Source organism: Acrocarpospora catenulata (genome assembly GCF_018476525.1).
Taxonomy (GTDB): Bacteria; Actinomycetota; Actinomycetes; order Streptosporangiales; family Streptosporangiaceae; genus Acrocarpospora; species Acrocarpospora catenulata.
Map to the genome: position 1 here is coordinate 1 of NZ_JAHCST010000012.1, position 114369 is coordinate 114369.

Annotated in this window: 105 protein-coding genes and 3 pseudogenes (1 of these 108 only partly in view); 52 read left to right on the forward strand and 56 right to left on the reverse strand. The window is 69.8% G+C overall.

Going from position 1 to position 114369, the window contains the following annotated elements:
- Positions 1-264, forward strand: a 264-nt coding sequence (locus KIP79_RS14550) for an amidohydrolase family protein (protein WP_214105322.1), incomplete at its 5' end; no start/stop codon positions are given.
- 596 nt (positions 265-860) lie between these two features.
- Here the strand turns inward: KIP79_RS14550 and KIP79_RS14555 are convergent.
- Complete coding sequence (locus tag KIP79_RS14555; RefSeq protein WP_214105323.1) at positions 861-1433, reverse strand: TetR/AcrR family transcriptional regulator; 573 nt, start codon at positions 1431-1433, stop codon at positions 861-863.
- Between the two features lie 287 nt (positions 1434-1720).
- Here KIP79_RS14555 and KIP79_RS14560 point away from each other — a divergent pair, with 287 nt between their 5' ends.
- From KIP79_RS14560 to KIP79_RS14575, 4 genes are read left to right on the forward strand one after another with little or no spacing between them, the layout of a single operon-like run.
- On the forward strand, positions 1721-3277 hold the full coding sequence (locus KIP79_RS14560) for an ABC transporter substrate-binding protein (protein WP_214105324.1): 1557 nt from the start codon (positions 1721-1723) through the stop codon (positions 3275-3277).
- Positions 3262-4230 (forward strand): ABC transporter permease, encoded by a 969-nt coding sequence (locus KIP79_RS49435; RefSeq protein ID WP_308169725.1) that lies wholly within the window; start codon positions 3262-3264, stop codon positions 4228-4230. Before KIP79_RS14560 ends, KIP79_RS49435 begins: the two co-directional genes overlap by 16 nt.
- Positions 4227-5117 carry an ABC transporter permease gene (locus KIP79_RS14570; protein WP_214105325.1) on the forward strand — a complete coding sequence of 297 codons (891 nt, stop codon included), beginning with the start codon at positions 4227-4229 and terminating at the stop codon, positions 5115-5117. The genes KIP79_RS49435 and KIP79_RS14570 overlap by 4 nt, the downstream gene beginning before the upstream one ends.
- Positions 5114-6877, forward strand: coding sequence for a dipeptide ABC transporter ATP-binding protein (locus tag KIP79_RS14575; protein ID WP_214105326.1), 1764 nt, complete (start codon positions 5114-5116; stop codon positions 6875-6877). Before KIP79_RS14570 ends, KIP79_RS14575 begins: the two co-directional genes overlap by 4 nt.
- Here KIP79_RS14575 and KIP79_RS46930 read toward each other — a convergent pair.
- Positions 6803-7336, reverse strand: a complete 534-nt coding sequence (locus KIP79_RS46930; protein WP_308169737.1) for a transposase family protein — start codon at positions 7334-7336, stop codon at positions 6803-6805. The two genes, KIP79_RS14575 and KIP79_RS46930, sit on opposite strands and share 75 nt — an antisense overlap.
- Positions 7337-7342: 6 nt before the next feature.
- Positions 7343-7795 (reverse strand): annotated as a pseudogene (locus tag KIP79_RS46935) (IS3 family transposase); the annotation flags it as partial.
- Positions 7796-8370: 575 nt separating this feature from the next.
- Between KIP79_RS46935 and ltrA the strand changes: the two are divergent.
- A complete protein-coding gene (gene ltrA, locus KIP79_RS14585) occupies positions 8371-9624 on the forward strand; it encodes a group II intron reverse transcriptase/maturase (RefSeq protein WP_214105328.1) in 1254 nt (417 codons plus the stop codon).
- Here ltrA and KIP79_RS14590 read toward each other — a convergent pair.
- Positions 9566-10114, reverse strand: a complete 549-nt coding sequence (locus KIP79_RS14590) for an IS3 family transposase (protein WP_214105329.1) — start codon at positions 10112-10114, stop codon at positions 9566-9568. The genes ltrA and KIP79_RS14590 overlap by 59 nt on opposite strands.
- Positions 10111-10452, reverse strand: coding sequence for a transposase (locus KIP79_RS14595; protein WP_214105330.1), 342 nt, complete (start codon positions 10450-10452; stop codon positions 10111-10113). Before KIP79_RS14595 ends, KIP79_RS14590 begins: the two co-directional genes overlap by 4 nt.
- Before the next feature lie 73 nt (positions 10453-10525).
- Here KIP79_RS14595 and KIP79_RS14600 point away from each other — a divergent pair, with 73 nt between their 5' ends.
- Positions 10526-10657, forward strand: coding sequence for an ABC transporter ATP-binding protein (locus KIP79_RS14600; protein WP_214105331.1), 132 nt, complete (start codon positions 10526-10528; stop codon positions 10655-10657).
- 119 nt (positions 10658-10776) lie between these two features.
- Here KIP79_RS14600 and KIP79_RS14605 read toward each other — a convergent pair whose 3' ends face one another.
- The gene (locus KIP79_RS14605; RefSeq protein WP_214105332.1) at positions 10777-11331 is read right to left on the reverse strand and encodes a TetR/AcrR family transcriptional regulator; all 555 of its coding nucleotides are present in this window, start codon (positions 11329-11331) and stop codon (positions 10777-10779) included.
- Between the two features lie 93 nt (positions 11332-11424).
- Here KIP79_RS14605 and KIP79_RS14610 point away from each other — a divergent pair, with 93 nt between their 5' ends.
- From KIP79_RS14610 to KIP79_RS14620, 3 genes are all read left to right on the forward strand, one after another.
- On the forward strand, positions 11425-11925 hold the full coding sequence (locus tag KIP79_RS14610) for a flavin reductase family protein (protein ID WP_214105333.1): 501 nt from the start codon (positions 11425-11427) through the stop codon (positions 11923-11925).
- Between the two features lie 98 nt (positions 11926-12023).
- On the forward strand, positions 12024-13154 hold the full coding sequence (locus KIP79_RS14615) for an LLM class flavin-dependent oxidoreductase (RefSeq protein WP_214105334.1): 1131 nt from the start codon (positions 12024-12026) through the stop codon (positions 13152-13154).
- Positions 13151-14320, forward strand: a complete 1170-nt coding sequence (locus tag KIP79_RS14620) for an NtaA/DmoA family FMN-dependent monooxygenase (protein WP_214105335.1) — start codon at positions 13151-13153, stop codon at positions 14318-14320. The genes KIP79_RS14615 and KIP79_RS14620 overlap by 4 nt, the downstream gene beginning before the upstream one ends.
- 202 nt (positions 14321-14522) lie before the next feature.
- Here the strand turns inward: KIP79_RS14620 and KIP79_RS14625 are convergent.
- A pseudogene (locus KIP79_RS14625) lies at positions 14523-15902 on the reverse strand (IS1380 family transposase).
- A 443-nt stretch (positions 15903-16345) separates the two neighbouring features.
- Between KIP79_RS14625 and KIP79_RS14630 the strand changes: the two are divergent.
- Positions 16346-17929 (forward strand): IS1182 family transposase, encoded by a 1584-nt coding sequence (locus KIP79_RS14630; protein WP_214105521.1) that lies wholly within the window; start codon positions 16346-16348, stop codon positions 17927-17929.
- A gap of 94 nt (positions 17930-18023) precedes the next feature.
- Here KIP79_RS14630 and KIP79_RS14635 read toward each other — a convergent pair whose 3' ends face one another.
- Positions 18024-19352 (reverse strand): IS4 family transposase, encoded by a 1329-nt coding sequence (locus tag KIP79_RS14635; RefSeq protein WP_214105336.1) that lies wholly within the window; start codon positions 19350-19352, stop codon positions 18024-18026.
- A 330-nt stretch (positions 19353-19682) separates the two neighbouring features.
- Positions 19683-22409, reverse strand: a complete 2727-nt coding sequence (locus KIP79_RS14640) for a carbohydrate-binding module family 20 domain-containing protein (protein WP_214105337.1) — start codon at positions 22407-22409, stop codon at positions 19683-19685.
- A 310-nt stretch (positions 22410-22719) separates the two neighbouring features.
- Here KIP79_RS14640 and KIP79_RS14645 point away from each other — a divergent pair, with 310 nt between their 5' ends.
- Complete coding sequence (locus KIP79_RS14645) at positions 22720-22884, forward strand: hypothetical protein (protein ID WP_214105338.1); 165 nt, start codon at positions 22720-22722, stop codon at positions 22882-22884.
- 21 nt (positions 22885-22905) lie between these two features.
- On the opposite strand, the gene KIP79_RS14650 is transcribed toward KIP79_RS14645, so the two are convergent.
- Positions 22906-23742, reverse strand: coding sequence for a recombinase family protein (locus tag KIP79_RS14650; protein WP_214105339.1), 837 nt, complete (start codon positions 23740-23742; stop codon positions 22906-22908).
- Positions 23743-23752: 10 nt separating this feature from the next.
- On the opposite strand from KIP79_RS14650, the gene KIP79_RS14655 reads away from it, so the two are divergent.
- From KIP79_RS14655 to KIP79_RS14690, 8 genes are all read left to right on the forward strand, one after another.
- Entirely contained in the window at positions 23753-23896 is a 144-nt protein-coding gene (locus KIP79_RS14655) for a hypothetical protein (RefSeq protein ID WP_214105340.1), read from the forward strand.
- A gap of 190 nt (positions 23897-24086) precedes the next feature.
- Positions 24087-25601, forward strand: coding sequence for an FAD-dependent oxidoreductase (locus tag KIP79_RS14660; RefSeq protein ID WP_214105341.1), 1515 nt, complete (start codon positions 24087-24089; stop codon positions 25599-25601).
- Entirely contained in the window at positions 25598-26410 is an 813-nt protein-coding gene (locus KIP79_RS14665) for an SAM-dependent methyltransferase (RefSeq protein WP_214105342.1), read from the forward strand. Before KIP79_RS14660 ends, KIP79_RS14665 begins: the two co-directional genes overlap by 4 nt.
- Before the next feature lie 36 nt (positions 26411-26446).
- Entirely contained in the window at positions 26447-27034 is a 588-nt protein-coding gene (locus KIP79_RS14670; RefSeq protein ID WP_214105343.1) for a dihydrofolate reductase family protein, read from the forward strand.
- Positions 27031-27561, forward strand: coding sequence for an RNA polymerase sigma factor (locus KIP79_RS14675; protein WP_214105344.1), 531 nt, complete (start codon positions 27031-27033; stop codon positions 27559-27561). The genes KIP79_RS14670 and KIP79_RS14675 overlap by 4 nt, the downstream gene beginning before the upstream one ends.
- Positions 27562-27757: 196 nt before the next feature.
- On the forward strand, positions 27758-28315 hold the full coding sequence (locus tag KIP79_RS14680) for a hypothetical protein (RefSeq protein WP_214105345.1): 558 nt from the start codon (positions 27758-27760) through the stop codon (positions 28313-28315).
- A 180-nt stretch (positions 28316-28495) separates the two neighbouring features.
- Positions 28496-28642 (forward strand): hypothetical protein, encoded by a 147-nt coding sequence (locus KIP79_RS14685; RefSeq protein WP_214105346.1) that lies wholly within the window; start codon positions 28496-28498, stop codon positions 28640-28642.
- A gap of 34 nt (positions 28643-28676) precedes the next feature.
- Entirely contained in the window at positions 28677-29471 is a 795-nt protein-coding gene (locus KIP79_RS14690; protein ID WP_214105347.1) for an alpha/beta fold hydrolase, read from the forward strand.
- A gap of 445 nt (positions 29472-29916) precedes the next feature.
- Here KIP79_RS14690 and KIP79_RS14695 read toward each other — a convergent pair whose 3' ends face one another.
- A complete protein-coding gene (locus tag KIP79_RS14695; protein WP_214105348.1) occupies positions 29917-30567 on the reverse strand; it encodes a TetR/AcrR family transcriptional regulator in 651 nt (216 codons plus the stop codon).
- 19 nt (positions 30568-30586) lie between these two features.
- Positions 30587-30976 carry an IS110 family transposase gene (locus KIP79_RS48340; RefSeq protein WP_214105349.1) on the reverse strand — a complete coding sequence of 130 codons (390 nt, stop codon included), beginning with the start codon at positions 30974-30976 and terminating at the stop codon, positions 30587-30589.
- Positions 30977-31344: 368 nt separating this feature from the next.
- On the opposite strand from KIP79_RS48340, the gene KIP79_RS48345 reads away from it, so the two are divergent.
- Positions 31345-31605: a helix-turn-helix domain-containing protein gene (locus KIP79_RS48345; RefSeq protein ID WP_308169738.1), complete on the forward strand. Its 261-nt coding sequence runs from the start codon at positions 31345-31347 to the stop codon at positions 31603-31605.
- A gap of 350 nt (positions 31606-31955) precedes the next feature.
- Complete coding sequence (locus tag KIP79_RS14710; protein ID WP_250213269.1) at positions 31956-33107, forward strand: coiled-coil domain-containing protein; 1152 nt, start codon at positions 31956-31958, stop codon at positions 33105-33107.
- Between the two features lie 190 nt (positions 33108-33297).
- On the opposite strand, the gene KIP79_RS14715 is transcribed toward KIP79_RS14710, so the two are convergent.
- A complete protein-coding gene (locus KIP79_RS14715; protein ID WP_250213247.1) occupies positions 33298-34164 on the reverse strand; it encodes an RNA polymerase sigma-70 factor in 867 nt (288 codons plus the stop codon).
- 221 nt (positions 34165-34385) lie between these two features.
- Here KIP79_RS14715 and KIP79_RS14720 point away from each other — a divergent pair, with 221 nt between their 5' ends.
- The 3 genes from KIP79_RS14720 (at position 34386) to xynC (ending at position 38508) form a co-directional block, all read left to right on the forward strand.
- Complete coding sequence (locus tag KIP79_RS14720; protein WP_214105353.1) at positions 34386-35720, forward strand: FAD-binding oxidoreductase; 1335 nt, start codon at positions 34386-34388, stop codon at positions 35718-35720.
- Between the two features lie 143 nt (positions 35721-35863).
- A complete protein-coding gene (locus KIP79_RS14725) occupies positions 35864-36331 on the forward strand; it encodes a YdeI/OmpD-associated family protein (RefSeq protein WP_214105354.1) in 468 nt (155 codons plus the stop codon).
- Between the two features lie 515 nt (positions 36332-36846).
- Positions 36847-38508, forward strand: coding sequence for a glucuronoarabinoxylan endo-1,4-beta-xylanase XynC (xynC, locus tag KIP79_RS14730; RefSeq protein ID WP_308169726.1), 1662 nt, complete (start codon positions 36847-36849; stop codon positions 38506-38508).
- On the opposite strand, the gene KIP79_RS14740 is transcribed toward xynC, so the two are convergent.
- The 3 genes and pseudogenes from KIP79_RS14740 to KIP79_RS14745 all read right to left on the reverse strand — a co-directional run bounded on the left by KIP79_RS14740 (position 38480) and on the right by KIP79_RS14745 (position 39890).
- Positions 38480-38860, reverse strand: a complete 381-nt coding sequence (locus KIP79_RS14740) for a dienelactone hydrolase family protein (RefSeq protein WP_372453583.1) — start codon at positions 38858-38860, stop codon at positions 38480-38482. The genes xynC and KIP79_RS14740 overlap by 29 nt on opposite strands.
- Positions 38788-39147 (reverse strand): annotated as a pseudogene (locus KIP79_RS46955) (phosphotransferase); the annotation flags it as partial. The gene KIP79_RS14740 and the pseudogene KIP79_RS46955, both read right to left, overlap by 73 nt.
- An 86-nt stretch (positions 39148-39233) precedes the next feature.
- Positions 39234-39890 carry a TetR/AcrR family transcriptional regulator gene (locus KIP79_RS14745; protein ID WP_308169727.1) on the reverse strand — a complete coding sequence of 219 codons (657 nt, stop codon included), beginning with the start codon at positions 39888-39890 and terminating at the stop codon, positions 39234-39236.
- 109 nt (positions 39891-39999) lie between these two features.
- Between KIP79_RS14745 and KIP79_RS14750 the strand changes: the two genes are divergently transcribed.
- Positions 40000-41043: a medium chain dehydrogenase/reductase family protein gene (locus KIP79_RS14750; RefSeq protein ID WP_214105357.1), complete on the forward strand. Its 1044-nt coding sequence runs from the start codon at positions 40000-40002 to the stop codon at positions 41041-41043.
- 70 nt (positions 41044-41113) lie between these two features.
- On the forward strand, positions 41114-41683 hold the full coding sequence (locus KIP79_RS14755; RefSeq protein WP_250213248.1) for a TetR/AcrR family transcriptional regulator: 570 nt from the start codon (positions 41114-41116) through the stop codon (positions 41681-41683).
- A 46-nt stretch (positions 41684-41729) separates the two neighbouring features.
- On the opposite strand, the gene KIP79_RS14760 is transcribed toward KIP79_RS14755, so the two are convergent.
- A complete protein-coding gene (locus tag KIP79_RS14760) occupies positions 41730-43121 on the reverse strand; it encodes an MFS transporter (RefSeq protein WP_214105359.1) in 1392 nt (463 codons plus the stop codon).
- Positions 43122-43237: 116 nt separating this feature from the next.
- On the opposite strand from KIP79_RS14760, the gene KIP79_RS14765 reads away from it, so the two are divergent.
- Positions 43238-43867, forward strand: a complete 630-nt coding sequence (locus KIP79_RS14765) for a TetR/AcrR family transcriptional regulator (RefSeq protein ID WP_214105360.1) — start codon at positions 43238-43240, stop codon at positions 43865-43867.
- A 131-nt stretch (positions 43868-43998) separates the two neighbouring features.
- Here the strand turns inward: KIP79_RS14765 and KIP79_RS14770 are convergent, their stop codons facing one another.
- The 4 genes from KIP79_RS14770 to KIP79_RS14785 form a co-directional block, all read right to left on the reverse strand.
- On the reverse strand, positions 43999-44778 hold the full coding sequence (locus KIP79_RS14770) for a class I SAM-dependent methyltransferase (RefSeq protein ID WP_214105361.1): 780 nt from the start codon (positions 44776-44778) through the stop codon (positions 43999-44001).
- A 117-nt stretch (positions 44779-44895) separates the two neighbouring features.
- Positions 44896-45600, reverse strand: a complete 705-nt coding sequence (locus tag KIP79_RS14775; RefSeq protein ID WP_214105362.1) for a hypothetical protein — start codon at positions 45598-45600, stop codon at positions 44896-44898.
- 6 nt (positions 45601-45606) lie between these two features.
- Positions 45607-46140, reverse strand: coding sequence for a helix-turn-helix domain-containing protein (locus tag KIP79_RS14780; RefSeq protein WP_214105363.1), 534 nt, complete (start codon positions 46138-46140; stop codon positions 45607-45609).
- 124 nt (positions 46141-46264) lie between these two features.
- Entirely contained in the window at positions 46265-47194 is a 930-nt protein-coding gene (locus KIP79_RS14785; RefSeq protein ID WP_214105364.1) for an AraC family transcriptional regulator, read from the reverse strand.
- A 112-nt stretch (positions 47195-47306) separates the two neighbouring features.
- On the opposite strand from KIP79_RS14785, the gene KIP79_RS14790 reads away from it, so the two are divergent.
- Entirely contained in the window at positions 47307-48179 is an 873-nt protein-coding gene (locus tag KIP79_RS14790; RefSeq protein WP_214105365.1) for an NAD(P)H-binding protein, read from the forward strand.
- A 54-nt stretch (positions 48180-48233) separates the two neighbouring features.
- On the opposite strand, the gene KIP79_RS14795 is transcribed toward KIP79_RS14790, so the two are convergent.
- Both KIP79_RS14795 and KIP79_RS14800 read right to left on the reverse strand, forming a co-directional pair.
- Positions 48234-49187, reverse strand: coding sequence for a carbon-nitrogen hydrolase family protein (locus KIP79_RS14795; protein ID WP_214105366.1), 954 nt, complete (start codon positions 49185-49187; stop codon positions 48234-48236).
- A gap of 8 nt (positions 49188-49195) precedes the next feature.
- Positions 49196-50047 carry a class I SAM-dependent methyltransferase gene (locus KIP79_RS14800; protein WP_214105367.1) on the reverse strand — a complete coding sequence of 284 codons (852 nt, stop codon included), beginning with the start codon at positions 50045-50047 and terminating at the stop codon, positions 49196-49198.
- 76 nt (positions 50048-50123) lie between these two features.
- Here KIP79_RS14800 and KIP79_RS14805 point away from each other — a divergent pair, with 76 nt between their 5' ends.
- Positions 50124-53234 (forward strand): ATP-binding protein, encoded by a 3111-nt coding sequence (locus tag KIP79_RS14805; protein WP_214105368.1) that lies wholly within the window; start codon positions 50124-50126, stop codon positions 53232-53234.
- Between the two features lie 97 nt (positions 53235-53331).
- Here the strand turns inward: KIP79_RS14805 and KIP79_RS14810 are convergent, their stop codons facing one another.
- Entirely contained in the window at positions 53332-53799 is a 468-nt protein-coding gene (locus KIP79_RS14810; protein WP_214105369.1) for a hypothetical protein, read from the reverse strand.
- Positions 53800-54019: 220 nt separating this feature from the next.
- Positions 54020-54550, reverse strand: coding sequence for a helix-turn-helix domain-containing protein (locus tag KIP79_RS14815; protein ID WP_214105370.1), 531 nt, complete (start codon positions 54548-54550; stop codon positions 54020-54022).
- 127 nt (positions 54551-54677) lie between these two features.
- Here KIP79_RS14815 and KIP79_RS14820 point away from each other — a divergent pair, with 127 nt between their 5' ends.
- Entirely contained in the window at positions 54678-55673 is a 996-nt protein-coding gene (locus KIP79_RS14820; RefSeq protein WP_214105371.1) for an aldo/keto reductase, read from the forward strand.
- A 23-nt stretch (positions 55674-55696) separates the two neighbouring features.
- Here the strand turns inward: KIP79_RS14820 and KIP79_RS14825 are convergent, their stop codons facing one another.
- Positions 55697-56317 carry a TetR/AcrR family transcriptional regulator gene (locus KIP79_RS14825; RefSeq protein ID WP_308169728.1) on the reverse strand — a complete coding sequence of 207 codons (621 nt, stop codon included), beginning with the start codon at positions 56315-56317 and terminating at the stop codon, positions 55697-55699.
- 131 nt (positions 56318-56448) lie between these two features.
- On the opposite strand from KIP79_RS14825, the gene KIP79_RS14830 reads away from it, so the two are divergent.
- On the forward strand, positions 56449-56823 hold the full coding sequence (locus tag KIP79_RS14830) for a nitroreductase family deazaflavin-dependent oxidoreductase (protein WP_214105373.1): 375 nt from the start codon (positions 56449-56451) through the stop codon (positions 56821-56823).
- A 95-nt stretch (positions 56824-56918) separates the two neighbouring features.
- The gene (locus KIP79_RS14835) at positions 56919-58721 is read left to right on the forward strand and encodes an alkyl/aryl-sulfatase (RefSeq protein WP_214105374.1); all 1803 of its coding nucleotides are present in this window, start codon (positions 56919-56921) and stop codon (positions 58719-58721) included.
- 11 nt (positions 58722-58732) lie between these two features.
- Here the strand turns inward: KIP79_RS14835 and KIP79_RS14840 are convergent, their stop codons facing one another.
- Positions 58733-60235 (reverse strand): aldehyde dehydrogenase family protein, encoded by a 1503-nt coding sequence (locus tag KIP79_RS14840; protein ID WP_214105375.1) that lies wholly within the window; start codon positions 60233-60235, stop codon positions 58733-58735.
- A gap of 160 nt (positions 60236-60395) precedes the next feature.
- Here KIP79_RS14840 and KIP79_RS14845 point away from each other — a divergent pair, with 160 nt between their 5' ends.
- The 12 genes from KIP79_RS14845 (at position 60396) to KIP79_RS14900 (ending at position 73368) form a co-directional block, all read left to right on the forward strand.
- The gene (locus KIP79_RS14845; protein WP_214105376.1) at positions 60396-61235 is read left to right on the forward strand and encodes an IclR family transcriptional regulator; all 840 of its coding nucleotides are present in this window, start codon (positions 60396-60398) and stop codon (positions 61233-61235) included.
- Positions 61236-61453: 218 nt separating this feature from the next.
- Positions 61454-62761 carry an ABC transporter substrate-binding protein gene (locus tag KIP79_RS14850; protein WP_214105377.1) on the forward strand — a complete coding sequence of 436 codons (1308 nt, stop codon included), beginning with the start codon at positions 61454-61456 and terminating at the stop codon, positions 62759-62761.
- Positions 62761-63516 (forward strand): ABC transporter ATP-binding protein, encoded by a 756-nt coding sequence (locus KIP79_RS14855; RefSeq protein WP_214105378.1) that lies wholly within the window; start codon positions 62761-62763, stop codon positions 63514-63516. The genes KIP79_RS14850 and KIP79_RS14855 overlap by 1 nt, the downstream gene beginning before the upstream one ends.
- A complete protein-coding gene (locus KIP79_RS14860) occupies positions 63513-64241 on the forward strand; it encodes an ABC transporter ATP-binding protein (protein ID WP_214105379.1) in 729 nt (242 codons plus the stop codon). The genes KIP79_RS14855 and KIP79_RS14860 overlap by 4 nt, the downstream gene beginning before the upstream one ends.
- A gap of 1 nt (position 64242) precedes the next feature.
- Positions 64243-65109 (forward strand): branched-chain amino acid ABC transporter permease, encoded by an 867-nt coding sequence (locus tag KIP79_RS14865; RefSeq protein WP_214105380.1) that lies wholly within the window; start codon positions 64243-64245, stop codon positions 65107-65109.
- Positions 65110-65120: 11 nt separating this feature from the next.
- Positions 65121-66143, forward strand: coding sequence for a branched-chain amino acid ABC transporter permease (locus KIP79_RS14870; protein ID WP_250213251.1), 1023 nt, complete (start codon positions 65121-65123; stop codon positions 66141-66143).
- Positions 66130-66531 (forward strand): amidase family protein, encoded by a 402-nt coding sequence (locus KIP79_RS14875; protein ID WP_214105382.1) that lies wholly within the window; start codon positions 66130-66132, stop codon positions 66529-66531. The genes KIP79_RS14870 and KIP79_RS14875 overlap by 14 nt, the downstream gene beginning before the upstream one ends.
- A gap of 12 nt (positions 66532-66543) precedes the next feature.
- Positions 66544-67659: an NAD(P)-dependent alcohol dehydrogenase gene (locus KIP79_RS14880; protein ID WP_250213252.1), complete on the forward strand. Its 1116-nt coding sequence runs from the start codon at positions 66544-66546 to the stop codon at positions 67657-67659.
- 24 nt (positions 67660-67683) lie between these two features.
- Entirely contained in the window at positions 67684-69147 is a 1464-nt protein-coding gene (locus tag KIP79_RS14885; RefSeq protein WP_214105383.1) for a benzaldehyde dehydrogenase, read from the forward strand.
- Between the two features lie 684 nt (positions 69148-69831).
- Positions 69832-70554 (forward strand): polyprenyl diphosphate synthase, encoded by a 723-nt coding sequence (uppS, locus tag KIP79_RS14890; RefSeq protein ID WP_308169729.1) that lies wholly within the window; start codon positions 69832-69834, stop codon positions 70552-70554.
- Positions 70554-72023 (forward strand): oxygenase MpaB family protein, encoded by a 1470-nt coding sequence (locus KIP79_RS14895; protein WP_214105384.1) that lies wholly within the window; start codon positions 70554-70556, stop codon positions 72021-72023. Before uppS ends, KIP79_RS14895 begins: the two co-directional genes overlap by 1 nt.
- Before the next feature lie 97 nt (positions 72024-72120).
- Entirely contained in the window at positions 72121-73368 is a 1248-nt protein-coding gene (locus KIP79_RS14900; RefSeq protein WP_214105385.1) for an alpha/beta hydrolase, read from the forward strand.
- On the opposite strand, the gene KIP79_RS14905 is transcribed toward KIP79_RS14900, so the two are convergent.
- From KIP79_RS14905 to KIP79_RS14945, 9 genes are all read right to left on the reverse strand, one after another.
- A complete protein-coding gene (locus KIP79_RS14905; RefSeq protein WP_214105386.1) occupies positions 73347-75653 on the reverse strand; it encodes a heavy metal translocating P-type ATPase in 2307 nt (768 codons plus the stop codon). The genes KIP79_RS14900 and KIP79_RS14905 overlap by 22 nt on opposite strands.
- Positions 75654-75763: 110 nt before the next feature.
- Positions 75764-76516, reverse strand: coding sequence for an SDR family oxidoreductase (locus KIP79_RS14910; protein ID WP_214105387.1), 753 nt, complete (start codon positions 76514-76516; stop codon positions 75764-75766).
- The gene (locus KIP79_RS14915) at positions 76513-77307 is read right to left on the reverse strand and encodes an enoyl-CoA hydratase/isomerase family protein (protein WP_214105388.1); all 795 of its coding nucleotides are present in this window, start codon (positions 77305-77307) and stop codon (positions 76513-76515) included. The genes KIP79_RS14910 and KIP79_RS14915 overlap by 4 nt, the downstream gene beginning before the upstream one ends.
- Position 77308: 1 nt before the next feature.
- Positions 77309-78127 carry an alpha/beta fold hydrolase gene (locus tag KIP79_RS14920; RefSeq protein ID WP_214105389.1) on the reverse strand — a complete coding sequence of 273 codons (819 nt, stop codon included), beginning with the start codon at positions 78125-78127 and terminating at the stop codon, positions 77309-77311.
- On the reverse strand, positions 78124-79767 hold the full coding sequence (locus tag KIP79_RS14925; protein ID WP_214105390.1) for a CocE/NonD family hydrolase: 1644 nt from the start codon (positions 79765-79767) through the stop codon (positions 78124-78126). The genes KIP79_RS14920 and KIP79_RS14925 overlap by 4 nt, the downstream gene beginning before the upstream one ends.
- Positions 79767-80552 (reverse strand): SDR family NAD(P)-dependent oxidoreductase, encoded by a 786-nt coding sequence (locus tag KIP79_RS14930; protein WP_214105391.1) that lies wholly within the window; start codon positions 80550-80552, stop codon positions 79767-79769. The genes KIP79_RS14925 and KIP79_RS14930 overlap by 1 nt, the downstream gene beginning before the upstream one ends.
- 100 nt (positions 80553-80652) lie before the next feature.
- Positions 80653-81480, reverse strand: a complete 828-nt coding sequence (locus KIP79_RS14935) for an enoyl-CoA hydratase-related protein (protein WP_214105392.1) — start codon at positions 81478-81480, stop codon at positions 80653-80655.
- The gene (locus tag KIP79_RS14940; protein WP_214105393.1) at positions 81477-82220 is read right to left on the reverse strand and encodes an SDR family NAD(P)-dependent oxidoreductase; all 744 of its coding nucleotides are present in this window, start codon (positions 82218-82220) and stop codon (positions 81477-81479) included. The genes KIP79_RS14935 and KIP79_RS14940 overlap by 4 nt, the downstream gene beginning before the upstream one ends.
- Positions 82217-83185, reverse strand: a complete 969-nt coding sequence (locus KIP79_RS14945) for an amidohydrolase family protein (protein WP_214105394.1) — start codon at positions 83183-83185, stop codon at positions 82217-82219. The genes KIP79_RS14940 and KIP79_RS14945 overlap by 4 nt, the downstream gene beginning before the upstream one ends.
- 82 nt (positions 83186-83267) lie before the next feature.
- Between KIP79_RS14945 and KIP79_RS14950 the strand changes: the two genes are divergently transcribed.
- The gene (locus KIP79_RS14950) at positions 83268-83921 is read left to right on the forward strand and encodes a TetR/AcrR family transcriptional regulator (RefSeq protein WP_214105395.1); all 654 of its coding nucleotides are present in this window, start codon (positions 83268-83270) and stop codon (positions 83919-83921) included.
- Positions 83922-83972: 51 nt separating this feature from the next.
- Here KIP79_RS14950 and KIP79_RS14955 read toward each other — a convergent pair whose 3' ends face one another.
- The 8 genes from KIP79_RS14955 to KIP79_RS14990 all read right to left on the reverse strand — a co-directional run bounded on the left by KIP79_RS14955 (position 83973) and on the right by KIP79_RS14990 (position 93156).
- On the reverse strand, positions 83973-85646 hold the full coding sequence (locus KIP79_RS14955) for an AMP-binding protein (protein WP_214105396.1): 1674 nt from the start codon (positions 85644-85646) through the stop codon (positions 83973-83975).
- 1 nt (position 85647) lies between these two features.
- Positions 85648-86406 (reverse strand): ABC transporter ATP-binding protein, encoded by a 759-nt coding sequence (locus tag KIP79_RS14960; RefSeq protein WP_214105397.1) that lies wholly within the window; start codon positions 86404-86406, stop codon positions 85648-85650.
- Positions 86403-88157 (reverse strand): branched-chain amino acid ABC transporter ATP-binding protein/permease, encoded by a 1755-nt coding sequence (locus tag KIP79_RS14965; RefSeq protein WP_214105398.1) that lies wholly within the window; start codon positions 88155-88157, stop codon positions 86403-86405. The genes KIP79_RS14960 and KIP79_RS14965 overlap by 4 nt, the downstream gene beginning before the upstream one ends.
- 25 nt (positions 88158-88182) lie before the next feature.
- Positions 88183-89058: a branched-chain amino acid ABC transporter permease gene (locus KIP79_RS14970; RefSeq protein ID WP_214105399.1), complete on the reverse strand. Its 876-nt coding sequence runs from the start codon at positions 89056-89058 to the stop codon at positions 88183-88185.
- A 7-nt stretch (positions 89059-89065) separates the two neighbouring features.
- Complete coding sequence (locus KIP79_RS14975; RefSeq protein WP_214105400.1) at positions 89066-90304, reverse strand: ABC transporter substrate-binding protein; 1239 nt, start codon at positions 90302-90304, stop codon at positions 89066-89068.
- 209 nt (positions 90305-90513) lie between these two features.
- Positions 90514-90999: a hypothetical protein gene (locus KIP79_RS14980; RefSeq protein WP_214105401.1), complete on the reverse strand. Its 486-nt coding sequence runs from the start codon at positions 90997-90999 to the stop codon at positions 90514-90516.
- The gene (locus KIP79_RS14985) at positions 90996-92474 is read right to left on the reverse strand and encodes an ATP-binding protein (RefSeq protein WP_214105402.1); all 1479 of its coding nucleotides are present in this window, start codon (positions 92472-92474) and stop codon (positions 90996-90998) included. Before KIP79_RS14985 ends, KIP79_RS14980 begins: the two co-directional genes overlap by 4 nt.
- A gap of 7 nt (positions 92475-92481) precedes the next feature.
- Positions 92482-93156 (reverse strand): response regulator, encoded by a 675-nt coding sequence (locus KIP79_RS14990; RefSeq protein WP_214105403.1) that lies wholly within the window; start codon positions 93154-93156, stop codon positions 92482-92484.
- Between the two features lie 190 nt (positions 93157-93346).
- Here KIP79_RS14990 and vanY-N point away from each other — a divergent pair, with 190 nt between their 5' ends.
- Both vanY-N and KIP79_RS15000 read left to right on the forward strand, forming a co-directional pair.
- Positions 93347-93925, forward strand: a complete 579-nt coding sequence (gene vanY-N, locus KIP79_RS14995) for a D,D-peptidase/D,D-carboxypeptidase VanY-N (protein WP_214105404.1) — start codon at positions 93347-93349, stop codon at positions 93923-93925.
- A 65-nt stretch (positions 93926-93990) separates the two neighbouring features.
- Complete coding sequence (locus tag KIP79_RS15000) at positions 93991-95955, forward strand: ATP-binding protein (protein WP_214105405.1); 1965 nt, start codon at positions 93991-93993, stop codon at positions 95953-95955.
- A 48-nt stretch (positions 95956-96003) separates the two neighbouring features.
- On the opposite strand, the gene KIP79_RS15005 is transcribed toward KIP79_RS15000, so the two are convergent.
- The 7 genes from KIP79_RS15005 to KIP79_RS15035 all read right to left on the reverse strand — a co-directional run bounded on the left by KIP79_RS15005 (position 96004) and on the right by KIP79_RS15035 (position 101841).
- Positions 96004-96696, reverse strand: coding sequence for an aspartate/glutamate racemase family protein (locus KIP79_RS15005; protein ID WP_214105406.1), 693 nt, complete (start codon positions 96694-96696; stop codon positions 96004-96006).
- Between the two features lie 73 nt (positions 96697-96769).
- Positions 96770-98140 (reverse strand): UDP-N-acetylmuramoyl-tripeptide--D-alanyl-D-alanine ligase, encoded by a 1371-nt coding sequence (locus tag KIP79_RS15010; protein WP_250213283.1) that lies wholly within the window; start codon positions 98138-98140, stop codon positions 96770-96772.
- Positions 98141-98145: 5 nt separating this feature from the next.
- Positions 98146-99102, reverse strand: coding sequence for a D-alanine--D-alanine ligase family protein (locus KIP79_RS15015; protein WP_214105408.1), 957 nt, complete (start codon positions 99100-99102; stop codon positions 98146-98148).
- Positions 99103-99278: 176 nt separating this feature from the next.
- Entirely contained in the window at positions 99279-99722 is a 444-nt protein-coding gene (locus KIP79_RS15020; RefSeq protein WP_214105409.1) for a 2OG-Fe(II) oxygenase, read from the reverse strand.
- Positions 99723-99874: 152 nt separating this feature from the next.
- The gene (locus KIP79_RS15025) at positions 99875-100048 is read right to left on the reverse strand and encodes a methylated-DNA--[protein]-cysteine S-methyltransferase (RefSeq protein ID WP_308169731.1); all 174 of its coding nucleotides are present in this window, start codon (positions 100046-100048) and stop codon (positions 99875-99877) included.
- Complete coding sequence (nhaA, locus tag KIP79_RS15030) at positions 100045-101328, reverse strand: Na+/H+ antiporter NhaA (RefSeq protein WP_214105410.1); 1284 nt, start codon at positions 101326-101328, stop codon at positions 100045-100047. The genes KIP79_RS15025 and nhaA overlap by 4 nt, the downstream gene beginning before the upstream one ends.
- Positions 101329-101436: 108 nt before the next feature.
- Positions 101437-101841 (reverse strand): winged helix-turn-helix transcriptional regulator, encoded by a 405-nt coding sequence (locus tag KIP79_RS15035; RefSeq protein WP_214105411.1) that lies wholly within the window; start codon positions 101839-101841, stop codon positions 101437-101439.
- Positions 101842-101940: 99 nt separating this feature from the next.
- Between KIP79_RS15035 and KIP79_RS15040 the strand changes: the two genes are divergently transcribed.
- On the forward strand, positions 101941-102654 hold the full coding sequence (locus KIP79_RS15040; RefSeq protein ID WP_214105412.1) for a DsbA family oxidoreductase: 714 nt from the start codon (positions 101941-101943) through the stop codon (positions 102652-102654).
- 63 nt (positions 102655-102717) lie between these two features.
- Here KIP79_RS15040 and KIP79_RS15045 read toward each other — a convergent pair whose 3' ends face one another.
- The gene (locus KIP79_RS15045) at positions 102718-103359 is read right to left on the reverse strand and encodes a hypothetical protein (RefSeq protein ID WP_214105413.1); all 642 of its coding nucleotides are present in this window, start codon (positions 103357-103359) and stop codon (positions 102718-102720) included.
- A 131-nt stretch (positions 103360-103490) separates the two neighbouring features.
- Positions 103491-107564 carry a glycosyl hydrolase family 95 catalytic domain-containing protein gene (locus KIP79_RS15050; protein WP_214105414.1) on the reverse strand — a complete coding sequence of 1358 codons (4074 nt, stop codon included), beginning with the start codon at positions 107562-107564 and terminating at the stop codon, positions 103491-103493.
- Between the two features lie 460 nt (positions 107565-108024).
- Here KIP79_RS15050 and KIP79_RS15055 point away from each other — a divergent pair, with 460 nt between their 5' ends.
- Together KIP79_RS15055 and KIP79_RS15060 are read left to right on the forward strand one after the other, a co-directional pair.
- Entirely contained in the window at positions 108025-109419 is a 1395-nt protein-coding gene (locus KIP79_RS15055) for an Ig-like domain-containing protein (RefSeq protein WP_214105415.1), read from the forward strand.
- Between the two features lie 118 nt (positions 109420-109537).
- Positions 109538-110308 carry an SGNH/GDSL hydrolase family protein gene (locus KIP79_RS15060; protein ID WP_214105416.1) on the forward strand — a complete coding sequence of 257 codons (771 nt, stop codon included), beginning with the start codon at positions 109538-109540 and terminating at the stop codon, positions 110306-110308.
- Between the two features lie 35 nt (positions 110309-110343).
- Here the strand turns inward: KIP79_RS15060 and KIP79_RS15065 are convergent, their stop codons facing one another.
- Complete coding sequence (locus KIP79_RS15065) at positions 110344-111645, reverse strand: phytase (RefSeq protein ID WP_214105417.1); 1302 nt, start codon at positions 111643-111645, stop codon at positions 110344-110346.
- A gap of 289 nt (positions 111646-111934) precedes the next feature.
- On the opposite strand from KIP79_RS15065, the gene KIP79_RS15070 reads away from it, so the two are divergent.
- The gene (locus tag KIP79_RS15070) at positions 111935-112891 is read left to right on the forward strand and encodes a metallophosphoesterase family protein (protein WP_214105418.1); all 957 of its coding nucleotides are present in this window, start codon (positions 111935-111937) and stop codon (positions 112889-112891) included.
- Here KIP79_RS15070 and KIP79_RS15075 read toward each other — a convergent pair.
- Complete coding sequence (locus KIP79_RS15075) at positions 112782-113783, reverse strand: helix-turn-helix domain-containing protein (protein ID WP_250213254.1); 1002 nt, start codon at positions 113781-113783, stop codon at positions 112782-112784. The two genes, KIP79_RS15070 and KIP79_RS15075, sit on opposite strands and share 110 nt — an antisense overlap.
- 32 nt (positions 113784-113815) lie before the next feature.
- On the reverse strand, positions 113816-114369 hold the 3' portion of the coding sequence (locus KIP79_RS15080; protein ID WP_214105419.1) for an alpha/beta hydrolase fold domain-containing protein. Its footprint extends 412 nt past the window's final position; the window shows 554 of its 966 coding nt (coding positions 413-966); the start codon falls outside the window, past its right edge; its stop codon occupies positions 113816-113818.

Below are 114369 nucleotides of genomic sequence, written 5' to 3' on the forward strand. Positions count from 1 at the left end.
ACGCCGGTGCTGTGGAACCAGGCCGTTGCCGTACGCGGGCTCGACCCCTGCCTGTTCGTTCAGGTCTCGGCGGAACGCGCCGCCAGAGCGCTCGGCCTGTACCCGCGCAAGGGCAGGATCGCGGTGGCCGCTGACGCCGACCTCGTCCTGTGGGACCCCGCCCACCCGTGGACCGGCGAAGACCTCCAGCCGGTCTCGCCCGCGACCAGGTCCACGATCGGCCGCCGTCGGAGGCGGTTCGGCCTGCTCCGCTGTCCTGTCTGATCCATCGTGGGCTGAATCTTCGCGCTGACCTGCGTTCTCACAAGTTCGTTGAGACAGTCCACCGTCCTGGAGTTGGTCACCGCGAGAGCTGTGCTGCCGTCGGCCATCGCCGTCTCAGAATTCCGCGCTAGGTGGACCCCACTGAGCTGGGGCTCCGCACCTTCGTTGAGACAGACTCCAGAGTTGTCTCAACGAAGGCGTCGATTTCGCGGCGTTCCCGCGGCACGAAGCGGACACCCACCGGCCCTCCGATGCCTGCGGCGAGCGGCCGGGCGCTATGAGTTTCTAGGCGAAAAGCATGGTCAGCATGACTTCGGGACAGACGACCAGGGCGGCGCTTTGTCTGGAGGACAGGTCTGGGTTGCCGTAACGATCTCGCCCTATGCATGATCGATTGAGACTTGCCACCTCAGATGGGGCGGTTTCGAAGGCGGGCCGCACGCGTGCGTTGGTTCTACGGCAGTCGTGTTGGCGACAGGGTGATCGACAGGGATGTCGGCGGAGGGGGTGCAGCGATAGCTACCCGAACGGTCTGTCCGTCGGCATCGGCGCGGACGATCCGTCGTGTGTCGCGCTCGCCACCTGCGGGGGTGTCTCTACGCGCGGAGCCCGTTGATCAGCACGGCGAGCATCCGCGTGACCTGCTCCCTGTCCGGTGATCGCTGCGTGGCCCAGGCGATCCCGCTCGCCTGCGCGCACAGGTCGAGGATGTCGATGTCGGCGCGTAGCGTGCCGTCCTCCTGCGCCCGCCCAATCAGGCGAGTGGCCACGGAACGCATTGCCTTGCACGAGGCGTACAGCGCGGAGGTCTCGTCGTACGCGGCGGCGATGATCGGCTCGGGCAGATCGAGGTAGGTCTGCGAGTAGTTGATGAAGGCTCGTAGCCATCGGTCGACCGCGTCGATCGCGGGCGTCATGGTGGAGAGCTGTTCGGCTAGAGCGATCAGTTCACGGTAGACGTCGTGCAGGACTGCCTCTAGTAGCGCTTCCCGTGTGGGGAAGTGGCGGTACATCGTGGCGTTGCCGATGCCGGCGGCGCGGGCGATCTTGTCGAGCGGTGCATTCGCGCCCTCCTCGGCGAACACCGCGGCGGCCGCGGCGACCAGGCGTTCGCGGTTGCGGCGCGCGTCGGCGCGGCGCGGATGCGTTACCGCCGTCGTGGTGGTCATGACGTCTCCGTGTCACGCGGCCCGTTGGGTCCCCGGCAGTCTACCTGTCCACAATGTGGACGGCTCGATATGTGGGGACTATCCCCACATAATATGTGGGGATAGTCCCCATTATGGGGCTGTGCCATCGGACGATCGACCCGCTCACGGGTGAAGGTCGCGCCGTCGGCGGCGGCCTCGTCGTGCCCGTCGCCCCCGAACAGAGGAGTGTGTGGTCCGTGTTCCGACACCGGAGTGTTCGCCAGATAGCGGCCTCGGCTGCAGTGGGAGTCGCCCTCATTGCGGCGTTGGCGGCCTGTACCTCCTCTCCAGGGACGGAGCCGACAGACGGGGGGCCTATCAAGGGTGGCACGCTGACCTATCTGATCAACCAGGCCACGATCACCCTCGACCCGGCGGTGAGCCCAGGTAACGCGACGGCGCTGATGACCCGGAACATCTTCGACTCGCTCGTGGTGCAGACCGAGCCGGGCACGTTCAAGCCGTGGCTTGCCACCTCCTGGACCATCTCGGAGGACGGGACGGTCTACACGTTCGAGCTGAAAGACGGGGTCAAGTTCCATGACGGGACCGCGTTTACAGCCGAGGCGGTGAAGGCGGCCCTTGATCACATCGTCGATCCTGAGACCAAGTCGCAGAACACCATACTTCTCGGAATCTACGAGCACTCGAGGGTGATCGACGACCTGACCGTCGAGGTGACGCTGTCGCAGCCGTTCCGGCCTTTTCTCGAGACGCTGTCGGGGACTGAGCTTGCAATCCAGAGTCCCGCGCAGCTGGCGCTGCCTGCCGCGGACTATAAGCCGGTCGGCACGGGGCCGTTCTCGTACGTGTCCTGGGACCAGCAGAAGACGCTGGTGCTGGATCGCAATCCGGATTACAGCTCCCCGCCGACCGGCGCGGCACACGAGGGTCCCGCCTACCTGGAACAGTTGCGCTTCGACCTGGTCACCGAGGACGCGACCCGGTACGGGGCGCTGACCAACGGGGAAGCGCAGGCGATCGCGGCCGTCCCCGCCGCCGACGTGGAGACGCTGACCTCAACGGCCGGATTCCAGGTGTTGACGGCGTCGGTGCCGGGCGTCAACTACAGCCTCTTCTTCAACTCCTCGCGCGGACTCACGAGCGATCTGCGGATCCGACAGGCGCTCCAGGCCGCGACCGACGTCCCGGCGATCGTGAAGAACGTGTATTTCGGGACCTACGAGGTCGCGACCAATGTGCTCGGCCCGGCGACGGCCGGCTACGACGCCTCCGCAGCCAATTCCTTGCAGGGCTACGACCCTGACAAAGCGGTCCACCTGCTGGAGGAGGCCGGCTGGACCGAGACCAACGCCGATGGCTACCGGACCAAGGACGGGCAGGAGTTGGAGCTGGTCTGGCCCTCATACCCCGGTGCGAACACGATAGTCCCCGAGGCCGTCCAGGCGGACGCCAAGAAGGTCGGGATCAAGATCACGCGTCCCAACCTCGACGTCGCCACGGTGATCTCGCGACTGGAAAGCGGCGACTACGACATCATGGACGGCAACATCAGCCGGTCCGATCCGGACGTCCTGCGGGACGCCTTCAACTCCGAGCGAACCTACGCCGTCGGAGGCTGGAACCTCTCCCGCGTCAACTCGGACGAGCTGGATCAGTGGCTCGACGCGGGCCTGACCACGAACGATCAGGATGTCGCGGACAAGAGCTACGCGCAGGTCCAGAAGAAGGTGCTGGCCGACGCCCAGGTGCTGCCGATCTTCGTCTACCAGTACATCCTCGGCGCCTCCGATGCACTGCACGGCGTGACCTTCGGTGCGACGGCCCAGCCGCTGCTGTACGACGCGTGGCTGAGCGAGTGAATGAGCGCACACTCTCGCCGCAGGCCAGATGGTGGATTCGCCGAGGATTGCTCGGGATCGTCGTGGTCTGGGGCGCGGCGACGGTGACGTTCATCGGCATGCAACTACTGCCGGGCGACAAGGCGACGCTGATCGCCGGCGGCGGATCCCTCGGCGGCGCCACACCCGAGGTGTTGGCGGCGATCACCCGGGAGTACGGGCTGGACCGTCCCCTGATCGCGCAGTACGGCGACTTCCTGGCCCGGCTGATCCATGGTGATCTGGGGACCTCCTATCAGCGGGGCGCGCCGGTGGCGGAGCTGATCTGGTCGCAGCTGGGGTCCACGGTGGTTCTCGCGCTGGGCGCGGCCGTGCTGGGCTTCGTCCTGGCGGTCGTGCTCGCCACCTCCACCGCGGCGCGCCCTCGCGGGCGCGCCGTCACCTCGACCGTCGAGCTCGTGCTCCTCTCCACGCCAAGCGCATGGGTGGGCATCCTCGCTCTGACGGTGTTCTCGTTCGAGCTGCGGATCTTCCCGGCCATCGGGAACGACGGGATCGCCTCGCTGGTCCTGCCGTGGGTGACTCTGGCCCTGCCGATCGCCGCGGCGCTCGCCCAGGTGATGCGGGACGGGCTGGAGCGTGCCTTGGAACAGCCGTTCGCGACGACGGTGCTCAGCCGGGGTGCCACGCACGGCCGACTGCGGTGGCGTCACCTCGCTCGGCACTCGCTGATCCCCGTGCTCACCCTGTCGGGATGGTCGCTGGCGGAGCTGCTGGGCGGTGTTGTGATCGTGGAGACCGTATTCGCCCGGGCGGGCATCGGCCAGTTGCTGGTCACCGCTGTCACCAGCCGCGACTTCCCTGTCGTCGCCGGTGTCGTGATCCTCTCCGCCGTGGTGTTCGTGGTCGTCAACGTGATCGTGGACGCGTTGTACCGGGTCGTGGATCCTCGGCTGCGGGAGACGACGCCATGACCGCGCGGCTCCCGGCCACAGCCTCCCGTACGGAGTGTCCACCGACCCCCGCCGCGCCGCGATCGGCACCCGGACAGTGGGCGCGCCGGGGCGGGCTGCTGTGCGCGAGCGTGTTCCTGCTGTTGGTGGGCGTGGCCGCGGCCTGGCCGGGCCTGCTCAGCGTTCACACCCCCGATGTCACCGATCTGTCGGCCACACTGCAGGGCGCCAGCCCCGAGCACCTGCTGGGCACCGACCGGCTGGGGCGTGACACGCTCTCCCGCCTGATCTACGGTGCCCGCATCTCGCTCCTGCTCGGACTGACCGCCACCGGGCTCGGATTCCTCGCGGGACTGGTGTGGGGGTTGACCGCGGGCTTGTCGGGGCGGGTGGTCGACGAGGTCGCGATGCGATCGGCGGACGTGTTCATGTCGGTCCCGAGCATGCTGATGGTTCTCCTGGTCATCGCCATCTTCGGCGCCGGCGAGCGGAACGCCGCCCTGGCCGTCGCCGTGGGGATCGCCCCGGGGTTCGCGCGACTGGTGCGGGGTCAGACGCTGGTGGTCAAGAACACCGGCTATGTCGCCGCCGCGGTCTCCCTCGGACTGCCGGCACGCGCGGTGATCCTCCGCCACATCGTGCCCAACGTGCTGCCGCCGCTGTTCGTGTACGCGACCATGACCCTCGGCCAGACGATCATCGTAGGCGCCTCGCTGAGTTTCCTCGGGCTCGGGCCGCAGCCGCCGACACCGGAGTGGGGGCTCATGCTCGCCGAGGCGCGCGGCTACTTGCAGCGGGCCCCCCTGCTCGGGGTCTACCCGGGACTGGCGATCACGCTCACCGTGCTCAGCATCGCCACCGTCGGTCGGGCACTGCAGCTCCGATTCGAAGGAAGGGATGCCCGGTGAGCGAGAATGGACCGGCACCGCTGTTGACCGCGAAGAATCTCACCGTCAGCTTCACCACGCCGCGGAACGAGGTGGTGGCCGCGGTGCGTGGCATCGACTTGGCCCTCGGAGCGGGCGAGTGCCTCGCTCTGGTCGGCGAGTCGGGCTCGGGAAAGAGCGCCACGGCCCGCGCCGTGCTGGGCCTGACAGGCAGTCGTGCGACCGTCGATGCCGAGGAGTTGACCTTCGCCGGCGAGCAGCTCCTGGGGTTGGCCGAGCGCGACTGGCGGAGGTTGCGCGGCGCCCGCATCGGCTTCGTCCTGCAAGACGCGCTGACCTCACTGGACCCCCTGCGCCGGGTGGGCGACGAGGTCGCAGAGCCCTTGGTCGTGCATGAGCTGGGCAGCCGCCGAGATCGCGACGAGCGGGTGATCTCGCTGCTGCAGGGCGTCGGGATCCCCGATCCGCGGGTGCGCGCCCGGCAGTATCCACACGAACTGTCCGGAGGGCTGCGGCAACGAGCACTGATCGCCTCGGCCATCGCGGCATCCCCGTCGCTGGTGATCGCCGATGAGCCGACCACGGCCCTGGACGCGACCGTCCAGCGGCAGGTCCTCGATCTGCTCTCGGACATGCGTGACGCAGGCACGGCCATACTGTTGATCAGCCACGACCTGTCCGTGGTGGCGCGCTTGGCCGATCGAATCGCGGTGATGGCCGCGGGCCTGATCGTCGAGCAGGGCACCCCGGACGACATCCTGCTGCGGCCAGCGCACCCCTACACGCGCGAGTTGCTCGCCGCGGTACCCACGTTCGGCGCGCCGGGACGAATCTTCCGCGCCGCAGCGGACGTGGACACGTCTCCCCGGGACTCGCCGACACGTCTGGCCGCGCCGTCGCGCGCGGACCCGAGCGGACCGGGACGTTCCCACCCGATCGGACGGACCATTCTTGAGCTCGATGCCGTCTCCAAGCGCTTCCGGTCGCCGGACGGCACATGGCGGCAGGCCGTCGACGGCGTCACCTTCGGTCTGCATGCCGGAGAGGCCCTCGGAATCGTCGGCGAATCCGGCTCGGGCAAGAGCACGACCGCGCAGATCGCGATGGCCATGCTCGCCCCCGATCACGGCGAGGTGCGCCTCGACGGGGCCGCGTGGAGCGGGCTGCGAGAGCGTGAACGCCAATCCGAGCGTCACCGGATCCAGCTGATCTCCCAGGATCCGCTGAGCGCGTTCGATCCACGGTTCACCGTCGAGCGCATCATCGCCGAAGCCCTCGGACGACCCGGCCGTCGCGGCGCGATCAAGGCCCGGGCCGAGGTCACCGCGCTGCTTCGCCGCGTCGGGCTCGACGATGATGTGCTGCACCGACGTGGTCGTGAGCTCTCCGGCGGACAGCGCCAGCGTGTCGCGATTGCCCGGGCGATCGCCCCGCGACCGGAGGTGCTTGTCTGCGACGAGCCGGTGTCCGCTCTGGATGTGTCCGTGCAGGCCCGGATCCTCGCCCTGCTCGCGCAGCTGCGCCACGAGCTGGGGGTGGCACTGCTGCTCATCTCCCACGACCTCGGCGTGATCCATGAGGTCTGCGACCGCGTGCTCGTCATGAAGGACGGCACCATCGTCGAGCACGGGACCGTGACCGAGGTGCTCACCGCTCCCCGGCACCCGTACACCCACTCGCTCCTGGACAGCATCGCCTCGGACCGGTCACCGTCGCCCGCCTCCGCAAACACTGACCAGCACGACCCAGCGCTCACCTACCCGGGAGGAAACCAGCGATGACACCCGCCACAGACGCCGCACCACTGGCGAGGCGGAGCGCGTCCGCATCCGGCTACAAGCGCGATATGGAGGATTTCGCATGACCGCCCCGCGCAGGCTGCGGTTCTCGTCACTCGCCCTCCCGCCCGGCGGGCACCTCGCCGCGTGGCGGCATCCCCGGCGCAACCGGACGCGGAACTCAACCTGGCCGCGCCGCCGCGTACGCTCGACGAATCGAGGAGGCCGGGTTCCCTGCGGGCAGGTGGTGGCCAGGCACCGGAAGCGCTGGACCGACAAGTTGATCGTCATCCGGCGTCCGGTCAGCGCCATGTCGTCCAGTCTGCGGCGATACCGGCCATGCCGGTGCCGCGTCACGGTCTTGCAGGTTGGGCATCTGGCCTCGGTCGTGCGCGGAAGTGGACACGCATCGGGGTTGTCATGCGGCGAGCGTGATCGTATCGGACTGCTGCTGATGCCGATGTTCGTAGGCGATCGATAGCCGTTGGCCGAATGCCTGCGGTGGGTGTTGTAGCGGACCAGCCACCGGAACACGGTGTTCCGGCAGATCGAAGGCCCTTCGTAGCGGTGAGCGCCGCGCAAGGTCTCCCGCTTGAGCGAGGCGTGGAAACTTTCGCACGCGGCATTGTCGGCAGATGTGCCGACGGCCCCCATCGACTGGGTGATGCCCAACTCGGCGCACAGAGCGGCGAACTCCTTCGAGGTGTATTGAGCTCCATGATCGGTGTGAAAGGTCGCACCGGCCAGGCTTCCGCGCGTGTGGCAGGCCGCGAGTAAGGCGTCGCAGACCAGTTCGGTGCGCATGTGGGTGGCGATCGACCAGCCCACGACCCGGCGGCTGAAACAGTCCAGGACAGTCGCCAGGTAGAGGAACTCACCATCGCCGACCGGCAGATACGTGATGTCGGTGTGCCACGAACGCAGGAAGAGAGGTGCGGAATGTAGGTAGGCGCCTCTTGAAATGCGGTGCTGCGCGAATGATGAAGGTTGGCCCTTCGGAGTCGCCCTGCGGGGGGAGGCTTCAAACCGCCACATGCTGCGTTGGCTGAAGACCGTCGTGGTGAGCGATGTGGAAAAGGCGTCGTGAGAGGCGTCAGGTGGGGATCAGGAAGGCGAGCGCAAGCGAATCGCTGATGACGTGTCGAAAACGTATTCAGATGGCATCGAAACTGGAGGTGTAGATATGGCTCCAGGACAAGTCTGGCGGATACCCGTTTACTGGCCAGATGGTGCCCGGCATGGAGGCGACGCGAGTCTGATCTGCTGCTTTCGCGTGGAACGTGGGAAGGCGAGTCCCGATAGTTCCGCCAGGTCGGCGGTGAAAGGAAGCATCCCGAGCGGCAGAAACCGTGAGGGATTGAGTACCGGTGCGGGACTCGTCGGCGGACCGGCCCGTAGTAGTGATGAAATCCCTGTAATGGGGGTGGAGCGAAGGGGCCGGGTCATCCGTGGCTGTGTTCGTTCGATCAACCAGGCGCTGTCCTGGGAGGAGTCGCGTGGGCGAGCTGAAATCAACAGACAAGTCGTTTGAGATCTCGAAGTGGGAAGTATGGGAGGCATGGGAGAAGGTCAAGGCCAATAAGGGTGCGCCGGGAGTGGACGGCTGCTCGATCGAGGAATTCGAGAAAGATCTGCGGAGCAACCTCTACAAGATCTGGAACCGGATGTCTTCGGGCAGCTACTTCCCGCCTCCGGTAAGAGCGGTGGAGATACCGAAATCGCATGGCGGAGGGACCAGAATTCTTGGCGTTCCTACTGTCGCGGACAGGATCGCGCAGACCGTGGTCGCGGTCCGGCTGGAGAAGGAATTGGAACCGAAGTTCCATGCCGACTCCTACGGGTACCGGCCCAAACGGTCGGCCCTGGACGCGGTGGGAAAGTGCCGAGAGCGCTGCTTCAAGACCGACTGGGTTATCGATCTCGACATCCAGAGATTCTTCGACAGCGTTCCCTGGGGCCTCATGGTCAAAGCGGTGGAGGCCAACACCGACCAGCGTTGGGTCGTGCTCTATGTGGAGCGATGGCTGCGTGCGCCGCTTCAAATGCCCGACGGAACCTTGCAACAGCGAGACCGTGGAACCCCACAGGGCTCAGCGGTCTCACCCGTGCTGGCAAATCTGTTCCTGCATTATGCGTTCGATATGTGGATGGCTCGGGAGTTCCCGACCGTGTCCTTCGAACGCTACGTGGATGACGCGGTCGTGCACTGCGTCAGTGAACGCCAAGCCATGAAAGTGGTGGAAGCGATAAGGGACAGGATGGAAGAAGTCGGGCTGCGATTACATCCCGACAAAACCCGGATCGTCTACTGCAAGGACGCAAATCGGCGCGGCTCGTATGAGCATACGTCGTTCACGTTTTTGGGTTTTACGTTCCGTGTCCGCGCGGCGCGTAGCAAGTACGGAGTGACTTTCTCGTGCTTCCTGCCCGCGATCAGCAAGGAAGCCCTTAAGAAGATCAGCGCCGAGATGCGTCGATGGCGCATCCATCGGCGTACGAGCCATACCTTCGCTCAACTCGCACGGGTCATCAATCCGATCGTGCGAGGGTGGATGCAATACTACGGAGCGTTCTACCACTCCGCGCTGAAACCACTCCTCCGGCGCATCAACGCCTACCTGGTGCGCTGGATCCGCAGAAAGTACAAACGACTGGCCGGGTTCAATAAAGCCAAGACGTGCTTCCAAGGAATCACGCAGCGATACCCAAGGATGTTCGCTCACTGGCGCTGGTCCCGCAATTTCTGGTGACAAGGATGGCAAGAGCCGTGTAATGGGAGACTATTACGCACGGTTCTGTGGGGGCCGGAGGGTGAGATTCCCTCCGGCTACCCGACCCCATGTACTTGAGGCCGGGCGCGCCGACGGTGAAGTCCCGGCCGAACAGGTCGGGCACCGGCGTCGCCGAGGGTTCGCAGACGGTGGTGCGGACGCGTCGGCGCAGGCGGGTGCCGGTAATGGCGAACTTGCGCATCACCCGGACCACCCGCTTCTCGTTGATCTTCTGGCCGTCGGCGCGTAGTTCGGCGGTCACCCGCGGTGAGCCGTAGGCGCCGTCGGAGCCGGCGTGCACGACGCGGATCTCCTGTGCCGGCGCCTGGTCGGCCGCCTCACGCGCCGCGCGGGCCTGGGCGCCCTTGCGCCATGTGTAGTAGCTGGAGCGGTTCACGCTCAGCACCTGGCACAGCCGCTTCACGCCGAAGGCGCGGTGGTGGTCGTCAACGAACTGGAAGCGGTTCACCAGTTTGTCTCCCCGGCGAAATACTTGGCCGCCTTGCGAAGAATGTCGCGTTCGGTGGCCAGTTTCCGCTCGCTGGCCTCCAGCTGCCGTACCCGCTCCTCCAACTGGCGGATGCGCTCGGATGCCTGGTCGGCCTGTGCCGGTGACGAGTCGCGAGCGGGGGGCCGGGCGGCCCGCGCCCCGCCGTTCTTCTCACGCGCTCGCAGCACCCACTCGCGCAGGCTACCCCGGCTCACGCCCAGGTCGGCGGCGATGCCCTTGTAGGTCGCCCCTTCGGTGGACTCGTACAAGGCCACGGCATCGGCCTTGAACTCCTCCGAGTAGTCCTTCAACGCCATCGGCGGTCTTCTCGCTTCCTCTGAATCAAGCAAGATCCAGTATCAGCGTGTCCACCAACCGGGGGGAGGTCCCATGAAGGATGGCTCCGTTGTCGAACGCGGCGCTGTGACCGATGTGCTCACCGCTCCCAGGCATCCGTACACCCGCTCCCTGTTGGAGAGCGCCTACGCCAGACGACCATCAGCTAACCGCCTCGTCCAGTGAATCGGGGATGCTCGCCGGCGACCGGAATCAACCGTGCCCACGACCCGGGCACCACGATCCGCGCCGACGCTGATGGCCCTGCCGAAGGCGCTCTCATAGTTGTGAGCGCGGCGCCGCGCTCATCGAGGGGCAAGCCCGGAATACGCGAGGTCGAGGAACCGCTCGGCGTCTTGCGGATCGGTCTCGCAAGCACCGGCGATCGCGTTCGCGAGGGTCAGCAGCTCAGCAGCCGTGAGATCTGAACGAGCGGTCTTGTGCTCCCAAGCATCGGTGAGCAAGACGTCCGCCGCCTCCTGCAGGTCCTCATGGAAAGTACAGGACAGCGCCGCGCTCTCCCCCGCCGTGCCCAGAGCAGCCGCCGCGAGCCCGCGGCATTCCGCGATCCGCGTGATCAAGAACAGCAGCCATTCGCGCAACGCGCCGCCGTCTTGACGCGCAGAGAGCAACCGGTGCCCCACTGCCGCATACTCCTCCGCAGCCCCGGAGTACGCCGCGACCAAGAGTGCGTAGCGCGTGGGAAAGTGCCGGTACAGCGTGCCGCTTCCCACACCTGCGCGTCGAGCGATCTCGTCCAGTGAGACATCGGACCCGCTCTCGGAGATCACTTCGCGCGCAGCACGAACGAGCAGGTTGTAGTTACGTCGTGCGTCTGCCCGCCGAACATGTGCGGCCAACCTGCCACCTCCACCTTGAAAACCGGGGGACTCTCCGCTTAGAGTAGCAGCAGGACACAACCGGGGAGTATCCCCATTTCGAGGAGGCGACGGATGACTGCGCAGCTCACACCAGTGGCGGCCGACGAGTTCCGCGAGCTCTTCCGCCGTCATCCCGGGGCCGTCACGATCATCGGGGCGCGAGCGGCTGATGGTGCGTTAGCGGGTTTCACCTCCACATCGGTGATCTCAGTGTCAGCTGCGCCACCGCTCATCGCCTTCTCCGTGGCGACCACATCGTCGTCTTGGCCTGCGATCCGAGATGCTGATCAGGTCGTGGTGAGTTTCCTCACGGCGGAGCAGGCAGATATCGCTACTCGATTCGCAATGCACGGGATCGACCGTTTCGCGGAAGGCGGCTGGCGTTCGCTCGTCACCGGCGACCCCGTGATCGAGGAGGCTGCAGCGTGGCTCACGGCCCGGATCACGCAGCGTGTTGATGCGGGAAGCAGTCAGCTCATCGTCGCCGAGGTGTATGCCATCGATGCCCTTACAGAGTCTGCGGCGCCGCTGATCTACTTCGACAGGGCGTACCGGCGACCTGGTGACTGGTGATGACCGAGTGCCTGAGGTCGGGACAACCACCTGCACCTCATTCCGGAGAGCAACGAACCATCGCCACAGACCCCTGGACACAGTAGTGAGGACTTGATATGCCTGCTCGACCCCCGCTGCGGTTCTCAACCGCCACGTTGCCGTGCAGCGAGCACACCGGCGAACAGCTGGACGCAGCGCTCGACGTGCACGTCATCGCTGGCCACGTCCGACGCGTGGAACGGGCCGGGTTCTCCGCACTCATCGTCACCGACGACGTTGCTACGAGCGCCGAGCAGCCTGACACGCCCGTGCTCGAGCCGCTGACGCTTCTCTCGGCACTCGCCATGCTCACCGACAAGATCGGACTCGTGGCCACGGTGACGACAGAAGCCAACGAGCCATTCCACGTCGCCCGTCGACTTGCGAGTCTTGACCACGTCTCCGATGGCCGGGCGGGCTGGAACGTGGACACGAGATGCTCACATCGGGAAGCTGGCGGCTTTGCACGGGATGTAGGCGGTGCGCGAGGAGATCGCCATGAGCGGGCGGACGAGTTCCTGTCGGTAGCCCGAGGGCTCTGGGACAGCTACGCCGACGACGCGCTCGTCGCCGACAAGCGATCCGGTACGTACTTTCGTCCCGCGCGGAGGCGCTCGCTCGATCACAGGGGAACGTACTACGACGTCGCGGGACCTCTAAACCTGTCGCGGTCACCGCAGGCGTATCCTGTGCTCTTCGTCACCGCCGACGATGAGGACAGCATAGCGTTTGCCGCTAGGCAAGCCGATGTCGTACTCACGGACGCGCGCTCGATCGACGACGTCCTCATCCTCCGGACACGACTCGACCACTCACACGACGCTGCCGAGCGAACGCAGGAGCCCGTCCAGATCTGGCCGGGCGTCACTCCTGTCGTGGCCCCAAGCCAGGAGGAAGCAGTAAGCCGTCGGGAGGAACTGCAGGCCGCACTCCGTGGCCGCTCCCAGAGCACGAGCCTCAGAGAGCACCCGACCGGCCTGATCATCGCCGGCACCCCCCGACAGGTCGCCGATCGGATCACGGAATGGCACGAGGCAGGTGCTGCCGACGGGTTCGCGGTCAGGTTCCTGCAGACTCCCACCGACGCAGATCTCTTCCTCGATGGGGTACTGCCGATACTCGCCCAGCGCGGCGTCTTCGTCCCACCAGAAGGTGGAACCCTCCGCGAACAGCTGGGTCTTCCCCGACCGAACCGGAGCGCAGCATGAGCGAGAAGAAGCACGCGCATCTGGTGGCGCTGACCCACTCGACGGGTTCCCATCTGCGTGGGTGGCGCCACCCGAACACTCCCGCCCGTCCCGCCACGGACGTGAAAGCGTTCGTCGAGGTCGCGCAGGAACTGGAGCGCGGCTTCTTCGACGCGCTGTTCCTCTCCGAGACAACGGGAGTTATGCCCGGTCCTCCCGAGATGCATCAGTACGATTCCATGGTGAACGAGTCGTTGGACCCGACACTGCTCCTGTCAGCGATCGCAGCAGCGACAGAACACCTCGGCCTCATCACGACCGCCTCGACAAGCCTGACCCAGCCCTACACGCTCGCGAGGTTACTGGGATCGCTCGATCATCTGTCGGACGGACGAGCCGGCTGGAACGTCGTCACCTCCCGATTCGAGACGGAGGCGCGGAACTTCGGGATAGACCCGCGACAACTGCGCTCACCTGTACGGTATGAGGTCGCCTCGGAGTTCGTGGACATCGTCAAGCGACTCTGGGACAGCGGCGACGACGTGCTCGCCCCTCGGGGCGCAAGCGCGCAGGCACGGGAAGCGACTCAGGCCCAACTAGTCGATCATCGAGGCACGCACTTCCGGGTAACCGGCGCGCTCGGCCTCGCACGCCCGCCTCAGGGCCATCCCGTCATCCTGCAGGCGGGGATGAGCGAAGATGGCCGGGAGCTCACTGCGCGCGAGGCCGACCTCGCACTCGGCCCCGGGGGCGGATTGCAGGCCAGGGAGGCCCGACAGGACCTCCGCCGACGAGCCGCCGCGTTCGGAAGAGACCCCGACTCGATCCTCGTACTCGCCGTGCTCCCGCCCGTCCTCGTGGCAGAGACGCGCGTGGAGGCGGAGGCCCAATTACGCGAGTTCGCCGAACTCCTGGGCCCAGTTGAACGCCAGAATCCCGGCGTGATCGCCGGGCCCGCGATCGGCCTCGCGGACATCATGGAGAGCTGGCTCGACGAGGGTGCCGCCGATGGCTTCGTCGTGCCCTTCCCCTATCTCCAAGGCCCTGTCGCCGCATTCACGCGCCTTGTCATCCCGGAACTGCAGAAGCGCGGCCGATTCCGGACCGCATATGCAGGCAGAACATTGCGCGAGAATCTCGGTTTGCCGCGACCTGCACCGCGGAATCGTCCAACGACCACTCCATGAGCGTCCACGACGAGGACATTAGCGAGGTTCGCCGCCTAACCTCGATGTTTCGTGAGTCTGAGCGGGTCGCGTAGCGAGCCGACCAACCGAGACTTTTCAGTCGCTGATCAGCCCGGCGGCCCGACTTTCGCGCCGGGTGAGCGGGGTTCCACAGGCCCGGCCGAGTGCTCCTTCCTGGGATTGCCGGGACGATTGCCGATGGTCAGGGTGCGGGCAGGGTCTGCAAGCGGGTGACCCCGGAGGCGATCAGACCGGCCCACCGCCACTGCCGGTCCAGGCGGAGCCGGATCCTTCTACCACCCCTGACCAGGCGTCCGGCGACCGAGAACAGCCGTAGCCGCAGCCGTTTGGGTTCCCACCGGCGGGCCGGGCCACCGTGAAAAGCCAGTAACTGGGTCCAGGCGGTCAGCTCGCAGGCCAGAGCGACCAGTTCCAGCCAGACCTGGTTGTGGGCGAAGCCGTGCAGCGGCAGGTTGCGCAGCCCGGTGTCCTTGGCGGAGCGGATGCGGTCCTCGCAGCGGGCCCGCCGCCGGTGCCGCAGTTCCAGGTCGGCGAGCTGGCCACGGCCGCCGCCCGGGCGGGTGCCGGTGACGAAACACGTGAACCGGTGCCCGTCGATGTCGGTAAACCGCAACTGAGCGCCCGGGTGCGGGCGTTCCTTGCGGACGATGACCCGCATCCCCTCCGGCCAGCCGGTCAGGTCCAGCATTCCGGTCAGCTCCGCCACCCACGCCCCGTCCCGGACCTGCCCGCCGGCGTCGTAGGCGATTTCCCACATGTCTTTCGGCAAGGCCAGGATCGCCGCGCAGATGTCCTCGGTCAGGTTGAAGCCGATCGAGTACTTCAGGCGGCGGGCGTTCACCCAGTTCAGGAACTCGTGGGTGCCGCCTCCGCAGTCGGTGCGGATGAGAACTTGTCTGTGCAGGCGCGCGGGGATTTGGTTAAGGGCCAGGCGGCCGGCGGTGATGTGATCGGCGGCGGTGTTGGCACCGGCGTTGCCTTTGCGCAGCAGCAGCGCCGCGGCCTCGCCGGTCCCGCCCGTGCCGTGATCGATGAACGCGGTCATCGGATGGAACCCGAAACTCTTCTTCCAGGTCGGCGCCGCTGATTCCTTCTCCGAATGCGCGATCACGATGGTGGCGTCCAGGTCCACCGGGATCAGCGCGCCGCCCGCGCCCGGGGCATGTTCTCCCGCCAGCTTCCAGACCTGTTCCCGCGCCGCCGCCCGCGCTGCGCGGATCAGGCGTCATGCTGTCGGTCCGGCCTCGGCCAGCGCGGCGACCAGGCGGGAGACCGTGGGGTCGGAGGCCACCGGCCCGAACAGCTCCGGTGAGGAGCGCAGCACCGCCACATCGGCCAGGCAGTCCCCGCCCAGCGCGAGGGCGACCGCCAGATCCGTGATGATCTTTCCGGGGTCGTGCACCGACCTTGGCTTACGCCATCGGGACAGAGCCTGCGACATGCCCTGTCCCAGCCCGCTGACGCGCAGGGTCTCGATCAGCAGCAGTCCGCCGGCCTGGCTGAGGATTCCCCGCCCGTCCGATGACACGACGATCTTCTGGCTGGAAGCGATAGTCTGCACGGGAAAAGTGCTCCGGAACTCGGCGCGGACAGGACCTTCGACAAGCCCTATCCTCCCAGTTCAGAGAGCACTTTTCTTATGTAAACGATCAGATCCCACGCCGCCCAGGCGAAAGCCCGAGGCTAATGACTCGGGACACTTAATCGCATGAGTAGCTATGAGCCTCCCTCGCCGCACGGCAACGACGATGAAAGAGCCCTCTGTAGATGAGGATCGACCAACCTCGTGCTGCACACGGGTAGCTCGGTCTTGCTCACGGCGGTTGAGTCAGGACGGATGCGTCCCACGAACCGAACTGTCTTCGCCCACGCCAACATCATGTACATCCATGAGGGCCGTGCGGAAGAGGAGACAGCGACAGGCGGCACGACCTAGGCTAGAAGTCCACTGAAGATCTTGTGTTCTGGCCTCGTCCTACCTGAGATGAGGCCAGAGTGGTTGATGTGCAGGGTGAGTGGGCCGGAGAACTGGTCGGGCCGGATGTGTGGCAGAGCTGCCGGGAGTTGATTCCGGTGGGGAGCGTGTTCGCGTTCTTGGCCGAGCATCGTCAGGCGCTGTTTCCCGCGGAGATGTTCGCGGACATGTACCCTTCGCGCAACGGGCGTCCGAGCATGCCGCCGCAGGTCCTGGCGGTTGCGGTGGTGTTGCAGACGCTGCACGGGCTGCCGGACGTCGACACCGTGCAGGCGTTGCGGTGTGACCTGCGGTGGAAGGCGGCCTGCGGGCTGGGACTGTATGACACCGCCTTCGATCCGTCGCTGCTGACCTACTTCCGGCGGCGGCTGGCCCGCTCCCGCCGCCCGAACCGCCTGTTCGAGGCCGTCGGCGAGGTGGTCGCCGCCACAGGGGTGCTCAAGGGCAGGCAGCGTCGGGCATTGGACTCGGCGGTGCTGGACGACGCGGTGGCCACCCAGGACACCGTCACCCAGTTGATCGCCGCCATCCGGCGGGTGATCCGCCACGTGCCCGGCGCCGTCCAGGTCGCGGCCACATCCTGCACCGCCCATGACTACGCCGATCCGGGCAAGCCGCGCATCGCCTGGGATGACGAGCAGGCCCGGGCCGCGCTGGTGGACGCCCTGGTCACCGACGCCATCCGCCTGCTGGCCGGCCTGCCCGCCCAGCCCTTGGAGGAGCAGGCGGCCAACGCGGTGGGCCTGCCGGCCCTGGTCGCCGGCCAGGACGTCGAACCGGCCGACGACTCCGACGGCCGCGACGGGCGCTGGCGCATCGCCCGGCGCACCGTCCCCGACCGGGTGATCTCCACCGTCGCCCCCGAATCGCGGCACGTGCACAAAACCCGCACCCACCGCCAGGACGGCTTCAAGGCCCACGTGGCGGTCGAACCCGAGACCGGCCTGTTCACCGCCGTGACGTTGCGGCCCGGATCAGGCGCCGCCCATCACGAGGCCGTCCTCGCCCTGGACCTGCTCGCCGAGGAGGACGGCCCTGTGGAGGTCTTCGGCGATACCGCCTACTCCTCCGGGTCCTGTCGTCGGGCGCTCATTGACGCAGGGCATCGCGCCGTGATCAAACCCGCGCCGTTGCGCCCGGCCGTGCCCGGCGGGTTCGACCTGGATGACTTCGCCATCGACACCGCCGGCGGCACCGTGACCTGCCCGGCTGGGCACCAGGTCCCGCTGGCGGCGCCGTCAGGCCGCAATCTGCAGCGCAAGGCGTTCTTCACCGGCCAGTGCACCGGCTGCCCGCTGCGCTCGCGCTGCACCAAGGCCAAAGCCGGGCGTATCCTCACCATTCGCCCGCACCACGACGAGCTTGCCGCCGCCCGCCGGCAAGCCGCCACCAACCTGGTCTGGCGGGACGATTACCGGCGTTGGCGGCCCCCCGTCGAACGCGCCATCGCCTGGATCGTCGCACGGGGCAACCGGCGATTACGGTATGTCGGCACTATCAAGAACAACGCCTGGCTCCACATCCGCGCCGCCGCGCTTAACCTGCGAACCCTGATCAACCTTGGGCTTACCCGCACGAGTGGGACCTGGACGCTGGTCTCCAAACCCGTCTGAGAAACCGAGGACTGCACCGGAGTACCCCGTGCGAACAAGATCTTCAGTGCTCTTCTAGACCCAACGCCGTTCAGTTAGGCGGGGTTGAGCGGTGTCAAGGGTCGGTTGTGAGCATGGTGACGTTGATGGTGGCTTTGTAGGTGGCCCGGTCGATGGCGGGTCCGCGAGCGTTGTATTTGGAGATCGCTCGCTTGACGATGCGGTCTTTGGTGCGGACTCGCCGTTCGGGCAGAAGTTGGGCCAGCACGTGGCTGCCGATGACTCCGACCAGGTCGACCACGGTGTCGGCGATGATGCCCGCCGCCAGGATCAGCTGATCGCGGGCGGCCGACAGCGCGATGGTGAAGCCCGCCCGGTCCGGATCGGTGCCCGCGACACTGTCGGTGGCATCCGTCATCGCGGTCCGCAGAGCCTGGTAGGCGACCAGCAGCGCCCAGACCTCCTGCTCGACCCCGGCCGGGGTGCGGGCACGCAGGACCCGCCCGCCCAGGATCGTGGATTTCAGCTCCGCGTAGGCGGTCTCGATCTCCCAACGCTCGTGGTAGAGCCGGATCAGTTCGGCGGCCGGGTGCGCCGACGGGTCGGTGAGGGTGGTCAGCAGCCGGTAGTGGCCGGTGCGGGTTCCCCGCGCCGACGCGAGGCTGATCTCGGCGTCGATAACCCGGACGGTCAGTGCGCCGATCCGGGCCAGAAACGAGCCGTCGCCGCACCGGGCCACCGGCGGCAACCTCCGCCCGGACTTGCACCGGACCAGCAGATGCGCGCCGGTGGCGGCCAGGCGGTTCAGCAGGTCGGCCGCGGCGAAGTTCCGATCGCCCAGCAGCAGCATCCCGGGCCGCAGATCACCCGCCAGCCGACCGGCGTACTCCAGTTCGCCGGTGGTGGCCGGGCCGAACGCCGCCCCGATCAGCGCCCGCGTCCCGCAGGCCACCAGTGCCGCCAGCCGGATCTGCGGATAGCCCCCGGCCCCGTTGTTGCATCGCTGCTTGGCGAACATCGCGAGGTTGTCCGGGGCGTCCGGTACCGGCAGCAGGGTGCCGTCGACCGCGACGACCAGCAGCCCGCGCCATCGTGTCGCGGCCGCGGACGTGGCCACCGGACCGCGAACCAGGTCGAACAGGGCCTTCAACGGCGTGGCCCCCAGACGTTGACGGGCCTGGCGTAACGCGCTGCCGCTCGGTCTGGAGGGCGCCAGACCCGCCAGACCGGCGCACAACCGGTCGAAGACCTGCCGATAGCCCAGTTCGGCGAACAATGCCCCGGCCAGCAGCAGGTACACGGTGACCCGTGCCGGCACCAGCCGAACCCGCCGCTGGGCAGCCCTGGTCACCGCCAGCACATCATCGACCATCTCGAACGGCACGATCCGGGTCAACTCACCGATATGACCCGGCGCGAATACCCCGGCCGCTACCTTGACCATCCGCGTTATGGCAGTCTGTTCCAACAGCGGAGCTCCCGTGGTGAGGATGTCTTGGAGTGACAGACCTCTTCTACGGCGGCTCCGCTGTTTTGCCTACTGGCAACCCTTGACTGACAGGCCCCACACCTAACTGAACGGCGTTGCTTCTAGACCACCCGTGGTTCGGGGCCCGTGGCGCGGGTGCTTTGGAAGGCTGGAGTGGTTCAGGTGTTGAGCACGGAAATCCCGTAGCCACTAAGCGAGTCCGACTACATCGAGCTGCTCCCGGTGACCTGGCGAGGGCGGCGCCGTGTCGTCAGTGGCGCCGCCCACGGCGGGTCCTACGGGTGGTTACCTCCAGGTGTCGTTGTTGGTGTGTGTGCCGGCGGGTGGGGTGGTGAAGGTGCGATTGCTACCGGACTCCCAGGTGACGGCGCCGTCGGGGTTCTTCTTGATGTACTTGTACTCGACCGCGGTGTTGGGGGGCAGGTTGAGCGACGCGCGCCAGATGGGGTAGTCGGCCGAGGACAGGGCGACCGCCTGGTTGGTGTTCCATCCACCGAGGGCGGCGATGTTGCCGACGACGTACACGTTCTGGCCGTACCAGGTGGTGACGTTGGCGTTGAAGTAGGTGGCGATCTGGGAGGAGGTGTCACCGCGGAAGGACTCGGTCACTGAGTGGGTTCCGCTAGCGGGGGTGGTGAGGCTCCGGTCGGCGCCCGACTCCCAGGTCACCGCGCCAGCCACGGTCTTCTTGATGTACTTGTACTTCACCGTGGTCGACTTGGGCAGCTCGACGACGCCGCTGAACGAGGTTCCGCCCTGAGCGGGCAGCTTGATCGCGGCGGCCGGATTCCACGCGCCCAGCGCTGCGTTGTCCCCGACCACGTAGACGTCCTGGTCGGCGGCCGCGTTGGCGGTGACCGTGAACGTTGTGGCGATCTTATCGCTGACCGGCGGCGGGATGAAGGTGTCAGTGCGGGTGACGGTGCCCGTGGCGGAGGTGGTGAAAGTGCGGTTGGCGATCTCGGCCTGGGCGACCGCCGAGCCCTCCTTGATCAGGTACTTGTAGGAGATCGCGGTCGAGACCGGAAGCTGGATCTCGGCGGTGTAGCCGCCGCCCGAGGCGGAGCTGAGCGCGACCGAGGAGGCGTTGTCGCCGCTGCCGAGGGCGGGGACGTTGCCGACGATGTGCAGGGTCTGGCCGGCGGTGAGGTCTGCGGAGACATTGAAAGTCGCGGTGACCTTCTCCTCGATCGGCGGTGGGATGTAGGTGTCGGTCCGGGTGACGGTGCCGGAGGCCGGGGTGGTGAAGGTCCGGTTGGCGGCCTCCTGCTCCACCACCGAGGACCCGTTCTTGATCAGGTACTTGTAGGAGATCGTGGTGGAGGCGGGCAGGTCGGTGGTGGTGCTGTAGGTGCCGTCGCCATTGGCGGCCAGCGCGACCGAGTTCGCGGTGCCGCCGCCGCCCAGGGCCGCCGTGTTGCCGACGATGTGCAGGGTCTGGCCGGCGGTGAGGTTGGCGGAGACGTTGAAGGTCGTCGCGACCTTGACGGTGTTGACCTTCGAGTTGATGTGGAACGCGACCGCGTTGTTGGCTGGGATGGTCACGGTGGCCTTGCCGCCGGAGACCGTGATCTTCGTGCCGGTGCAGCCGGACGGCGAGACGGCGCCGGAGATGACGTCGCAGTAGTCTCCGTCGGCCAGGCCAGTGGTGAATTCAGCGGTGGAGGAGCTGCCGGAGTCGTTGATGCCGATCCAGGCGCGGTCGCCCCGGCGGAAGCCGATCACGTTGCTGTTGACGGCCTTGAAGTCCGAGACGGTCTTGACGCTCTTGGCGGCGTTGGCCCAGCCAACCATTCCCTTGATGCCCGTGGTCTGGGTGAGGCAGTTCCAAGCGGCGCCGCACGCGGTGTCGGTGACGAAACCGCTGCCGTTGGCGGGCGGGGACTGGTGGCGGTTAGTGTAGGTGAAGCTGTCGTAGACCGACGGCTTGCCGTGCGGATGGGCGAGGATGAAGTAGTTCGCGAGCGTGTAGTCGGTGCCGTCGCGCCAGGACAGCGTGACGCCGTCGCGTTCGAGGTCGTGGTTGGTGACCATGGCGAAGACGTTGGCGCTGGGCGCGTCGAGGTTCCAGTTTCCGATGTTCGCGAGGTTGGAGATCGATCCTTGGAACTGGGCCTTGATGCCCTTGGCGTAGGCGAAGTCCAGGACGTCGCCGTTGCCGATGAACGCCCGTGCTTTCAGTGCGTCGTTGCTGGCGCCGTCGAAGATCTCCTGGGCCACGTACGGCCGCTTGTTCTCCGCGGTCGTGTTGTTGAGCCTGCTCAGGATCGCGGCGAAGTCATCTTTTTTGATGTGCTTGACGGCGTCCACCCGGAACCCGTCGACGCCAAGTCCGATCAGGTCGTTGAGGAAGGCCGCGATCTTGCCGCGGACGTCGTCCTTCTCGGTGTACAGGTCCGACAGGGACAGCAGTTCGCAGCTCGTCACCTGTGACTCGTTGTTCCAGTCGTTGATCGCGCCGCCGGTCGGGCAATTGTCGCCGGGGTGGTGGAAGTCGCCGTGGCCGTAGGGGACGGCCGGGTAGCTGTAGCCGGTGAAGGAGGTGCCGGCGTATCCCTGGACGCCGTCGGCGTTGTTCGTGCCGGCCATGTGGTTGACGACCGCATCGACGTAGACGCGGACGCCCGCGTTGTGGCAGGCCGTCACCATTGAGGCGAACTGGGCGCGGTTTCCGAATCGGGAGTCGAGCTTGTAGGAGACCGGCTGGTACACCTCCCACCACGGGTGGACCCCGTCACGGTGGTTGGGCAGGCTGACCGACTCCTGCGGCGGCGCCACCTGCACCGCGCCGAATCCCGCCGGGCCCAGGTGGTTGGTGCAGGCCGCGGCGACGGAAGGCCAGTTCCATTCCCACAGGTTGGCCGTCACCTCGCTGTCGTTGAGGGTGACGGCGGCGCTGGCGGGGGTCGCGGCGACCGTCGCGGCGACCGGGGTGAGACCGCACGCAGCGACCGCAGCGGTGAGGAGGGCAGTTCGAACCCTGCTGCGCAGGGATGGCCGAGCTCGTTCCATGGGGGGATGGACCTACTTCCCGTGACTGTGGCGTGTTCGGGTTGGGGACGGCCGTCCGCGTAGCAGAACAATCTTTGATTTCCGCAAAGACTGCAAGAGTTTGCAGAATGTTTCTGAAACCCGTTGGTAACAGGACCGCCGTCCGAGGTTCATCCGCCCAGGTAGGCCGCAGTATTGCACCATGCGCGCCCCCGCCGGGCTTGCCGGTGCCAATTCCGGGCCACCCGCACCCGAGACGCCGAGTGTTCCCTCTGTCACTTAACGGCATGAACGGCACAACCGCACCACTCTGGAATGGGTACGGCTACCGGTGCCGAACCAGAGCAGCCGGTCGGCGGCGGTGTGGACGAGCCCGCCGCCTCAGGAAGCAATGCTGCAGGCGGCGGCCACCGCGGTGCAACTGGCCGCGAACGGGACGATCATTCCCGGCGGCACGCTCGGCCCGGCGCTACAACCGGCTCCACACTGGCGGTAAGGCGGCGCGCGTGGGGACCGTTCAGCCCATGGCAGGCGCCGCTGCCGCGTCGGCGTCGTGTTCGCGCAGCATGCGCAGGACGGTGGCCGGGGAGGGGTGCTGGCCCTTCTTCTTGCCCTTGGTGATGACGAGCCGGGCGGCGATGTCGCGCAGGCTGAGGTTCTGCTGGCGCAGGTGCAGGGCCATGGACAGCATGGCGTCGTCGGTGACGGCGGCGCCGCCGATGGTCTTGCCGCGGCTGCGGGCGGATTCGTGGCCTTCCAGGGTGCGGTCGCGGATGTACTCGCGTTCCATTCCCGACAAGGCCGCGAGCACGGTGAACACTACGCCGGAGGGGCCGTGGGAGCCCTGCAGTTCGCCGGTGAGGAACTCGAGGCCGATGCCGGCGGCGCGCAGCTGCTCGGCCAGGGCGGCCAGGTCGAGGCCGCGGCCGAGCCGCTTGTGCTCGTGCACCACGAGGGTGACCGCGACGCCCGCCGAGCGGAACTCGCGGGCCAGGGTGACGGCCTTGTCGAGCTCGGGGCGGGTGGTGGCGCGGGTGGAGATCTTCTCGGAGAAGACGCGGGTGACGCCGCCGCCCTGGAGCGCGTCGAACTGGGTGTCCAGGGACTGCCGGACGGTGGAGGCGCGGGCGTACCCGATCCGCACGTGTCCGGCCGGTTCAGCGCCGGCTGCGGCGGGGCGGGGCAACTCGATCCAGAGCGTGCCCGGCTTGCGGAGGGCCGGGGTGGCCACGGTGAGCGCCTTGGCGAGCGCGGGCTCGAGCCGGAAGTGTGGTATTGGACGGCGACCTTGCCCTTTCCGGTCCGGCAGGGCGATCCGGCGCCGCAGCTGCTTCTGTTCGGACTGCTCATCCACCCTCGTGGCGGTGGCGTCGGACTCGTGCTGGGCATCGGCACGCGCCAAGACGTGGTTCGCGCGCAAGCCCCAGCGTCTCGACCGGCTGGGCGCCACCGGCGGCGTGATGATCGGGCTGGGCGCGACGCTCTCCACCACCGGTCGCCACGCCTGACCTTCGGCGACCGCGACCGGCCGCGACGTGAGCGTGCTCGACGTGCTGCGGCCTGCCCTCGTGAGGGGTGTCCCGTGGTCCAGCACGGTCGGGGGGCGCAGTCTGCCCCATATTGACTTGACAGCATGTCCGGCTAACCTCCATGCTCCATTTAACCGTACGCAGTGTCTTCTGAAAAGGGTTCACCGACATGGCTCACCGCACTACCCGGTCGCACGACCACGACGTCGTGGTCGTTGGCGCCGGACCGGCCGGCCTGGTCGCCGCCACGCAGCTGGCCCGCCACGGCCTCGACGTGCTCGTGCTCGACAAACGGGCCGAGGTGTCCGCGCTGCCCCGGGCTGTGGGGGTGACCGTCCGACAGATGGAGATCTTCCGCGGCTGGGGGTTGGAGGAGGAGTTGCGGGCCGGGGCCGACGAGGTCGACCTCGCCCTGCTGCAGACCCGCACCGTCGCCGAGGCCGGGGACGGCACCCGGGTGCCGATCAACGTGCCCGACCTGGCGCAGAGCTCCGTGGTCAGCCCGACGGCCTCTGCCCGGGTGCCGCAGGACCACCTCGAGCAGGTACTCGCCGACCACCTCGCCCGCATGAGCGGCCGCCCGGTCCGCCGGGGCGTGGAGGTCGTCGGGATCGGCCAGGACGAGGGGGGCGTGCGGCTCTCGGTCCGGGGCGCCGGCAGCCGCGGCAGCGAGGCGGTCGAAGAGCTCAGCGCGGCGTACGTCGTCGCGGCGGACGGCGCCCACAGCCCGACCCGCGAGCGTCTGGGCATCGAGTCCGTGGGGGAGGATGGGCTGATGCGCGGGATCAGCGCCGAGTTCCGTGCCCCGCTGTGGCCGGTCCTCGGTCCGCACCGCTACGCGCTCTACTCGATCAGCCTCCCGGACGGCGCCGGTGTGCTCATCCCTTCCGGCGGCGGTACCCGGTGGCAGTTCGGCGTGGTCCTCGGGCCCGACGACGACGTGGAAGCGCTCGCGCAGCCCGAGGCCCTCGCGGACCGGATCCGGCTCGCTTCGGGTGTGCCCGATCTGGCCGTCGACATCGTGCGTCAAAGCGCCTTCACGGCCGGTGCCAAGCTGGCGACGACCTTTTCGTCCGGCCGTGTGTTCCTGGCCGGCGACGCCGCACACCGGGTCACGCCGCGGGGCGGCAACGGCCTGGCCATGGCCGTGCGCGACGGGATCGCGATCGGATGGCGCCTCGCGTGGGTCGTCCGGGGCTGGGCGCCGGCCCACTTCCTCGACGCCTACGAGGCGGAGATGCGGCCGCTGGCGGCCGCCGACGTCGCCCGCGCCGCCGACCCGCAGGGACGCTGCCACGCCGTCCTCACCGAGCTCCTCCACGACCTCGGCGGGCGCCTCCAGCACGCCTGGGTCGCGCCGGGTGCGCCCGGCCGGTCGCCGGTCTCGACGCTGGACCTGGTCGGCGACGGGCTGACCCTCTTCGCCGGCGACGACGACTCCGCCTGGCCGACAGCCGCCGCCCGCCTCAAGCCCGGCGTGCCGGTCGACGTCGCGACGCTGCCCCCGGCCACCGCTCACGCGCTCGGCCTCCACACCGGCGGCGCTCTGCTGGTACGTCCGGACGCCGTCCCGATCGCCAGGTGGTACCGCGTGACCGACGTGCCCCGGGCCGTGGCCGAGCTCCAGCGCGCGATCGACGACGTCCTCGACCAGCGGGCCACGACGGTGGCGGGTGCGGCATGACGTCCCGTCCCGGCTCCCTCGACTCGCCGCGGTTCCCGCGCTCGTCCCGCTACCACCCCGACTGGATCCGCTCCAGCGTCAGCGGCGGAGCCAACTCGCTCTGGCTGACCGAATGGCTCACCCAGGCGATGACGTTACAGAGCGGGATGCGGGTGCTGGATCTGGGTTGCGGCCGTGGCGCATCATCGATCTTCCTGCACCGCGAGTTCGACGTCCAGGTCTGGGCAACGGACCTGTGGTTTGGCGCGGACGAGCGGCTGCACCGCATCCGCGACGCCGGCGCCGACCACGCGGTGTTCCCGATCCACGCCGACGCCCGATCCCTGCCGTTTGCGGCGGGCTTCTTCGACGCCGTCATCAGCATCGACTCCTTCGTCTACTACGGCACCGACGATCTGTACCTCAACTATCTGGCCCGGTTCGTCCGGCCGGGCGGCCAGATCGGCATCGCCGGCGCGGGACTGACCCAGGAGATCGACGGACCGGTCCCCGAGCATCTGCGGGGCTGGTGGGAGCCGAGCATGGCCTGCCTGCACTCGGCCCACTGGTGGCACCGCCACTGGGAACGCAGCGGCATCGCCCGCGTGGACCTCGCCGACACCATGACGGACGGCTGGAAGCACTGGCTGGAATGGCAACGGGCGATCGCACCGGACAACGAGGCGGAAATCAACGTTCTCAACGCCGATCGCGGACGCCATCTCGGGTATGTGCGCGCGGTCGCCCGGCGTAGATCGGACACCGTACTCGACGAACCCATCTACTCCATCCCCGTCACCTATACAAAGCAGCCCCTGTATCGCACCTGAACGGCGACGGCAGAGGAAATCTGATGAGGAATTGCTGTGCGTAAACTCGTCTATCTGATAAACGCCACGATTGATGGCTATATCGCAGGACCGGCAGGCCAGTCGGACTTCTTTCTTCTCGAAGGCGACCATCAGGAGGAGTTGTCGGCCGAATTCCCCGAGACCGTGCCGCGGCCGCTGCGGCCCCAACTCGGATTGAATGGCGCGCCGAACCGGCGTTTCGACACCGTCATCATGGGACGGAGCAGCTACCAGCCGGCGATGGCCGCAGGAGTGACCAGTCCCTTCCCCCACCTGCGGCAATATGTCATCTCCCGCACGCTGGCGGATGCGGATCCCGAGCTGATCGTCGATGGCGACCCCCTTGATCTTGTACGCCGGCTCAAAAGAGACCATGGCCTGGACATCTGGCTGTCCGGCGGAGGCCGCCTGGCCGGTGCCCTTCTGTCCGAGATCGACGAGCTGATCGTCAAGCAGCACCCGATCGTCGCCGGCGCAGGCATCCCACTGTTCACCGGTCCGTTTCACCCGACCCGCTTCACCCCGGCCGCGGAACGGACATTCCGCAGCGGCGTGCGCCTGCTGAGGCATGTAGCCCACGTACACCGCCGAGATGAGCCATGAAGACTCCCACCCATCCTTCGCTGGGAGAGCGCTTCAGAAACGGCAGCGAAGACGCCCTGGCAGAGATGTACCGCCGGTACTCGACCTCTCTGTTCTCCCTCGCGTTGCACCTGCTGGACGACAGGGACATGGCGGCCGAGACCGTACAACTCTCCTTCGTTCGAGCCTGGCAGGCGGCCAAGGTCTTCGACGTGGGGCGGGAACTTCTGCCGTGGCTCTACTCAATCACCCGGCGCACGGCTGTCGATATATGGCGGCGCGAAGCCCGGCACCATGGCGGCCTCACGCTCGGCGAGAACCTGCCGATGGAGGAACCGTCCCTGGATTCGGCCTGGCAGGCATGGCAGGTCAGGCAAGCGCTGGACAGGCTTCCCGTCGATGAGCGCGATGTGGTGCGACTGGCGTACTTCGAAGATCTGACACAAAGAGAGATCGCCGCCAGGTTGAAGATCCCGCTGGGCACGGTCTATAGCCGGACCGCACGCGCCAAGCGCCGGCTCGCCGTACTCCTCGCCCATGTCGGCTGAGAAACCGAAACGGAATGCAGCGCACCCGTCTTCTCCTCGGCATCGCCATCGGCGGACAGGCTTGTGTGTATTTCGACCGGTTATGAGGTGACGGGCCTGCACCGCTCGTACTGTCCAGTGAATTCGTCCTTTCCAGTTGTGAGGCCAACCGGCCTGCACAAGACAGAGAAAACAGAAAGAGAAAGGGAACACGGTAATGACGACCGTTTCGCTCCACAAGCGCTCCTGGTTGGCCGCCCGGATCGGCGGCGCGGCCCTGGCGGCCGGCACCGTCCTGCTTTCCGGTGTGGCTCTGGCCGCCCCGGCGCACGCCGCCACCTGCGTGGGCATCCTGGCGGCTGACGGGCCGGCGAACCGCGACATGGGCCGCGGCGCCGACAACGGCCCTCTCGCCAACCTGAACTCGGCCGACCTGCGGGACCAGGAGCGGTGGGAAGTCATCCAGGTGGGCAACTTCGTGGTGTTGCGCAGCAACCTGCACAATGCCGACGGCGGGCTCGCCGCCGCGGCCGTGACGAGCAAGGCGAGCGGAACCGCGGTGGTGAGCCGCCCGCTGAACGTCAACGACACCCGCCAGCAGTGGCGCCGCGTCAACCAGGCAGGAAAGATCACCTACACGAACAGGTTCAGCGGCCTGGAGATCACGCGCAGATCCATGGACGACCCGGAATTCTTCAACACGCCCATCCTGCAGACCATCGGAGTGACGGGAGGAAACACCTGGACTGAGAAGTCCGTGGCCTGCCTCGGCTGATCGATCCCGTCCGGACCAGCGACCCAAAGGGCGCCAGCTCGCTGGTCCGGACGAACGCTATGGAACCCACTGCAACGACCCTTCCGATTTGCCGCGGCACCCAGCCGCTAGCCGAGTTTTCCGCAGGTTGAGATACGCCGCCGCCCTCTCCGGCTTCGACCTCGTCGCGCGCGCGTCCCGATGCGGGACGACGTCCACCACTGGGCCGACCACCTGGCCGCGATCGACCAGAAGCACGGCGGCATCGTCCCCGGCCACCGCGGCGGCGCCGTCCTCGTCGGCCTGCACGACCCCGACGGCATCGAGCTCCGCCTCTACGCCGGCTGACCCGACCCACAGACCGAGAACAGGAGAATCTCCCATGCAACACACCGATTCCGGCGGCGACGGCAAGCCGCTGGTCCTCATCCACGCGAGCGTCTTCGCCGACTGGTTCGTCCCGCTCGAGCGCGAGCCGGCCGTCGCCGACCTGCGCCGGATCCGCGTGACCCGCACGGGGTACGCGGACCCCGCACCCGCCGAGCCGCTGTCGGTGGCTGACCACGCCGCCGAGTGCGCGGATCTGTTGCGCCGTCTGGGGATCGGGCGGGCGCGGGTACTCGCGCACTCCTCCGGCACCGTGGTCGCACTGCAGCTGGCGCTCGACCACCCGGAGCTGGTCGGCGAGCTCGTCCTGGTCGAGCCGCCGCTGATCAACCCGCTCCTGCCGCCGGAGGACCAGGCGACCGTCGCCGCCGCGATCGGCCCTGCTTTGAGCGCGGCGATGGGCGCCGCCGCCCAGGGCGACCTGCGCACCGCCTTCGACACCTTCCTGGCGGCGGTGTGCGGACCGCAGCACCGGACCGTGATCGAGTCCGCGCTCGGCCGAGACGGCCTGGAACGCGCCGAACGCGACTGCGGCTACTGCTTCACCGGCGAGGTGCCCGCGCTCGCCGCGTGGCACTTCGACGAAGAGCTGGCGCGCCGGATCGAGCAGCCGGTCCATCTCCTCGCCGGCGGCGACAGCCCGCCCTTCACGCACCGGCTGGTCGACCACCTCGCCAGGATGTTGCCCGACGCCCGCACCACCATCGTCACCGGTCACAACCACCTCCTCCCCCTCACCGCCCCTGCCCGCCTGGCCGATCTGTTCCGGAACCCGGCCGTCGCGGCCTGATCGCGGTCGCCCCGGCGGGGCTGCGGCGTCCGGCGGCGGGCAGGCCGCACGTTCGGGCAGACGTTTGGGCGGGCGTTGCCCGGGGGTGGCGGTGCGCCCCTACCGTGGGAACGTCCACGGCCGCGCGATTGTCCTCATGGGACACCGAATGATCAGGCGGTGGCCGCCGAATGGCGACACCGCGATAGATGGCCTCTCTAAACGACGCAGCCCTGGCTTCGCGCGGGCAGCCCCGCCTGCACGAAGGTCGATGCCAACACAGCCCGTTGCCCCAGTGGGATGATCAGCAACCTCCAGATCGTCACGGGGGACAACGGCGACTACGTTGTCAACAATGCGGCGCTGCCGTCGAGGGTCTTCCTCAACCGAGGCCACGACACCCCAGCACCCCGACCCGCTGCCGTTCAGCCTCGTGGTGGTCTGCTGACCCCGGCCCGACTGGACGTCAGGCGCCCCGGCTGCGTGCAGCCAGGGCGCCCGGCGTCCGGCACACGGCTCGCTCGGCCATATCCACCAGGATGTCGATCGCCTCGTCGACTGTGTGGCTGCGGCCGGTCACCAGCAGGTCGAGGCTCTCGAAGCTCGTCAGCACCCACAGTGCGTCGATCGCCTGGTCGACGGTGAGTCCCTCGCGCAGCTCGCCCTCCCGCTCGAGGTGCTCGGCCAGGCTCTGCATGCCGGCCCGCCGGTCGGTCTCCATGTGGCGTACGGCGCCGCCGGCGGACTCGGGGTCAAACCGGTCCATGGCGTGGAGCACGCGGTAGACCGCCAACTCCTTGCCCTTCATCCAGCTGGCCGCCCGGATGCCCTCGCGCAGGTGGTCGCGCGCGCTGGCGGCGTCCACCGCCCTGCCGAGCTCACCCAGACCGGTGCGCTCCCAGAGGTCGACCACGAACGCGTCGAACAGGCCCGACCGCGAGCCGAAGTCGGCGTAGATCGTCGACCTCGACACCTTGGCCAGCTCGGCCACCCGCCCCAGGCTGGGCTGCTCGGTCGGCGCCTCACGCAGGCACTGGCCGACCGCGTTCAGGATCCGACGCCTTGTCTCCTCCGCGGCCTCGGCGCGGAGCACCTGCTCGTACTTGCGGGGTGCCATGCCCCTTATCATGCCATATTCATCCGACAAACAGTCCGCTCAATGGCTCACCCATACCGAGGCCGTCGACCAGTTGCTCCTTGGTGCGATAGCGCAGCACATCACGGGCGGCCTTGACCTCGGCGCTGGGGATGAAGTGGGCATTTAGCAGCCCGCATTCCAGCAGCTGGGCCAGCCATTCGGCATCGGCGTGGTCGGTCTTGCGGCCCGGCGTGTTCTTGACGTGCGCGGGATTGCAAACCAGCACCTGCTCAAACTGCCCATGCTTGATCATCGCGTGATAGACCGGCATGCTGTAGATGCCTGTGGCCTCCATCGCCACGTGCGAGACCTGCATGCTGGTCAGCCAGCGAGCGGCCTCCTTGAGCACGCCGTAGAACGTCTTGTAGGTGCATTGACCGTGATCCACCCCTGAGGGCATTCGCCGGGAACACGGACCGCAACCGCGATCTCGTTCTTGCCGACATCGATCGCGGTGCATCACTGGTAGAGAACTGGCATACCCTCCCGCCTTTCACCGGGACTGACGATCCAGACAGGCATGCCACCCGCGGAGCCCCAGAAGTGACAAAGAAACTGACACTCGCGTTCGCGACGCGACCGGGGGACACCCGCAGGTGAGGGCTCCAGCGTCAATCTAACCCACGGTCTCAACGAGCCAAGGCGGATCGACGTCGGCGGGCGACACACTCACCGATTTCATCCACGCGAGCGCGCCTCAACCTGGAGATCCTCACCGGGATCTGCGCTGGCCTCCACCGCCCCAACGGGCAGACCATCGCCGACAAGATGCTCTTCATGGTCGCCGCCATGGCCGCCGAGATGGAACGCGAACTCATCCACGAACGCACCATGGATGGCCTGGCAACAGCCAATGCCCAAGGCCGTTATGGCGGCCGCCCCGGCAAAGTCGATGACGACACCCTCGCCATCGCCCGCGCCCGTCAGGCCCGCGGCGAATCAGTCACCTCGATCGCACGCCACCTAAAGATCGGCCGCTCCACCCTGTACCGCGCCCTCCAACCCCAAGCCGAATAGAGCCGACGGAGCCACTTCGCCCCCGGTGCTCCAGTCCTTAACGGCACCCCATCGTGGGCCAAGATCGGCGAGACCCTACACAGGGACAACAGCGCCAGATCTGAGGGCCGACGGTCAGGCTCGGGTACGTCCGCCACAGCGTCGCTGTGTCATTAAAGCGGCGTCTGCAGTGACAGAAAATCGGCGCTCAACAACCGGGACAACCTGGTTGGTGACGAGGGGGCCCGGCTCGGTCACCCCCTCCCACATAACGCGGATTATGTTGGATCCTCGTCGCAGCCCTGATGGAACGAATCGCCTTTTTTGAATTTCTGGAAATAGAAAATCGAAAGTGCTAAGATGATCTTGTGATGATGACGGCGTGCAAGCACTGCGGGAACCCGATTGAGCAGCGGAACGGGCGGGGGAGGCCGAAGGAGTACTGCCCGGAGAAGGACTGTCAGGCGATGGCCAAGCGGGAGCGGGAGGTGCGGCGGGCCAGTCCGGGGCTGGATGGGACGTTGGCTCGGGCGGAGGAGCTGTACGAGCGGATGGAGAAGGGGCTCGTGGCGGCGATCGCCCCGCTGGCGCAGGTGCTGGCGGAGGAGTTGAGTCCGGCGGGGGTGGAGGCCAAGGTGAGCGCGATCCAGGCGGAGGCGCACACCCGGGTCGCGGTCGCCCGTACCGAACGGGAACAGGCCTTGGAGCAGGTACGGCTCTCGCGGGAGGCCGCCGAGGCGGCGCGTCAGGAGGCGATGGAGGCCCGGCGGCTGGCGGAGGAGGCCTCGGCCGAAAGGGACACCGCGTTCGCCGACGCCGAGAACGCCCGGGAGCAGGCGCTGGCCGCGCTGCGGGAGGCGGCGGCCACCGAGCGGGTGGCCCGGCAGGAGGCGGAGGAGGCGGGACGGCGGGCCGAGCGCGCCGTGGCCGAGCGTGACCAGGCCGTCGCCGCGGCGGCCGAGCGGGTCAGGGAGTCGGAGGCTCGGGTGCGGGATGCGGAGGCGGTGGCCGTACAGGCCGAAGCGGAGGCGGCGCGGGCGGTACAACGTGCGGAGCGGGCCGCGGGGGAGGCCGAGGAGTCCCGGCAGGAGCGGGCGGCGGCTGAGCGGGAGGCCGCCGCGGCCACGGCGCGGGCGGCGGCGGCCGAGGGGGAGCGGGACCGGGCGGTGGCCAGGGCCGAGACCGCCGAGGCGGCGCGTGGGCAGGCGCTGGCGGACGTGGCGGCGGCGGTGCAGGCCCGCAAGCAGGCCGAACGGGAGGCCAGAGACGGCCTCGAAGCCGCCGGCCAGCGGGCACGGCTGGCCGAGCAGACGCTCACCCGCGAACGGGAGGCGGCGGCGGGGGTCACGGCCGAGCGCGACAGCGTACGCGCCGAGCTGGTCGTCGAACGGGCCCGCCTCATCGACCTGCGCGCGGAACTCGAATCCGCCCGGGCCGAAGTGGAACGCCTCCGCGAACGAGCCCTCACCGCCGAGCTCCGGCTGTCCCGCGCGGAGGACAGCGATACATCCGACCTCACATAATCACAGCTCCACGGCCTCGAGCGCGCCCGGCGATCAACTCTCCAGTGGTGCTGCGCTACATCCGCGCCGTGGACCGCGTCGTGCCCGGCGACGACCGCTCAACCGTTCATGGCATTCACCATCGCCGACCGCTCTGATACGGAGCCGTTGCCGTGCTGACACGACACCGCATGTCAGCAGAGCCCCGGGCTCAGCGGCTCACCGTGGTCTCCCGCTCCATTCGCGACAGCTTCTCGGGATTGCGTACGGCGTAGAGCCCGGTGATGAGGCCCTCGTCGACGCGCAACGCCACGACGGTGTTGATCTCACCATCGATCCGGATGATCAGTGCCGGGTGGCCGTTGACCTGCGCCGGCTGCAGCGACGCCGTGGGAGCGATCCTGCCCAGCACCTGCGCCACCTGGCCGGCACCCACGACGGGCTCCAGCGAGGCCGGCACGACTCCGCCGCCGTCACCCAACAGGACGACGTCCGGCGAGAGGATGTCGAGCAGGCGTTGTAGATCGCCCGTTTCGATGGCCCGCTTGAACGCCTCCAGCGCGTCGCGGGTCTGGGCCGGGGAGACGGCCTCGCGCGGCCGGCGGGCGGCGACGTGTGCCCGTGCCCGGTGGGCGATCTGGCGGACCGCGGCCGGGTTCTTGTCGACGGCTTCGGCGATCTCGTCGTAGCCCAGATCGAACACCTCGCGCAGCACGAACACCGCCCGCTCGGTCGGCGTGAGCGTCTCCAGCACCAGGAGCATCGCCATCGAGACACTGTCGGCCAACTCAACGTCCTCGGCCACGTCGGGCGTGGTCAGCAGCGGCTCAGGCAGCCAGGGCCCGACGTAGGACTCCTTGCGCCGGCGGAGCGTACGCAGCCGTTGCAGCGCCTGCCGGGTGGTGATCCGGATCAGGTACGCACGCTGATCCAGCACTGTGCCGAAGTCGACACCGACCCACCGCAGCCAGGTCTCCTGCAGGACGTCCTCGGCGTCGGCGGCCGAGCCGAGCATCTCGTAGGCGACCGTGAACAGCAGGTTGCGGTGGGCGAGGAACGCCTCGGTGGCCGAGTCCATGCGATCGCCACGAGCGAGGGGCCCGGCTGTGTCCGTCGGTTGCTCGCTGCGTTCGCTCATTGCCGCTTCCTACCTGTTCGTTCTCCACCCTGCCATGCATTCGATCCCGGTCCTCACCGCTTTGTGACACCCAGGATCAGTGACACACGTCACACCTTCGCACTGTCACAAGGATCGGGTCGCCGGGATCTCTTGCTCGTCGGATAACTGGAAGGAACGTCATGCGCTTTGAAACCCTTCGCCGTGACTTCGGCGGCGACATCATCGAACCGGGAGCGGCGGAGTACGCATCGGCCAGTCGCTCGGTATTGGCTTCGGGCAGTCCGGCCTATGTTCTGCGGCCCAAGAGCGTCGGGGACGTGCAAGCAGGTGTCAGATTCGCCGCCGACGCAGGGCTGGTGTTGTCCGTACGAGGCGGCGGCCACGCCTTTCCGGGCTTCGGCACCAACGACGACGGCGTCGTGATCGACCTCAGCAGGCTCGCGAACGTCGAGATCATCGACAAGGAACGGCACCTCGTACGGATCGGCGGCGGCGCCACCTGGGGCCAGGTCGCGACCGCCCTGGCCCCCCACGGACTGGCGATCTCCTCGGGCGACACCAAGAGCGTCGGCGTCGGTGGGCTGACGTTGTCCGGCGGCATCGGCTGGAAAGTAAGGAAGTACGGCCTCGCGCTGGACAACGTGGTCGCCGCAGAGGTGGTCACCTCCGACGGAGAGGTCGTACGGGCGAGTGCGGGGGAGAACCCGGAGCTGTTCTGGGCGATTCGCGGTGGCGGCGGCAATTTCGGGATCGTGACCGCCTTCGAGTTCGCGGCACACCCGACGACGGACGTCTTCTACGGAAAAATCGCCTTCCCGGCAGCAGAAGCGGCCACCGTACTCCAGGGTTGGGCGGACTACCTCCGCACCGCCCCCGAAGAGCTCACCTCCATCGTGAGCTTCGCCAATCCCTTCGCCGGCGGCCCCGAAGCGCCGGTCGAGATCCAGGTCGCCTTCGACGGCGATGACCCGGAACTCGCGGCGCAGGCCATCGACCCGATCCGCCGGCTCGGCACGATGATCGACGACGATGTCGCGCTGAAGCCCTACACGGACACGCTGGTGGACGGCGCCACCCCGCCGCCGGGCATCCAGCTCGTCACCCGAAGCGCCTTTGCCGACAAGGAATCGGTACCCGAGGTCCTTCGGATCCTTGCCCAGGTTGGGGCATCGGCAGGGTCACCGTTCATCGCCGTTCGCAGCGTCGGCGGTGCGGTGTCCCGCGTCCCCGGCGATGCCACTGCCTACGCGCATCGCCAGGCGGAGTTGATGTTCCTGACCACCGTCGCGGGTCCGCACCTGGTCGTCGAGGCCGCGCGTCCTGCGCTGGAAGCGATCTGGGCGAGACTCGCGCCCCACGTCAACGGCGCCTACGCCAACTTCCTCGCTACTGCCACCGAGGAGGATGTCGCCGCGATCTATCCAAGGCAGACCTACGAGCGGCTCGCGGCGGTCAAGCGTCAGTACGACCCCGCCAATCTGTTCGCCAGCAACCACAACATCCGGCCTCAGTAGACCTTGCGGACAAGGGAAAACCGTCCGAGGTGCCCCAGCCAAAATATCCGCGGTCGGCGGGCAGGGCCCTGACCTGCCGTGCAGCCAGCCATATATGCAGGTCGTGCGGCCCGATCCGGGGTGCGCCGTGGCAGTATCGGAGCGTGCAGGAGCAGCACTACACCGCCGAGAGCCAGCCGGGCGGACAAGGACGCATGTTCGTCCCCGTGCCGTTCGACCCGGACGCGGTCTGGACAGCCAAACCGGTCCATCACGTGACGGGCACGCTCAACGGGATGGGCATCCGCGCGGTGATCACCGAGCACCACGGGCAACGCGGTTTCCTGCTCGGCCCGGCCTGGCTGCGCTGCGGCCTGGAACCGGGCACGCAGGTGAACGTGGTGCTGGCGCCGGAGGGGCCACAGCGGGCCGATCTTGCCGAGGACCTCGCCGCCGCTCTGGAGGCCAGCCCGGCGGCGGGCGCCTTCTTCGACTCCCTCGCCCAGTTCTATCGGCGGGCCTATCTGCGCTGGATCGATGCCACCAAGGGCCGCCCCGAGGTGCGGGCGCAGCGGATCGCCGAGGTGGTCGGCCTGCTGGAGGCGGGGATCAAGCAGCGCCCCAGGACCTGAACGGGGCTGAGAAGGTTATCGTGGGCGCCGATCATGCGCCGTCGTCGGCGATGTGCTGCAGCAGGTGCAGCGTCAAAAAGATGCGGTCCGTCACCGAACCCACCTTCCTAGCGCCAATTCCTGCACTCAGCCTCCTCAAAGGCCGGTCCACGCCGCTGTCCGGCCTACGCGGCATCTGCAAGGCCGCAGATTCCTGACCTGAAATATTCACGGTTCGGCGAGACATTCATACAGTTCGCCTGCTCGCCGGCCCGCCTCGTGCTTGACCCCTGCCGAGGGCCGGAACCACACTCCGCCGGAGTGTCACCCCTCCGCGCACCACGCGGTCGTCGCACCCGCGTGCCGGTCCATGCGAGCAATTGTTAACGCAAACAATCATGGGAGTAGCTCAAAGCCGAAAATGTTACCGATAACACGATCAAGGCCGACGCCGGAGACCGGTGCCGGGACCGAGAAGGCGCGGATCAGTACCAGAGCCAAGAGGAGGAGACATGACGCAAGATCAGAATAGGCCCGTGAGCAGTGAGCGAACACTGCTGAGCCGCAGAGCCGTCCTGACCACGATGGGGGCACTGCCGATCCTCACGGCCACGACCGCGGTCGTGGGTGCCCCGGGAGCCGCGGCCGCGACGGCGGTCATCGATCCCTCGGCGCTGCGGCAGACGATCCGAGGCTTCGGCGGCATGACCCACTCGGCCTGGATCGGCGACCTGACAGCCGCCCAGCGGGACACGGCGTTCGGCACCGGCGAGGGCCGAATGGGATTTTCCGTGCTGAGGATTCCCGTCCCGGAGAACCAGGCGGACTGGAGCCGTGATCTGGCGACGGCGCGGCGCGCGGTCGAACTCGGGGCGACCGTCATCGCGTCGCCGTGGAATCCCCCCGCCAGCATGGTCGAGACCTTCGTCCGCGGCAGCCAGACCAACGCGAGACGCCTCAGGTACAACATGTACGGCGCCTACGCCCAGCACCTGAACGACTTCACCACGTTCCTGCGGAACAACGGGGTGAACCTCTACGGCATATCTGTGCAGAACGAGCCCGATTACGCGCAAGACTGGACGTGGTGGACTCCCGCCGAAATGGTCCGGTTCCTGCGGGAGAACGCCGGCTCGATCGGCACCAAGGTCATCGCTCCTGAGTCCTTCCAGTACCTGAAGAACATGTCGGACCCGATCCTCAACGACTCCGTAGCGCTCGCCAACGTGGACATCATCGGGGCTCACCTCTACGGCACGTCGTACGCGAACTTCCCCTATCCGCTGTTCAAGCAGAAGGGCGCGGGCAAAGAACTCTGGATGACCGAGGTCTACTACCCCAACAGCAGCGATTCGGCCGACCTCTGGCCCCAGGCGCTCGACGTGGGGGAGCACATCCACCGCGCCATGGTGGAGGCCGAGTTCCAGGCGTACATCTGGTGGTACATCCGGCGCAGCTACGGCCCCATGCGGGAGGACGGCCAGATCAGCAAGCGCGGCGCCATGATGGCGCACTTCGCCAGGTTCGTCCGCCCCGGATATGTGCGGATCGAGGCGACGGCGAACCCGGCCTCGAACGTCTACGTCTCGGCGTACAGGGGCGGTAACTCCACGATCGTCATCGTTGCGATCAACAAGGGGACCTCCGCGGTGAGCCAGCAGTTCACCCTGGCCAACAGCACCGCATCCAGTGTCACGTCCTGGCTGACCGACGCGACCAGGAACGTCGCGCCTCAGGGAACGACCAGCGTGTCGAACGGCTCCCTTACCGTCACGCTGCCCGCTCGAAGCGTGACGACCTTCGTGACCGGGTTGGGCAACAACCCCTCACCCACTCCTACGCCTACCCCCACGCCCACCCCGTCACCCAGCGGCGGCACCGGGACGTGCCGGGTCACCTACACGATGAACTCCTGGAACAACGGCTTCACCACCAACATCAGCATCACCAACATCGGGAACTCGACGATCAACGGCTGGACGCTGGTCTTCACCCTGCCCTCCGGCCAGAGCATCACCGGAGGCTGGAACGCCACCTACTCGCCCTCCAGTGGCCAGGTGAGCGCTCGCAACGTCAGCCACAACGCCACGCTCGCCCCGGGGGCCACCATCGACATCGGCTTCCAGGCCACTCACACCGGCAATACCGCCAAACCGACCGCCTTCACCCTTAACGGCATCCCCTGCATCGTGGCCTGACCGACAAGTACAACAACCGCGATCGGCGAAGCGCCAGGCGTGGCCCCTCCGACGACGGAGGGGCCACATCCGGAAAGAGGAACTTTCTTGTCAGGGCCCGGCCGAGAAAGGCCAGTACTCTCTCCCAGGCGTCCCGGATCGCCGTGTCGTTCCCCTCGTGGGCCTCGTCGAAGAACCCGTGCGGAGCGCCAGGGTAGGTCACCAGTTCGTGGGGTACTCCCGCCTCGGTCAGCGCCGCGTCGAACAGGGCCACCTCGCTGGCTGGGACGCCCTCGTCCGCGCCTCCGAACAGGCCGAGGATCGGCGCCGCGAGTTCGGCCGCGTGCCGGGCACCCAGGTGGTGACGATCCAGGGGCGCGGAAACCGCGCGGAGGGCTCGCCGAGGCGCTGCGGGACGGGAACCGGCAGCGGAAGGCGCGGGGCGAGGGCGGGCAGCCAGGTGTGCTCCTTGCGCAGCAGCGCGTCGGCGGACTGCGTCGCCCAGGGCAACCGGACGGCGAGGTCGTCGCCGAGTCGCCATAGCTGGTTGTCCCAGCCGCGTGCGCCGAGCCTCACAGGATAATCGGCCAGGTCGGGGTGCTGGTCGCGCAGTAGATCCCGCACCAGCTCGGCGGTGATCTCGATCTCGGTGTGGGTCATGCGGATCAACAGTAGTCAGATGACGACCGCCCATTCGTGATCTTGAGAAAGATCCCCAGATCGAGGCGTCCGGAAGCCGTCGTGGTTCAGGTGTCCTTCAGGTGTGCCAGCGCACCGATCATGCGTTCGGCGATGTCCTCCGGCCATGGGAAGGCGCGGGTCACGGCGCGTTGGTGGGCCAGGCCGTGCAGGCCCAGCCACAGCGCGACCGCGTCGCTGAAGAGGTCGGTGCTGGTGGCTTGACCCGCGGTGACGCAGTCGCCGAGGGCGTCGACGATGACCTGCATGGCCTCCATGCCCAGCCCGGTCATGTCGTCCTGGGTGACCGAGCCTTCGCTCAGGTTCGGGATCCACAGGCCGCCGAACATGATGCGGTAGCGCCCGGGGTGCGTCTGGGCCAGGTCGAGGTAGGCCTGGCAGGCGGCGAGCAGCCGTTGCCGGGGGTCCTGGCCGCTGTCTTCCGCGGCCGCGCGCAGAGTTGTCGCGAGTTGGTCGAACTCCTGGCGTACGACGGCCAGCATGATGGCCGGTTGGTCCGGGAAGTGTGGGTAGATCGAGGGTGCGGCGATCCCGATCCGGCGAGCGACTGAACGCAGGGTGATGGCGCGTTCGTCGCCTTCCTCGTCGAGCAGTTCCACCGCGGCGGCGATGATCTCGTCGCGGAGCTTGCTCCCTTCGCCACGGCGGTTGCGTTTCCGGGTGGGTCCCGGTGCGGAGGACTCCGCCGTTTCGATGCTCTTCACACTGTAACCATACATCGCGAAGTTTATGGGTGTTACCTCTTGCGTCAGTAGACTTACAGCCGTTACGTTACGGCAGTAAGCAAACAGGCGAAGCCTTAGGAGGTACGTCATGAACAGCACTGTCACCACCCGTGCCACGGAGATCGTCCTGCCCGGCGAGGTCGAGCCGGACGGCCTGCAGGTCCGGGTCCGCGATCTTCCGGCTCCCGCCGAGGGCCAGGTCGTCCTGCGCATGGACGCCACCGGCGTGTCCTTCGCCGAGCAGCAGATGCGCCTGGGCAAGTACTACGACCAGCCGCCGTTCCCGTTCGTACCGGGCTACGACGTCGTGGGCACGGTCACCGCCACCGGACCCGGTGTGGACCCGGCATTAAAGGGCCGCCGCTTCGCCGCGGTCATCAAGATCGGTGGGTGGGCCAGTCACCTGCTCGTCGAGGCCGGGGACCTGGTGCCGGTGCCGGACGAGGTGGACGCGGCCGCCGCGGAGACCGTGGCCGTCAACGGCGTCACCGCCTGGCAGATGCTGCACCGCACGGCCAAGGTTCGCGCCGGCGGAACCATCGTGGTGCTGGGGGCCAACGGCGGTGTCGGCTCCATTCTCGTACAGCTGGCCCGGCACGCCGGGATCACGGTGATCGGCACGGCCTCGGCGCGCCACCACGAGACCGTGCGCGAGCTGGGCGCGATCCCCATCGACTACCGCCACCCGGACATGTACCAGCAGATCCGCGAGCTCGCTCCCGAGGGCGTGGACGCGGTCTTCGACCACGTCGGCGGACCTGGGCTGGTGGAGTCGTGGCGGTTGCTGCGGCGGGGCGGCACGCTGGTCAACTACGGTACGGCGTCGAGCAAGAATGACAAGGGCAATGCCGCCCTGCCGGTGCTCAAGCTGTTCGGACGGTTGCTGGTGTGGAACTACCTGCCCAACGGCAAGAGCGCGCACTTCTACAACTTCTGGGCGGGCCGGCGCCGCCTGGCGGCCTTCCGCGCCCGGCTGAGCAGCGACCTCGCCCAGGTGCTGCGACTGGTGGCCGACGGCATCGTGACCCCGCGGATCGCCGCGCGGGTTCCGCTCACCGACGCGGCCGGCGCGCTCGCGCTCGCCGAGTCCCGTACCGTCTTCGGCAAGGTCGTCATCGTCCCCGAGGCGTGAGGCCATGCGCCGTGCCGGCGCGTCGGCGCCGGCCCACCGGGCACGCAACCGCCGGGGTGAGGGCGCCCGCTTGCAAGCTGACATCCTGACGGCGGCGACCGGCCTGCTCGACCGGGACGGCGAGCGCGCCGTGACCCTGCGGGCCGTAGCCCGCGAGGCCGGGATCACCGCCCCCTCGATCTACCTGCACTTCCCCGACCAGCCGGCCCTCCTGCTCGCCGTGGTCCGCGCGGCCTTCGCCGAACTGGCCCGTCGGCTCGAGGCGGCCGCCGTGGGGGAGGATCCCCGGCAGCGCCTGTACGCCGCCGGCCACGCCTACCTCGACTTCGCCGCCGCCCACCCTCGCCGCTACCGCGCCATGTTCGACGCGGCATGCCGCCCGATCGACCTCGATGCGCGCATCCTGCGACTCTTCATCGGTCTCCTCACCGACTGTGCCGACGCCGGGCACTCGACCAGCACCAACCCCAGCGCCGACACGATCGCGCTGTGGCTGGGCCTGCACGGCCTGGCCCACCAGCAAAGCGTGATCCCCGGCTTCCCCTGGACAACCGAACTCGTGCCGCGCGTCGTGGCCTCGCTGGCACACCTCACCCCGAACCACCCACCTGACCCGATCCTTCGGAGGTCTCCACCATGAACACCACCGCGGGCGAGGTCGACAACCGCTCCGATCCGGTCCCACCTCATGTGTTCGGTGTCAGTAATGCCAGCAGTGCCGTGATGAGGGCGATTCCGGCGGCGACGGTCAAGGCGACGTTATAGCCGTGTACGACGTCGACCCCGTGGCTGGTGGTGGCCGCTACGGTTGCCAGCGCGGCGAGGCCGATCGCGCCACCCACCTGGCGGGACATGTTCACCAGCCCGGAGGCTAGACCCGCGTGAGCGGGCTCGATTCCCGCAGTGGCAATGTGGGCGACAGGCATGGTCATGACACTGATTCCGGCAGCCCACAGCACAGTCGGCCCAAGGATGTGCATGACGTATTCGGCCTGCACGGGCAGCGTCGCCATCCACAGCAGCCCGGCCGTAGTCGTCACCGCCCCGCCGATGAGCACTGTTCGTGCGCCGAGCTTGGCCAGCATCGTCTTCGATGCGATGGCACCCGAGGTCACGACCACGCTCATCGGTAGCAGCGCCAGCCCGGTCAGCAGCGGGCCGTAGCCCAGCACCTGCTGCTGGTAGACCGAGAGGAAGAACAGCGTCGCGGTCATGACCGCGCCGATGAGTGCCATGATCGCGTTTGCGATGATGACGTTCCGGCGCTTGAAGACGGCGAGCGGGATCAGCGGGACGCGGCTGCGTCCTTCGATGACGACGAAGAGGCCGAGCAGTGCCGCGGCGGCAACCAGTGCGGTCACCACCGGTGGCGATCCCCACCCGTGGGTGGTGACCTGCGAGATTCCGTACACAAGCGACCCGGTGCCGAGTGTCACGGTGCCGGCGCCACGAAGGTCGAAACCGGTTCGACCAGCGGTGGGGGCCGGTTGCAGCAAGCCTGCCGCGGCAGTGAACAGGGCGACTCCGACAGGGACGTTGACGAGCAGCACCCAGCGCCACCCCAGCGTGTCGGTCAGTATTCCGCCGAGCACCAAACCCAAGGCACCCGCGGATCCCGATGTGGCGCTCCAGATCGACAACGCATGCGTCCTACGGCGAACGTCGGTGTGCGTCAATGTGATCAAGCTCAGGCTGCATGGCGCGATGGCCGCTGCTCCCACGCCCTGGAGCGTGCGTGCCGCCAGCAGCAGCCAGCCCTGATGGGCAAGCCCACCGACCAGGCTGGCCAGGGTGAACACGGCGAGCCCGGCCAGGAACACCCGCCGGTGTCCGAGCTGGTCGGCCATGCGCGCCGCGACGAGCAGCAGGCCGCCGAAGGTGATGAGGTAACAGTTGACCAGCCACTGCTGATCGGCGGCCGACAGTCCGAGCCCTGTCTTCATCTGCGGCAGGGCCACATTGACGATCAGGCTGTCCAGCACGACCATGACCTGCGCGCCGCACGCGACAGCGAGAACCGAACCCAAGCGACTGCCAGGTCTGGCGACCGGGGGCACCTCGTGGTAAACAGTGTTCACCACGGGAACGGTAGGCGTCCTCGCTCCTCCCGTCAATCGGACGCTCTGGTGCTCTGGACAACGGACATCGCCGCGTCGGCCTGCGGCTGATCGCTGCGGCACTAGGCTCGATGTCGATGGTGAAACGTGGATTGAGCCGAGATCGGTTGGTGGAACTCGCTCACGAGTACGTCGCGGCACATGGGCTGGACGCTCTCACCATGCGCCGGCTGGCCGCGGCGGCCGAGGTGACTCCGGGTGCGCTGTACAAGCACTTTCGCGACAGGAAAGATCTGCGGCGCGCGATGGCCGATGCGATCTTCCAGACGGTTGATCTCGCTGACATCGACCCGGGTAGTGCGGGTGTCGATGGGGTGATCGCGTGCTGTGAGCGCATGCGTCAAGCGATGCTGCGGTTCTGCGACGGTGGACGTATCGTGGCCGGGTCGTACGCGCCGTTCGCCGCGACCGTGGAGCTGTCGGCCACCCTGCGGGCACTGCTGCGTGTCGTCGCCCTGCCGCATATCGATGCCGGAGATCTCGCCTTCGTGCTGCGTTCGTACACGACGGGCTTTGTGATCGAAGAGCAGGCGTACCTTGCGCTGCAAAGCAGTGGGGAGTGGGACACCTTGGTGGGTACGGTGTCGGCCCACTCCCGGGTGGGCGAGCCCGCAGACGTTATCGCGATCATGACCGGTGACCGCGACCGGCGATTCAGGGCAGGGCTCATGGCGATCCTCGTCGGATCGGCCAGAACCGCTTCGTGACAAGCCTGGACACCGCGGCTCTGCTATCCGACGGGACGTGTTCGGGAGAACACCGCTCACTCCGCCAACGCACGCGAACCCGCTGCGGCACGCCGTCCGTCTTCACATGAATATCGGGCGGTCGATGGCTTTCACAGCCGCCGGACGCGCAGCACGCCGGTCAGCATCGGGAGGGTGAAGTCTCCACGGGCGGTCTCCGGTCTGCTTGCGAGGAAAGCGCGGATCCGGCCGAGCGTGACCTCCTGTTCCTGTTCTGGCATGACCAGCATCCCCGCGCGCGTCGCGATTGTCGCGACGAGGGAGTCGGCGGTGCGGCGCTGCCCGTGCGGGAACTCCGCCTGCTCCGGCGAGCCGAAACGGGCGGCCACGCCCGTCTTGGGAAGGTGCATGTCGGCCGTCTCTGCGCGCCAGCCGGTGGGTGTGTCGCGTGGGCCGACAGCCGCGCTCCCGCTGATCCGCGCGAGTCCGGCTACCCAGTCGACCCGGTCGTCGAGGAGGTTCCACAGGCCGGCCAGGATGCCGCCGGGTGTGAGGACCCTGGCTATCTCGGGTCCCGCGACGGCCATGTCGAACCAGTGCATGGCGTTGCCGGCCAGCACGGCATCGACGGACGCGTCCGGCAGGGGTATCGCCTCAGCGCTGCCCGGCAGGGCATGGACAGCCGGCAGCGCGCGGCGAAGTTCGGTCAGCATCGCCGGGTCGGGCTCGACCGCGATGACTTCGGCGCCCAGCGCGACCAGCGTGGCGGTCAGTTTGCCGGTTCCGGCGCCGAGGTCGAGCACTCTCGGGCCGGGCGCGGGCTCGAGCGCCCAATGTACCGCGGCGTGCGCGTAGTCCGGGCGGTGCTCGGCGTATGCGGCCGCCGCTGCGCCGAATGACGAGCCGTGAAGTAGCCGTTCGTCCTGTTCCACGCGGTTACCCCAATCTGTGCCGCTGCAACGCCTCACCAACTCGCCGACGAGCGTCCGATAAAGCGCTACGTGGGACAGGTGGCCTTTTCGGGCCAGTTGGCGAGCGCAAATCCGGTCCTAGAAGGATGCCAGGCCGAGGCCGAACGCCACGATGCCCACGGCTGCGACCATGGCCTCGGTGAGCGGCAGGGAGACTCGCATGAGCCGCAAGGCCGTCAGGTTCACTGCCGTGTGGACGGGCATGGCGGCCAGGACCAGCCAGGGCTGCCAGGCGAGCAGCAGAGTGAAGCCGATGTGCAGCAGGCTCGCGCTGAGGCGTTCCAGGGCGGCCCAGTACGGAGTATCGAGGCGAAGCAGGCCCTGAGCCTCCAGCATGCGCCGGGCCTCCAGGGATTTCTCGTCGGTCTTACCCAGCAGGCCGCGGATGCCCAGCGCCTGGACCACGGTGAAGACGATCTCGATGGCGGCCCATCCGAAGCCTGCCCACAGTACCGAGGAGAAGCCGGACACCAGGAAGAGAACCAGCAGCAGCCGGACGGTCTCCTCACAGGGGCCCGAGGCGGCGGCCACGACGAGGGACGCACGTTCCTTGGGCAGCTTGGCGACCAGGGCCGCCACGGGAGCACGCAGGACGAGCGCGACCATCCATCCGGCGGCGCCCAGGCCCACGGCCCGCCAGTCCGGCGCGGCCTGCCAGAGGGCGAGTACGCCACCGAGCAGGACCGCCACGGCGACGAGGCCGGGCACCGTCCACAAGGCGGCCCCGCGCAACCGCTCGGTGTGACGATCGTCGCCGGTCATGTCGGGCGCGGGAGATGCCATGGGGGATCAGTCCTTTTCATCCAGCGGAACGATGATCCGGGAGAACGCGCGGCGGCGGCGGCCCGGAGCTTCGGGGTTGGCGGTGGCCTCGGCGACCAGTCGGTTGAGCGTGGTCATGAAGGTCTCGAACTCCTCGTCGGTCAGGTTGAGCGTGGCCGTGCGGTAGCCGACGCCGTCAGCGGCCAGGTCGATTCGAGGACGGCCGAGGTAGTGGGTGAACTCGGCCTGGAGGGCGGCGAGAAAGGCCGCGAAGTAGCGGAGGTGGTCAGCCGGGGTGGCGCCCTCCAGATCCGCCGTGACCAGGGCGGTCGAGGCGTCCGGCAGCCGGTAGATCCGCTCCACCGCGCCCCGGACCCGGCGCTCCTCGGCGACGCGCAGCACACCGGCGTCGCTCAGGGTGTTCAGGTGGCGGTAGAGCGTGGCTTGGGGGACATCGGACAGCCGCTCGGCCACGTCCTTGACGGTCATCGTCTCCTGTCCGATGAACGCCTGCAGGATCCGCAGGCGTACGGGATGGAGAACCACGTCAACCTTTCTCATAGTCGAGAATGCTAATGGTCTCACTAATGAGAATGCAACGTGGCTTCGTCAGCTCGTCGCCTTCCGACGGTGGAGCTGGAGTGGTGGCGCCGGCGTCTCGTCCCAGTTCCCGAGGGGGAAGTTGTCACGCGGCGCGGTGGTGGCTGGGGGACACCCCGCGGACCCGTTTGAAGGCAACGCTCAGCGCGAACGCGTTGGCGTAGCCGACCTGCCGGGCCACTGAGTCGATCGTGATGTCGGAGTGACGCAGCAGGTCGGCGGCGAGTGCGATCCGCCAGCCGGTCAGGTACGTCAGTGGCGGCTCGCCCACGAGGTCGGCGAAGCGGCGTGCGAAGGTCGCCCGCGAGGCACCCACCTTCTCGGCCATCGAGGCCACCGTCCACGGATGAGCCGGCGCATCATGGATCAGCCGCAGCGCCGGCCCGATCAGCGGGTCGCTCTGCGCTCGGTACCAGCCCGGCGCCCGCGCCTCGGGGCGGGCGAACCAGGTGCGCAGGGTCGCGATCAGCGCCAGGTCCAGGAGCCGGTCCAGGACGATCTGCTGCCCGGGCCCTTCGCCGCTGACCTCCTGCGCGAGCAGTTCCATGATCGGTGACGGTGCGTCGGACCGGCGCACCAGCACGATGTCCGGCAGGGCGTTCAGCAGCCGGTCGCTGACCTCGCCGTCGACCTGGTAGGTGCCGCTCGCCAGGGTCGTCGACCCGTCGAGGGAGTGCCCGCTGGTGCGCGGTGCCAGGCGTAGTTGGTCGGTGACGTCGGCGCCGTCGAGCGTCGTCAGCCGGTTGCCTGGGTTGACGACGATGTCGGGCGCCGTGGCCGGGTCGTCGCCGACGGTGTAGGGGGCGGGGCCCTTGACGATGGCGACGTCGCCGGTGCCCAGCAGCACCGGTTCCCCGTGGTCGGGCACGATCCAGGCGTGCCCGCGCAGGGCGGAGGCCAGGGCGAGCCTGGCCCCGTCGGCGATGCGCAGTGCCCACGGCGGCTGCAGGATCGCCTGGCAGAAGGCCGCACTGTGGGCGCGTACGCCTTGGAGGAGGTCTGCGAGCGGATCCACGTCTTCAGATTAGACGAACAGACATGGATTCAAGCGTGACGAACATGGATCGTCTCATCGGATCCGCGTGTACTGGTCGTACCGACACGAGGACGACCTGACGGAGGTTCCGATGTACGCGATCATGGGAGTGACCGGCCACGTGGGCGGTGCGGCGGCGCGTGAGCTGCTGCGCCGAGGGGAGCCGGTACGGGCGGTGGTCCGCGATCCGGCCAAGGGCGCCGACTGGGCGGCCGCGGGGGCGCGGGTGGCCGTGGCCGACTTCGGCCACCGGGAGACGCTGGCGGAGGCGTTGCGCGGCTGCGCGGGGGCGTTCGTCCTGCTGCCGACCGACGTGGCCGCGGCCGACCCGGACGCCGCCCATCGCGCCATGGCCGACACGATCGCCGGTGCGGTGCGGGAAAGCCAGGTGCCCCACGTGGTGGTGTTGTCCTCGATCGGTGCCGACCTGGCCGACGGCACCGGTCCCATCCGCTGGCTGCACCACCTGGAGAACGCGCTGCGCGCAGCGGGCACCCAGGTCACCGCGGTCCGTTCCGGCCACTTCCAGGAGAAGGTTGAACTACTCCTTGGCGCCGTGCTCGACGCGGGCCTCTATCCCGTCTTCGCCGAGTCGGCCGATGTGCCCACGCCGATGATCGCGACCCGAGACATCGGCGGTGTGGTCGCCGACCTCCTCCGCACCCCCGCCCACGCCTCCGAGGTCGTCGATCTGGACGGCCCTATCTACACCGAGCGCCAGGTGGCCGAGGAACTGTCGGCGGTCCTTGGCCGGCCGCTCCAGGTGGTCACCATCGCGCGGCCGGGCTGGGCCGCCGCGATGGTGGACGGCGGCCTCCCGCCGCAGCTCGCGGAGGAGCTGGTGGGCCTGTACGACGCCGAGCAGCGAGGCATCCTCCAGCTCAGGGGCGACCGCCACCTGACCGGCCGGACCGAGCTGCCGGAGACCCTCCGCCACCTGGCGAAGTCCATCAGCACGATCTGAACCGGGCGGCGGCGGCCCCCGTCACGACGACGGGGCCCGCCGGACGGCTCGTCATCAAAGGGTCGGGGGCGGCTCCTCGATGGAGCGGATGGGGGTTCGAGGGCGGAGGTCCACCGACAGCTGGAAGATGTCGGGCCGGTTGTAGTGGCCGGTCGGGTCGAACTTGCGGCGGGCCGCGTGCACGCGGGCGAGGTCGAGGTCGGCGTACAGGATGGTCTCCTCGTGCCGGGACGGGCCCGCGAGGATGGTTCCGGCGGGGTCGATGATGACGCTGTTGCCGCTGTCCACCCACTCGCCGTTGGCCTCACGGCTCCACAGCCGGTCGCGGTCCGGGAAGTCCGCCGGGATCTGGTCCATGTGCACGCAGGGGTTGACCCCGATGACGTAGCAGCGGCCTTCGAGTGCGACGTGCCGCATGGTGGCGATCCAGCCGTCGCTGGGGGCGAGGGTGGGGGCGGCCCAGATGTCCACGCCCTGGCCGTACAGGTAGTAGCGGGCCAGCGGCATGTAGTTCTCCCAGCAGGTCAGCCCGGAGAGCCGGCCGAAGGGAGTGTCCAGGACCGGCAGGGTGGAGCCGTCGCCCATGCCCCACACCGTGCGTTCCGATCCGGTTGGCATCAGCTTGCGGTGCTTGCCGAGGAGGGTGCCGTCGGGGCCGAAGTACAGGGTGGTGTTGTAGATGGTGGCGCCGTGCGGCTCGCGTTCCTGCACGCCGATCACGAGATAGGCGCCGGTGTCGCGGGCGGCGCCGCCGAGGGCGTCGGTGACCGGGCCCGGCACCACCACGGCCTGGTCGACCAGCAGCGCGTACCAGTCCTCGTCGCCGTCCCAGATGCGCCGGGTGTCGGCCCAGATCGGGCTGCCCGGGATGAACACCTCGGGCAGCACGACGATCCGGGCGCCCGCGGCGACCGCCCGGTGCAGCAGTTCGATGCTCCTGTCCAGGCAGGCCTTCTGGTCCATCAGCACGTACGCCGCCTGCACGGCGGCCACTTTCACCGTGGTCATGGCGCGCCTCACCGCACACCCGAGACGACGAGCATCTCGCACGGGCCGACGAATCCCTCGGGGTCCTCGAACTGGGCGAGGGCCTGGCCGATCTCGGCCCAGGTGTCCTCCCGTTCCGCCTCCGACAGGCCGGACATCATCTGGTGCAACGCCCCGAACGACTCCCGCTCGAAGCGTACGCAGTCGGCGGCGTGGCGCATCCGCACCGGGGACGGCACCGTCTCGACCGTGACCCGCTTGAACCCGGCGGTGGCCAGGACCTCCTCCGCCACGCCCGGAGTGCCGAGGCTGAACGGGCCCGGCTGGCCGGGCGCGGGCGGCGGCAGCTGGGCGCGGCGGCGGATGATCCCGACGGGGATGGAGAAGAACCCGTTGCGGTCGGCGGTGGAGTAGACCACGGCGGAGAGCTTCCCACCGGGGCGCAGGGCGGCGCGCATGCCGGCCAGCGCGGCCTGCTGGTCCGGGAAGTAGATCAGCCCGACGCGGGAGATGACCGCGTCGTAGCCGCTCGGGATGACGTCGAGATGCTCGCCGTCGAGTTCACGGGTGGCGATGGTGGCGATCCCGGCGTCCGCGGCGGCCTTGGCCGCGTATTTGAGTATGGCCGGCGAGATGTCGGTGGCCAGCACGTGCCCGCTCTGACCGGCCCGCCGCGCGGCGGCCACGCTCTGACCGCCGGCGCCGGCGGCCACGTCGAGCACCCGGCTGCCGGTCGTGATCCCGGCGGCGTCGAGCATGCGCCGCGTGGCCTGGCCGAGCCAGTTCTCGATGAACGGGCCCCACCGGTCCCACGCCTCGGCGGCGTCCTCCCACTGTGCCCGTGTCGTGCTCTTGTACTGCTGCGCGTTGAATGTCGTCACGATCCCGTACGCGCCAGAAAGGGGGTGGCGCTCGCCAGAAACCGACTGGCACTTCACGCGGGGGGATAATTCAAGGATGCCAGTCTTCATCGGCCGTGCCGAGCCGCTGGGCCGGCTGACCGCCGCCTACCAGGCCGTCACCGCCACCCCGGGTGGCGCGATCCCCGGCTGGGCGGGGCTGGTCCTGGTCACCGGCGAGGCCGGGATCGGCAAGACCGCGCTGCTGACCGAGTTCACCAACCAGGTCGTCGCCGCCGGCGGCACGGTCGTGTGGGGCACCTGCTGGGACGGCGACCAGGCCCCCGCGTGGTGGCCGTGGACCCAGGCGTTGCGGGCGCTGATCGAGCAGCGCCCGGACCTGACGGCCCCCGAGCTGGGGGCGATCCTGCCGGAACTGCCCGGCACCGACGGGACCGTGAGCCGGGTCAGAATCTTCGACGCGGCCGGGCGGCTGCTGCGCCGCGCCGCGCCCGTGGTGGTGATCCTCGACGACCTGCAGTGGGCCGACGAGTCCACCGTCGACCTACTGCGGTTCCTGGCCGGCGCGCCGCAGCGGGGGGCGGTCCTGCTGGTCGGCGCCTACCGTCCGCACGAACCGCCGCCCGGCGTCACCGCCGCCCTGGCCGAGCTGGCGGGCGGCGCGGAACTGGTGACACTGCGCGGGCTGTCCGCCGGCGAGGTGGCCGACCTCGCCCAGACCGTCACCGGTACGGCCGCGCCGGACGAGTGGGTGCGGATCGTGCGCGAGCGCAGCGGCGGCCACCCGTTCTACGCCCGCGAGCTGTGCCGGCTGCTGGCCACCGGGGGCACCGCGGCGGACGTGCCCGTGGCCGTCCGCGACGTGATCGGCCGCCGGCTGGCCCGCCTGTCCCCGGAGTGCGCCGCGCTGCTGGACGCGGCGGCGGTGGCCGGCATGACGCTGCTGCCCGACGTGCTCGCCGAGGTCACCGGCGAGGACGGCACCCGGATCGCCGTGCTGGTGGCCGAGGCGGCGGGGGCCGGGATCCTCGCCCCGGCCGGGCGGTTCGCCCACGACCTGTACCGGGAGACCATCGTCACCACCCTCGAACCGGCGCGCCGGCTGGACCTGCACCACCGGATCGCGCTCGCCCTGCTGGACCGGTACGACCGGGGCGGCCCGGTGTTCGAGGCCGAGCTGGCCCACCACTTCACCGCCGCCCTCCCGGTGGCGGACACCGCCTCCGCCGTGGCCTGGACGCACGCCGCCGCCCGCGCCGACACCGCCAGGTTCGCCTTCGCCGAGGCCGCCGGTCATGTCACCCGGCTGCGCGCCGCGGTCGCCGCCGCCGGCCTCCGCCTGTCCGACACCGACCTGGTCGGCCTGCTCACCACCGAGGCCGACCTGCGCCTACGGGCCGGTGACGCGGTGCGGGCCAGGGAGCTGCTGGACACCGCGTGGGCCAGGGCGGCCGTCACCGGCAGGGCCGACCTGCTCGGCGCGGTGGCCCTGGGCCTGGACCGCGTCGACGCCCGCTTCGCCATGCCCCGCGCCGACCTCCTCTCCGTGCTCGCCACCGCCCGAGAGGCGCTGGACGGCACCGGTACGACCACCGAGGCGACGGTGACCGCGGCCCTGGCCCGCCAGCTCCAGCACTCCGTGCCCGCCGATCGGCCGCAGGCCCGCCCGCTGGCCGAACGCGCGGTCACCATCGCCCGTACGCTGGACGACCCCGCCACGCTGGCCAGCTGCCTGCTTGCCCAGCACGACACCCTGTGGACCCCGGGCACCGCCGTCACCAGGGCCGCCATCGCGGCCGAGATCACCGGCCTGGCCAGGCGCGCCGGCGACCGGGAACGGCACGCCCAGGCCCTGCTGCTGTCGGCGACCGCCCAGCTGGAGAACGCCTCGGCGGCCTTCCGCGCGACCTTCACCGAGTACGCGCACGTGACCCGGCGTCTGCGCCAGCCCCGCCACGACTACCTGCTGCGCACCCGGGAGGCCGCGATCGCGCTGCTCGACGGCGACATCGCCACCGGCGAGCGGCTCTCCGCCGAGGCCGCCGCCCTCGGGGAGAGCGTCGGCGACAGCGACACCGGCAACGTACGCATGTCCCAGCGCCTGGAGGTGGTCCGCGCCCGCAACCGTCCGGCCGAGCTGCGGGAGATGGCCGACGAGGCGGTCGCCTGGTGGATCGGCGCCCCGGCGCACGCCCACGCCGTCGCGGCCGGGTTCCGCGCGCGGGCCGGCGACCTGGACGCGGCCCGCCGGGAGCTGGACACCGTGCTCGCGCTGGAGGACTGGCGCAGCGACCGCTCCTATCTGTGGTCCATCTTCATCGGCGAGATGGTCACGGCCGCCATCGCCGTACGCGATCTCCCGCTCTGCCGGCAGCTCCTCGGCGACCTGCTTCCCCTCGCGGAGACCTGCGCGGTCAACGCGGCCCTCGTCTGCTTCATGGGCGCCCACGCCCACCGGGTCGGACTCCTGTACGCCGCCCTCGACGAGCCCGAACCCGCCCGCCACTGGCTGCACCACGCCCTGCAAACCCACCGCCGCCTCGGCGCCCGCACCTGGGAGGCCGAAACCGACCAAGCGCTCACCGCACTCGACACTGGGGCCGCGGAAACCAGCCAGTCGCTCACTGACCTTCGCGAATCCGTCGCCCCGAACCCGGACATTCCCCTACTGCACCGGGTTGGCGACATGTGGCAGGCCACCTACCGCGGCCACACCGCCTACCTCCGCGACACCAAGGGTTTACGCGACCTCGCCACCCTGCTCGCCCATCCGGACACCGACCTGCCCGCCCTCGACCTCGCCGCGACCGACCACTCCACCGCCGCCCCTGCCTCCGCCGGCCGCACCACGGTCACCCGCCCTGACCCCGTGCTCGACCGCACAGCGCTGGCCGCCTACCGCCGCCGCCTGGCCGAACTCGACGACGAAATCACCACCGCCAAGACCCTCGGGGACTTGGCCCGCCACCAACGCGCCACCGACGAACGCGAACAGGTCCTCTCCGAACTCCGCCGCGCCACCCGTCCGGACGGCGCCTCCCGCCCTCTCGGCCCCACTCCCGCCGAACGCGCCCGCAAGGCCGTCACCGCTCGCATCCGCGACGCCATCCGCCGCATCTCCGACGCCCACCCCGAACTCGGCACCCACCTCAACCGCAGCATCCGCACCGGAACAACCTGCCGCTACGAAGCGGGACAGCAAAGTTGAGAGTCGCGCTTGAGCACCTCTCCAGCGCGAAGAGGCGGCTCGCCGGGCTGACCCCGGCGAGCCGCCTGCTCCCGCACGCTCGTCGTCTTGATCGGCTTTAGTCGAAGTCGAGATACCACTTGTCGGCGCACTGCAATATGCCATTGATCCGCAGGCACGGGCGCACCGCGTGGTGTGACCCATCGATTCTGGGCGTCTCGACATAGGCGGAAGCGCCGGCGTGGTACTTCTCGCAGTAGTCGTAACCGCCGCTGTTCGCGACCTCCGCGTTGGTACGCCAGCCGTGCCCGTTGTTGCGCTCCGTGGCGTCCTTCGGTTCGAACCTGGCTATGGAACGGTCGATGGAGATGTAGGAGCCGTTCGGGAGCCATGCCCTGGCGTAGGCGGCCGCCGAGGTTTTTCCGGTGTAGAGATACGTCGTGGTCAGGCGCAGCGTCACGGGGTAGGGAGATCCGACCTGCCCCCACGCGATCAATTCCGTGCCACCCACGCATTTTGCGGCCGCCTGCGCCGGCGCCGCCCCGGCGAGCACAGTCAGCGGTACAGCCACCAGCATCGCCGCCATCGCGGACAGCACACGTCGTCCCCGTTTGAACCTCATCGATCTCCTCCAGATCGCTCAACCCGCCCCGCCAGCCACTGCTCACACCTGGACGGACGGGCCACCCCGGCCGTACAAATCGCCCGGAACGGATGATGGATACGAGAAGAGTCTCCAGGTCGTCCGTATATTCCGCGTATAACCGGGGCTGCCATGCCCGATCTAGCTCCCGCTGGAGGAGGCTTCACCGTACGGGCGTGCCCGTGGTCCCCGTGGGGAACTCCTCGATGCCGAGTACCCGCAGCAGTTCCAGTCGCTCGCGGGTTTCGGCGTCCGCCGGGGTGAGTACCAGCAGTTGCTGGCCCTGGTCGGGGGCCGCCCGGTTCTGGGCCAGGACCTCGCTCAGGTCGGACAGCACCAGGGCCGGGGTGTCGCCGAGCAGGTCGAGCATGCGCATCAGGCCGGCGCGGGCCAGGCGGGCCACCCCGTCGGCGGGCGGGGGGCGGTGGCCGGTCAGATGGAACAGGTGATCGCGCTCGTCGTCGGAGAGGCGCAATGCCCGGGCCAGCGCGCTCAGCAGCTGGGTCGAGGGCTGACTGCTGCGGCCCTGCTCCAGGCGTACGACATAGTCCACCGACATGCCGGCGAGCATCGCCACCTCTTCCCGGCGCAGGCCCGTGGTGCGGCGGCGAGGGCTGTCGGCGAAGCCCACCTCGGACGGCCGGATCGCCTGACGGCGGCGGCGTAGGAAGTCGGCGAGCTGGTCACGTTGCATATTTCATACTGCCTCGCGGTCGGCGAGCCGAGCCAGGGAGCGGCTCTCCCACGATGAACGCTCCGCTTCCGCCCGCCACGACCCGGGCCCAGGGTTGAGGGACGACATCGACAAGAGGGAGACCGTGATGCAGACACGAACCCTGGGCCGCACCGGACCGGCCGTTTCCGCACTGGGCCTGGGCGCGATGGGCATGTCGGGCGCTTACGGCGCGGCCGACCGCGCGGAGAGCATCGCCACCGTGCACGCCGCGCTGGAGGCCGGCGTCACCCTGATCGACACCGGCGACTTCTACGCCATGGGCCACAACGAGTTGCTGCTCGCCGAGGCGCTGCGCGGCCGGGATCGCGACAGCTACCGGTTGAGCGTCAAGTTCGGCATGCTGCGCGGCCCGGGCGTCGGGTTCGGCGGGCATGACGCCCGTCCCGAGGCGGTGAAGAACTTCTTGGCCTACTCGCTGACCCGGCTGGGCACCGACCACATCGACATCTACCGTCCCGCCCGGCTGGACCCGGCGGTACCGATCGAGGAGACGGTGGGCGCGATCAAGGAGATGGTCGACGCCGGGTACGTGCGGCACATCGGGCTCTCGGAGGTCGACGCGGCGACGATCCGCCGGGCGCACGCCGTACACCCGATCGCCGACCTGCAGATCGAGTACTCGCTGATCTCCCGCGCGGTGGAGGCGGACATTCTGCCCACGCTGCGGGAGCTCGGCATCGGCCTGACCGCGTACGGCGTGCTCAGCCGCGGCCTCATCTCCGGGCACTGGACCGCCGGCCACACCGCCGGCCCCGGCGACGGCCGCGGCCTCAGCCCGCGGTTCTCCAGCGAGAACGTGGAACACAACCTCGCCCTCGTGGACGCTCTGCGCCGGGTCGCCGACGCGAAGGGCCGCACCGTCGCCCAGCTGGCCATCGCCTGGGTGGCCGCACAGGGCGAGAACATCGTGCCGCTGGTCGGTGCTCGCACCCGCGAGCGGCTGGCCGAGGCGCTGCCCGCGATGGATCTGAACCTCACCGCGGACGACCTCGCCGAAATCGAGAAGGCGGTGCCGCCGGGCGCGGCACGCGGCGACCGATACCCGTCCGCGTTCATGTCCAACCTCGGCGCGGGCAACTGAGCCAGGCTCGCCAGTGCCATGGGTCAAGTGGCGGCCCGGCGGGCTTCGAGCGCATCCAGAATCAGGTCCAGGCCGTAGCTGAACTCGCTCGCGTAGTCGTAGCCCGGTCGCAGGGCGTGGTCGACGATCATTTCCCTGAGGTATGGCAGCTCGCCCGCCGGCAGGCGCTCGAAGATGTCGCCGGCCACTTCCTCGACGTCTTCCGGCGTCGTCATCGGCAGGTTCGCCTCCTGGAGGACGAACCCGCCGATGTAGCTGTCGATGAGCGAGACCGCGTGCGCGGCCATCGGCAGCGTGAACCCCGCCTCCCGGAGGACGCCGAGGACGGCGTCGTGGTGGCGGAGCGTCGCCGGCCCCGGGTTGCGACGGGAGTCCATGAGGCCGAGAGCCCAGCTGTGCTGCGACAGGACCGTACGCGCGGAGGAAGCTCGCGCACGGATCGCCTCGCGCCAATCGTCGCGCCCGGCGCCGGGCAGCTCGATCGCCGCGAACACCATGTCGACCACGCCGTCGAGGATCGCGTCCTTGTTCGGTACGTGGTGGTAGAGCGACATCGCCTCCACGCCCAGTTCCTGCGCCACCCGTCGCATCGTGATCGCCTCCACACCGCCGCGATCAGCGACTCGGATCGCGGCTTCCAGCACGCGGCCTCTGCTGAGCGGTTGCGGTGGTGACACGACGGCTCCCGTGGGCAAGTTGACAACCTTACGAGCGTAAGCCAACCTTACGACCGTAAGGCACCTTACCGGTGTAAGGGCGAGAGAAGGAGATCCCGATGCCGATGCCGAAGTGGTGGGGGCACGTGAACAAGAGGGTGTTCAACCCTCGCGCGATCGCGGGCGGGAAGTGGCCGGTCCTGATCCACGTCGGTCGCGCGTCCGGCGCGACGTACCGCACACCGCTCGACGCGCACCCCGTCGACGGCGGCTACCTGTTCGTCCTGGTGTACGGATCACGCTCGGACTGGGTGCAGAACGTCCTGGCGGCCGACGGCGCGCGACTCCGGGTCGATGGGAGGGAGATGGAACTCACCGCCCCACGCCTCGTCGGGCAGGACGAGGCGTTCCAGGTCCTCCCCGACGGGGTGGCGCGCCCACCGAGGCTGCTCCGCATCACCGAGTTCCTCCGCATGGACCTGGTCACAGGCTGACGATCGCGCCATTGGCCCCAGGAAGCACCTCAATATGTATTCGTTCTTGAGGCTTTCCCTGCCTTATCGAAGAGGGCTGAGGGCACCACTGTTCCATGGCAGACCTTCCCTTTCAGGATCAGGCGGATTTCGAGGACGCCGACCGTGGCTTCGTCGCGAAACTGACCCCAGGGGTGGTAGAGGCGGCCGACGGCACGGTCATCTGGGATAACGACGCCTACGACTTCCTCGGCGATAACTGTCCGGAGACCGCGCACCCGAGCCTGTGGCGTCAGGCGCGGCTCTGCGCCAAGCAGGGCCTGTACGAGGTGACGAACGGCATCTACCAGGTACGCGGCCTGGACCTGTCCAACATGACCCTCGTCGAGGGCCGCAGCGGCGTCATCGTCATCGACCCGCTGCTGTCGGTCGAGTGCGCCGCCGCCGCGCTGCGCCTCTACCGGGAGCACCGGGGTGACCGCCCGGTCACCGGTCTGATCTACACCCACTCCCACGCCGACCACTTCGGCGGCGCCCGCGGCGTCACCGACGGGGTGGACCTGCCCATCATCGCCCCGGCCGGTTTTCTCGAACACGCCGTCGCCGAGAACGTCTACGCCGGCACCGCCATGAACCGCCGCGCCTCGTACATGTACGGCCAACTCCTCCCGCGTTCCCCCGAAGGCCAGCTCGGCTGCGGGCTGGGCATGGCCACCTCGGCCGGCACCGTCTCCCTCATCCCGCCCACCCTCGACATCACCCGTACCGGTCAGGAGGAGACGGTCGACGGCGTCCGCATCGTCTTCCAGCTCACCCCCGGCACCGAGGCGCCGGCGGAGATGAACTTCCTGTTCCCCGACCACCGCGCGTTGTGCCTGGCCGAGAACGCCACCCACAACCTGCACAACGTGCTCACCCTGCGCGGCGCGCTGGTGCGCGACAGCCGCCGCTGGGCCCGGTACCTGACCGAGGCCATCGCGCTGTTCGCCGACCAGGCGGATGTGGCCTTCGCCTCCCACCACTGGCCCACCTGGGGCAGGGACGAGATCGTCACCTTCCTGTCCCAGCAGCGCGACCTGTACGCCTACCTGCACGACCAGACCGTACGCCTGCTCAATCGCGGCCTGACCGGCAGCGAGATCGCCGAGGCCATGCAGTTGCCGCCCGCCCTGGAGCAGGCCTGGCACACCCACGGCTACTACGGGTCGGTCAGCCACAACGTCAAGGCGATCTACCAGCGGTACCTGGGCTGGTTCGACGGCAACCCGGCCCATCTGTGGGAGCACCCGCCCGTCCAGCTGGCCCGCCGCTACGTCGAGTGCCTGGGCGGCACCTCCGCCGTGGTCGGCCTGGCCAAACGCTATTTCCAGGAGGGCGACCTGCGCTTCGCTGCGACCCTGCTCAACCACGTGGTGTTCGCCGACGAGAAGGCCGCCGCGGCCCGTCGGCTCCTGGCGCAGGTCTACACGCGGATGGGCCACGGCGCCGAGAACGCCACCTGGCGCAACTTCTTCCTCACCGGCGCCACCGAGCTGACCGGCCAGGCCTCAGCCGCCACGGTCAGCACGACCGGCCCTGACCTGCTCCGTGCGCTCACCGTGGAGCAGATCTTCGACTCCGTCGCCATCCGCGTGCACGGGCCCAACGCCTGGAACGAGCGCCTCGCCATCGACTGGCACCTCACCGACCTGGGCGAACGCCATCGCACCACGCTGTCCAACGGCGTCCTGATCCATCAGCTCGCGCCGCCGGACGGCCAAGTGGAGCTGACCCTGCGGCTGACCAAACAGCGCCTGCTCGACCTGCTCGCCGGGGAGGACGCCGACGACATCGACCACGACGGCGACCTGACCGTCCTGCGACGGCTGACCGCCGTACTGGAAGAGCTCGCGCCGGACTTCGCCATCGTCACGCCCTGACGCCCCCGGCCTCAGAAGGGGAAGGTCCGGTCCTGGTCGCGTACGGTGACCCACTGGAGTTCGCAGAACTCCTCGGCGGCGAAGCCGAGACCGAAGCGTCCCCAGCCGCTGTCCTTGACGCCGCCGAACGGCATGTGCGGTTCGTCGTTGACGGGCTGGTCGTTCACGTGGACGATGCCGACGTCCAGTTTCGCCGCCAGTCGCAGGCCGCGGCGGCTGTCACCGGTGATGATCGAGGCGGCCAGGCCCAGATCCGACCGGTTGGCCCGGGCGACCGCCTCCTCGGCCGAGTCGACGGCCTCCAGGACCACGACCGGCCCGAAGGTCTCGCCGTGGGCGATCTCGGCCTCGTCGGGGACGTCGGTGAGCACGGTGGCCGGATAGCACGGCGGCCGGGGGACCCCGCCGGCCAGGACCCGGGCGCCGAGTTCGACGGCCTCGTTGACGCGGCGGTCGAGCAGGGCCAGGGCCCACTCGTTGATGACCGGCCCGACGACCGTCGCCGGATCGCCCGGGTCGCCCGTCGGCAGCGCCGCCACCTTGGCCGCGAACCGCTCGGCGAACTCCTCGGCCAGCGGGCGTTCGACGTAGACCCGCCGTGCGCACATGCACACCTGTCCCTGGTGGATGAAGGCGCCGTAGGCCGCGGCGTCCACCGCGTACCCGACCTCGGCGTCGCGGGCGACGATGAGCGGGTTCTGCCCGCTGAGCTGGAGCACGACGCGCTTGAGGTGCCTGCCCGCCTTCTCGGCGAGGCGCCGTCCCGTCGGCGTCGACCCGGTGAAGTTGATCCGTTTGACCAGGGGGCTGGTGAGCATCGCGTCGCCGATGCCGCCGGCCTCGCCGGGGGCGTGGGTGACGACGTTGAGCGCGCCGGAGGGCAGGCCGGCCTCCTGGAGGAGCTCCGCCCAGAGCGCGCCGCCGGTGTAGGGGGACTCCTCCGAGGGTTTCAGCACCACCGTGTTGCCGAGGGCGAGCGGCCCGATGACCGCCCGTCCGCCCAGGGCGAGTGAGGCGTTCCAGGGCGCTATCGCGCCGACCACGCCGACCGGGCGGCGTACGGCCATCGCCTGGGTGCCCTCCACGTCCGACGGGAGCAGTTCCCCGGCCGGCCGGTACGCCAGGGTCGCGGCCTGGCGGAGGAGCTTGAGGGCGAAGTCGACCTGGACGCTGCCGAAGTGGCGTCCGCACCCGGTCTCCACCGCGAGGGCGTCGAGGATCTCGGCGCGGCGCCCCTCCAGGAGGTCGGCCGCGCGCAGGAAGATCTGCTGGCGTCGCCAGGGCGCCTCTCCGGCCCAGCCGCCGAACGCCGCATGGGCGGCCTCGATCGCCCGGTGCGCGTCCTCGCCGTCACCGGCGGCGATCTCGCCGAGCACCTCGCCGGACCAGGGGGAGCGGTTCGGATACCAGCGCCCTGAGCCGGCCGGCGCCCAGTCGCCACCCACGAAGTGCCCGACCTGCGCCTTCTGCCAGCCTCTCGCTGGACGGGTCGAGGCGCGCCCCGCTCCGGCCATATGACGTGATCCTCTCTTGCCCCTCGTTTCGTACGGCCGCACCGCCGGACGCCCGGATGGCAGGCTACATGTGCCACCCGGTCCAGAAGCGTTCACCCTGATCGAGCCCGTAGTCAAAAAGGTTCGAATAGTTGGAACCAGGCCACCATATGCTGACCCCGTGACCGATGACGAGTCCCCCCGCCCGCGCGGCCGCGCGACCTCCGACCCTTCCGGTTCCTTCTCCGTGTCCCTGGAGCGGGGGCTGAGCATCCTGTCCGCCTTCACCGGGAACCGCTCGGTGCTGGGCATCGCCGACCTGGCGAGGGCCGTCGGCCTCAACAAGAGCACCACGCACCGGTACGTCGCCACCCTGACCAAGCTGGAGTACATCCAGCAGGACCCGGAGACCAAGAAGTACTTCCTCGGCCCGCGGGCGGCCGACCTCGGGTTCGCGGCGATCGACTCCATGGAGCTCACCCGCGTCGCCGGGCCCCTGCTCCAGGCCCTGGCCGACGAGACGGGGTTCACGGCCAGCATGGGCCTGTGCGACGGATCGGACGTCGTCTACGTGGACCGCAGGCGGAGCGGCCGGCGCAGTTCCCTGGCCATGGACCTCAACCTGCACGTGGGCTCCCGGCTGCCCGCCTACTGCACCTCGATGGGCAAGGTGCTGCTGGCGTACCGGGATCCGGCGGCGCTCAGGCAGATCCTCGACCGCACGGACATGGCGCGCCGGGGGCCGAAGACGATCACCAACCGGGAGCAGCTGACCGCCGCCCTCGCCAAGGTGCGCCAGAGCGGCGTCGCGATGAACGACGAGGAACTGGCCCCGGGGCTGCGCTCGTTCGCGGCGCCGGTGCGCGACAGGTCGGGCGAGGTCGTCGCGGCGGTCAACGTCGCCGTTCACCTGACCGTCGCGCCGACCACCGTGGAAGCCCTGGCGGGGCGGATCGAGCCGCCGCTCCGGCGCGCCGCCGCCGAGATCTCCAAGCGCCTCGGATACCGTCCGCAGGCCTGAGTCGTTCCAATCACGCAAATCGCGTTCGAACTTCTGGAACAGAGTGTTGCTCTGGTGTTAACGGGACCGTACGGTCGGCTCAACTTTCCGCCACCCGGACCCAAGTGCCATCTCCCGGCCACGAGGTGGCCGAACGAGTTCCCCCCAAGGCAACACAGAGCAAGGCGGTGTCCGCCAAGAGCGCCTCCGCTCGGACACCGTCGAAGAAGGAGTTTGGCGTGAGCGACACCTTTATGGACGGCATGGGCCGCCGTTCCTTCCTCAGGGCGGTCGGACTCGGTGCCGCGGCCCTCGGCGGCGGCTCGCTGGTGAGCGCGTGCGGCGGGCTGAAGGGCACGGGCGCCTCCTCGTCCGACGTGCTCAAAATCGGATACGTCAGCCCCCAGACGGGCCCGCTGGCCGGCTTCGCCACCGCCGACAACTTCGTGGTCAAGCAGATCCAGGAGGCGTTGCGGAACGGGTTCACCTCCGGCGGCAAGAAGCGCACGATCGAGATCGTCGTCAAGGACACCCAGTCCAACCCCAACCGCGCCACCGAGGTCACCCGGCAGCTGATCAACAGCGACAGGGTCGACCTCATCGTCGGCTCCTCCACGCCCGACACCACCAACCCCGTGGCCGACCAGTGCGAGGCCAACGGCATCCCCAACGTCACCACGATCGCTCCCTGGGAGGCGTGGTTCCACGGCCGGGGCGGCAAGCCGGGCGAGGGCTTCAAGTACACGACGCTGTTCTTCTTCGGCATGCAGGAGTTCGCCGACTGCTTCTTCCCCATGTGGGAGCGCATGGAGGTCGCCAACAAGAACGTGGCCTCCCTGTGGCCCAACGACACCGACGCCAACGCCTTCCGCCAGGGGCTCGGCCCGATGATGGAGAAGTCCGGCTACACCGTGGTCGACGGCGGCGCCTATCAGGACGGCGCGACCGACTTCACCGCGCAGATCGCGAAGTTCAAGGAGTCGGACGCCGAGCTGTTCACCTGCACCCCGATCCCCCCGGACTTCCAGACCTTCTGGAAGCAGGCGCAGCAGCAGGGCTTCCGGCCGAAGCTGGCCACCGTCGCGAAGGTCATGCTGTTCCCCTCGGAGGCCGAGGCCCTCGGTCGGCTCGCCGACAACATCGCCACCGACTTCTGGTGGAGCCCCGCCCACCCCTACACCTCCACCCTGGACGGCAAGAGCGCCAAGCAACTCGCCGACGACTTCGCCGCCGACACCGGCAAGCAGTGGACCCAGGCCCTCGGCTCGGTCTACTCGCTGTTCGAGATCGCGGTCCAGGCCTTCAAGGACGCGGGCGACCCCAAGGACCGCGACGAGGTGGCCGCCAAGCTGCGCGGCATGAAGATCAACTGCATGAGCGGGAACCTCGACTTCACCGCGGGCCCGCAGCCGGGCATCGCCATCCAGCACCCGGTCGGCGGTCAGTGGCGTCAGGGCGAGCGCTTCCCCTGGGACGTCGTCATCGTCGACAACACCGCCAACAAGGACGTCCCCGTCGGCGGCGACCTGAAGCCCACCAACGCCTGATGGCCCCGCCACTGCTGCACCTGGACGGCGTCACCAAGAGCTTCGGCAAGGTGACCGTCGCCAGGGAGCTGACGCTTTCTGTCCAGCCGGGGGAGGCGCTCGGGATCGTGGGCCCGAACGGAGCCGGCAAGTCCAGCCTGTTCGCCATGATCTCCGGTGACCTGCGCCCCGACAGCGGCGCGGTGTGGCTGGCGGGGCGGGAGGTCACCGCCGTCCCGGCGCACGCCCGCACCCGGGCCGGCGTCGGCCGTACCTACCAGGTGCCCCGCCCCTTCGAGCACCTGACCGTGTTCGAGAACGTGCTGGTGTGCGCCCACCAGGGCGCCGGGCTCAAGGGCAGGCAGGCCTGGACGCACAGCATGGACGTGCTCGACGGCACCGGCCTGGCCGCCCTCGCCAACACCCCCGCGGGACGGCTCACCCTGCTCCAGCGCAAGCGCCTGGAGGTGGCCCGCGCCATCGGCACCGCACCCCGGCTGCTGCTGCTGGACGAGGTCGCCGGCGGGCTGACCGAGCCGGAGGTGCTCGAACTGGTCGAGGTGGTGCGACGGCTGCACGCCGAGGGCCTCGGCATCGTCTGGATCGAGCACGTCGTGCACGCGCTGGTGCGAACGGTCGGCCGGATGGTCTGCCTGGCCGGCGGCGACGTGGTCGCGGACGGCGAGCCGATCGCGGTGCTCGCCGACCCGAAGGTACGCGAGCTCTACCTGGGCGGCGGCCCGGAGACCGGCCTGCTCGACGAGGAGGGCTCATGACGCTGCTGTCGATCCGCGACCTCACCGTGCACCACGGCCAGCTCCGCGCCGTGGACGGCCTCAGCCTGGACCTGGCCGAGGGCGAGGTGCTCGCGATCATCGGCGCCAACGGCGCGGGCAAGTCCACGCTGCTGCGCGCCCTGGCCGGGCTCAACCCGCCGACGTCGGGGAGCGTCCACCTCAAGGGCCGCGACATCACCCGCTTCCCCGCCTACATGCGGGTGTCGGAGGGGATCGCCCTGGTGCCGGAGGGGCGGCGGCTGTTCTCCTCCCTCACGGTGGAGGAGAACCTGCTGACCGGCGCGTACCGCAGGCGTCCCGGGCCCTGGAGTCTGGCCCGGGTCTATGAGTTGTTCCCCTGGATGGCCGATCGGCGCAGGCAGCGGGCCGCGCAGTTGTCGGGCGGCGAGCAGCAGTCGGTGGCCATCGGCAGGGCGCTGCTGTCCAACCCCGATCTGCTGCTCATCGACGAGCTGTCGCTGGGCCTGGCACCGGTGATCGTAGGCCGCATCTACCAGGTGCTTCCGGACATCGTGGCCACCGGCGCCACCGCGCTGATCGTCGAGCAGGACGTCTCGCAGGCCCTGCGGGTGGCGGACAGGGTGCACTGCCTGCTCGAAGGCCGCTCCGTCCTGCACGGACGGCCTCAGGATCTGACCGCCGAGCAGGTCGAGCAGGCGTACTTCGGCATCGGCGCCGAAACCGCAGGAAAGGGACGAGACTGACATGGGCTGGCTCAACGCCGTCGTCCAAGGGCTGCTGCTCGGCGGGCTCTACGCGCTGTTCGCGACCGGGCTGTCGCTGATGTTCGGCGTCATGCGGATCGTGAACCTCGCGCACGGCGACCTCGCGGTGGTCGCCTCGTTCCTGGCGCTGGCCCTGGTCAGCGGCACCGGGCTGCCGCTGTGGGTGGTGCTGGTGGTGACCGTCCCGCTGTTCGCCGTGCTCGGGTACCTGACCCAGCGGGCGCTGCTGCAACGCAGCCTGTCCGCCGGGCCGCTGGCGACGCTGCTGGTCACCTTCGGCCTGTCCATCGTGCTCCAGAACGTCCTGCTGGAGATCTTCTCCGCGGATACCCGCACCCTCGACGGAGGTTCCTTCGCCACGGGCTCCTTCGAGCTCAACGGCACGATCTCCGTCGGCTATCTCTCGCTGACGACGTTCCTGCTGGCCTGCCTGGCCCTGACCGGCATCCAGCTGTTCCTGTCGCGCACCGGCCTCGGCCGGATGCTGCGCGCCTCCTCCGACGACCGGGAGACCGCGAACCTGGTGGGCGCCGACAGCCGGCACGTCTACGGCATCGCGACCGCCATCGCGTTCGCCACCGTCGCGCTGGCCGGACTGATGTTCGCGATCCGCTCGTCGTTCGACCCCGCGATCGGTCCCTCGCGGCTGATCTTCGCGTTCGAGGCGGTCGTCATCGGCGGCCTCGGGTCGCTGTGGGGGACCCTGCTCGGCGGCGTCGTCCTCGGCGTCACCCAGTCCGTGGGGGCGCAGATCGACCCCGCGCTGACCCTGCTCGCCGGCCACCTCGTCTTCCTCGCCGTGCTGGCCTTCCGGCCGCAGGGCCTGCTCGCGGGACGGACCACATGACCATCTCCCAGATGCTGACCACACGCGCGACGGCGGCGGTGGACGTGACCCGCGCCGCCCGCTCGTCCAAACTGTCTGCCGTCGCGCTGCTGATCGCCGTCGCGGTCCTCACGGCGCTCCCGTTCCTGGTGTTCAGCACGGTCACCGACACCCTCGTCAACCTGTTCGTGCTGGTCGCGCTGGCGAGCATGTGGAACCTGCTCGCCGGGTTCGGCGGGCTGGTCTCGGTCGGGCAGCAGGCCTACATCGGCATCGGCGCCTACAGCGTCATCGCGCTCGCCGACCTGGGCGTGCAGCCGTACCTCGCGGTGCCGTTGGCCGCGCTCACCTGCGCGGTCTTCGCGCTGCCGACCTCGTGGCCGGCCTTCCGGCTGCGCGGCGACTATTTCGCCGTGGGGACCTGGGTGATCGCCGAGGTCTACCGGCTCCTGGTCGTACGGGTGGACAGCCTCGGCGGCGGCAGCGGCAAGGGCCTGACCGGGCTGTCCGGCATCGACCAGGTCCTGCGCGGGGCGCTGACCTACTGGGTCGCGCTCGCTCTGGCGCTGGCCACGATCGCCGGATGCTACCTGCTGCTGCGGGGCAGGCTCGGCCTGTCGCTCATGGCCGTGCGGGACGAGGAGACCGCCGCGAGCTCCGCCGGGATCGACGTACGGCGGGCCAAGCAGGTCGTCTACCTCGTCTCGGCGGTCGGCTGCGGCGCGGCCGGCGGGGTCATCACGGTGAGCTCGCTCAGCGTCAACCCCGACGCCATCTTCAGCGTGCAGTGGTCGGCGTACATGATCTTCATTGTCGTCATCGGCGGCATCGGCTCCATCGAGGGTCCCCTGATCGGCGCGGTCGTCTTCTTCGGGCTGCAGCAGCTGCTGTCCGACTACGGCTCCTGGTACCTGGTGCTCCTGGGCGCCATCGGCATCGCGGCGGCACTCCGGCTGCCGCGGGGGTTGTGGGGTCTGGTGCGCGACAGGACCGGGCTGAGTCTGTTCCCCGTCGGCTACTTCGTCCAGAAGCGTGACAGCGATGTCGTCTCTTGACACGGCGACGGCCGCCTCGGCCGCCCTCGCCCGTGGTGAACTGTCGCCCGCGGAGCTGACCGAGCACCTGCTGACCAGGATCGAGGCCACCGAGCCGTACCTCAACGCGTACGCGACGGTGACGGCAGGCCAGGCCAGGGCGCGGGCCGCCGAGCTGGGCCGCAGGGAACGCCACGGCCCCACCCACAATCCGTACCGCCGGGGGCGCATCCCCGGTGGCTCCTCCGGCGGCTCGGCGGCCTCCGTCGCCGCGGGCAGCTGCCTGGGCGCGCTCGGCTCCGACACGGCCGGCGCCGGCGCCGGGCGCCGCGATGCGCGACGAGGTCGTCCTGCACGTGGGCCGCATGGTCGAGCGGCTGACCCCGTCACTGCCTTCTCCCGTCTTTGAGGAAGGAACACCATGAAGGTGACCGCCGCCGTCGTCGACGAGATCCACGGGCCGTTCCGCCTTGAAGAACTCGACCTCGACGAGCCCGGGCCGGGGGAGGCATTGGTGAAGATCGTCGCGTCGGGAATCTGCCACACCGACGAGATCACCCGGCACGGCGACCTGCCGATGCCGTTCCCCGGCGTGCTCGGCCACGAGGGAGCCGGGGAGGTCGTGGCCGTGGGCGACGGCGTCACCCGGGTACGGCCGGGCGACCACGTGGTGATCGGCTGGCCGTCGTGCGGCGCCTGCCGCAACTGCCGCGACGGCGAACCGCGCTACTGCGCCCGCCTCGGCGAGGCCCTGTGCGGGGGCGGACGGCTGCTCGGCCCGCGCGCCGGGCAGAGCGCCCTGCGCCGCCCCGGCGGAACACCGGTGCACAGCCACTTCTTCGGCCAGTCGTCGTTCGCGACCTACTCGCTCACCTGGGCCGACGCCCTGGTCGTGGTCCCCGGGGACGCGCCGCTCGACCTGCTCGGCCCGCTCGCCTGCGGCATCTCCACGGGCGCGGGGGCGGTGTTCAACACGCTGAAGCCCGGCCCGGGATCCAGCCTCGTGGTGTACGGCGTGGGCGCGGTCGGACTGGCCGCGGTGCTGGCCGCCCGGCTCTCCCCGGCCACGACGATCATCGCGGTCGACCGGCACCCGGCCCGCCTCACCCTGGCCGCGGAGTTCGGCGCCACCCACACCGTCGACGTCCGCGAGGCCGACCCCGTGGCGGAGGTGCACCGGATATGCGGCGGACCGGCCGACTACGCCCTGGAGTGCACCGGCGTCATCACCGTCGTACGCCAGGCGGCCGACAGCGTGGGGATGCTCGGGACCTGCGTCCTCATCGGCGGCGCGCCGGCGGGCGCGGAGTTCGGCCTCGACCACCTGTCGACGCTGTGGGGCAAGCGGATCGTCGGCACCCTCGGCGGCAGCGGCCGCAGCCAGGCGCTCATCGGCGCCCTCGTCGAACTGCACCGCCAGGGACGCTTCCCGTTCGACCGGCTGGTGCGCTTCTACGACCTGGCCGACATCGACAAGGCACTGAGGGACAGCCGTCAGGGTGACGTGCTCAAGCCCGTCCTGCGTATGAGCCATTGAGGACAACAGGAAAGGACACCCGCTGTGGGACTTCTCGACAGCGCCGACTGGCAGGGGAACATCTTCAAGAACGGCGTGTGGACCGCCGGGCGGGGAGGCGACTACCCGGTCGTCGAACCGGCCACCGGTGCGGAACTCGGCCGGATGGGGCTGGCGACCCCCGAGGACGTCGCCGAGGCGGGGGAGACGGCCGCCAGGGCCCAGCGGGAGTGGGCGGCGCTGCCGCACCCCGCGCGCGCGGCCGTGCTGCGCAGGGCCGGAGACCTGTGGGGACAGCACGCCGAGGAGATCAGCGGCTGGAACGTCCGTGAGGTCGGCGCGGTCCCGGGGATGGCCGGGTTCGCGCTGCACGTGGCGGCGGAGGAGTGCTACGAGGCGGCCTCGCTGCCGAGCCGGGCGATCGGCGAGATCCTGCCGTCGGAGCAGCCGCGGCTGTCCCTGGCGCGGCGGATCCCGGCGGGCGTGGTCGCGGTGATCTCACCGTTCAACGTGCCGATCATCCTCGGCATCCGGTCGGTCGCCCCGGCGCTCGCCCTCGGCAACGCCGTCATCCTCAAGCCGGACCCGCGCACCGCCGTCACCGGCGGCACACTGATGGCGCGCGTGTTCGAGGAGGCCGGCCTGCCGCCCGGCGTGCTGCAGATGCTGCCCGGAGGCGCCGACGTCGGCGAGGCCCTGGTCACCGACCCGAACATCCGGGTCATCTCGTTCACCGGCTCGACCCCCGTGGGCCGCCGTATCGGGGAGCTGGCGGGGCGGCACCTGAAGCGGGCCCATCTGGAACTCGGCGGGAACTCCGCGCTGCTGGTGCTCGACGACGCCGACGTGGACGCGGCGGTGAACCTGGCCGCCTGGGGGTCGTTCTTCCACCAGGGGCAGATCTGCATGACGACCGGGCGCCACCTGGTCTCCGCGCGGCTGTACGACGACTTCGTGGCACGGCTCGCGGAGAAGGCCGGCGGGCTCCCGGTGGGCGACCCGAAGTCCGGCGCGGTCGCGCTTGGGCCGGTCATCGACGCGCGGCAGCGCGACAAGATCCACCGCATGGTCACGGCGAGCGTGGCGCAGGGCGCGACACTGGCGTCCGGCGGAACCTACGACGAGCTCTTCTACCGGCCGACCGTGCTGGCCGACGCCCCCCTCAGCGCGCCCGCCTTCGCCGAGGAGGTGTTCGGTCCCGTCGCGCCGGTCACCCGGGTGTCCTCGGCCGAGGAGGCCGCCGAGCTGGCCGCGGCGAGCGAGTACGGGCTGTCGCTGGGCATCGTGACCCGTGACGTGATGCACGGGCTCGCCGTCGCGGAACGCATCCCCACCGGCATCGTGCACATCAACGACCAGACCGTGAACGACGAGGCCAACGCCCCGTTCGGCGGCGTACGGGCCTCCGGCACCGGGTCCCGGTTCGGCGGCGCCGCGGCGAACATCGAGGCCTTCACCGAGACCCGCTGGATCACCATGCGCGGCGAGCCCGCGCGCTATCCCTTCTGACGACTTCCGCACCACGCGCGGCCGGCTGGCCCCGAGCCGGCCGCGCTTGAGAACTCGTGCCGATCAGCGAACTCGACGCGATGAACGAGAAACACCTTGAGAACCACCATCGAGTTCTCCCAGAAAAGCCTCTATGCGCAACAACCCCGCCTAAACGATCAACCAGACCACATCAGGACGGCATCACCGAACAAGGCACAGTCTAGATGCGTTTGAAGGCCGCGATCAGGTCCCCCGGTCCGCCCAGCCGCCCGTAGGGCACAAACGAACTTGATCTTCGAACTGTCCGAGAAATGGAATATTACACCGCGACGGAACACCGGGCCTGCCACGCTGATCTCGGATATCTCTTCGTTCGAATATTCGCCGACCAGGATGACGCCGGAACTGAAGCCGGGCCTTGCTCCGGCACGTCGAACTGATCTACCAGGGGGAGATCTGCCGTACCCACACCGCTATCCCAGAGGCGACTGTCGGCCCGGATCGATCTCGCTCCAGGACAGGACGGCGTGGTGACCGTCCTTCCCTGCGCGCCCGCCATGCTCACTGTGTGTAGTTGACCGATGACGGGGTATTGGTTGGCGCGGCAGGTGAGTGCGGGTAGGCGCGTCGTGGTTTCCCGTTGGCACTTGAGGGCTCGGCGGATGGTGGAGGTGTGTTGTTCTTCTCCTTCGGGTGGTCCACGTGAGAGGTCTGCCGGACCATGTGGCGTGCGTCATGGACGGGAACGGCCGGTGGGCCGCGCAGCGGTCGCTGCCTCGTACCGCGGGGCATCATGCGGCCGAGGCCGCCGTGATCGATGTCATCGAGGCGGCCCACACCGCCGGCGTCGGATGGCTGAGTCTGTACGCGTTCTCCACGGAGAACTGGCGGCGCCCGGCCGCCGAGGTCGACGTCCTGCTGCGGCTGGTACGGCGAACCATCAAGAAACACGCGCTGGCCCTGCACGCACGCGGAATCCGATGCCGCTTCCTGGGCGTCACCGACCCCCGGATCCCGCCGCCGCTGGCCAGGGACATCGCCGACCTGATGACGCTGACCCGCGACAACAGGCGGATGACCTTGACGGTCGCGTTCGACCACGGCGGACGCCGTGACATCGTCGAGGCCGCTCGATCGCTGATCCGCGACGGGGTGCCGCCCGAGCAGGTCACCGAGGAGAGTTTCGCCCGCCACCTGCCCCACCCCGACCTGCCGGAGGTGGACCTGGTCATCCGCACCTCGGGGGAGCAGCGGATCTCCAACTTCATGCTCTGGCAGGTGGCCTACGCCGAATGGATCTTCCCCGACGTGCTCTGGCCGGACTTCCGCGCCGAGCACTTCTGGCAGTGCCTGGACGTCTACCGGCGACGGAACCGCCGGTTCGGCGAGGTATCGGTACCGACCGCGAGAGGGAAAGGAACCTGATGCGCGACTCAGCACCCACCGGGACCGAGGACGGCGTCACGCCCACGGACCCCGCCGCCCCACTCGGCCCGGGATCGATGCTCCACGAGTTGACCCACCAGGCGCGCTGGGGGCTGGTGGCGACCAGGGCCATCGTCCTGGAGGCCGCGCATCCGCAGATCGGCGCGGCGCTGATCACCAACTCGACCTTCGTCGCACATCCCTGGCGCCGGCTCCGCAACACCGTGCTCAGCTCGCAGCGAATGGTCCACCCCGATGAGCGGGTACGGCAGCGGGAGGCGGCCCGGCTCAACCGCCTGCACGAGCGCATCACCGGCACCGACGCCGAAGGCCGCGCGTTCAACGCGGCGGACCCCGAGACCCGCGCCTGGGTGGTGGCGACGCTGTTCGAGTCCACGGTCACGATGTGCCGACTGAGCGGCGAGTCCCTCGACGGGCCCGTCCTGGAGCGTTTGTACTCCGAATTCCGGGCGTTCCTCGCCCTGATGGAGCCCGACGGAGGCACACTTCCGCCGACCCTGCGGGAGTTCTGGCGCTACTACGAAGTCATGATCGAGGAGCGGCTGGAGAACACCGAAGCGGTCCGTGTCATCCTCGATCGCCTGTTCGCGCAGGTACCGGCGCCGCCATTGCTCCGGGACAGCCCGGCCGTGTGGGCGGCGGGTAGGGCACTGGCCGGCCCCGTGGCCATCGCGATCACCGTCGCCTCGCTGCCCGAGCCGCTCCGCGCACGGCTGGGACTGCCCGAACTACCCGGCGCACGCACGTTGATCCACGCCGCCTACCTGTCCACCAGGTTCGCGACACAGCTGCTGCCGGAGGCGTGGACACGGCTGGACACGGTCATGGCAATGATCGACCCCAGCTCCGGCTCCCAACCGGGTGCCGACGCGCTGGCAGGACTGCGCCGCGGCGCGACGAAGGCCGGGGCGCTTTTCCGCCTCCTCACACCCGCCCCGAGAACGGCCACCCCGGACGAGTCGACGGTACGGTCCGCCGCACGGTTCTTCTCGGAGGTCCTGGACCAGACCGGCAACGGCTTCCTGGACTGGCCCGACCTCGCCGCGATGGCCCGGGAGATCGCCACCCGTCTGGACCTGGACACCGAGGACGAGGACCGCCTGTTCACCGCCTTCGCCGACTGGTGGCGGGACCTGCAGCAGGAGCTGGACACCGACGGCGACGGCCGCGTCACCGGCCACGAGTACGCCGCGGCGACCGCCACCATGACCAGCTCCGCCCTCATCAGAGTCGCCGAGGTCCTCTTCGACGTCACCGACAAGGACCGCAACCAGTTCATCGACGGCGGAGAGTACCGAACTCTCTTCCGCACGGCATTCGACCACGACACAGGCGACGGCGACGACGACGAGCAACTGACCCGTACCGAGTTCGTCCGCCGCTTCCTGAAATTCATGGCCGGCCGCGGACACTCGGACGCCCACGATCGATTGTTCGCCCACCCCTGAGAAGCATCCGCGGCGCTGCCGAATCCAGCAGGACCCCATCGACGTCGAACATGAAAGCCTTGATCCCCGTGGTCGGCTCCTCAGAAGGGACAATGCGGTGACCAGCGGCGCCGGTGTGGAACTCGGACAGCGGGTGCGCTGGTTGATCAGGAAGATCCTCGCCTGTGTGAGTGTCGGGGTCACGGCAACGGTGGTGGTCGCGACGACGATCAGTCTGCTGCCGGGGCATTCCCTGCTCCAGGAGTACGTCGGCATGCTGTGGACGAACGCCGCCTCCCGGCTCGTCGTCCTCGCCGTGGTCGGGCTGTTGCTCGCGCTGGCCGTCCGGCGCCCGTGGAGCCGACCGCGGATCGCCATCGTCGTGGTCGCCCTTGTCGCGGTCACCGGCTCGGTGGGCCAGGTGGTGCGCATCGCCATCGCTACGGCCACCGCGGGCGGGTCGGTTAACCCGTTTGCCGAGTTGTTCCCAGGGGCAGCTGCCAGTCCCGCACCGGACGTCACGGAGATTTACCACCGGGCCGATGGCCGCGATCTCACCGTGTCGGTCTGGAAACCGGAATCCGGTGGTGGACCCGCGCCCGTCATCTTCAATATCCATGGCGGCGGATGGATGGACCAGAACGGCAACGGCACCGAGCAGGCCGCGGCGTTCGGGCCCGAGGCGGCCTGGTACGCCGAACGCGGCTGGCTGGCCGTCAGTGTGGACTACCGGCTTTCCGACGACGATCATGCCACCTGGGACGAGTCGCCGGCGGACGTGGCGTGCGCGCTGATCTGGACCGCTCGCAACGCGGGCCGCTTCGGCGGTGACGGGAGCAGAATCGCCGTTCTGGGGGGATCGGCCGGGGGTAACCTCGCCATCAACCTCGCCTACTCGGCGGCGCAGGGCAGCGCCGTCTCCTCCTGCGGTGGCAAGGTGCCCGTCCCGGCGGCGGTCGTCGCCACGGTGCCGGTGGTCGATCCGCGGAACGCCTACGACCACGGCGTGCCGATTCCCGGCAGCGAGCCGAAACACTTCATCGGCAACTACATCGGCGGCACACCGGAAGATCACCCCGACCGTATCGCAGCCATCTCATCGGCGACGTACCTGACCGGACATGCTCCCCCCACCCTGATCATCGAGCCCGAGGAAGACGGCTTCATCCCCTCCGAAGCCGTCTTCGCCTTCGCCGAGCAGGCGCGCCAGGCGGGCGTGGACGTGACCGTCGCCGGCCTGCCCGTGATCAACCACTTTCCGTTCACGTACGACACCATGGCCAACCAGGCGATACGCACCATCACGGCGGCCTTCCTCGACCGCCAGCCCCTCTTCGCGCCAAATCAGGGGGCCAGCGAGAAGTAGTTCTCCTCTTCCTGGACGAAGTGCAGGCGGAGCACGGTGTGCAGGCCGTACAGGCAGGCCCGCAGGTCGTCGAGCTGGTCGGGCCGCAGTTCCCCGGCGGCGTCGGCCAGCCGCAGGTGGGTGGCGATGCGCCAGGCCAGGCGGTCGATCTCGGTGTGCGCCCTGCTCATGGTCGCGGTGGCCTCCCGCCCGCCGAGTGCCTCGGCCAGGGCCGGGTAGAGCTCGCGGTCCTCGGCGTGCTCGTGCGGCAGCAGCCGTTCGGTGAGCAGCCGGTCGACATCCCGTACCGCCTTCAGCGCGCGTGCCCCGTGCTCGGTGGACAGCAGGCTCGCGGCGTCCCGTACGGCGTCCAGCACGTCGGCGAGGTCGTCGTGTTCGGCGGCGAAGCGGCGGATCAGCTCCTCGGTGGCCGGTTCCAGCGCCGGGCGGGCGCCACCCCTGGGCAGTACGGCGCGGAGCGCGTTCAGGATGACCACGACGTCGATGGCCTCCTGCAGCAGCGCCCCGGCCGCCGGAGGCAGCCAGCCGAGCAGGGCGGCCACCATGGCCGCCAGCGACATGGCCATGCCGCCCGCGGCGGACTGCACGGCGATCCGGCGGGTGCGCACCGCGATCTCCATGGCGTCGGCGAGCCGGTCCACCCGGTCCGTGGTCAGCACCACGTCGGCGGCCTCGGAGGAGGCGGTGGAGCCGCGCGCCCCCATCGCGACCCCGACGTCGGCCGCCGCCAGCGCCGGGGCGTCGTTGATGCCGTCGCCGACCATGACGGTCACCGCCCGGGCGGTCTCCTCCCGGACCGCCTCGACCTTGTCGGCGGGCGACTGCTCGGCCCGTACGCCGTCCAGGCCGACCACGGCGGCCACCTCCCTGGCCGGTTCGGCGCGGTCGCCGGTGAGCATCAGCAGGCGGTCGATGCCCGCCGAGCGCAACCGCCGGAGCGTACGGGGCGCGTCGTGACGGAGCGGGTCGCGCAGCAGAACGGCCCCGCACAGGACGTCGTCGACGGTGAGCCAGGCGACGGCGGCGCCGTCCAGGACGGCCCGGTTCTCGGCCGCGCCGGCCCAGCCGGGGACGGACTCGGGCGGTGCCACGAGTTTGCCGAGGCGGACCTTCCGGTCGCCGACGATGCCGGTGACGCCCCGGCCGGGCTCCTCGGTCACCTCGCGGGGGACCGTCAGCGGCAGGTCGCGGGCCCGTGCCTCGGCGACGATCGCCTCCGCCAGCACGTGCGCGGACACCTGGTCCACCGAGGCGGCCAGCCGGAGCACCTGCGCGGGCGTCCAGCCGGGCGCGGCGGCGACCTGGAGGACCCGCGGGCGGCCGCTGGTCAACGTGCCGGTCTTGTCCATCAGCAGGGTACGGGCCCGGCCCAGGCGTTCCAGCGCCCCGCCGTCCCGGACGACGACGCCCTGACGGGCCGCCCGGGACAGCCCCGACACGATCGCCACAGGGGCGGCCAGCAGCAGCGGGCACGGCGTCGCCACCACCAGGACCGCCACCGCCCGTACGGCGGAACCGCTCAGCGCCCAGGCGGCCCCGGCCACGGCCAGCGAGAGCGGGAGGAACCAGGCGGCGTACCGTTCGGCCAGCCGCACCACCGGCGCCCGCCGCGCCCCCGCCTGCTCGGCCAGCCGGACGATCTGCGCGTACGTGCTGGCCTCGGCCGTGGCGGTGGCCGCCAGGTCGAACGCGCCTCCCGCGTTGACGACGCCGCTGCGCACCTGGTCGCCCCTGCCCCGTTCGACCAGGGCGGACTCTCCCGTGAGCGCGGACTCGTCCAGTACGGCCGGGCCCGCCGTCACCCGGCCGTCCACCGGGACCACCTCGCCGGGGCCGACCACCACGACGTCCCCGGCCCGTACCTCGGCCAGCGGGACGACGGTCACCTCCTCGCCGTTCCTGCGGCGGGCCGTGCGCGGCGCCCGTTCGAGCAGGGCACGCAGGTCGCGGGAGGCCCGCCGTTCGGCCGCCGCGTCCAGCGCCCGCCCGCTGGCCAGCATCACGCCGATCAGGGCGCCGGCCAGGTACTCCCCGACCGCCAGGGTGCCGCCCAACGCCAGCACCGCGATCAGATCGACCCCCGCCCGCCCTTTACGCAGGCTGGCGACCACCCAGGCCACAGCGGGCACGATCGCCACAAGGGTTCCCGCCGCCCAACAGGCATCCGCGACACCCCGGGCCCCGGCCAGCCAGGCCACGCCGCCGGCGACCAGCGCGCCGCAGGTCGCCGCCAGCAGCGCACGCTCTCCCCATCGATCGAGTACAGCACCAAAGGAACGCAGCATTTCCCAACCTCCACCTCCATGCCACCCCGCCACGTCACCTGGCGGTAGAGCCGAAGGACCCACCGAGCGGTCAGGAGTTTCGAAGGCCAGCGGTCACCGTCTTTGCGTGATCAGCGAAGGGAGTTCCCTCCGTCGGTGGTGATGGAGCGTCCGGTGATCCAGCTTGCTCCCTCGCCGCACAGGAACGCGATGACCTCAGCCAGGTCTTCGGGGGTGCCGGCGCGACCCAGTGGCGTGGCGCGCGCGGCGGTGGCCAGGAGCCGTTCCGGATCGGGGCTGATGTCGCGGAGCGCGTCCGTCGCAACCACGCCGCCGCTCACAAGGTTGACCGTGATGCCATCGCGGCCGAGTTCCACGGCAAGGTAGCGGACGAGGCTTTCTGCCGCGGCCATGGCGGCGGCAATCGCCGCGTAGCCGGGGACGTGCCTGTTCGTCCCGGTGCTCACGGTCGTCACGACGCGCCCGCCGCCGTTCAGTTGCGGGCGTGCCGCCGCCACCAGGGCGAGGAGGGAGCCGACACGTGTGACGAACTGCTGCTCATAGGTGTGCCAGGGTGTTTCGAGGGCCTTTCCCAGAGACGGCGAGCCGGAGCCGAAGCCTGTCGCGTTCGAGATGACCGCGCGGACGGAGCCGAGCTGTTCACCTGCCGCGCGAACGAACTCCGCACACTGGTCCCGGTCCGCGACATCCAGCGCGAAGGCGGCGGCGTGTCCGCCGTTTCGGCTGATCACGTCGACGACTTCGGCGGCCGACTCGGAGTTCCGGTGGTAGCCGACCGCGACGGCGTAACCGTCTCGTGCGAGCGCGAACGCGGTGGCCCGGCCGATGCCCCGGCCTGCTCCGGTGATGAGGGCGGTCTTCATGAGCGGCCCGCGAAGGTGATGTGGTCACCGTCCGCCGCATCGGCGTAGCTGCGCCGCGCTTGTTCCTGAAGCCTCGCGGATTCGGGACCGGCCAGTCTCTCCGCGAAGAGAGCGGCTTCCAGCCGGAGACCTTCGGCGAGCGGCAGCCGGGAGCCCTCGACCAGGGCACGTTTCGCGGCGGCGAGCGCGGCGGCGGGACGGGACGCCAGGTGGCGGGCCAATCTCAGCGTCTGCGCCTGGAAGTCAGGGGTGGGGAGGACTCGTTCGACGATTCCGTACGTCCTGGCCTGGTCGGCGGTGAGGACGTCGCAGGACAGGACGACGTCGGCGGCCCGTCCGGGGCCGATCAGCCTGGTCAGGCGTTGGGTGCCGCCCGCCCCGGGGATGATGCCGAGGGCGATTTCGAGCAGGCTGAAGTGGGCGGAGGCCGAGGCCCATCGCAGCGTGCACGCCAGAGACAGTTCGAGGCCGCCACCCCATGCCTGGCCGTCGATCGCGGCGATCACCGGCTGGGAGATCCGCTCAATGCGCCGCATCGCGGTATACCAGATCTTGGCCCGCGGCACCGGCCCACGGGACAGTTCGGCGAGTTCGTCCAGGTCGGCGTGCGCGACGAAGTATCCGGGGACGCCACTGGTCAGCACGACGACACCGATGCCGGGCGTGTTCTCCACCCGCGTGAGTTCCGCGTCCAACTCTTCCAGCGCGGCGAAGGTGAGGAAGTTGCGCGGCGGGTTGCGGTAGGTGAGGACGGCGACGCCGTCACCGTCCTCACAGCTCCACATCGTCATGTCAGCCCTCCGGTGAGTCGAGTCCGTGCTCCGCGAGGAAACGCAGCACGGCGTCGTTGAAGAAGTCAGAGTTGTCCTGGTTGGCCAGGTGGGCGGCGTCCGGGACGACGAGGTACCGCGCCAGTGGATCCCGGCGTTCCCAGACCGGCATCGCGGCGCGAAAGTTGCCGAGCCGGTCGTGCTCGCCGTGCAGCAGCAGTTCGGGTATCTCGATCCGGTACCCGGGCTCGGGGTGGAGGGCGCCGACCAGGCTCGCCATGACCGCGACCATGTCGCGGTGCGCCATGCGCCCGGCGGCCTCACGTACGTACTCACGGACGCGGGGGTCACGCGCGGACGCCCTGGCCTCCTGGCGGATCAGAGTCTTCGGCGGGTACCAGGGCAGCATCCGGATGACCGCCCGGGCCTGGAGCCGTTCTCGGCGTGACAGCGGCAGGGTGTTCCCGGCACAGCCCAACGCCACCAGGCCCGAGGCTCTGCCGGGATGGCGGTAGACGATCTCCTGGGAGAGATTGCCGCCCATCGACTGCCCGACGAGCACGGACCGCTCGATGTCCTCCTGGTCGAGGATCGCCAGCAGGTCGTCCGCGGCTGCCCGCAGCGTCCACGGGACCTGGTTGGGGATCGAGCGGCCGTGGCCCCGAACGTCCCACAGCAGGATCCGGTGCCGGGCGGCGAACGCCTCGATCTGCGGCTCCCACGTGCGGTGGTCGAGGGTCGCGCCGTGCGTGAAGACGATTGGGGGGCGGTCGCCGGAACCGCCGGTCCAGTAGTGGATCTCGCAGCCGACGCGCCGGAGGGTCCGGTGCCGCAGCGTCACGACTCCGCCTCCTTACCCAGGATGAGGACCGACGTGCCGTAGTGGACGCTCTGGGTGGACGGCCTCCCGTCGCCCTGATTGCGGTCGTAGTGCGGAAAGTTGCTGCTGGACAGCATCAGACCGATGCGGTGGCCCGCTTTGAATCGCTGTGCCGTGTGTCCGAGGTCGACGTCCACTCGGATCGGTTCTCCGCGCGGTACGGGGGTGCCCGGCCCGTCGCGGTGGCTGAGCCGGACGACTCCCTCGCAGACCGGCAGCAGGCGGCCGTCCGGCAGGTGGTTCACCAGCCGGGCCATCACGTCGGCGTCCGCCGCGTCGGTGGCGAAGGCGAGCCGGAGCCGCACCTGGCCGACGACGTCGAGGTCCTCGGCGAGCACGTCGCCGAGGTAGAGGAGGACGTCGGATCTCATGGCCGTCCGGCTGAGGTCCAGCGGCCCGGGGGTGAGACGGCCGAGGTGCAGGACGCGCCCGCCGCGGCTCGGCATCGGGTCGGCCGGGTCGTGGATGTAATCGTCGCGTGCGGCCGGGCTCGCCGTGTCGGGCACGGCGGTCAGCCGGCCCGGCGTCTCGCCCGGGACCGCGGGACCGGTGAGATACAGGGCATGCCCGGCGGCGTCCGCGGGCGGCCACTGCCCGGCGGTGCGCCACACATCGGCGCCCATCAGGAAGTACAGGACGGGTTCTGACTCGCCGGGCCCGTCCAGGCAGCGACCGAAGAACTCCAGGTGCCGGGCGGGCAGCCGGGCGGCCGCCGCCGAGGCCGCGACCCCGAAGTTCACCTCGCCTTGCAGATGGGTCAGGGCGCCGGTGTGCGCCCAGGGGCCGACGATCAGCTCGTGCCGCAGGTCCGGCCGTAGCCGGCGCATCCGCAGGTGCCCGCGAATGGTCGCGCCGGCGTAGACGTCGTACCAGCCCGTCACCGACAGGCTCGGCACCTCCACCGCCGCGAGGTCCCAGTCGGGTAGGGCCCGGATCCGCCCCTCCAGCAGGTCACCGATACTGATCGGGAATCCGGGCAGGTCAAGTTCCGGCATGTCCGCGAGCGGCAGCCGCCGCATCGCCCGTTCCGGGTCGTGGATCAGCGACGCGACCTTCGCGGCCGGCGCGGGGTCCGCGTTCGGGCCCTGCCGGCCCAGCCAGTCGGCGGCCATGTAGGCCAGCCACCCGACAAGGTGGTCCAGTCGCAGCGCGCCGCAAGTGTCGCGGAGGTCGTCCGTCGCGCCAGTCGTCATGGCCGGGGCGATCCCCCGCAGATGCGGCGGGCGCAAGGCCGCCCCGAGCCAGGCGACCATCCCCAGGTAGGACGTTCCCGCGAGGAACACTTCGCCGTTGCACCAGGGCTGTGCCGCCACCCACTCCACGGTGTCGTAGGTGTCCTCGGCCTCCTGCTCCCACATGATGGCCTGCCACTCGCCGTCGGAGTCGAAGCGGCCCCGGGTGTCCTGCAGCAGCGCGGCGAACCCTCCGGCGAGGCAGTGCTGGGGTTGCAGCGTGTCGGAGCTGACCTGGCGCCGTCCGTACGGCGTCCTGAACACCACCGCCGGAGCCGGGGACGCGGGCCGCCACAGGTCACCGCGCAGCAGCACACCGTCCCTCATGGGGGTCTCGACGCCGCCTTCGATACGTCCCAGCTCCATCATCACACCGCCTTGAGAGTGAGCATCGTCCGCGCCATCTCGTTCCATCCGGCGGTGGCGCCACCGTCCACGGTGAGGGTGCATCCGGTGAGGAAGGAGCTGCCGGGCAACGCGGCGAACACCGCGGCGCGGGCCTGTTCTTCGGGGCTGGCCAGCCGGCCGGCGGAGGTGGTGGCGGTCAGGGAGTCGCGGAGCGGGCCCGGCGGCCACAGCTCGTCCACCATCGCGGTGTGCGTCGGCCCGGTGACCAGGGCGACCGCGCGGATCCCCTGCGCGCCGTAGTCGACGGCGACCGACTGGGCGAGGCCGATGAGGGCGTGCTTGGCCATGTTGTAGACCGGGGAGCGAGGTGTCGCCGCCACCCCGCACATCGATGAGGTGAACACGAACACCCCGCCGTGCGCGCGCATGTGCCTGACCGCGGAGCGCACCAGGTAGAAGTTGGCGTCGCAGCAGACTCCCATCACCTTGCGGTAGTCGTCGTCGGTGATGCTGTGCGGGCGGCCGGGGACGTTGACGCCGGCGTTGCCGTGGACCACGTCGAGCCGGCCGTGCCGGGCGACCACCCCGTCGACGACCTCGGCGACCTGTGCCGGATCGGAGACGTCCGCCTGGACGATCCCTCTTCCTGGAGCCAGGTCCACGCCGACGACCTCGGCGCCCACTGCTCGGAACAGCCTCATCGAGGCAGCGCCGATGCCGCTCGCCGCGCCTGTCACCAGGACTACCCGGCCATCGAGGCGGCCGAAGACGTCACCGTCCGACTTACTAACGGGAAACCTGCTCATCAGACTGCCACCCCACTGTCGTGCCTGGTCGGGACCGTAGTGGCAGTCCATTTAGCAACTTTCCCATTAGTACCGTCTGTCACGGTCATTCATTTCCTCCTCAACTGCCGGTGAACTCGGGGCTGCGCTTCTCGACGAAGGCGCGCGCCCCTTCGACCGCGTCGTGGACTTCCCTGTTGTTGCGGATGTGGAAGCCGTTCTGGATGCGCAGCGACTGCTCCAGCGGCTGCCCGTACACCCGTTCGCGCAATTGTTTGTAGAGCCCGATCGCACGCGTCGGGGCGGCCGCGAGCCGGCGTGCTTCGGCGAGCACCGCGTCCTGGAACTCGCCGGACGGGACGACCCGGGTGTAGATGCCCAGGCGCTCGGCGTCGGCGGCGTCGAGCAGCCCGCCGGACAGGTAGATCTCGGTCGCCTTCGCGGTTCCGATGATGCGGGGCAGCATGACGGCGGTGCCGACCTGCGCCACGTTCACCAGGCAGCTCCCGATCCGCGCCGTGTCCGAGGCGATCCGCAGGTCGGCGGCACAGGCCAGCTCGGTGCCCGCACCGGCTGCAGGGCCGTTGACCGCCGCGATGACCGGCTGCGGCGCCGTGACGATCGCCTCGACGATCCGCAGGTACACCGGATCGGCGGTGTCGCCGAGCACCGGAGAGTTCGTGCGGTCCCCGGTGAGGTGCTCGTCGACCGCGCCGAGGTCGTCCCCGCCGCAGAAGGCGCTGCCCGCACCGGTCAGCACCACGACCCTGGCCTGCGGGTCGGTCTCGGCGTCTTCCAGCGCGCGCAGCAGTTCCTCGCCCAGCGCGCGATCGAGTGCGTTCCGCTGGGCCGGACGGTTCATGGTCAGCCATAGCACCCCCTGTGCCGGCCGGGATACCAGCAGGGTCTCCGTTTTGCCGGGCGCCATGCTTTCCTGATCGTGCGTCACGCTCTGACCATCCCTCCATCGACGAACAATGCCTGGCCGGTGACGTAACCGGCGCCCGCTCCCAGCAGCCACATGATCGCGGCGGCGACTTCTTCCGGATGCCCGCACCGGCCGAGCGGCAGCCTCGCCGCGACCTTCTCCGCCAGTCCGCGAAGCCCGCTCGCGTCGAGCATCGGCGTGTCGATGAAGCCGGGGCACACGGCGTTCGCCCGGACGCCGAGCGGTCCCAGCTCGACGGCGAGCGAGCGGGTCAGGCTCAGCAATCCACCCTTGCTCGCGTCGTAGGCCGCCTGCCCGGCGAACCCGATCACCGCGATCGAGCAGACGTTGACGATGGCGGCGCCCGGCCGTCCGGCGAGGACGGGGGCCGCCGCGCGGGCCAGCCGGAACGGTGCGGACAAATTGATCTCCAGCACGCGCGCCCAGTCGGCGGTGCCGTGCTCGGCCAGCGCCGCGCGGTGCTCCACGCCCGCGTTGTTGACGAGTCCGTCGAGCCCGCCGAGCCGGTCGATCGCCCGGTCGACGATGCGCTGCGGCGCGCCGCTGTCCGTCAGGTCGAGCGGCATCGTGTGCAGCCGATCACCCTCCAGCCGGTCGCCGAACCGTCGCTCCAGGCGACGGCATCCGGACTCGTCCACATCGGTCGCCAGCACCCGCGCGCCCTGGCGGAGCAGTTCGGCGACGAGTGATGTGCCGATGCCCCCAGCGGCCCCCGTGACGAGTATCCGGCGGCCGTTCATGACGCCGATCCCGGCCGGGTCCGGTTCAGCAGTCGTTCGGCGTTGTCGTGCAGCCAGGCCCGGACGACGTCGTCCGGCAGTCCGAGCCGGGTGACCTCGTCGGCGAGTGCGGCGGGCGGGCGCGCCTGCGTCCAACTGGTCGATCCGAAAAGGACTCGGGTCCGGACGGACGTGGCGCCCAGTGCGAGCAGCGCCTCCCACCCCGATCCGCGGGCTCCCATCCTGGCCGGACGGTGCGAGGAGAACTCCAGGTAGACGTTGGCGTGTCGCTGCGCCACCGCCAGCATCTCCGCGACCCAGGGCCAGCCCCCGTGACCGGCGACCAGGACGAGGCCGGGGTACGCGCCGGCGATCCGATCCAGCACGCGCGGTGCGGAGACGTCGATCGGGACGTCCGAGCGGAAGTGCTGTCCGCAATGCAGCCACACCGGGACACCGCGGTCGGCGGCGAGCCGCCAGAGCTCCGCGTGCTCGAGTCCGGACGGATCGACGCCGTCGAGGAACGGGATGACCGACAGGCCGGTCGCACCGAGGTCGTCGAGCGCACGACGGGCCTCGGCGATTGCGGCCCGCGGATCGGTGAGGCTGACGCCGGCCCAGGCGCTGAGGCGGTTCGGGTGCCGAGCAGCGTAGGCGGCGACCCGGTCGTTGACGGTGCCGTCCCCCATGAGCCACGGCCCGCCGTGCAGGACCTGGTGGGAGACCCCGGTTTCGGCCAGCACGGCTACGTGGTGGTCGATGTCGAACCCGCGTCCGAGGACGGCGGCCAGCTGGTCCGCCGTGCCGGTCGCGTCGCGGGCCGCCTCCGCCGCGACGTCGCCGGGGTCACGCCCGGTGAGGGTGGCGAGGCGACCGGCGAACAGGACGAGATAGCGCGGCGCGGCGGTGGCCAGCGCACGCAGATAGGCCGTCCAGCACTCGGTGTCGTAGACGACCTCACAGACATCGATCACCGGCCCACGCATCGAACCTCCTTATATATAAACGTTTGTTTACCATAATCGACACTGACACGTCAATGAACGTTTGTAGTGGTAGCGTCCAAGTGTGGCTACGACACGCTCCCGGACGACCGCCGGCGCCCCGCCGACCACGGCCTCGATGAGCCGGCGGATCCTCGACGAGGCGGCGCGCCTGTTCTACGAGGACGGGTTCCCCGCTACCAGCGTCCGCAAGATCACCGCTGCGTGCGGTGTCACCGCGGGCTCGCTCTACAACCACTACGAGTCCAAAGAGGAAGTGCTCTACGCGATCCTCACGCGGGCGTTCGAGGACTCCGAGCGCATGCTGGAAGAAGGGCTGCTGCGCGGCGGCGATCGGGCCGACCGGCAGCTGGCCGAGCTGGTGCGGGAACTCACGCTCTTCCACACCGAACGGCGCATCGAGGGCCTGGTCGCCCGGACCGAATGGCGTCATCTCCCACCGGAGCAGGCCAAGGAGTTCCTGGACGCTCAGCGGCGCATCCGCCGAATTTTCGAACGCACCCTGGAACGGGGCCTGGCCGCCGGCCGGTTCCGCCTGAGCGACCCGCGATCGTCGCGCCCGGCTCAGGTGGACGTGGTCGCCAAGGCCATCCTCGACATGTGCATCAACGCCGGACAGTGGTTCCGCCCGGAGGGCACGGTGTCGGCCAGGGAACTCGCCGACCAGTACTCCTTCCTCGCCTTGCAACTCGTCGGCGCCGGCCCTCCTGACGCCTGACGGCCCGCTTGCCCGTCGGCTTCGGGGCCGACGGGCAAGCGGGCGAACGGCTCAGCGTACGGCGGGCGTCCCCCCGATGCGGTCCCGCCGGACGACCACGCCCAGCCGCTCGCGATCGGCCGTGTCCGCCGTGACGCCGTCCGAGCGCAGCCGATGCTTCTCGACCTTGTTCGTCGGGGTGTGCGGGAGCGCGTCGACCACGCGCACATAACGGGGCACCATGAAATGCGCCATGCGCGGTATCAGAAAACGGAACAGCTCGGACGGGTCGATCGTCGCACCCTCCACGGGGGCGACCACAGCGAGCACGTCATCCTCACCGTAAGGGCTCGGCACGGCGACCACCGCGGCCTCCCGGACCGACGGATGCGCCAGCAGCTCGATCTCCACCTCGGCCGAGGAGATGTTCTCGCCGCGGCGCCGGATCGTGTCGCCCATCCGGTCCACGAAGAAGAACTCGCCGTCCACCGTGCGGAAGGCGTCCCCGGTATGGAACCAGCCATTGCGCCAAGCCCGTGCCGTCGCCTCGGGCATCCCGAGGTAACCGGAGTTCATCGCCCACGGCTGGTCGGTGCGCAGCACCAGTTCCCCGACCTCCCCGTCGGGCACCACCCGGTCGTGCTCGTCCACGACCCGGGCCTCGACGCCGGGTCGCAACCGCCCGGATGTTCCCGGGACGCCGGGGTCAGGACCGGAGATGATCGGGATCGAGACCTCTGTCATGTTGAACATGGCCACCACGTTGACGCCGAAGCGCTCGGCGAACGCCGCGCTGTCCTCGATCAGCGGAATGATGAAGACACACCGCAGCGGGTGAGCACGGTCCTGGTGCGACGGCGGACGCTTGGCCAGGAACGTCGCCATCACGCCTAGCAGCGTTACATGCGTGGTACCCGTCGCGCGGACTGCCGGCCAGAACGCCTCGGTGTCGAACGCGCTGACGAGACTGATCCCGCCGCCGAGCAGCAGCGCGGCGTACGTGCCGATGGTGCCGCCCGCGTGGAACAGCGGAAGGTTCACCATGTAGCGGTCGTCCGCCCCGAAGCCGTCGAACGCGGCCCGCGCGCACGCCGCGAGCTGGACGTACGAGCACAGGACGCCTTTCGACGGCCCGGTCGTTCCCGACGTAAGGATCACCGCGTACGGATCCCACGGCAAGGGCGGCGACTCCGGCTGGAATCCCGGGGCAGGCGTGGCCAGCGTCTCCGGTCCCAGCACTTCCGGCACCGGCACCTCTTGCCCCGGCACCTCTTGCCCCGGCGCGGCGACCCGGCGATGTGACCGGGCGTCGTCCTCTCCGAGCACCACCACCCGTTCCAGCGCACCGGTGTCGATCTCGTCCAGCCGCCCGGCCAATTCGGCGTGCACGACCGCCACCCGCGCTCCAGACAGCCGGAGTGCGTGTTCGAGCAGCCCGCCGCGATACGCGGTGTTGAGCGGAACGAGGGTGCAGCCGAGCAGATTCACACCGAACCAGACGCGCAGGGCGTCGGGTCCGTTGGGCAGCCAGGAGACCACCATGTCACCCGGCCGCACACCCAGTCCGTGCAGCCCGGCGGCGACCTGCTCGGCCTCGGCCAGGGTTTCGGCGTACGTCCACCGCGTCCCGTCCTCGAAGACCGCGTACACCCGGTCCGGATGCTGCGCGGCGCGGCGGACGAGCAGCTCCCCGACCACGCAGTCCCCGGCCTCGGGCACCACCGGGCTCCACCATCCACCACTCATGTCACTCCTTGATCCGCTGGTCACCGGACACGGCGCCGCCCAGGTAGGCGACCCGCAGCGTGGGGTCCTCCGCCAGCTCGGCGGCGGACCCGGCCGCCTCCACCCGGCCGTGCCGCATCACCAGTCCCCGGTCCGCGAGCGCCAGCGCCTGGCCGACGCGCTGCTCCACCAGGATCACGGTCAGGTTCTGCGTTCGCAGCCGGTCGACCACCGCGAACACCCGCTGGATGATCACGGGAGCCAGGCCGATGGACGGTTCGTCCAGCAGCAGTACTCGGGGTTCGCGCATCAGCGCCTGGCCGATGGCGAGCATCTGCTGCTCCCCACCGCTGAGCACCTCGGCATAGGCGTCCATCCGCTCGCCCAGCACCGGGAACAGGTCGACGACCCGTTCCGTCCGCTCCCGCTCGACCCTGCGCCGGTTGGGGACGTTCCAGAGCCCGAGCCGCAGATGCTCGGCCACCGTGAGCCCGGTGAACAGGCGCCTGCCCTCGGGAATGTGGACCAGGCCGTGCGCCACGATGCGCTCGGGGCTCCACCCGGTGATGTCGGTTCCCGAGAGCCGCACCGACCCGGACGTGGGGCGTAGCAGCCCCGAGATGGTGCTGAGCAGGGTGGTCTTCCCGGCCCCGTTGCCGCCGACCACCGCGAAGATCTCGCCCGTCCGCACCGTGAAGTCCACGGAGCGGACCACCGGCACCGCGCCGTAGCCTGAGCTCAGCGCGGACACGGTGATCAGTTCCTCGCCCGGTGCTGTCATGCGGGTGCCCCCAAGTACACTTCGACGACCCGTGCGTCGCCGAGGGCTTCCTGCGGCGGCCCGGACGTCACCAGCCGGCCCCGGTCCAGGACGGTCACCACGTCGGCGACGCTCGCGACGAGTTCGATGTGATGCTCCACCAGGACCACGGTGGTGCCGCTGTCGCGGATCGCCCGGATCAGGCGGCCCAGCGACTCCAGTTCCCGTGGCGTGAGCCCGGCCGCCGGCTCGTCCATCAGCAGCAGGCGCGGGCGCGCCATCGAGGCCCGCGCCACCTCCAGCAGTCGCTGCTCACCGTGCGGCAGCGAGGCGGCCTGCTCCTCCGCCCGTCCGGCCAATCCATGACCGGCCAGGAGCCGGTCGGCCTCCTGCGCCAGTTCAGCCTGCTCGCGGCGGGCCCACGGCAGTCGCAGGACGGTCGCCGGCCCGCCTGCCCGCTCCCGCGGGTAGGCGCCGAGCAGGACGTTGTCTCGCAGGCTCGACGCGCCCAGCAGGCGCGGTGTCTGGAAGACGCGCGCCACACCGCGCCGGGCGAGTCGCTCGGCGGGGGCCCGGCTGACGTCCTCGGCGTCGAGGATAACCCGTCCCCCGTCCTGCCGCAGCAGGCGGCTGATCACGTTGAGCAGGGTCGTCTTCCCCGAACCGTTGGGTCCGACGATCGCGTGGACCGTGCCTGGTTCGATGGTGAGGTCGATCTCCTGCAGGGCGCGCACCCCGCCGAAAGACTTGCGGACGCCGATCAGCTCGACGCCGAGCGGCTTCCCCCGCGGCGGCCCGGCCTCGACCGGGATGTCCGTGCCGAAGGTTTCGGAGGGCGGGCCGGAGTCCTGGCGGCGCGCCCGCAGCCGCTCCCACGCCCCGGCGATGCCCTGCGGCGCGTACACCATCAGTACGAGCAGCGCCGCGCCATAGATGAGTCCGCGCCATTCCGCCAGGCCGGTCAGCAGTTCGGGGAGGGCGAAGAACAGCAGGGTGCCGATGATCGGGCCCGCCAGACGCGCCGCACCGCCGATGATGACCACCAACAGGAAGAGGATAGAGAAGTCGAGGGTGAAATCGTCCGGGGTGACCAGCCCGTGGTGGACGGCCAGCAGCGCCCCGCCCAGCCCAGCGGTACCGCCGCCGCAGGCGAAGGCGAACAGCTTCATCCGTGCGGGCGCGACGCCGACGCTCTGCGCCATCTCGGGCGCGTCGCGGACGGCCATCATGCCGCGGCCCAGGCGGGAGTCGACGATGGTGCGGACCATGACGAGGAGCATGACGTTGACGGCCAGAACCAGCCAGAGGATGTCGCGTTCCCCGAGTTCCCACGGCCCGAGAGCCGGCCGCGGTATGCCCGTCAGCCCCGACCAGCCGCCCGTCAGCCCCTCGAACTCGACTAGGAGGCTGCGAGCCGCCATCGCCGCGCCGAGCGTGACCAGGGCGATGTACCAGGACGACAGGCGGAAGGCGGGCAGGGCCATCAGGGTTCCCGCTCCCACGGCGACCGCCACCGCTACGGGGGCCGCCGCCCAGAACGTCCAGTCATGGTCGGCCATGAGGATACCTGTGGTGTAGGCGCCGACGGCGACCAGCGCGCCCTGCCCGAGCGAGACCTGGCCGGTGTAGCCGAACATGAGGTTCAGCCCCGTACCGACCAGCACATAGATCCCAGCCGTGGTGGCCAGATAGGTGATCGTCGGGTCGCCGCTCAGCAGCGGCAGCACGGCCGCGGCCGCCACGAAAGCGAGCCACGGGGCCGCGCGCCGCACGGCGCCAGACCGTGTCCCGCGAACTTCAGACATGACGCTGCACCGCCAGACCACGCAGGCCGTTGGGCCGGATCAGCAGGATGAGCAGCATGGCCGCGAACAGGACGACGGACTGCGACCCGGGCGAGGCGAAGACGGCGCCCGCGGCCTCGATGACGCCGAGCATCCAGCCCGCCACCAGCACGCCGCGGTTGTCGCCGATCCCGCCGACTGCCAGGGCGGCGAAACCCTTGATCAGCAAGCCCAGGCCCATCGTCACCGAGGCCAGCAGCAGCGGCGCCGCCAGGACCCCGGTGAGCCCCGCGAGCGCGCCACCGAGCAGGAAGGAACGGCGGGTGAGTGCCGTCGGGTCGACGCCGCGCAGCCGGGCGCCGTCACGGTCGGCGGCCACCGCCCGCAACGCGGTGCCGAGTCGGGAACGATCCAGGACACCGAGCAGGGCCACCACGGCGACGGCGACGATCACCACCGCGACCTGGTAGCTCGAGAACCGGACTCCCAGCACCTCTTGGACCCGCATGGACAGCGGCCACGGTGGCACGACGGTGCTCGGCTGGTCCGTCCACAACCGCCCGGCGGCCTCCGCGAGCAGCAGCGAGAACGCCAGCGTGGTGATCACCCAGCCGACCGCGTGGGACGACCTGCGCAGCACCGGTGTCACGGCGACCCGCTCCTCGACCAGCGCCACGACCGCGACGATCGCCATCACGCAGGCGGCGGCGACCCCCCAGGGGAGCCCGCCGATCGGGGTGGCCGCCATCAGCATCGCACCGATCATGATGAGTTCGCCCTGGGCGAAGTTCACCACGTTCGTAGGCCGGTGCAGGACATTGAAGCCCACCGCGACCAGGCCGTAGAGGCTGCCGAAGACCAGGCCGGCGACCAGAATGTCCGCGATCATCGGCCGGTCACATCCCATCCGCGCGTCGCCGGAGGACCCCACCCAGGCTCTGCGGCTCCTTCGCCGACATGAGGGTGCCTACCGTGATGTCCTCGTCGGCGATGCCGGAGTGCCGTTTCGAGGTGAACGACACCTTCGCCCGGACGCCCTGGTAGCCGTCGACCTGGTCAAGCGCGGCCTTGAGCTTGGCCGGTTCGAGGCTCTTGGTCTCCCCGATCACCTTGGCCATCAGCATCAGGTAGTCGTAGTAGGGGCTGGTCACCGCCGAGTAGCCGAGACCGGCGGTGTCCGGATGCTTGTTGATCCGCTCGACCAGCTCGCGCACCTCGGCGGAAGGCTCCTCCTCGCCGGTGTAGGTGAGCCCTCGGTAGGTGGTGCCGAAGAACCCGTCGAGCAGCGCGCGGGGGAACTCCCCGAGCGCCTCGATGTAGTTGAGGTCGTGCGAGACGATCACCGGGTGGAAGCCGCTCGCCGCCATCGCCCGCAGGATCAGGATGGTCGCCTGTGGCTGGCCGGTGAACAGGCCGAGGCCGTCCACGTCGGCCCGTTCCAGATTGCGGACGAACGGTGTCATGTCAGAGGCATCCACCTCGAATACCTCGACCGCGACCGGCTTCGCGGAGTAGGTGTCGCGCAGGGTCTGGACGACCGCGTCCCTGATCGACGTGCCGAACTCGGAGTTCTCGACGATGATGCCGATCTTGCGGAGCCCGCGGACCTCGTGCAGAAAACGGGCCGCCACCCTGGCCTGCTGGGTGGTGTTGTACACGAGCTGGTAGTGGTAGGGAAAGCGGTCACCGTCCCCGAGCAGTTCCGCGCCGCCCCAGGCTGACTGGATCAGCTTCGCCCGGGCGAGGGCCGTCACCGACGCCAGGACCTGTGAACTCCCGGTCGGCCCGACCACGAACGTCGGCGCTTCCCGGATCAGCCGCTGCGCCACGGCCGGCTGAGAGGCCGGGCTCCCCTTGTCGTCCTCCTCCATGACCTGAACGGCCTGCCCGAGCAGGCCCCCGTTCGCCTTCAGCTCCTCCAGGGCGAGCCTCGCACCGACGTAGATCGGCTTGTACGCGGCGGCGAGTCGGCCGGTCTTCGGCTCCACCCACCCGACGCGGGCCGTCGCCTTGCCACCGCCCTCCGGGCTTCCGCACGCCGCTGTCCCCAAGCCCAGCATGCCGAGCGCGGTGGCGGATGTGGTGCCCGCCAGAAACCCTCGCCGAGACATCCCGTCCGTCCGGTATGTGGTCACGGCCGCCTCCTCGTTTCAATGTATGAACGTTTGTATATTTGCTCGGAGTGTGAGTCAAGACTCATGGGAGGTTCGAGCGGAAATGGGGGTCGGCCAGCCCATGTCACGTGCCGAACCGCCCGCCGCGCTCTGACTCGATGGGACGAACGCGTCACCCACCACGAGGTCACCGTCGACCTACACGGCGATGACCACTGATTCGATATCCGCTACCCCGGGCAGTTCCGGGGGTCGGCGCCCTGCGCAGCACCGACGACGGTGACCTGGGCAGGGCTTTCCGGTGCCGTGGCGGCGACCGTGCACACGATCTGCTCGACGGCCAGTGTGGACAGTTCTCTGGCCGGAGTGGACAGGGTCACCACCAAATGACTGGCCGGCTTTTCGGTCACCGAGAACGGGCCGGCTTCGGGCGGGACGTCGGTGGTGAATCCGTGCGCCTGTTCCCTCGCAATGGGTCCGGCTGCCAGCAGCGCGAGCGTGTCCGCTGGGGACAGTAGTCGACCACCAGGCCGCGTTACCGCGCTGACTCGGCCGTTCTTGACCAGGTAGAGGGTGATCGTCATGGTCGGTGCGACGGCTCCGCTCGGCGGGGGACCGGCGGGGATGACCCCGCTGGGTTGCACGCCGCAGCCGGCCACGGCGACGAGCGATACGAGGCCCGCGGCGAGCGCGCGGCGGGCGAGTCCGATCCTCACTCGGGGCCTCCGTCCGGATCGTGTGCCCGGCGTGGCAGACGCAGCGTGAACATGGCGCCGCCGTCCGGGGCGTTGGTGACGGTGAGGTCGCCTCGGTGCAGGCGCGCGTTCTCCCGCGCGATGGCGAGGCCGAGGCCGCTGCCCTCGGACCGGGCCCTGGCCGCGCTGGCCTTGTAGAACCGGTCGAACACGTGCGGCAGCACCGCTTCCTCCAGCCCCGGTCCGTGGTCGCGGACCTCGAGAGCGATCCAGTGCGGGTCGGCGGAAAGCCGTACCGACACCGGTGGCTCGCCGTGCCGCAGGGCGTTGCCGACCAGGTTCGCGAGGATGACATCCACTCGGCGCGGGTCCAGCCGTGCCGTCACCCCGGGTGGAAGCTCGGTGTGCACCGACTCCGACCAGCCCCGAACGCGCAAGGTCGCGCGCACCAGTTCGGCCACGTCGATCTCGTTCAGCGCGAGGGCCGCGACACCGGAGTCGAACCTGCTGATCTCGATGAGGTCGTTCACCAGCCCGGTGAGGTTGAGCGTCTCCTGACTGACCAGCCTGGCGGCTCTGCCGGCGGGCTCGGGCAGCCGGGCCGCCTCCTCGTCCAGGACGTCGGCGACCGCGGTGAGCGCGGCCAGCGGGGTGCGCAGCTCATGGGACACGTCGGCCACGAACCGGCGGGCGTCGGCCTCCATCTCGCGGAGCTGCTTGACGTGCCGTTCCAGCTCCGCGGCGGTGTTGTTGAACGTGCGTGCCACGTCGGCCAGCTCGTCGGAGCCGCGGACGGCGATCCTGGTCCGCAGCTCGCCCTCGCCCAGCAGGCGTGCCGCCCAGCCGAGCTCGCGCACCGGGCGCAGCACGCCACGGGTGGCCAGCAACGCGAGGACGACCGCGAAGGCCAGGGCCGCCCCGCCGGTGAGCCAGACGGATGCGGCGAGCTCGTCGATGCTGCGCTGTTCGGGAAGCAGGCTGCGCGCGGTGTAGACCTCGATGCCGGACACCCGCGTCGTCCGGTCCTGCTCGACGATCAGCAACGGCGTGCCGATGATCAGGATGGGCGCGCCCTGCACCACCACACGCTGCCACGCGGTACGGCCGCCGGCCACCACCTGCCGCAACTCCGGTGAAATCACCCCGAGATCCAAGACCGGCGGGCCCGGCCTCCAGCGCCCCCCGGGCGGGCCGAGCGGCGGACCGAGCGGCGAGTGCATCTCGCGGTAGACGGCGACCGCGAAGCTGTTCTGGTCGATCGCGGCGGCGGCGATCTTGTCGAGCTCGGCCAGGCCCGGCGCCGCACTCGGCAACGGGTAGAGCGCCTCCAGGCGGCTTGTCACCGCGTGCACCGCGGCATCCTGGGCCCGCTGCAGGATGGCGTTGCGGGCCTGGACGTAGATCCCGCCGGCCACCGCCGCCGCGGTGACCACACACAGCAGTGCGAAGGCGAACAACAGCCGGGCACGCAGCCCCAGGCTCGGCCGAGGTACCACCGGCGGCTCACACCGGCCCGAACCGGTACCCGAACCCACGTACCGTCTGCACGTAGACGGGCGCCGCCGAGTCGTCCTCGATCTTCGCGCGCAACCGCTGCACGCACGCGTCCACGAGACGCGAGTCGCCGAAATACCCGTGCTCCCACACCGACTCCAGCAGTTGCTGGCGGCTGTGCACCCGGCCCGGCGTGCCGGAGAGCTCGAGCAGCAGGCGCAGCTCGGTCGGGGCGAGGCTGACCGGTTCGCCGCGGTTGGCGACCACCAGCCCGGCCCGATCGATGGTCAGGTCCCCGTACCGCTCCAGCTCCGCCTGGTCCCGGCCGATCCGGCGGAGCACCGCTCGGATGCGCGCCTCGAGCACCCTGGGCTGCACCGGCTTGACCACGTAGTCGTCGGCGCCCGCCTCCAACCCGGCCACCACGTCCATGTCGTCACCGCGCGCGGTCACCATGATGATCGGTACCTCCCCGGCGGCCCGGATGCGGCGGCAGACCTCGAACCCGTCCATGCCAGGCAACATCAGATCGAGCACGACGACGTCGGGAAGGTCCGTACGCAGCCGGTCCAGCCCCTGCTCGCCGGACTCCACGGCGCGCACCCGGTGCCCATGCCGGGTCAGGGCCAGCTCAAGGCCCTCCCGCACAGCCGGGTCGTCCTCGATCAACAACACTCTCGACACGCCCCCGAGTTTCACCGCACGCTCCGTCACTCGCCCTCCGGCCAACTCCATCCACAGTCGGTCGGCCGTGTCCGCGCCTCGTCAGCGCCGTGTCATGGTTGTGTCACGGTCGCGCCGGCGGTGACCGCCGTCGACAGACGGTGACATGCGGCGGACAACGCGCGCACATTCGGCGCCAATGGTAGTCGCCATGGACGAACCACGCACCCTTCCACCTCGGCCCCGAGACCGGCTGTTCGCCCTGGTCACGCTGGTGCTCGCCGTGCTCCTGCTGCCCGCGGCGCTCGCCCGCCATCCCGGCCGCGCCCGCGAACTGGCCTGCCGCTGGGCGTTACGGATGCGATTCCCCGCCGAGGACCTCACCGGGCTCACCGACGGTGCCACGGCGGCGTTCACCGCGGCACGCACCGAGGCGCTCTGGCGTCACGGCCAGCTCATCGGCCTCACCTCGGGATACCGCGATCCCCTTGTCCAGCAACGGATGTACGACGAGGAGGTGCGCCGCTCCGGCTCCCCGGCCTCGGCACGAATGCTCGTGCTACCACCGGCGGAATCCCCCCACGTCAAGGGCATCGCGCTGGACATACGCCCGCACGAAGGCGCGCGCTGGCTCGAGGAACACGGCGCCCGCTATGACCTCTACCGCACCTACGACAACGAGTGGTGGCACTTCGAGTACCGCCCAGGCAGCGGCGGCACGCCACCACGACGGCGACCTCACCCCGGCGTGGGCCACGTCGATGATCCGGCCGGCGCGGAGAGGGGTTAGGGATGTCATCGGGGACTACCAACAAGTCCGGATTGCTGGGATCGCGTCTGCAAGCAGCGCGCGAGATGGCGTTCGTGGGGCGAGAGGAAGAGCTCGCGGTTTTCAACGCGGCGTTGTACGGCGGCGGCTGCAGCGTTCTGTACGTGCACGGCCCCGGCGGCATCGGGAAGTCGGCCTTGTTGCGGCGGTTCGCCCAAGAGGCCGCGGTGGCGGGGCGGCCGGTGTCCATGGTGGACGGGCTCATGTTGAAGCCATCGGCGGCGTCCGAGGCTGAGCTGGTGATTCGCGATGCGGACATGGTGCTGCTGGTTGACGACTTCGAACGAATCCAGGGCTTGGAGGGATGGCTGCGCGAGCGGTTCCTGCCGCGGGTGCCCATGGGGGCGCTGGTGGTGATCGCGGGGCGAAACCCGCCGGATATGCGGTGGCAGGCGGATCCGGCATGGGCGGGAGCGCTGGAGGTGCTGCCGCTACGCGGCCTTCGGGCCGGAGACGCACAGGCCCTGATGGACTCCACCGGGGTGCCGGCCGAGTTGCGCGAGCCGCTGCTGGCCTTCGCCGATGGTCATCCGGCGGCGCTGCTGCTGGGGGCGACCGTGGCGGTGAAGGACGGCGGGGCCGCCGACCGGTGGACGCCGAATCAGGACGTGGTGGCCACGTTGCTGGATCAGCTGGTGGGCGAGTTGCCTTCGGCGGCGCATCGGCACGCGCTGGAGATCTGCGCGCATGCGTACATGACGACGGAGGACCTGCTGCGGGCGGCCCTGCCGGGGGATGCCGGGGCGTTGTTCCGGTGGTTGCGGCGGTTGCCGTTCGTGGAGTCGAGCAGTCTCGGGCTGTTTCCGCATGAGGTGGTGCGGGAGCTGCTGGAGGCGGACCTGCGATGGCGGGATCCCGAGGGGTACGCGGTGATGCACGACCGCATTCATGCGCATCTGGCGGAGCGGGTGCGCACGGCGAGCGATGTGGACGTGCTCGGCGCGGTGGCCGCACTGCTCTACCTGCATCGCGGCAACGGGGCGCCGGCCGGTTTCCACGGCCGCCACGACGAGGGCGGGTTCCAGGAAGAGGTGGTGCGGGAGGAGGACGTCGGCACGTTGCTCCGGGTGGCGACGGCAGCGGAGGGTGCGGCGTCCGCGGCCTGCGCCGCTTTCTGGGCGGAACGTCAGCTGGAGGCGTTCCGGCTGTATCGACGGACCGATACCGGCGAGCCGGTGGCTTTCTCCGCGTGGTTGCGGTTGGCGGAACTCGATGAGGAGGAGCTGACGGCCGATCCCGTCGTGGCCATGGCGTGGGCGCATGCGCGTGCCACCACGCCGTTGCGCGCCGGTGAACATTTGGCGGTCAGCCGGCTGTGGACGCTGCCGCAGTATCGCGGAAACTCGCCGGTGATGGATTTGATCCAGTGGCGAGTGATCGGCAATTGTTTGCGGGGCGAGCGGATGGCATGGTCATATATCGAGACACGGCATCCGAACCCAGCGTATTTACGGCATTACGGGATGCGTGACATCTCCGAGCAACCACGGCTGGGGGATGACGCGTACACCCTGTTGGTTCATGACTGGCGCGCGGTGCCGGCGCAGGCGTGGCTGGAGCGGATCGTCGCGGGGCCTGGCCCGAGTGCCGCGACGGCGCGACTGGCGGTGCTGTCCCAGGCGGAGTTCGCCGAGGCGGTTCGCAAGGCGTTGCGCCAGTTGTCGCGGCTGGACGCGCTGGCCGCCTCCCCACTGACGCGCACCAGGTTGATCGCCGAGCGGGCCGGGCAGAACCCGGCCACGGCACTGGGTGACCTGCTACGCCAGGCGATCGACGACCTGCGTGAGGATCCGCGCTCGGTCAAGTTCCACCGGGCACTGTCCGTCACGTTCCTCCGCAGCACGCCCACCCAGGAGCTGGCCGCGCAACGACTCGGCCTCCCTTTCACCACCTACCGCCGCCATCTGACGGCCGGCGTCGAACGTGTCTGCGCCGACCTGTGGCACCGGGAGCTGTACGGCACCGACGCACCCGCGTACCGATCCACCTGAGCCCCTGCGCGGCCCTGCCGCCGTGAACGAATCGCGGCCGAGGGCGTGTCAGTCGGCAAGCGCGAAGGCGGCCGCCGCCTCCGCGTGCAGTCGAGCGCTCGGCAGCACCGGGATGGCGCTGTCCTTCTCACCGATCAGCAGCTCGATCTCCGTGCAGCCGAGGATGACGCCTTCAGCGCCGTCGTCTGCGAAATCATCGATGATCCGGGCGTACGCGTCCCTGGACGATTCGCTGAGCACCCCGCGCACCAGTTCGTCGAAGATCACGCGATGGACGAGTTCCCGCTGCTCACGCCGCGGCACGACCACGTCGAAGCCGTGGGCGGCCAGCCGATCCCGGTAGAAGGGCTGTTCCATGGTGAAGTGAGTGCCCAGCAGACCGACCTTGCGCATGCCCCTGGCGCGGATCTCGGCGCCCACGGCGTCGGCGATGTGCAGCACGGGCACGCTCACGGCCCCCGCCAGGTCGTCGCTCACCCGGCTGAAGGTGTTGCTGCAGATGAGCAGGAGCTCGGCGCCGAGATCCTCCAGTTTCCCGCCCGCACCGGTCAGTAACCTACTCACCTCGTCCCAGCGGTCGGCGAAGATGAGGTCCTCGACGGTCGTGTAGTCGACCGACCAGATGAGGCTGTTGGCGGAATGGCTGCCGCCGAGTCGCTCGCGTACCCGCTGGTTGATGATCTGGTAGTAGATCACCGTCGATTCCCAGCTCAACCCGCCGATGAGACCGATAGTGCGCAATGGAACTCCGTTTCGCCAGCTTGTGCCAGCAGGCTAGAGAGAGTGCCTGCTCATTTAGCAGACCAAAAGCTGTTCAGGCGTCGGCCAGTGCCCGGGCGCAGGCGGCGAGCCCGATCTCGCTGGAGGCCTTGACGAACACCACGTCTCCCGGTTCGAGAAGCGCGGTGGCCACTCTGAGGGCCCCGGCCACGTCCTGGACGGTATGGACGGCCATGCCCAGGTTCGCGGACTCCGCCGCCTCCGCCATCGCGAGCGGATCCCCTGCTCCGACCGCGATCAGCACGTCGAAGCGGAGGTCGGCGACGAGCCGGCCCAGCTCCGCGTGCCGGGCGCGGGAGGCGTCCGCCTGCTGCCCCATCGCGCCGAGCACGGCGACGGTACGACGGGGGCCGGCCAGGGCCCGCACCGCCCGCAGCCCGGCCCGCATGGATTCGGGGTTGGCGTTGTAGGCGTCGTTGACGACGGTGATGCCGTCAGGTCGCTCCACGATCTCCAGCCGGCCCGCGGAGCGCCGCCGTGCGGCGGTCAGCCCATCGGCGATCTCGGCGACGCCCAGGCCGAGTGCGGTGGCGACGGCGGCGGCGGCCAGGGCGTTGCCCACCTGGTGGTCGCCTATGAGGTCGAGCTCGACCGGGGCGCGGCCGGAGGGCGTCACCAGCTCGAACGCGGTTCGCGCGCGGTCGTCCATCCGCACGTTTTCGGCTCGCACCTGCGCCTGCGACGACCGGCCGTACAACAGGATCTCGGCCCTGGTGCGGCCGGTCATGCCCATGACGTACGGGTCGTCGGCGTTGAGCAGTGCGAACCCGTCCGCCGGAAGTGCCGCGACCAGCTCGCCTTTGGCCTCGGCCACGTCGGCCGGCCCGGCTCCCATCCGCTCCACATGCGCGGAGCCGACGTTGAGCACCAGCCCGACCTGGGGCGGCGCGAGCCCGGTCAGGTACGTCAGGTCGCCCTTGCGGCCCGCACCCATCTCCAGCACCAGGTATCGGGTGGTGGCATCGGCGCGCAGCACGGTGAGCGGCAGCCCGAGCTCGTTGTTGAAGGACCTGTCGGTGGCGACCGTCGCGGCGTGCCGTTCGAGCACCTGGGCCAGCAGGTCCTTGGTCGTGGTCTTGCCCACGGAGCCGGTCAGGCCGATCACGGTCGGGCTGATGTGGTCGAGCAGGTGCCTGGCCAGCAGGCCGATCGCGAGCTGGACGTCCTCGACCACGAGGGCGGGCACGCCGACGGGCCTTGCGGCCAGCACGGCGACGGCGCCGCCCGCGATGGCACCGGCCGCGTAGTCGTGACCGTCGACGCGGGCACCGACCGTCGCGGCGAACAGGCCGCCGGGCACCACCTCGCGGGAGTCGACCGCGGAGGGCGCCGTCACCAGCGCCTGCGGGTCTGGCACGTCATGCCGGCTTGCGCCGACGACCTGCGCGATCCTGTTCAGCGTCATGGGGATCACGAGCCGCTCCTGGCGAACGCGAGGTCGATGAGGCGGCGCAGCAGGTCCGGGTACGGGAGACCGCTTGCGGCCCAGGCCCTGGCGTAGACGGAACGGGAGGTGAAGCCGGGCATGGTGTTGATCTCCAGCACGTACAGGCGTCCCGTGTCCTCCTCGTAGAGGAAGTCGACACGGGACAGGCCGTAGCCACCGATCGCCCGGAAGGCGCGCAGGGCCAGCTCTCGCACGTCCTCGGCCACCCGTTCCGGCAGCACGACAGGGATGCTGGCGATCTCGGCCGGGCTGAGGTACTTGGCCTCATAGTCCAGCCAGTCGCCGGGCGCGATGAGCTCGCCGGGCAGCGAAGCGTCCGGAGTGTCATAGCCGCCGAGCACGCCGCAGATGACCTCGCGCGCGGTCACGCCCTGCTCGACGATGACCATCCGGTCGTAGGCCAGCGCCAGATCCACACCGGCGCGCAGCTCCTCCATGGAGGTGACACGTGAGACGCCGATGGAGGAGCCCATGCTGGCCGGTTTGACGTACATCGGCCAGTCAAGCGACTTCACCAGACCCCAGTAGTCGGTGGTGGTGCGCCATTCGTGTTCGGTGAACCACACATGTGGGGTGACCGGAATGTCCTCCGCCAGGAACGCGCGCCGCATCGCGACCTTGTTCATCGCCACGGCTGAGGCCAGGACGCCGCAGCCCACGTACGGGATGCCCAGCGTCTCCAGGTGCCCCTGGACGACACCGTCCTCGCCGAACGGCCCGTGCAACGCGGGGAAGACCACGTCCACCAGACCGCGTCGCAGCTCCACCGGCCACCTGCCCTGCCGGTCGATGATGACCGCGACGGGCTCGTACAGATCCCTCGGCAGAGCATCGAGCACAGCCTGCGCCGACTGCAGCGACACCTCATGCTCAGCGGACGGCCCACCCGCCAGCACAGCCACACGTACGCGTTGAGTCACGATCAATCAGCTTCCTCAGTCAGCGGCACGGTGTTCGCCGTCCCAGGACCAGCCCGCCGAGTGTCGGCTCTTCGCCTGACCGGTTCCCAGGCCATTCGCTGTCCAGTTCCTGACCAAGCGCAAGTCCGTCCGCTGCGCCAGCGGGTAGGACGAGATCGGCTGGGCTGATGAGGGGTTTATCGGGTGGTGCTTTCTCGGTTGACTTTCCAGTGGGCGTAGTCGGCGGGCAGGCACACGGCGCAGGGCCGGTATCCGGCGGCGACGGCGGTGGGCTCGTCGGCGAAGAACACCCGGTGTGTGACGTAGTGGCCGGAGCGGACGGTGCTCACGCCGTGCCGCATCGGCCCGTTCGACCAGCCGCGTTTGGTGGCCACCGGCCGGTCGCGGGTGGTGAAGTAGCGGTACTGGCCGGAGCCGAAGCGGTGGCGGGCCATGTCCACGGTCGTACGGAAGCGGTCCGGCTGGTCGTAAAGGGCGGTGAGCTCGCGGCACTCGGCGGGGATGATCAGCTGCCCGGTCAGGGCGTTGCCGTGCTCGTTGAGTTCGGCCGCCAGGGCGGCCCAGTCGGTCTGTGCGACCCGGCCGGCGACCGGGCCCGCGAGCCGGGTGGTCTCGGTCATGACGGGATTCCTTGGATGAGAGGTGCGGTGCCGCCCGGCCCCGTTCGCCGTGAGGGGACGGGCGGGGCCGGGGTGATGGTGACGTATTCGATGCCGCGGCGAAGGGGCACGGTCTCCCGGGGACCGTGAACTGGGCGTGCTGCGGCCGGTGTTCAGATGAGGGCCGGCTGCAGGGCGCCCTCGTGGGTGAGGAGGTGCACCTTGCGCTCGACGCCGCCCGCGTAGCCGCGCATCGAACCGTCCACGCCGATGACGCGGTGGCAGGGGCGTACCAGCAGCAGCGGGTTCGCGCCGATTGCCGCGCCCAGCGCCTGGATCCGCCTCACCGAGGGTGGAGGTCGGGCACCCCGTCCTGAGCGGATTCGGCGGTTGCGGTTTCGGCCAGCTGGATGCGCCGGTAGACGCGGGCACGCAGCCGCAGGATCACCGCGGCCAGCAGGGCGGTGGCCAGGGAGCCGGTCAGTACGGCGACCTTGACCCGGGCGTCTTCGGGGGTGCCGGGGCCGAAGGCCAGCTCGCCGATCAGCAGGGACACGGTGAAACCGATCCCGCCCAGGACGGCCAGGCCTGTCATGTCGATCCAGGCCAGTCCTTCGTCCAGGGTGGCGCGGGTGAAGCGGGCCACCAGCCAGGTCGCGGCCAGGATGCCGATCGGCTTGCCGGCCAGCAGCCCGGCCATGACGCCCATCGCGATCGGATCGGTCAGCGTCTGGGCGAAGCCGCTGAGCCCGCCGAGGGCGACCCCGGCGGAGAAGAAGGCGAAGACGGGAACGGCGACGCCTGCGGAGATCGGTCGGAACCGGTGCTCGAAATGCTCGGCCAGCCCCGGACCATCAGCCGATCCGCCCGGCCGTACGGGGACGGCCAGGGCCAGCAGCACCCCGGCCACGGTGGCGTGCACGCCCGAGGCGTGGACCAGCGCCCAGGTGGCGAGGGCCAGCGGCAGCAGCAGCCACCAGGCGCGCACCCGCCGCTGGACCAGCACGGCGAAGACCGCCAGCGGCGCCAGTGCCCCCAGCAGGGGAAGGACGGACAGGTGGGTGGTGTAGAAGGTGGCGATGATGACGATGGCGATCAGGTCGTCCACCACCGCCAGGGTCAGCAGGAAGGTGCGCAACGCGGCGGGCAGGAACCGGCCGATCACCGCCAGCACGGCCAGGGCGAAGGCGATGTCGGTGGCGGTGGGAATCGCCCACCCCCGCGCGCCGCCCGCCCCGCCGGCGATCGCCAGGTACAGCAGGGCGGGCACGAGCACCCCGCCGACCGCGGCGGCGACCGGTACCGCGGCCCGTCGCGGGTCGCGCAGGTCGCCGGCGACGAACTCGCGTTTGAGCTCCAGCCCGGCGACGAAGAAGAAGATCGCCAGCAGCCCGTCGGCGGCCCAGGCGGCCAGGTCGAGGTCCAGGTGCAGCGCGGCGGGCCCGACCTTGATCGCGCCCAGGTCGTGGTACGCCTGCGCCCACGGCGAGTTGGCCCACACCAGCGCCACGCAGGCGGCGGCCAGCAGCAGCGCCCCGCCAATGGTCTCCTTGCGCAGGATGTCGGCGACGCGCCGGGCTTCAAGCCAGGTACCGGGGCTGAGCAGACGGGAAGTGGTGCCGGGCATGGAACTCCGCTCCGAGGCAGGGGTCGAATAGCTCACCTGCCGACCAGGCTTCCCGGCACACCTGTCAGAAACGTATCAGGACTCGCGAGGCAGCGATTGACCGGGTGGTCACTGCGCGTCGAAGTCGGCCCGGTTGTCGCGGATCTCCTGGTGGTGGGCGCCGGCCCAGTCGATCAGGGACAGCGTGAGGTCGAGCAGGGTGGTGCCCAGCGGGGTGAGGGCGTACTCCACGCGGGGCGGGACCTCGGCGTAGGCGGTCCTGGTGAGCAGGCCATCGCGGCGCAGCTGGCGCAGGGTGAGCGTCAGCATGCGCTGGGAGATGCCGGGGACGGCGTGCTGAAGGTCGGTGTAGCGCAGGGGACCGTCCCGCAGGGTGCCGATCACGAGCATGCTCCACTTGTCGCCGACCCGCTCCAGGACGTCCCGGATGATCGGCAGGCTCTCGGCGGGCCAGCGCGAGCAGGGTCCCGCTGGTACGGCGACGGCCTCCCGCCGGCGTGTGGCCGTGTCCATGACGCCCCCGTCTCGCGCACATCGATGTGCCTTTTGTAGAGCTTTCCATGCTGACGCATCATGTCGTAACGAACAAGTGGTAAGAATTGGAGGCCCGCCGTGAAGGTGGAGATCTGGTCCGACATCCTGTGCCCGTGGTGCGGGCTGGGCACCCACCGCCTCGGCCAGGCGGTGGCCCGCTTCGAGCACGGCGGCCAGGTCGAGGTCGTGCACCGCTCGTACCAGCTGCAACCGGACTGGCCGGCGGAGGTCGTCATGACCTCCCGGCAGAGCCTGACCCAGAAGTACGGCTTGAGCGAGGCCCAGTTCGAGGCGACCACCGGCCGGGTCGAGGAACTGGCGAAGGCGGACGGGCTGCAACCGTACGTGGTGTCGGGCAACAAGGTCGGCAACACCCAGCTGGCGCACGAGTTCCTCGCCTACGCCACCAGCAAGGGCCTGCACGCCCAGGCGTGGCACCACATGTTCCGCGCCTACTTCGGCGAGGTCCGCTCGATCTTCGACGTGGACGCGCTGCTCGGCCTGGCCGGCGAACTCGGCCTGGACCGGGAGGAGACCCGGCAGGTGCTGACCGAGCACCGGTTCCGGGCGCAGGTGCAGGAGGATGCCCGGCAGGCCCAGCGGCTGGGCGCCCGCGGGGTGCCCTTCACCGTCATCGACGGCCGTTACGGCGTTCCCGGCGCCCAGGACACCGACACCCTGCTCCAGGTGCTGCGGCAGGCCTGGACCGAATCCCATCCCGTCCAGCTGGTGGGAGACGCCGAGGAGATCTGCGGCCCGGACGGCTGCGCGGTGCCCGCCACAGGGAGATGATCGCCCGCATCATGGACGTCTCCGGGCCTGGTCGGTGTCCAGGCCCGGAGACGCTACCCCGGCTCAGGACTGGTTGAACAGCGAGAGCGTCAGGGTCGAGTGGTACTCACCCGCGGCCACGTCGACCGGGGTGCGCAGGGCGAGGTCGGCGTTGACCTGGTGGGTGCCGATCTCGTCAGCCGAGTTGGCGGTGGAGATCAGCAGTTCCTGGCCCTGCAGACCGACGGCGGGAGCCCCGGTGCCGTCGGAGATGACGCTGGAGACCGGCTCACCGGCCGCCACCGCACCGGTCGAGGAGCCCGACAGCAGGCGGGGAGCCCAGCCCAGGTACTCCGGGCCGATGGTCTTGGACGGGTCGCCGGTCGCGGTGAACTGGCTGGACTGACCCACGACCGCCCAGAAGTCACCGGCGGGGATCTCGTCCGGCAGACGGGTGTCGGTCACCGTCACGGTCGGCAGGGTGCCGGTGAACTGGCGGGCGGCGGCGTCGGAGCCGTTCTCCGTCAGGGTCACCCCGTTGTTGTCGGCCACGGTCATCGACACTTCACCCGGAACGCGGATGGGCGCGATGTTGACCGAGATGTCGATGCCGTCGCTGGGCGGGTCGTCGGCCGCCATCGCGGGAGCGGCCATACCGGCCAGCGCCAGGCTCAGCACCGATACGGCCAGTATCTGGCCGGTTCTCACAGTGGTTTTGGTTCTCATGCGCGTGCTCCATGTATGGGAGGGCGGGGCCGGCCGCCGGGCCGGCCCCGGTTCGGTACGGGAAGTAAGGGGTGGGGCGGTGGCCCCGGGCGCGTACGCCGGGGCCAATCGGGGGCCACCGCCAAGTTGGGTCAGCCGCAGCTGATGGCGGTGTAGGCGACCTCGTAGGAGGAGGTGACCTGCTTGCCGCCGATGGTCGCGGTGCCCGTCACGGTCACCGTGCCCGCGGCGAGCTGCTTGGCCCGGGTGTTGAAGGACTGGTAGGCCTGCTTGCCCGGCTCGACACCCTCCACCGTCTTGACCCCGTACGGGGTCGTCAGGGTGATCGACGCCGGCACCTCGGCACCGTTGACGGCCGTGACCGCCAGGTACGCCGTCGCGCCCACACAGCGGGAGGTGGCGGTCACCGTCAGCGGAACCGTCGCCGTGGCGATGGTCACCGTGACCGACTTGGCCTCCTCCACGTTCCCGGCCTTGTCGGCCGAGCGGTAACGCACCTGGTGCTCACCATCGCCGGTGACGGTGACCGGAGCGGTGTAGGCCGTCCAGTCACCGCCGTCCACCGAGTACTCGGTGCGCTCCAGACCGGAGGTGGCGTCGGTCGCGGTGATGGTCACCGTGGCCTCCTCCACCGTCGCGGCCGACACCGGAGCGGTCGCGTCCACCTTGACGGTCAGCGTCTTGGCGGTCTCGACGTTGCCCGCCTTGTCGGCCGAGCGGTAGGCCAGCGTGTGCGAACCGTCACCCGACACCGCCACCGGCGCGGTGTAGGCCGTCCAGGCCCCGCCGTCCAGCTGGTACTCGGTACGGTCCACCCCGCTGCCCTGCGCCTCGTCCACGGCCGACAGCGTCACCGACACCGGACCGGTGAACCAGCCACTGGCCGGCAGAGCAGGCTGGGTGGTGGCGTTCGTCACCGGGGCGGTCCGGTCGGCGAAGGCCAGCTCCCTCCAGTTGGCGATCTCCGCCGTGGTCAGCCGCTTGGCGAAGATGGCGGCGCGGTCGACCGCCCCGGTCAGGCGCTGGCCGTTGTTCTGGTCCACGCCGAAGCGCAGCGAACGGGAGGTGCAGCCGGTGATGCCGTCCGAGGTGGCCTGGCCGGTGGCCCGCTGCGTGCCGTTCACGTACACGGTGATCAGGCCGGTCCGGTCGAGGGTGACCACCAGGTCGAGCCACTGCCCGGTGGGGATGGTGGTGTTGATGGTCACGCCCGTGCCGGCGCCGATGAACCGCAGCTGGTTGCTGGGCGTGAGGTCGATGAGCACGCCGTTGGTGCCGGGGTCGCCGCCCGGCTGGGAGTCGAACAGACGGCGGTAGCCGGTGCCGCCGGTCTTCACCTCGGCCGCGAAGGTGGCCTCCGGCAGGAAGCCGAGCGTGGTGTTCGCGGTGACCATCGAGCTGGTGGTGCTGAGGTTCAGCCCGCTGCCGGTGGGTGCGGTGTTGTCGTAGGTGGCGCTTCCGGTGACGTTCGCGTGGCGGCCGTTGCCGGAGTGGTCGGTGACCGTGTTGCCGCTCACCGGGTCCCAGGCGACCAGCACCGACCCGGGCGCGGGCGAGGCGCACGGGCTCAGGGTGAGGATGGCCGAGGCCGACCCCTGCCAGCTGCCGCCGTCGACCTTGGCCGAGAGCTGCGCCGAGCGTGAACCGTCGGCCGGGCCGGGGGTCACGGTGAAGGTGGCGTCACGGGAGGAGCCGGACGGGATGGCCGCCACCTGGCGGGTGGCCGGGGTCGCCGTCCAGCCGTTGGGCACGGTGAGCGTCACCTCGGAGGCGGGCAGCTCGCGGGCGCCGATGGCGGACACGGTGACCTTGGCCTCGAACGCGGTGCCCGGGCTGGCCGCGCCGGGCACGGTCAGGGTGACACCGGCCTCGTTCTTGATGGTGTACGACTTACCGGCGGTCGCGTCCCAGCTGAGGACGTCGCCGGCCCGGTCCGCGTCGACCTCGTTGCCCTGCCCGTCGACGACGTGGTAGCGGCCGGAGACGAACGACGACTTGACCTTGATCGGGCCGGTCTTGCCGGGCCGTACGGTGATCGTGTCGGGGGCGCCGTCCTTCCAGCCGGCGTCCACGGTGACGTCGCCGCGGGCGCGCAGGCCGGAGACCGAGCCGTTCTTCCAGGTGCTGGGCAGCGCGGGCAGCACGTGCACCACGTCGTGCTGGCTCTGCACCAGCATCTCGGCGATGCCGGCGGTGGCGCCGAAGTTGCCGTCGATCTGGAACGGCGGGTGGGTGTCCCACAGGTTGTCCAGGGTGGAGGACTTCAGCTGCTCGGTGAGCAGCTTGTGGGCGCGGTCGCCGTCCAGCAGACGCGCCCAGAAGTTGATCTTCCAGGCCTTGGACCAGCCGGTGCCGCCGTCGCCGCGCGCGTTCAGGGAGACCCTGGCCGCCCGGCCCTCGGGGCTGTCGGCGACGATCTGGTTGCCCGGGTGCAGGGCGAACAGGTGGGAGACGTGCCGGTGGGTGTCGGTGGGGGAGTCCCAGTCGGTCTTCCACTCCTGGAGCTGGCCCCAGGAGCCGATCCGCAGGCCCGGGTCGAGCTTGGCCAGGGCCTGGCTCACCTCGGTCTGGAAGCCGGGGTCGGTGTCCAGCTTCCTGGCCGCGGCCAGCGCGTTGGTGAGGACCTCGCGGACGATCTGCTGTGACATCGAGGCACCGGCCGAGAACTGGCCGTTCTCGGGGGAGAAGCTGGGCGAGACGACCAGTTTCCCGTCGCGCGGGTCGGTGTAGAGGAAGTCCAGCCAGAACTCGGCCGCGCCCTTGATCGCCGGGTACGCGGTGTCGCGCAGGTAGTCGACGTCGCCGGTGAAGCGGTAGGTGTCGTACATGTGCTGGGTGGTCCAGGCCGCGGCCTCGGGGAACCAGAACGAGGCGGCGTAGTTGTGCACACCGGTGAAGCCGTACGGGTTGGTCTCGTTGTTGACCACCCAGCCGCGGGCGCCGTACATCTGCTGGGCGGTGACCCGTCCCGGCGCGACCATGTTGGTGATGTAGCGGTCGTAGGGCTTGGTGGTCTCGTGCAGGTTGGTCTGCTCGGCCAGCCAGTAGTTCATCTGCAGGTTGATGTTGACGTGGTAGTCGGCGTCCCAGGGCGGGTTGGTGACGTTGTTCCACACGCCCTGCAGGTTGGCCGGCAGGATGTCGTTCTCCCGGGAGGAGGAGATCAGCAGGTAGCGGCCGTAGGCGAAGAACATCGCCTCGAGGGCGCGGTCCTGGGTGGCGGAGCCGCCGGTGTAGTCGCGGCGGAGCTGGTCGGTGGGGATGGTCGGCGTGCTCTGGCCGAGGTCCAGCTGCACCCGATCGAACAGGTTGCGGTAGTCGGCGATGTGGGCGGCCCTGAGCTGCTCGTAGGTCTTGGCCGCGGCGGCGTCCACGTTGGCGGTGACCGCGGCGTGCGGATCGGCGCCCTTGTAGGTCGGGTACACGCCGGAGTAGTCGGTCCCGGCCGAGAGCACGAACACCGCGCTGTCGGCCCCGGTCACGGTGATCCGGTCGCCGGCGTCCACCCGGGTGCCGCCCTGGGCGATGACCTGCACCTGCGCCTCGAAGGCCATCTGGTTGTTGGTCAGCCTGCCGCGGATGGTGAGCCGTCCGTCCGCGGCGGTCACGGTCTTGTCGTTACGCGGCGAGGTGTGGCGCAGCGTGAAGGAGACCTTGCCGCCCTGGTCGGCGGAGAGGCGGCCCACGATCACGTTGCCCGGGTTGCTGGCGAAGTACTCGCGGGAGTAGGCGACGCCGTCGGCGCTGTAGCCGACCCGGGCCACCGCCTCGCGCAGGCTCAGCTCGCGCCGGTAGGCGCTGGGGTTCGCCGGTGCGCCGGCGATGTCCAGGAACAGGTCGCCGAAGGTCTGGTACGAACCGAAGTTGGTCTTGCCCTGACCAAGCCGGGCGGCCACGGTGTCGGGCGAGACCCGGCCGGAGCTGTTGATCAGCTGCTGGATCTCGGCGATGGCGCCCGGCCGCGGCGAAGTCCAGTTACCGAAGTTGTAGTTCGAGGCTCCGGGGCCGCCCGTCCACAGCGTCTTCTCGTTGAACTGGATCTGCTCGGTGGCCACACCACCGAAGACCTTGGCGCCCAGAGGCCCGTTGCCGATCGGCAGGGCCTGGGTTTCCCAGTTGGTCGCAGGCTGGTCATACCACAGCGTTAAGTCATCGGGTGTTTGGAGGGAGCTGGTTGTCGACTCGGCGGCGGTTTGGGCTTGCATCGGCACGATCAGTCCGATGGCCAGCGCAAACGTGGCAAGGAGAGTGATCCCTAACCGTCGTCGTGGGGGGTTGATCACCGATTCCTCCGATCACAGGGGCTTTCGAATCTATGAAATAGCACCGAAACCTCCCGGCAACAAGGATTGGCATCCGATGTTTGCCGTCTTGTGATCGGATCCGGTTGACCGTTACATGCGCCCGGAATCCGACTCTATGTCCGCCACCCAGACCCGCAGTCGCAGCTTACCGGCCATGTCCATCACCACCGATCAGGCCGAGCTGGTGGAACGTCCGACAATCCTCCCTTACACATCCGACACACCACGAGTAGACATCCGATGTCTTGCGCTGGGCCCTTTGTGCGACACGAAGATCAAAAACAGTGCCACGAAGAGCGACTTCAATATCACAGCCAGTAACGTTTCGCGGAGTTGATCTATCAGAAGGAGCTTCGCGTTGATGTCACAACGGCGTACATCCGCCCTCGCCGCCGCCCTGCTCACCCTGGTGACCGCGTCGGCGGCGCAGGTCATGGCCACCGGGGCCGCCGAGGCGGCCCCAGGCGTGCGGAAGAACACAACGTCCTGTGTACGGCCGGGCCAGACGACCTACCCGGTCAACTACTACTGGAAGAACGTCGTCGGCATGCAGCTCGGCAGCGGCAACGTGGCGGTGGACACCACGCCCGCGTTGTGGGGCGGCCAGATCGCGCCCGGCTCGACCTTCACCCTCCGGTTGGCGCACCGCACCGCCCGGTGGCCGCTGATCGTGCGCAGCTACACCACCAGCTGGGACCTCTCCTCGCTGCTGGCCAACGCCGACATCGTCAGCCAGTCGGGGGCGGGCACCATCAGCGGCACCACCCTGACGATCCCGTCGTCGGGCACCAAGACCGACCCCGCCCCCAAGGTCATCACCTTCCGCGTCAAGCAGGGGACCGCCGGACGGAGCATGACCATGCGCCCGACCGGCATCAGCAGCATCGTCGCCTTCCCCGGCCAGCTCGGCGACAACACCCCGGCGCCGCCGATCCAGATCGTCAACGGCCAGACCATCTCGCCGACCGTGGCCGTCAACGACACCGCCACCACCCGCCAGGACACGGCGGTCACCATCCCGGTGCCGGCCAACGACACCGGCTCCGGCACGACGATCACCGCCGTCGGCAAACCCGCCAACGGCACCGTGGCGATCTCCGGCAACAGCGTCGTCTACACGCCTCCGACGGGCCTCAGCGGCACCGACACCTTCACCTACACGATCAGCACGCCCTGCGGCACCAGCACCGCGACCGTCACCGTCGTGGTCACCTGCGTCACCAACCCGATCACCCTGGCCAACGGCAGCTTCGAGTCCCCGTACGTCGCCACGGCCAACTGGAACATCCCCGACGCGTCCACCAACCCGGCCGCCGGCTGGCGCACCACCGCCTCCGACGGCATGCTGGAGATCTGGCGCAGCGGCTTCCAGGGCGTGCCCTCGGCCGACGGGCAGCAGTTCGCCGAGCTCAACGCCAGCGAGCCGTCCACTCTCTACCAGGACGTGCCGACCGTGCCCGGCACCGTGATGACCTGGTCGATCTGGCACCGCGGCCGCGCGGGCACCGATGTCATGCAGGTGCTGATCGGCGCACCCGGCGCGACCGTGGCGCAGACCCCGACCGGGGCGACCTCGCCCAACATCGCCACCGACAACACGGCCTGGCGTCAGTACTCGGGCACCTACGTGGTCCCGGCCGGGCAGACCGTGACCCGATTCTCCTTCCAGGCCGTGTCGTCCGCGGGTGGGGGCGCGTTCGGCAACTTCCTCGACGGGGTGGTGTTCCAGACGCCGCCCTGTCAGCCGATGCAGTAGGGCCGCCAGTTCGGGTGCGATCTGCGTCCACGGTAGACCGCGAGGTGAAGCCGGGCCCCGTGGCGTTAGTGTGAACCAGCGGTGGGCCGGTGCGGCGGGCGCGCAGGAGGTGGGCTGAATGGGGTACCTGAGGTACGTCGCGGTCGGTGACAGCCAGACCGAAGGGCTCAATGACGGTGACGAGCTGACCGGCTACCGGGGCTGGGCGGATCGGCTGGCCGAGTCGCTGGCCGTCTGGGAGCCCGAGCTCAGGTACGCCAACCTGGCCGTGCGCGGGAAGCTGGCCGCGCAGGTGCGGGCCGAGCAGACCGACGCCGCTCTGGCGCTGGAGCCGGATCTGGTGACGGTGGCGGCGGGCATGAACGACCTGCCCCGGTCGGGCTTCTCGGCCGCCGCCGTGGCGGCAGAGGTGGAGGCCATGCTGGCCGCGTTCACCGCCGCGGGCGCGCGCGTGGTGACCTTCACCTATCCGGACGTGGCGCGGATCGCCCCGCTGGTCCGGCACTTACGGCCCCGGGTGCTGGACCTCAACGAGCGCATCCGGGCGGCCGCCGAGCGGCACGGCGTCGTGCTGGTGGACACCTTCCCGTACGAGGTGTGCACCGATCCCCGGCTGTGGAGCCCCGACCGCCTGCACGCCAACCCGCTGGGGCATGCCCGCATCGCGGCGATGGTCGCCGACGCCCTGGCCGTGCCCGGCAGCGACCGGTCCTGGGCCGATCCGCTGCCGACTCTGCCGCCCGTGCCCGCCTGGCGCCGCGCCCGCACCGAACTGGCCTGGGGCGCCGGCTTCCTGGCGCCGTGGGTGGTGCGCCGGATCAGGGGGCGTTCGTCCGGCGACGGCCGCACGGCCAAACGCCCCGACTTGCTGCCGGTCGCCCGTACCTGACGGCGGACAGGGAGCCCGCCCGCCGTCAGGGGTGGCTAGTTCTTGCGGGGGTTCCAGCCGGTGGTGTCCACCCGCAGGTTGAGCTTGCGGGCGATGTCCTCCCACTGCACGAACTTGAAATTGGTGTTCTCGCGCACCTCGCCGTCGCCGTCGCGGGCCTCGGGGGTGTTGACGCCGTCGTGGGTGACGAACAGGCCGTGGCCGAAGTCCTCGCCCAGCGGCACGTTCATGGCCATCGCGCCGTCGCTGGTCTGCGCGCCGTCCACCCGGCCGTCGCCGACCCGGAACTGGCCGAGGTAGGCGTTGTCGCCCTCGCGGCGGTAGACGGCGAAGGTGTCGTCGCCCTGGCTGGAGGCCAGCAGGTAGCCGGTGCCGCCCCGCCGGTAGTAGATCGTCAGGCCCTCGGCGTCGGCCGCCAGGTGGGTGCCGCCGAAGCCGGGGTCCACGCCCGGGTCGCACTCCTCGGTGTCGGGGTTGTAGGTGCCGGGCACGCCGTACTCGCGGACCTTGTCGAGCAGGACCGGCTTGCCGGTGAGGTCGGCGGGCATGCGCCAGATGCCGACGTCCTCCTGCGCGGCGTACAGCACGTCGCGGCCGCCGTCCACGACCATGCCCTCGACCTGCGGCAGCTCACCCGGCTCCAGGCAGGGGGTCCAGGTGGCGCCGTTGGGGAGCTTGAAGGAGGACGGGAGGGTGAGGGTGCGGACCAGGCGGTAGCCGACCTTGCCGTCGGCGGCGGGTGTCAGCCGTACCAGGCCGAGGGCGGTCTGGTGGCGGCGGCTGACCAGGGCGTACACGCCGGTTCTGTCCTGCCAGGTGGCCAGGCCGTAGACGGTCTTGGCCTCGTTGACCTCGGCCTGGGTGGTGTTGAAGAGGAACGGGGCGTCGGGGTCGGTGACGTCGGTCAGCGGGGCGCCGGTGGCCTTGGGGTCGATGGCGTAGACGCGGAGCCGGTCGCGGCCGCGGTCGGTGACCACGGCCAGGTCACGGCCGCCGAAGTCGTAGACCAGGTCCACGTTGTTGAAGCGGCCGGGTGCGTCGTCCTCGCCGGGGGCGGGCGGGGCCGGGATGTGCTGGAGTTGGGCGCCCTTCAGGTCGTAGACGTACAGGCCGCCTTCTTTGGCGGTGGCCACCACGAGGCTCTTGCCGGGCTTGCCGGGGTGCACCCAGATGGCCGGGTCGTCACCGTTGGCGTTGCCGCCGTCGCCGTCGTCGAACAGCGCCGGGGTTTCGTACCTGGCGGTGACGGTGGGGATGTCGCCGGCCGCGGCGGGTACGGCCGCCGCCGCCGGAACCAGCGCCGCGACCAGGCAGGCGAGGAGAGGAAGAGTACGCATGGGGTTCCTTGCTCACGGGACACTCGGTCTTTTCAGCCGCTTGATCATGCCCGGGGGAGAAGAACGCCAGGCGAACGGCGCACCACGCCGGACACAACGCTGTCAGGGACTTCTTCAGGGGTTGTGGAGCCACGGTTACACTGATCCCGTCCGGGCCGTTCGAGAGGCGGCGGGGCGGTGGGACGTGAACCACCGGTCGGCGTACCGGTGGCTGACGCCATATCGTCGCGCCATTTCGAATCAGGGCCGGGCGTCCGCATGGCCACTGAACGAAAGGCAACCCACTTCATTGCTAGTCGCATTCCTCGGCGACGTGCACGGCTGTGTCCTGCACGCCCTCGGCGCGGCCCTGACCCTCCAGCGGTACCGCGGCATCACGCTCGACGCCCTCGTCCAGGTCGGCGACCTGGGCGCCTATCCCGGTCCCGAACGCTGGGACGAGGCCGGCCGCCGCTTCGGCGCCACCGCCCCCGCCCAGCGGGACTTCTTCCGCCTGCTCGACCCCACCCCGGACCTGGCCGACGGCCTACGGTTCGCGCTCGGCCGGCTCCCGCCGCTGACCTTCGTCAGCGGCAACCACGAGGACCACGAATGGCTGGCCGCGCTCCACGCGGCAGGCGACCCGGCCGTGACCCCGGTCGACCCGCTCGGCGTCTGCCACCACGTCACCTGCGGCTCCATAATCGAACTCGCCGGGCAGCGCACGGCCTTCCTCGGCCGCATCGAAGCCCCCGGCAAGATGGACTTCGACCCGGCGGCCTACGACCGCCTCATGTCCACCACCCCGGGTGACGTCGACATCCTGATCACCCACGACGGGCCCTACGGCATGTCCACCGACCGCCGCGGCAACCCCCAGGGCTCACCCAAACTGACCGCCCTCATCGACCACCTGCGCCCCCGCCTCCACGTCAGCGGCCACTACCACCACCAGAACGGCCCCCGCCGGTACGGCCCGACCCTCTCGTACGCGCTGGCCCAGCTGGTTCCCCCCAAGTCCACCCAGTGGGAACCCTCGCTGAACCCCCGCCAGCAGATCGCCCCGGGCAGCATCGGCCTGCTCGACACCGACACCCACACCTTCGAGTACATCCACGACCCCTGGCTCGCCGATGACCTCGACCTGACCTGGCCGGTCAGTCAGGGGGGTGCCGGTGCAGGCGTCGCAGGGCGAAGGCGAGTTGCAGGCGGAGGCGACCCTGCGGCTGGCGGATGTTCCAGCCGAGCAGATGCTCCGCTCGCGTGAGCCGATCCTGCAGGGTGGAGTGGTGCAGGGTGAGCGCGGCGGCGGCCGTGCGCAGGCTTGGCTCCGACGCGACCGCGTACAGGGTGGACAGGATCCACGGGGCGGCGCCGCCCGCGTGGTCGAGGGCCCGAACGTCGGGCGCCGGCTCGGTGTCGGGGCCCACCGCGGCGGCCAGCACCAGGAGCCCGCCCAGTTCGTCGGCCCGGACCACTCTCGGCCCCGGATCCTGCTCGTCGCCTTCGGCCGCCAGCCGCAGCGCGGTCTTCGCCGCCACCCACGAGGCGGGCAGGTCGGCCACGCGCCCGGCGGGACCGACTCCCGCCCGCCGCCCCAGGCCGGGTGTCCGCGCCCGGCTGCCGGGGTGTTCGATCACCGGCGGGCCGCCCGCGACCGCCACGGCCCAGACGCCGGTTCCGGGAAGCCGGAGCCTGCGGGCCGCGTGCAGGCGGTCGGCCTCGGGGGCGGCCGGGTCAAGCAGGAGTTCCACCAGTGCCGGGTCCACGGCGGAGGCGGCCCGGCCGCGGGTGCGCTCCAGTGCGTCGCGGGCGACGCCGGCGGCCCGTTCGAGGATCATCAGGTGGACGGGCCCGGCGGGACCGGGCCGCTCCAGCCACAGGACGGCATTCTCCAGCCCCAGCGGCGCGTGCAGCCAGCCGGGGTCGGGCGGCGAGGCGGCGTCCTTCCGCCGCCCGTCGCCCAGGACGCGCACGTCCACCCGATGGCCGGGATCGACCAGACGGGCCGGGCAGCCGGCCAGCACCGCCGCTCCCCGGACGATCGCCTCCAGCCCGGCCCTGGCCTCCACCAGGCGGTCGAAGTAGGCGATGACCTGGACGGCGGCGCTGGCATCGGGGTCGAGCGCGGCCAGCCTGCCGGCGAGCTCTCTCACCATGTCATACTGCCTCAGCCCGCCGGGGGTGACGACTAGGCGGACAGGATCCGCCGCAGCCAGTCCAGCCGCGCGGCCTTGGCCGCCTGGGAGATCGCGGCGTGCGGCGCCATCATGTCGAATCCGTGGAAGCCGCCGGGCCACACGTGCAGCTCGGCCACCCCGCCCGCCTGCCAGATGCCCGTGGCGTAGGCGACATCCTCGTCCCGGAAGGTCTCGGCCGAGCCGACGTCGACGAACGCGGGCGGCAGGCCCGACAGGTCGGCGGCCCGCGCGGGCGCGGCGTACGGGGAGACGCCGGGGCCGCCGCGCTGGTCGCCGAGGAGCGCGGTCCAGCCGGTGTCGTTGGAGGTCCTGTCCCACACGCCCAGGCCCGCCATCTGGTGGCTGGACACGGTGTCGTTGCGGTCGTCAAGCATCGGGCAGATCAGCATCTGGCCGATGAGGGCGGGCCCGCTACGGTCGCGCGCCAGCAGCGCCACGGCCGCGGCGAGCCCGCCGCCCGCGCTCGCCCCCGCCACGAGGATGCGCCCGGGGTCGACGCCGATCTCGTCGGCGTGCTTGGCGGTCCACACCAGGCCGGCGTAGC

Bases quoted from the DNA above. Each gene is read 5' to 3' on its own strand.
- KIP79_RS14555 (WP_214105323.1), bottom strand. From the start codon at position 1,433: ATGACCACCACGACGGCGGTAACGCATCCGCGCCGCGCCGACGCGCGC.
- KIP79_RS14570 (WP_214105325.1), top strand. From the start codon at position 4,227: ATGACCGCGCGGCTCCCGGCCACAGCCTCCCGTACGGAGTGTCCACCG.
- KIP79_RS14595 (WP_214105330.1), bottom strand. From the start codon at position 10,452: ATGGCGTTGAAGGACTACTCGGAGGAGTTCAAGGCCGATGCCGTGGCC.
- KIP79_RS14600 (WP_214105331.1), top strand. From the start codon at position 10,526: ATGAAGGATGGCTCCGTTGTCGAACGCGGCGCTGTGACCGATGTGCTC.
- KIP79_RS14610 (WP_214105333.1), top strand. From the start codon at position 11,425: ATGACTGCGCAGCTCACACCAGTGGCGGCCGACGAGTTCCGCGAGCTC.
- KIP79_RS14615 (WP_214105334.1), top strand. From the start codon at position 12,024: ATGCCTGCTCGACCCCCGCTGCGGTTCTCAACCGCCACGTTGCCGTGC.
- KIP79_RS14620 (WP_214105335.1), top strand. From the start codon at position 13,151: ATGAGCGAGAAGAAGCACGCGCATCTGGTGGCGCTGACCCACTCGACG.
- KIP79_RS14635 (WP_214105336.1), bottom strand. From the start codon at position 19,352: ATGGTCAAGGTAGCGGCCGGGGTATTCGCGCCGGGTCATATCGGTGAG.
- KIP79_RS14640 (WP_214105337.1), bottom strand. From the start codon at position 22,409: ATGGAACGAGCTCGGCCATCCCTGCGCAGCAGGGTTCGAACTGCCCTC.
- KIP79_RS14660 (WP_214105341.1), top strand. From the start codon at position 24,087: ATGGCTCACCGCACTACCCGGTCGCACGACCACGACGTCGTGGTCGTT.
- KIP79_RS14665 (WP_214105342.1), top strand. From the start codon at position 25,598: ATGACGTCCCGTCCCGGCTCCCTCGACTCGCCGCGGTTCCCGCGCTCG.
- KIP79_RS14675 (WP_214105344.1), top strand. From the start codon at position 27,031: ATGAAGACTCCCACCCATCCTTCGCTGGGAGAGCGCTTCAGAAACGGC.
- KIP79_RS14680 (WP_214105345.1), top strand. From the start codon at position 27,758: ATGACGACCGTTTCGCTCCACAAGCGCTCCTGGTTGGCCGCCCGGATC.
- KIP79_RS14685 (WP_214105346.1), top strand. From the start codon at position 28,496: ATGCGGGACGACGTCCACCACTGGGCCGACCACCTGGCCGCGATCGAC.
- KIP79_RS14690 (WP_214105347.1), top strand. From the start codon at position 28,677: ATGCAACACACCGATTCCGGCGGCGACGGCAAGCCGCTGGTCCTCATC.
- KIP79_RS14695 (WP_214105348.1), bottom strand. From the start codon at position 30,567: ATGGCACCCCGCAAGTACGAGCAGGTGCTCCGCGCCGAGGCCGCGGAG.
- KIP79_RS14710 (WP_250213269.1), top strand. From the start codon at position 31,956: ATGATGACGGCGTGCAAGCACTGCGGGAACCCGATTGAGCAGCGGAAC.
- KIP79_RS14715 (WP_250213247.1), bottom strand. From the start codon at position 34,164: ATGGACTCGGCCACCGAGGCGTTCCTCGCCCACCGCAACCTGCTGTTC.
- KIP79_RS14720 (WP_214105353.1), top strand. From the start codon at position 34,386: ATGCGCTTTGAAACCCTTCGCCGTGACTTCGGCGGCGACATCATCGAA.
- KIP79_RS14750 (WP_214105357.1), top strand. From the start codon at position 40,000: ATGAACAGCACTGTCACCACCCGTGCCACGGAGATCGTCCTGCCCGGC.
- KIP79_RS14765 (WP_214105360.1), top strand. From the start codon at position 43,238: ATGGTGAAACGTGGATTGAGCCGAGATCGGTTGGTGGAACTCGCTCAC.
- KIP79_RS14775 (WP_214105362.1), bottom strand. From the start codon at position 45,600: ATGGCATCTCCCGCGCCCGACATGACCGGCGACGATCGTCACACCGAG.
- KIP79_RS14780 (WP_214105363.1), bottom strand. From the start codon at position 46,140: ATGAGAAAGGTTGACGTGGTTCTCCATCCCGTACGCCTGCGGATCCTG.
- KIP79_RS14790 (WP_214105365.1), top strand. From the start codon at position 47,307: ATGTACGCGATCATGGGAGTGACCGGCCACGTGGGCGGTGCGGCGGCG.
- KIP79_RS14795 (WP_214105366.1), bottom strand. From the start codon at position 49,187: ATGACCACGGTGAAAGTGGCCGCCGTGCAGGCGGCGTACGTGCTGATG.
- KIP79_RS14805 (WP_214105368.1), top strand. From the start codon at position 50,124: ATGCCAGTCTTCATCGGCCGTGCCGAGCCGCTGGGCCGGCTGACCGCC.
- KIP79_RS14810 (WP_214105369.1), bottom strand. From the start codon at position 53,799: ATGGCGGCGATGCTGGTGGCTGTACCGCTGACTGTGCTCGCCGGGGCG.
- KIP79_RS14815 (WP_214105370.1), bottom strand. From the start codon at position 54,550: ATGCAACGTGACCAGCTCGCCGACTTCCTACGCCGCCGCCGTCAGGCG.
- KIP79_RS14820 (WP_214105371.1), top strand. From the start codon at position 54,678: ATGCAGACACGAACCCTGGGCCGCACCGGACCGGCCGTTTCCGCACTG.
- KIP79_RS14830 (WP_214105373.1), top strand. From the start codon at position 56,449: ATGCCGATGCCGAAGTGGTGGGGGCACGTGAACAAGAGGGTGTTCAAC.
- KIP79_RS14835 (WP_214105374.1), top strand. From the start codon at position 56,919: ATGGCAGACCTTCCCTTTCAGGATCAGGCGGATTTCGAGGACGCCGAC.
- KIP79_RS14840 (WP_214105375.1), bottom strand. From the start codon at position 60,235: ATGGCCGGAGCGGGGCGCGCCTCGACCCGTCCAGCGAGAGGCTGGCAG.
- KIP79_RS14855 (WP_214105378.1), top strand. From the start codon at position 62,761: ATGGCCCCGCCACTGCTGCACCTGGACGGCGTCACCAAGAGCTTCGGC.
- KIP79_RS14860 (WP_214105379.1), top strand. From the start codon at position 63,513: ATGACGCTGCTGTCGATCCGCGACCTCACCGTGCACCACGGCCAGCTC.
- KIP79_RS14865 (WP_214105380.1), top strand. From the start codon at position 64,243: ATGGGCTGGCTCAACGCCGTCGTCCAAGGGCTGCTGCTCGGCGGGCTC.
- KIP79_RS14870 (WP_250213251.1), top strand. From the start codon at position 65,121: ATGCTGACCACACGCGCGACGGCGGCGGTGGACGTGACCCGCGCCGCC.
- KIP79_RS14875 (WP_214105382.1), top strand. From the start codon at position 66,130: ATGTCGTCTCTTGACACGGCGACGGCCGCCTCGGCCGCCCTCGCCCGT.
- KIP79_RS14880 (WP_250213252.1), top strand. From the start codon at position 66,544: ATGAAGGTGACCGCCGCCGTCGTCGACGAGATCCACGGGCCGTTCCGC.
- KIP79_RS14895 (WP_214105384.1), top strand. From the start codon at position 70,554: ATGCGCGACTCAGCACCCACCGGGACCGAGGACGGCGTCACGCCCACG.
- KIP79_RS14905 (WP_214105386.1), bottom strand. From the start codon at position 75,653: ATGCTGCGTTCCTTTGGTGCTGTACTCGATCGATGGGGAGAGCGTGCG.
- KIP79_RS14910 (WP_214105387.1), bottom strand. From the start codon at position 76,516: ATGAAGACCGCCCTCATCACCGGAGCAGGCCGGGGCATCGGCCGGGCC.
- KIP79_RS14915 (WP_214105388.1), bottom strand. From the start codon at position 77,307: ATGACGATGTGGAGCTGTGAGGACGGTGACGGCGTCGCCGTCCTCACC.
- KIP79_RS14925 (WP_214105390.1), bottom strand. From the start codon at position 79,767: ATGATGGAGCTGGGACGTATCGAAGGCGGCGTCGAGACCCCCATGAGG.
- KIP79_RS14930 (WP_214105391.1), bottom strand. From the start codon at position 80,552: ATGAGCAGGTTTCCCGTTAGTAAGTCGGACGGTGACGTCTTCGGCCGC.
- KIP79_RS14940 (WP_214105393.1), bottom strand. From the start codon at position 82,220: ATGAACGGCCGCCGGATACTCGTCACGGGGGCCGCTGGGGGCATCGGC.
- KIP79_RS14945 (WP_214105394.1), bottom strand. From the start codon at position 83,185: ATGCGTGGGCCGGTGATCGATGTCTGTGAGGTCGTCTACGACACCGAG.
- KIP79_RS14955 (WP_214105396.1), bottom strand. From the start codon at position 85,646: ATGAGTGGTGGATGGTGGAGCCCGGTGGTGCCCGAGGCCGGGGACTGC.
- KIP79_RS14960 (WP_214105397.1), bottom strand. From the start codon at position 86,406: ATGACAGCACCGGGCGAGGAACTGATCACCGTGTCCGCGCTGAGCTCA.
- KIP79_RS14970 (WP_214105399.1), bottom strand. From the start codon at position 89,058: ATGATCGCGGACATTCTGGTCGCCGGCCTGGTCTTCGGCAGCCTCTAC.
- vanY-N (WP_214105404.1), top strand. From the start codon at position 93,347: ATGGACGAACCACGCACCCTTCCACCTCGGCCCCGAGACCGGCTGTTC.
- KIP79_RS15000 (WP_214105405.1), top strand. From the start codon at position 93,991: ATGGCGTTCGTGGGGCGAGAGGAAGAGCTCGCGGTTTTCAACGCGGCG.
- KIP79_RS15010 (WP_250213283.1), bottom strand. From the start codon at position 98,140: ATGACGCTGAACAGGATCGCGCAGGTCGTCGGCGCAAGCCGGCATGAC.
- KIP79_RS15020 (WP_214105409.1), bottom strand. From the start codon at position 99,722: ATGACCGAGACCACCCGGCTCGCGGGCCCGGTCGCCGGCCGGGTCGCA.
- nhaA (WP_214105410.1), bottom strand. From the start codon at position 101,328: ATGCCCGGCACCACTTCCCGTCTGCTCAGCCCCGGTACCTGGCTTGAA.
- KIP79_RS15035 (WP_214105411.1), bottom strand. From the start codon at position 101,841: ATGGACACGGCCACACGCCGGCGGGAGGCCGTCGCCGTACCAGCGGGA.
- KIP79_RS15045 (WP_214105413.1), bottom strand. From the start codon at position 103,359: ATGAGAACCAAAACCACTGTGAGAACCGGCCAGATACTGGCCGTATCG.
- KIP79_RS15050 (WP_214105414.1), bottom strand. From the start codon at position 107,564: ATGCAAGCCCAAACCGCCGCCGAGTCGACAACCAGCTCCCTCCAAACA.
- KIP79_RS15055 (WP_214105415.1), top strand. From the start codon at position 108,025: ATGTCACAACGGCGTACATCCGCCCTCGCCGCCGCCCTGCTCACCCTG.
- KIP79_RS15060 (WP_214105416.1), top strand. From the start codon at position 109,538: ATGGGGTACCTGAGGTACGTCGCGGTCGGTGACAGCCAGACCGAAGGG.
- KIP79_RS15065 (WP_214105417.1), bottom strand. From the start codon at position 111,645: ATGCGTACTCTTCCTCTCCTCGCCTGCCTGGTCGCGGCGCTGGTTCCG.
- KIP79_RS15075 (WP_250213254.1), bottom strand. From the start codon at position 113,783: ATGGTGAGAGAGCTCGCCGGCAGGCTGGCCGCGCTCGACCCCGATGCC.